Below are 115,343 nucleotides of genomic sequence, written 5' to 3' on the forward strand. Positions count from 1 at the left end.
CAGTAAATGTATTAATTTTCTATAAGTGGAATGTATTTTCTCTTGAATTTAATGATGAGCGCTATTGCCCTGTACGCAATCCAAACAATCATTGCCGCCCAAATGCCCGTGAGGCCCCAATTCATATATTTTGAAAAATAAAGCACGGGGATGAACCCAAAAATCGTTGCGCCCAGAAGTACATTTCGCAAAAAACCCATTTCGCCCAGACCCTTAAAAATAGAATCGAGCGTAAAAGCCACCGCATTGAACGGCAAACTCAACAATACCATATAAAACATTCCGTAGAATAAGGCGAGAACCGTTTCATCCTTATTGAAAATAAGCCCAAAATACCGATAGAAAATTGTGCCAATGGAAACCAATAGTAATGAAACTATCAAATTATAAATATTTACCTTTTTTGTGAGCTGCCAAAGCGATTTGTAGTTACGTTCCCCCAGCAGTTTTCCGCCCAGAATATTGCCGGCCGCTCCGTAACCGTCCAGAAAAAATGCCGTAAAAATCCAAATATTAAATGCAATGGTGTGCGCCGCTACATATTCCTTCCCCAAAGCTGCGGCCTCACGCGTGGCAAGGATTAACGCCGTATTAAGCGCCACGGAGCGCAGAAATAAATTGAAGCTCATAAACACCAATCTTCTTATTTCTGGGTGCAGTGGCAATTTCAATTTTAGAGAGATTTCCGTTTTTTTCATTAAAAATGAAAACGCCAAAATTGCCATTACAGATTGTGAAATCAAGCTGGCCCAAGCCGCACCTTTTATTCCCAAAGGTGAAATAATGTTTTCAATGCCATATACCAAAATGAAGTCCAGCCCAATGTTCAAAACTGCACCTATTGCGGCAATAATCATAGGCCAGAATGTATTCTGGAGCCCACGGAAAATCCCGAAGACGGCAAAGGTAAAAAGCGTAAGCGGGAATCCCCAAACGCGAATGTTGTAATAATTTATACTGAAGGTAAGAACTATTCCTTCGGCATTAAGCAGGATGAAGATTTCTTCAACAAAAAAATACGTTGAAAAAAGTACAATTATGCTCAAACTTATGTTGAAATAAATGGCCTGCGCGGGGAAACTGCTGATCTCCGCAATTTTTCCAGCTCCCAAGTTCTGCGAAACAATAGCTGAAATGGCACTTCGGGTCTGTCCCAAAATCCAAATCAACGCCGAGAGAAAAGAGCCTACAATCCCCACGGCTGCCAAGGATTCTATCCCATAATTATCAATATTGCCCACTACCGCCGCATCTGTGGCGGAGAGAACTGGCTCTGCAATCCCAGCAATTATGGCAGGTATGGCAAGTTGCTGGATTCTTTTAAATGAAATATTGGTGGGAGTAATCATTTTTACAAAACTACCCAAATTGCTAATGGCTTCGCATATTTGCGGCATTTAAAAAACTTTATTTTTCAAATTTGTGAAGTATATTCTGTTAACCGATATTTAACCCTAATTTTGCAATTAATTAAAAAATAGAATTTTCAGTGCTATGAAAAATATTTTGGTGCCGGTGGGCTCATCACAAAACTCAGTAAGTAATCTTCAATATGCCATTGATTTGGCCAAGGAAATAGGTGGAAATGTATTTGTGGTTTCCGTATTTCAGGAGCTGTCCAAAGTAGGCGGGCTTTCAAAAGTGAACACCATTTTAAAGGAAGAATCTGAAAACAGGTTGGATGAAGTCCTTTCCCTCGTGAATAGAAAAGGCGTGCAAGTTGTCGCGCATCCCATAAAAGGGGAAGTCTTAGCAGGGATAAACAGAGTAAATAGCCAGATACCAATTGATTTAATGGTACTTGCGCCTAGGAGCAATTCCATAAAAGAGGAAGTCTATCTGGGAAAAACCTCCGGTAAACTTTTGAAACAAACCAATATTCCCATTTTAATAGTCCCCGAAGGCGCTGAATTCTCAAAGCCGAAAACCATGCTGATGGCATTTAAAAATGGCACTTTTGAAAAAGATAGTTTACTGGAACCTGTTTCAAAATTCGTGGAATTTTTCGGAACCGAAGTTCACGTCCTTCACGTAGAAACACCTGAAACTACTGATGAAATGAAGCATGTTTCAGAAAATTTAAAATCATTGCAAAAATCGTATACCGCTACTGAGGCCGCAACGACGTTTCAGGGCGTTATTGAGCATTTTCAGAAATTTCAACCAGATATGCTTTGCGTTATTCGCAGAAAGCGTGGATTTTTCAAAAAACTTTGGGAAAAGAATGAAATTCTAAAAAAGGAATTCTATACCAGTAAACCTTTATTGGTCCTTCCCGTTCAGGAATAAAAAAACCACTGAGAAAATCAGTGGTTTTGTGGAGAATATCGGAGTCGAACCGATGACCTCTTGCATGCCATGCAAGCGCTCTAGCCAGCTGAGCTAATCCCCCAATCTGTTTAGGTTGCCAAAAATAGTAAATTTTTTAATACCCTAGTTCTTTTTCAGAAAATCTATTGTTTCTGAAATAACCCGCTCCAAATCCTGTGGTAAGTTCTCATTTTCCCACGGGTGTTGCGCGCCGAATACGTGATCTGCACCTGTAATAAGCACCAATTTGCAATTTGGATTCCATTTTTGCAATGCTTTTGCTTCCTTTTCTTGAACCGTGGAATCATCTGTACCGTGAATAATAAGATGCGGAATCGTTAAATTTTCAACCGCTCGCTTTATGGTAAAGCGTTTTTCATTTGCCTTATAGTCTTCATAGAATTGAAAATTATGTGGTAATTTTTGCTTAGTCCGACTGTTTTCAACGTAGGTAACACCCGTGGCTTTCCATGCTTCAAAAGCTTCCGTATCCTCCAAAAATCTTGGTTTGAAATCGCTTACGCTTGCCCAGGTAATTACATTTTTTATTCGCGCATCTTCTTCGGCTTTTATTAGGACAATCCCGCCGCCACGGCTGTGGCCAATTAAAGATATTTCTGATATATTATTAGGAAGATTGTTGTTTCCGCTTTCAATTAATTTCAGCATTCTGTCCAAATCTTCAAGTTCTGTAGTGAAATTATTTTCAGCGAAGGCCTCCAGATCTGGGAAATCTATCGGATTTTCCATGGTACCTCCGTTATGCGAAAAATTGAATTTCAAAAAACAAAAGCCTGCCTCAGCAAATTTTTCGGCTACCAAATGCCACGCACCCCAATCCTTAAAGCCTTTATAACCGTGGCAAAAGACGATTACGTGTTGCGGATTTTCATTTTTCTTAAAGTAAATATCATAAAGTATCGGTTTTTTGTCTTCAGTCCTTAGTATTAAATTCTTTTTTATAATCATCAATCTATTTCTTTTTCGGTGAATGGAATATTTGGGTCGCAAATTTCCAAGATTAATTTTTTAAGTTCGCGTGTAAAATACTCCAAGGTTGCTTCGTTGATCAATTGATTTTTGGGCCCTCTTCCACTTTCTTTTGTGCCAAATTTCAGAAAACCACTTTGTAAATTTTTGAATGAAATAATACCGGCTTCGGCATTTGTTATGGGTAGCTCTTTATCCATCATAAGCGCGTACGCCAGTATTTGAAAGGCTTTACTGTATTTATATTCCTGTGTGAGTTCTTCCCAATCAATCAATTCCACATCGTTTTGGTTCACCCTTCCGGTCTTGTAATCTATAATGCGTAACTGACCGTTATAGCGGTCTGCCCTATCAATTTTTCCATGAATATTGACCGGAAAATGTAACTCTGTTATAGCAATCTGCAATGTAAGGTTGGTTTCAATTTTTAATATCTCAATCACGTTTCCTTCATTTACATCAGCAATTTCTCTATCTATAAAATTAGAGACGTGGCGTTTTGCAACCTCAAAAATGATCAGGTTTTTTCCTTTTGAAAAATCCCCACCGCGAAAAGTCTTCTTGAATTGCCTCGTAACCTCATCGTGTATGTGTGATTTCAATATTATTAATTCTGAAGCTTTTAAAATTGAATTTTCAAATGGTTTGTAGAATGTTTCCAACGTATCGTGGACAATGCTCCCGAGCGTATTTGCCGCGACGGTTTCTTCCATTTCCTCAAATTCCTGTAATCTTAGTATTTTCTGAAAATAAAATTCCAATGGATTGCGGATATAACTTGTAAGAGCTGAAGGCGAAAAGCCTTTTTTAGCAATCTCTTCAAGTCTTTGCATTACGGCAGCGGTTTTATTTATCCGTTTTAAACCTTGTTTCCTTAGTTGAACTTTCGGCGTAATCACAATTTTTTCAATGGTGTGGTTGGGATGTTTCTCGATTTCGAGTTGCATTAAAAATCTGCTTTTTTCACCCGTATTGATTCCTTCGGAAAAATTATTGTAAAGTAGCGTGACGTTTGAAGCGCGATGGAGCAATCTGTAAAAATGATATGTGTAAATAGCATCTTTTTCGGTATAAAGCGGCAGTTTAAAATGCTGCTTTAAATCATACGTAATAAAGGAAGCATTTGATTTTCCTGATGGAAAAATACCTTCGTTGACAGAGGTGATAATTACATTCTCAAAATCCAACACGCGTGTTTCCAAAACCCCCATAATTTGTAGACCGTTGTACGCATCGCCTTTAAAATCAAGTGATGCCGAAGCAACCAACTCATTATATAAAGACTGAACCGTTTTTATGGATTTTAAATGAGGGTATTTGCCATTTAAAGCTTTAATTTTTTTGAAAATGGAATGCAGTTCGTGCAATACCACCCGTTCAATCCTGTTCTCCTGAAATTTGTTTTGAAGTTTTTCAATTATTTTTTGGCAGGATTCAAGGGCCGTTACACTATTTTCATCCCAATTTTGAAAAAGTAGTTTAATTATTTCTGCATCAGGGCTAAAAGTTTCCACCAAATATGAAACGGCGATATGTGTGGTATTGGATTCAATTATTTTTTCTGAAATAGAACTTGTACTCGGCAAGAGGGACGCACACAATGGATGGTTTAAAATCGCTAAAATGTCTTTGTAATAAAGCACGTCAGTTTTGCGAAGATGCAACATAAAAAGTAATTCGAAGAAAACGACGGCGGGGAAACCTTTCAACGGCGCACCCATTGTAATATTTAGGTTTTGAATGTTTTTCGGCAGGGAATGAAGCAGTGGCAATAATAGAGTTTCATCGCCTAAAACGATTGCTGTTTTGCTTAATTCTTCATCTGAAAATTGCATCAAGGTTTCACCAACAAACTTTACTTGTGCTATATTTTTTTGTGCCTCAACAATTTTGAAATGTTTATTTTTCTGAAAATTATTTGCAATAAAATTCAGTTTATGTTGATCAAAATAGGGCCATTCCTTCAAATAACCTCTTACAAAATACGAGGCACTGTGTTTATCATCATTAAAAAACCATTCGTCTATATCCCAGAAAATCTCCGAATTGCCAGTTTCTAAGAGGACTTGGATAATCTGTTGCTCAGCAGCATTTAAAGCATTAAACCCTATAAAAATGTGTTTTTTATTTCCATTGACCGAAATATAATGTTCGATTGCGCTGGCGGCCTCGCGATATACCATACCTTGGTATCCCGCATTTTCCTTTAGCAAAAGGGATTGAATGTTTTCATACAATTCAAAAAGACTGTTCCAAAAACGTAAATAATTTTGGACCAAAGGAGTCTGCTCATTGTTAACTCCCCATCTTTCCAAATTCTTGATATCTGCCAAATAATTAAAGAATTTTACGGGATTTATAAGATAGCGGTCAACTTCATTGAAATCGTTCAATAAGGTATTTGCCCACGTCGAAAATGTTTCAAAATCTTCCTTTTCTTTAATGGATTCTGTTAGTAGATAAGCGTGATAGATTTTGAAAATTAATTCGATATTATCTTTTATTTTAAGATCTGAAAGTTCTTCAACAAATTCCTCAATACTCCAAATAGTTGGGGCAAACTGAGTGGAAGTTGTGATTGATTTCAATTCATTTTTCAAGAAACCACCGGCTCTCCTGCTGGGAAGTATGAATGTGAGAGCGGATAAATCTGAGTGCTCATTTTTTATTTTCGAAAGTGTTTCCTGTAGAAATGTACGCATACCTAAAAATAAGAAACGCCTCCGAAAATCGGAGGCGTTTCAATCTATTTATTAAAACTTATCTGTTGAAATTATTTCTTTAAAGAAATTTCAACACGACGGTTTTGTTGTCTACCAGCTTTAGTTGCGTTAGTAGCGATTGGTCTAGACTCACCGTAACCAATTGATGTTAATCTGCTACCGTCCATACCTATAGTAGTTAGGTAATCTCTTACAGAAGCAGCTCTGTCATTAGATAATCTTTGGTTGAGCTCGTCGCTACCTTGGCTATCTGTGTGGCCTTCTATTTCGAATCTTGCATTTGGATATTCTTTCATAATATCAGCGATATTTTGAAGAACAGCATAAGATTCTTTTCTGATGGTAGCTTTACCAAGGTCAAATAGGATAGTTTTAGAGTACTCATTCAATTGCTTAATGATTTCTACAGAAACTTCTGGGCAACCTTTGTTAGCAACAGTACCTGGAACGTCTGGACATTGATCATCTTTATCCAATACACCATCACCATCTTTATCTTTGTAAGGGCAACCATTGTTTGCAGCAGGACCAGCTTCGTTTGGACAAGCATCATCTTTATCAGCGATACCATCACCATCAGCATCTGGGCAACCGTTTAGTGCAGCAACACCTGCAACAGTAGGACACTCATCTTGAGGATCAGCAATACCATCACCGTCTGTATCTGGACATCCATTAAATTCAGCTACACCAGGAGTGTTTGGGCAAGCATCTTGTCTGTCTTCGATTCCATCACCGTCTGTATCAGGACATCCGTTGAATTCTGGAAGACCTGGAGTTTCTGGACACTCATCATCTTTATCAAAAATTCCATCACCATCAGTGTCTTTTCCACCGAATTGGAAAACTACACCTGCAGAATGCTGGAAGTGTGTAATTCCGTAAGTATCCTCAAATGCTCTTTTATAAACAGATTGAAGGTTAAGTGCAAGATTGTCAGTAAACCAGATTTTTAAACCGGCAGTACCGTTAGCAGTACCAAAACCGATATCATCAACCCAAGTGTAACCACCACCAATACCTAAGTATGGATCAGCCCATCCACCAGGACCATTTAAAATGTTTCTGAAGCTGTATTTAATCTCACCATCAGCAGAGTAGTAGCTTAGGTCATCTGCAGGAGCGTCACCAATTTTGTCAATTCTGTTGATGGCACCAACAGCTGTAAATACAAAACCACTTCCAATATATCTGCTAATTCCTAATTTAGAAACCGATGGCAGTATATTCCAGTGGTCATTTGCGTTAAAATACTCATCAAAATAGTCGCCTCTTAAAGAAGGATCTATTCTTCCACCCTCGCTAGTTCCAACTGGGTAAACATCAACGGCGTTTACACCAATCTCAATAGCCCAAGGGTTGTTTTCGTCTTGCGCATTCGCTACGCCAACTCCTAAGAATAAGATGGCAGCAACTAATAATCTGTTAAGATGTTTCATATTCGATTGTTTAATTTTTAAGTGTTAATTAGAAGCAAAAGTAAGTTGTTAAAATTTATAAACAAAAGCAAATTTTATAAAATTTTCCTAAAGTCCTTGCTGAGTGTACATAAACCGTGGGTCACGAGATGACCTCCAATTTTTTGCCCACCTTAATAAATGCATTTATTGCTTTATCCAAATGTTCTTTTTTATGTGCGGCAGATAGCTGAACTCTAATTCTTGCTTTCTCTTTTGGAACAACTGGAAAGAAAAACCCGATAACGTAAATGCCTTCTTCTAACAGCATATCTGCCATTTTTTGCGAAAGTTTTGCATCATACAGCATAACCGGAACAATCGCAGAATCCCCGTCAATTATATCAAACCCTGCGTCCATCATTCCTTTTTTGAAATACGCAGTATTCTCAGCCAATTTGTTTCGTAACGCATTGTCATTTGTGAGCATCTCAAATACCTTGATCGATGCGCCAACAATTGCTGGCGCAAGGGAATTCGAAAACAGATAAGGTCGTGAACGTTGGCGAAGTAAATCTATTATTTCCTTTTTGCCCGTAGTGTATCCGCCCATGGCACCGCCCAAGGCTTTTCCAAGTGTGCCTGTTATGATGTCAATTCGGCCCATTACGCCTTTTTCCTCTAAGGTTCCGCGACCGGTATCGCCTATAAATCCTGCTGCGTGGCATTCATCAATCATCACAAGCGCATCGTATTTATCTGCCAAATCACAAATTTGATCCAGTGACGCAACCAAACCATCCATTGAAAAAACGCCATCGGTGACAATTATCTTAAATCGGGCGCCATTCATATTCGCTTTTATAAGCTGCTGCTCCAGATCTTCCATATTACTATTTTCATAGCGGTAGCGCGCAGCCTTGCAAAGACGAACGCCATCAATGATTGATGCATGGTTCAATGAATCTGATATGATGGCATCTTCTTCACCTAAAAGCGGTTCAAATACGCCACCGTTGGCATCAAAGGCCGCAGCATATAATATTGTGTCTTCGGTTTGGTAGAATTCAGCAATCTTTTTTTCCAATTCTTTATGAATGTCCTGTGTTCCGCAGATAAAACGCACAGAAGACATTCCAAAACCGTGTGTGTCCATGGCATCCTTTGCTGCTTGGATTACCTCCTTGTTTGATGACAATCCAAGATAATTATTTGCGCAAAAATTGATCACTTCTTCCCCAGTAGAAATCTTAATCACCGCATCTTGAGGTGATGTAATGATGCGTTCCTTTTTGTAAAGTCCATTCTCTTTAATTTCCTCTATTTCATTTTGAAGATGCTCCTTTATTTTTCCGTACATTTTTAAAATTTTTTCCAGTTTTTGATACTTCAAATTTAAACTTTATTTATCACAATGGCGTCGTTAGTATAGATTAGGATTTTTTCGATAACCTTAAATCCCATATCCTCTATAGCATTAGCATAGCTGTTGATTTGCGTTATATGTTTCTGACTTTCATTTCCCGTTTTATAGTCCACAACAACGGCGGTGTTGTCCAAAAAAATATTGAGTCGATCGGGCCGAAGAATAATTCCTTCCTTCGAAATTATATCCCGTTCCGAAAAAACATTGCCATTTCCGTCAAATAGATATTTTAATTCAGGGTGATTGATAATTGTGGAAACCGTCCGCCGCAAATTTTGTAATTCTTCGGTTGTGGTATTTCCCCTTTGTTCTATTTCATATAAAATTTCTTCTGCATCGCTTGCAGAAATAATTTTTGCCATAACATCGTGCAGTAAATTTCCTGCGGAAATTGCAACCTCACTTTCAGTATTCCAAAGCAAGGCGTCTTTTGAAATTATATTCAAATTATGCGCCTCTGGATTTGAGGATATATATATAGGTGTAACTTGAAATGCAATTTCCTTCTTCTTTGAAATTTTTTCGGTGTCTGTTCCAAAGGAATATGTGGTGGAGTTTTCGTTCCATAAATTTCTATATTTCAAAAACTCCAAAAAGAAATGATTGTAGTTCTGCGGTATAGCATCCTTTCGCTCCGAAGGTTTTTCTGAAAAAATATACAATTTTTCAACGGCCCGCGTTAAGGCAACATACAGCAAGTTCAAGTTATCCAACTCCAACTTGCTTCTATGCTCCAAATATAATTGCGCTCCCATGGTGCCGTAATCTGAAATTTCTGTTTTGTAATTTATTTGCGCTTCGGTGAATGAATATTCATCTTCACCAAGCGGGTACCACACTTTGTCTTTTCGTGCATCGTAAATGTTGATATCGGCGAAGGGAAAAATAACTACCTGAAATTCCAGCCCTTTGGATTTGTGGATAGTCATCAATTGCACCGCATTTGCTCCCGCTACGGCGGCTACGGAAGCGGTTTCCTTTTTGGTTTGCCAATAATCCAAAAATGAGATTTTATCTGCAGTTGATTGTTGCTCAAATTCCAAAACCAAATCCATAAATCCAAAAAGATAGGCATCCGCGATATCGGAAAGCTTGAGTTGCTGTACGCAATATTCAAACGTTTCGTAAAGAGAGTGTTTTTTTAATTCTGAAAAATCAAAATGAATCTCATAATTCTCTAGTTTTTTGCTGAAGTCTTCCAATGAAATATTTAAAAAATTGCCGAAGAAAGTATGCTTTTCCTCTGAAATGGAAAGCTGGTCGTGTAGCAAATCCAGCAATACTATTTTTGCCTCTTCATTTTTGGATTGCAAGCTTATTTTTAAAGTGAGAATTAAAATTTGAACGATTGCGGAAGACTGCAGCAGCAAAGTTTCCGAAGAAACCACTTGCACATCGCGCTCCATTAAATAAGCTCCTAAAGCAATGCCCTCGCTTTTTTTCCGGGTTAAAATGCAGATATCGCTTTCATCAAAACCTTTTTCTTTAACTTCAAGAATGGTTTGGTAAACAAGTTCGCAATAGGTTTCGGTTTTCTCATTTTTGTTTTCACCTTCAATAAATTCAAGTTTTACAAACCCATTTTCCCTCTCGTTACATTTTTGTTTATTTCCAATTTCATATAAGCTTGTATGCGCCGGATTTGCAAAATATTTTGAAATAAATGTAAAAAATTGATTGTTGAAATCGATAATCTCCCGGCAACTGCGATAATTAGTGTCCAAATTGAGTACCTCTTGCTTTATCGTAAACGGATTATCACCAAGATTGAGACGTATAAATTGCTCAGGAAGTCCGCCGCGCCAGCGGTAGATACTCTGTTTTGCATCTCCCACCAAAAGTAAACTGCCGGAATGCGCATCCGTTTGTTGGGAAAGGGTATTATCAATCAGCGGAATTAAATTTTCCCATTGCAATTTTGAGGTATCTTGAAATTCATCGATAAAAAAATGGCGGTATTTTTCTCCCAAACGTTCATAAATAAAAGGTGCGGGCTGGTTTTTTATTTCAGAATTTATGAGCGCATTGAATTCAGAAATCGGTAAAATATTCTTCTCATTTTTGATATTTTCAATTTCTTGGTTTACCAAATTGATGACTGATAGCGGATTTAAATTCGCTAAAATGGAATCGATTAGCCAAAGTTGGATAACTGCCTGCTTCGTTTGTTCAAATTTTTCAACAAAGACTGGAGCCAGACTATCAATAATCGCCTTTTTACTCGCCGAAACCCGTGCAGGATAAAGCGGTTTATCTGCCATGGTATCCTGCCACTTCAGGCCAAAGCCCACACCAAAATCACTACTTGCAATTTTCTGAAAATATTTCGGTAAATATCCACTGCTAAAATCGGAATGTTCCAAACCATTGTCATCAATAAGCAGTAGTGTTTCTGAAGCAATTTGAACCAAATTCGCTGAAATCGACTTTTTTGCTTGCAATAATTCATTTTTGAATTGAAGAAAATCCTGCAGCGTTTTTTGCTTTAAAATAGAAACTTGTGGGGCTTCATTTTCGCTGTAAAGCAAACCCGCCGCTGCAACAATATCTTTTGAAATGTCCCAAGATTTATCATCGTCCGTTTTTTCCAAAGCAAAATCCAGCAGGACTTTGGTAATCGCCTCGTCCTGTCCAGCCTTGCTCAGCAATAGATCCACGGCTTCCGTCAATAGCTGATTAATATCCAGCGTAATTTCAAAATTTGTAGCGAGCTTGAGGTCGCGCGCAAAAGTGCGGATTAGCCGGTGATTAAATCTATCGATAGTCTCCACACTAAATGCTGCATAATTGTGGAGCAAATGCTTTAGAATTTTTTGGGACTTATGTTGAATTTCAACTTCGGAAAGACCCGTTTCTTCAGCAAGGGCTTCCATCATCGGCGTAGGATTAACAGTACTTTCCGCCTCACTGAATTTTACGAGCGTATCTACAATACGCTGTTTCATTTCCGCCACAGCCTTATTTGTGAACGTGATGGCAAGCAACTGTTTATAGTGGCCTTCAAAATCGTGTGAAAGTATTTGTTTTAAATATTCCTTTACAAGCGTAAACGTTTTTCCGCTTCCGGCGGCCGCATCGTAAATTAGAAATGGAGACTTTTTTTCCAAATAAAAAATTTTTATAACTGCTTCTGCAACTACTAAATTGAATAAAATTAATCTATTGCGCTATAAAAATCTTATAAGTTTTATAACACATATAAAATTTGGGAATGCCTAAATTTGAGTGAATTTAATAATAACTAATATAAAAACGATATAATTATGTCTTTTGAATTACCAAAATTACCGTACTCATTTGATGCCCTTGAACCAAACATTGATGCAAAAACAATGGAAATTCACCACGATAAGCACCATCAAGGCTATACCGATAAATTGAACGACGCCATAAAAGGCACCGATATGGAAGGAAAAACAATCGAGAATATTTTAATAAATCTCGATATGGAGAATAAAGCTGTTCGTAACAATGGTGGTGGATTTTACAATCACAGTCTTTTCTGGAAAGTGATGTCGCCCAACGGAGGCGGAAAACCTTCCGGCGATCTTGCAAAAGCAATTGATAGCGCATTTGGAAGCTTTGAGGACTTTAAAGAGAAATTTTCTGAGGCTGCAAAAACGCAGTTTGGCTCAGGCTGGGCTTGGCTTTGCGTTCATAAAGGCGGAAAAGTTGAAGTTTGTTCTACACCAAACCAAGACAATCCCTTAATGCCAAAAGTAGGTTGCGGCGGAACGCCAATCTTGGGACTTGACGTATGGGAGCATGCATATTATTTAAAATATCAGAACAAACGTCCGGATTATGTTAGTGCCTTCTGGAACGTTGTAAATTGGGAAGAAGTATCTGCAAACTACGCAAAGAATAAATAATATATTTTTCCGATATTGATTTAAAACGTCGCCCATTCAAGGCGGCGTTTTTTTTTGAAAGTCAAAAAAAGCAAACAATTTTTTATTAATATGATGCAGCTCGAAGAATATTTCCGTGAAAGGAGAGAAATTGCGCAACTCGCCACTCCGAAAGATTCGGGCATATGCAGGTTCACCGAATGATGAAAAAGCAAACGATGTTATTGTAAAATGAAATGGCTCGCAGAAAATTTTTCGTTAATAATAAAAAGTGCAGCTCGCCACCCCGAAAGATTTGGGTATATGCAGGTTCATCGAATGATGAAAAAGCAAACAATGTTATAGTAAAATGAAACGGCTCGCAGAAAATTTTTCGTTAATAATAGAAAAAGTGCAGCTCGCCACCCCGAAAGATTTGGGCATAAAAAAAGGCAAACAATGTTTGCCTTTTTTTGCCCCAAATCTACCATAAACTTAACCTACTTATGCTAATGGTATGCCCAAATATATATCAATAATTTCAGCGGTATCAACCTTTTAGATAAAAGGCAATAATATTCGTTCAATGCATGTGGCTTATTTTTAATTATCTGTAAATCAGACTTTTAATTTCAACCGATTTCCTGTGCTAAATTCTTATTATTAATTTGAAAAAAGTATTCATCAAATTTTTTTCTTACAAAAATGGAGCAAAACATTCGCTTTGCTAAAATTTGCGTAATGAATATAAATCTTACAGATTGTGTCAAAAGTTTAAATTTCTCGTCAATCATTTTTAAAAAGAAATAAATCCAGCACTCGCCACCCCAAGATTTGGGGCATGAAAAAAGGCAGGCATACGGCTTAAAAAATTGTGAAACGGCTCGTTAATGCTTTCTGTAAAGAAAATAAATCCAGCACTCGCCACCCCGAGATTTGGGACATGAAAAAAGGCAGGCGTATGCCTACCTTTTTTGCCCCAAATCTTACCATAGACCTAACCTACTTACGCCTTATGGTAAGTTCAAATATACTTTAAACTTTACTCAGCAATATTAGACAAAGGAACAATTTCGACTAAAGTCTATTGTTTCCGATTAACCGCTTCTTTCAATGTTAAAATTGGGAAAATTTAATACGCTCTGTCAGGATTTCCTTCAAAAAAGTTGATATACGCCCTATTTACAACTCTATTTCCTCCCGCAGTTGGATAATTTCCTGTGAAATACCAGTCTCCAAGATTCTTCGGGCAAGCCTTATGCAGATTTTCCACCGATTGAAAAATAATTTTTACGTCTGCTTTAACGCTTGGATCAGTAATGATTTCAGCAATTTTATCTGAAATTTGCTCATCGCTAAAAGGTGCGTACAGTTTTTTGACATGATTTATTACCTTATCATCGTCAAGCTTGAGCTGTTGCTTGCATTGCTCATAAATTTCCTCAATGATGCTTTCCGTACCATTTTCATTATGAAGTGCCAATGCGGCTTGAAATGCCACCAAATGTTCCAAACGTGCCATATCAATACCATAACAATCGGGATAACGAATTTGTGGTGCGGAAGAAACTACCACAATCTGTTTGGGATGAAGCCGATCCAGCATTTTTAGTATGCTCTTTTTCAATGTAGTTCCGCGGACGATGCTGTCATCAATTACTACCAGATTGTCTTCAGGTTTTACTACGCCGTACGTAACGTCGTAGACATGCGCCACCAGATCGTCCCGGCTGCTGTCATCGGTAATAAAAGTGCGCAGTTTAACATCTTTTATCGCCAATTTTTCAGTTCGGATTTTGTGTGCCTGTATCTGTTGTAATCGCTCCGGCGTTAGTTTTTCCCTTTCTTCTAAAATTGCCGCATTTTTTTGTTTGTTCAATTCATCTTGTGCGGCTTCGAGCATACCATAAAATGAAGTTTCAGCGGTATTTGGGATAAATGAAAAAACAGAATTCTCAGTATCGTATTTTATGGCTTCCAAAACCTTCGGCATAACCAATTTTCCGAGCATTTTTCGTTCTTGGTAAATTTCGGCATCGCTTCCGCGGGAAAAATAAATTCTCTCAAAGGAACACGATCTTCTTTCTAAAGGAGCTAATATTTCAGAAATTTTCATACTTCCATCCTTTTTTATAAGAATGGCATTTCCTGGATCCAATTCCTTCACGGATTCAAAAGGAACATTGAAGACCGTCTGGATTGCAGGCCTTTCTGAAGCCACAACAATTACCTCATCATCCTGATAATAATAGGTGGGGCGAATACCGGCCGGATCCCGAAGCACAAAGGAATCGCCGTGACCCAACAATCCCGCCATAGCATAACCGCCGTCCCAGTTTGCCGCGGATTTTTTCAGAATTTTCGCAAGATTTAAATGCTCCGCTATGTAGGGCGAAGCTTCCTGCTTGTTCATTCCTTTGGCTTTTGCCTTCTTGTAAAGTTTACGAACGGCATCATCCAAAAAATGGCCAATTTTTTCCATAACGGTTACCGTATCTGCCTTTTCTTTTGGGTGCATTCCCAATTTTATAAGATTTTCAAAAAGCTGATTGGTATTGGTCATATTGAAATTTCCCGCGATGATTAAATTACGGTGCATCCAATTGTTTTGGCGAAGAAATGGATGGACATTCTCTACACTATTAATCCCAAACGTTCCATAGCGCACATGGCCCAGAAACACTTCGCCTATGTAGGGTATGTTCTTTTTTTGGGCGGCCACACTATCCTTATACTCGGGATGTTGTGAAAATTCAAGATTGATTCTTTCGTTTATTTGCGCAAAAATATCTTGTATGGGTTGCGAAGCGTTCGAGCGAACCCGGCTTATGTAACGCTCACCCGGTTGCACGTCGAGTTTAATGCTAGCGAAGCCTGCACCGTCCTGCCCACGGTTGTGCTGTTTCTCCATCATTAAGTACATTTTGTTGACCCCGTAGAAAGCAGTGCCGTACTTTTCCCTGTAATATTCAAGAGGTTTCAGCAATCTTACCATTGCGATCCCACATTCATGTTTTATAGCGTCGCTCATTTTTTACCTATACTTAAAATGTATTATTACGAAAAACGCCCCGAAAATTCAGGGCGCAGATTTATTTCAATTCAATTTCAAACTGTGTCAAGCTTTTAAACTGCTGTAAGCGCTGATGCACCTCTTTTTTTGATAGCTTCAAAAGCCGCTCCGGCCCAAATTTTTCCACGCAGAAAGAAGCAAGGGCAGAGCCATGAATAATGGCCCTTTTCATATTTTCAAAACTATAATCTTCAGTTTTTGCGAGATATCCCGTGAACCCACCCGCAAAGGTATCTCCCGCACCTGTTGGGTCAAAAACCTCTTCAAGCGGTAACGCCGGGGCAAAGAAAACTTCATCTTCCCCAAAAAGCAACGCGCCGTGTTCCCCCTTTTTTATCACCACATACTTAGGGCCCATTTCCATGATTTTTTGTGCCGCTTTTACAAGTGAATATTCGCCGGAAAGCTGTCTGGCTTCTTCATCATTAATGGTTATTACATCTACCTTGGCAATTACCTTGTTCAAATCTTCCAGGGCACTGTCCATCCAGAAGTTCATAGTGTCCAAAACAATAAGCTCTGGGGAATCCATCTGCTCGATAACGCTCATTTGGACGAGCGGATGCAGATTTCCTAACATCACTACTTTTGAATTTTTATAGGCCGAAGGAACTTTTGGGGTAAATTCCGCGAGTACGTTCAGATCTGTAATCAGCGTATCGCGGGTGTTCATGTCATTTCTATATTTTCCGCTCCAGAAGAAGGTTTTTCCATTTTCAACAATTTCAAGTCCAGAAACATCCATTCCTTTTTCTTGCAGCATTTTGATGTCTTCTTTTGGAAAATCGCCGCCCACAACGGAAACAATGGCGCCGTCCACATTAAATTGCGAAGCGGCCAAACCTATATAGGTAGCGGCACCGCCGAGGATTTTATCGGTTTTCCCAAATGGGGTTTCAATGGCATCAAAGGCTACCGTACCAACGATTACAAGTTTACTCATGAAATGGCTTTTGAAATGAGGGGCAAATTTAATGAAATTAATAATAAAATCAGGGCTTTTAACACGTTAGTAAATTTGCAGAGATATACATTACTTCCGCCCAAAATCCGCAGGAATTTCCCCCCATGCTTTGGTTTCCCATTTCACGATTTTTGTTTCGTACGTATTTGTTTTTAGCCAAGTTTCGGCTCTCGCTACCAATTCAAAAAGTGTTTTGTTCCTCGCGTTTTGCTTTAGTTTTGTGTTGCATTTTTTTCGCTTTACCCAGCCCATTGCTATTCTTGAATCTGTATAGATAATCCGGTCACTATTTTTCTTTTTTAGCAAAGCCAAGCCGTGCACGAGCGCCAAAAATTCCCCGATATTATTGGTTCCCTGTTGAAAAGGCCCTTGATGAAAAAGTTGCTTTTTAGTCTGGGTATCCACACCGCGGTATTCCATTTTTCCAGGGTTACCGCTGCTCGCCGCATCTACGGCGATGGAATACAGATTGGGTTCGCCAATTTTTTGAAGCTGCTCCTTTGAAAGTGATTTTTTTACCGTCTTCCCCTTATAGTCTGCATATTCTTTGCTGTATGCTTTTTTTGCTTCGGCGAAGGTTTCAAAACTTTTATACCGTGCGCCTTTTACGCCGTCTATTGAAAGTTTACATTCCTTCCAACTGTCAAAAATGCCGGCAGGATTGCCAAACCAAACCACATAAAATTTCTGCTTTTTAGCCATTAAAATTGTTTTTCTCTTCTGAAAAAAGAAGATTTTCAATCACTTTTGGAAAATTTTCATATTCCAGTTTATGCACCTTTTGGGCAATCGTTTGAGGGGTATCATCACTTGAAATCGAAATAGTTTTTTGAAAAATCACGGCACCTTCATCATAATTTTCATTGACGTAATGAATGGTGATTCCGGTTTCCAACTCTTCATTTTTATGGATGGCTTCGTGCACAAAACTACCGTACATTCCCTTCCCTCCGTATTTAGGCAGCAGTGCCGGATGAATGTTTATTACCTTATTGGGAAATTCATTTAAAATAGTGTCGGGAAATTTCAGAAGAAATCCAGCCAGAACAATCAAATGAGGATTGATCTCTTTCAAGATATCCAAAATTTTTTCCGAAGCATACAATTCCTCCTTAGTAAATGAAATTGCATTTACGTTGAAATTTCTGGCGCGTTGCAAAACACCGGCCTCCTTTTTGTTTGAAAGCACCATTTTAACTTCGGCTTTTCCATTTTTATTGAAATATTCTATAATATTCTGTGCATTGGTACCACTGCCGGATGCAAAAATTACGATACGCTTGGTCATCAATTTGGTTTTGAAGTATTGGTATTATTAAATAATTGACAAAAGTAAAGCAATAGCATTTCACTTAGCCGAAAATTGATTAAATTGGTTTTTTCTTTGAATTTTTCCCAGAAAATTTTCTGGATATAAAATAATTGAAACCGATGCAATTAGCATCGTAAAAATCACATTTTATACTTTAAATGTTGTTTTAAATTAAAATATTTTATTTTTGCCACTTATAATTAAATTTTAAAAACAAGAATTATGTCAGACATTGCATCACGAGTAAAAGCGATTATCGTAGACAAATTAGGTGTAGACGAAAACGAAGTTGTAAACGAAGCCAGCTTCACTAATGACTTAGGAGCAGACTCCTTGGATACGGTAGAGCTTATTATGGAATTTGAAAAAGAATTCGATATCCAGATTCCAGATGACCAAGCTGAAAACATTGCCACCGTTGGTCAAGCAATTTCCTATATAGAAGCAGCAAAATAAGAATTCTTCTATGGAATTAAAGCGAGTTGTAGTTACTGGCCTTGGAGCCCTTACCCCCATTGGCAACAATATAAAAGAATATTGGGATGGCCTTAAAAATGGGAAAAGTGGTTGCGCTCCCATAACTTATTTTGATACTGAAAAGTTCAAGACCAAATTCGCTTGTGAAATAAAAAATTTCAACGCAGAAGATCATTTTGATAGAAAAGAAGCCCGAAAACTAGACAGATTCGCCCAGTATGCATTAGTTTCTTCAGATGAGGCTATACTCGATGCAGGGATTAACCTAGATGAAATTGATAAATTTCGTGTGGGGGTAATTTGGGGAGCTGGTATCGGTGGCTTGGAAACTTTTCAAGATGAAGTTATAAACTTTGCAGAAGGGGATGGAACACCGCGTTTCAACCCCTTCTTCATTCCAAAAATGATCGCAGATATTGCCCCCGGAAATATTTCCATAAAACACGGATTTATGGGGCCCAATTATACTACAGTATCTGCTTGTGCCTCTTCGGCCAATGCAATGATTGATGCCTTAAACTATATTCGGTTGGGGCATTGCGATATCATTGTAACTGGTGGTAGTGAAGCGGCAGTAACTAAAGCAGGTATGGGAGGGTTTAATGCAATGCACGCCCTTTCCACCAGAAATGAAAGTCCGGAAACGGCCTCAAGACCTTTTGATGCCACCAGGGATGGTTTTGTGCTTGGCGAAGGCGCTGGCGCACTTATTTTGGAAGAATATGAGCACGCCAAAAAAAGAGGAGCAAAAATCTACGCTGAAGTTGTTGGCGGTGGAATGAGCAGCGATGCCTACCACATGACTGCTCCGCACCCAGATGGAATAGGAGTTGAACGTGTTATGTTAAACTGCCTTCGAGATGCCAATATGAGCCCAAATGAGGTGGACGCGATAAATACCCACGGAACCTCAACACCCCTTGGAGACGTTGCTGAACTTAAAGCAATTACAAAAGTGTTCGGCGAGCATGCAAAAGATATCAATATTAATTCTACCAAATCCATGACTGGACATTTATTGGGTGCGGCAGGAGCTATTGAAGCCATTGCCTCAATCCTAGCAATGCAAAATGGAATGGTTCCTCCAACCATCAACCATACCACTGTGGATGAAAATATAGATCCTTCCCTTAATCTTACACTCAATACCGCTCAAAAGCGCGATATAAAAGTAGCTATGAGTAATACATTCGGTTTTGGTGGCCACAATGCCTGTGTTCTTTTCAAAAAACTAGACGCCTAAATTTATTAATGGCTTCACTGAAAAAAATATTCTCTTCCCGTACAGCCAAAAACGGGGAGTTTGTCAATTCCCTAAAAAAAATCCTAGGGTTTAGCCCGAAAGACATTTCCATTTACGAAACCGCATTTACCCATCGTTCCACAAATGAAAAAAACAACGAGGGACAACCCCAAAATTATGAGCGTTTGGAATTTTTGGGGGATTCCATTCTTGGTGCCGTAATTGCGGCACATCTTTATAAAAAAGTTCCGGGCGGTAACGAGGGCTATCTCACCAAAATGCGCTCAAAGGTTGTGAGCAGGGAACATTTAAATGAACTGGGACGCGATCTTAATTTGGCAAAATTTCTTAAAACCACGATTCCCACACAGCAATTCAGTGGGAATATTCACGGTAATGTTTTTGAAGCATTAGTAGGCGCAATCTATCTTGATAGGGGTTTCAATTATTGTGAGAAATTTATTCATAAGCGCGTGATAAAACCTTATGTAGATATAAAAAAATTGGAAGGGAAGGTCATTAGCTACAAAAGCCTTTTTATTGAATGGTGCCAAAAGAATAAAAAACCATTCCACTTTGAAGTTTATGAAGATACCGGAAAGGATGAACTTAAGCATTTTGCAGTTCGATTAAAATTAGGGGACAGCACCGTTACTAAAGCCCGCGCCACTTCAAAAAAGAAAGCGGAGGAACGTGCCGCAAAAAGAGCTTTTTATAAATTGAACTTGAGAACAGATTCAGATAAAGCCTGATTCCTTACTCTTAAATTAATTTTAGATTAATTATCCTGAATGACTTCAAGTACGTTAGCGATTAGATAGAAAGTTCTTTATTTTTGTGATTGTGCGTGTATTCAAAAAAGCACGAATTTAGATGGCGCAAAAATTAATTCTGGAAGAGGATATTGATGAGGATTTCAATTTAATTGCCATTCATTGCAGTGAGGAAGCCTATAAAGTCGCTTATTTATTGAACCAAAATTTAAAAATGCGGTTCAAACGGAAATCAAAGGATCTTGATTTTTCAGATAAAGGATTATTGATAACATTTCCACTCTTTGAATTTGACGACACTTTTAAATACACCTATTTTTACTTGTTGGCGAACAAATGCAAGTCTGTAGAAGCCGCGCTCCACAGCTCCGGCGGTCTTTTCTCTGAATTGGTTTCAGAAAAATCTACCACGCATTACCTGCTATCAGAATTGCCCAAAGTAGATTATTTTCTGAAAATATATACAGATTCGCACAGCATTCCGCTACGTAAAATGATTTCAGAAATAAATGAGATAAAACAGGTTATATCTGCATACGCCGTGGATATTACTACCATAAAATCAAAAAATAATTTAATTTTCGACTAATGTCAACGCTTAAAAAAACCAAAATTGTAGCCACCCTAGGGCCCGCAACCTCATCAAAAGAAGTTCTTAAACAGATGATTTTAGAGGGTGTGGACGTATTCCGCATAAACTTTTCGCACGCAGATTATGCGGGTGTCAAAAAAACAATCGGTACCATTCGCAAACTCTCTCAGGAACTGGATATTCACGTAGCTATTCTTGGCGATTTACAGGGACCAAAACTGCGCGTGGGCGTAATGAAGGAGGAGGTTGTAGTGAAGCCTGGCGATAAACTTTCATTTTTTACGGGTGAAGATTTTGAAGGAACAAAGAAAAAGGTTTATATGAATTACAGCAATTTCCCTATTGATGTAAATGCAGGGGAACGTGTACTTCTTGACGACGGAAAATTGATTTTTGAAGTACTTGAAACCAATAAAAAGGATGAGGTAAAAGTCGTGGTGATACAGGGCGGGCCGTTACGTTCCAAAAAAGGGGTAAATCTGCCAAATACCAATATTTCACTTCCCGCACTTACGGCCAAGGATAAAAAGGATGCCATTTTTGCCATACAGCAACAAGTGGACTGGCTGGCGCTTTCGTTTGTACGGCACGCAGAAGATTTAAAGGAATTGCAGGCGCTCATTGAGGCACACAGTGAATATAAAATACCCATTATCGCTAAAATTGAAAAACCTGAAGCCGTACAAAATATAGATAAAATTGTGGCCTATTGCGATGGACTTATGGTTGCCCGTGGCGATCTGGGCGTGGAAGTGCCAGCAGAGGAAGTACCACTTATTCAAAAGGAATTGGTACTTACCGCAAAAAGAGCGAGAATCCCTGTAATCATAGCAACCCAAATGATGGAAACGATGATAACCTCACTTACCCCCACACGCGCCGAAGTAAATGACGTTGCAAACTCGGTAATGGACGGTGCAGATGCGGTGATGCTTTCGGGAGAAACTTCAGTGGGTAATTATCCTGTGCAGGTCATAAAAACGATGGCAAAAATTGTAAAAAGTGTTGAAAATTCAGAATTAATACACGTTCCGCAAGCGCCGCCACAAATTAAAACCAATAGATACATAACCAAATCCATTTGCTATCACGCTTCGCACATGTCGAATGAAATTGAAGCTAAAGCCATCTGTACCTTGACAAATAGCGGCTATACCGCTTTTCAAATTTCGGCATGGAGGCCCAGCGCGTTTATACTTGCTTTTACCAGCAACAAGCGCATTCTGGCCCGGTTGAATTTACTCTGGGGCGTAAAAGCGTTTTATTACGATAAATACGTGAGTACGGACGAAACAGTGGACGATATCAACAGCATTGCTGCGGAGCGTGGTTACGTAAAAAAAGGAGATTATCTGGTAAACCTTGCCGCCATGCCCATTGTGGATAAAGGGATGGTAAATACTTTACGGGTTTCTTTGGTGAAGTAAAAAAAGCACACCTCCATAAAAAGTTGCAACCCACGGCTACAATATCCATTAACAACTGGTAGAGGTGTGCCAAAATTAAAAAGGGCTTTCTTTTTTACAAAAGCCCCTTAAAATATTCGATCAAAGATACTTTAGCTCTTGGATTTGATTTTGTAAATCATAAATGGCGAATTATTCAAATCTTCGTAAAGCACTTCGTTTGTTGAAAAATCCAAATGGATTTTAACATTCTGCCTGTTGAGGTCGTTTAAGATTATCTTGGAATCATTGTTATTATAAATATCTGCCGAATATTGAAACTTGGCATTTCCCTGCGCATCCTGCTCTTCCCATTTACCGTCTTTGCCCACGAAATATCCAACAGTATTGCCATTGTTATCGGCAACTATTACTTTTGAAATATCTTGAGAATTCGACGAGGAACTATTCTGGTTATTACTTGAATTATTGTTCGAATTACCGTTTGAAACATTTACGCCACAAGGAGGAGCTAGGGAAATTTCAAAGCCGGCATCCGCATTTTTTTCAACAACCAACTTCCCCATTATGATTTTCGGCTTTCCTCCAGGTATCTGGTTTCCTTCGGCATCAACGGGCACATAATGTTTCGTGATGTCATATTGAATTGTTTGGGGCTTAATAAACCCTGTAATCATTCCTTTGCATCCTGTTGGTACTGGAATAGGCTGCGTAAAAGTAAAGCATTGTTCTTTTTCTATAGTACTCGAATTTCCTTGTGAAAATGTGCTTTCCAGATTTGTTGCAAACGTATATTCAATAGATGAAGATGCAACTCCTTCTACCCCTGCCGTGAAACCTGTGGTAACTGAAAAACTAATGCCCGTAGTAACCGAGGTATCGAATGTTTGGGTAGCACTCGCAGTTCTGCAGTCCGAAACTGTTGCAGAATATTCTGGAGAACCTGGCACATTAATATTTTCACTTGTAGTATTAACACCTATGGCCTCTTTTTCGCCTTCATCCAGCACTTTCCGATTGCTCAAAACAGTTTTCAAAAGTGCATATTGCAAGCTGCGAACTTTAATCGAAGAAATATTATCGTGAAAACCATAATCATTCAATATCCACGTTCCTTCTTTGAAAGGATCATTTTCCCTATTTCTTCCATTAAAATTTTTGGCATCATACGGATAAACTTCCAAATTACCATAAACAATCATTTTCTTGAAACAGTCGTTACAAAGCAACGCATCCAAATCGTATTCCCCAGCTGTAAAACTCTGGAAAATTTGACTGTTCGTTACCTCACCACTGTTTTGAAATAAATAAGCAACCGCTTCATTGGGGTCAAAATCCGTTACCTCTATAGATGTGATACGGTCATTCCAATCATTCAGCCAATCATAATTGCCCGGATGCAAGGTGACTTTTCTACCTTGAAAGCCCCGATCATCATAAAAAGTAACTTTTTTCCCCAACGGTACAGAGATGGAAGAGGCTCTATTATCAAAATCATTTAGATAGGGTGTCTTTCCTGTGAATTCGCGTTTTTCCCCACCGAAATGTATCGCATCGTACAATGTAACTTTTGCTATAGGATTCGGGTCGCCCGGGCGTATGGGTCCACGTTTAATTTGTGCTGTTGCTGTTATGCCAATAAATAGGCAAAACGCAACCATACTGATGTTCTTAAAATGTGTTTGAAATTGTGTTTTCATAATCATAAAATTTAGTTGTTAATGGATTTTGAAGAGATAAAACTTCACCGCTAAACAACTGCCATTTAAAATATTATGAAACTATCTTAGGACGAGAGATATGAATTTCTGTCCAAAGAGCCAAAATGTTTATCGAAGGAAAATAAGATGGGTAAAAAACTGAAGCAATTTTCTAGAGACATTAAAACCCGCTATTCATTTCAGTTTCAATCCACCATTTCAATTTTTTCGAATTTAAAACCTTCTGCTACGGGTGCAATATGTACCGAAAATGCATAACCCTCAGTCTGGTAGCGGTATTCAATTTTCTGGAGTTTATTATCATTTCTAGATATATGAAGTTCACTTACAAAAACTTTACGGTCTTTTTTTGAATTCTGCTGTGTTTCGCTATTTGAGCCTTTTGGGTTGGGAAATGCGAAATCTTTTGGGATTTCAAAAAGTTGCTGCGCCGTAAAAAATGCCTCGTGCCACTTATCTGTGGGTAAAATTAACGTTTCGGTTTTTGTGGGATTGCTTGCCGAGCCACCAGTTGTTTCAGAATAATTGACATTTGGGAAATCGTTTTTCAATGCTTCGGCATATCCTTTTGCGGAAGCATTTTCATCCGGAGGAAAAAATTTAGACATAAAACCGTTAAAGGCATATCCCTTTTTGTTATTGAATTCAACTTCATCCATGGCACCGTCAATTCCGCCCACATTCATCGTAGTTTTTCCCTCGGCATTTAAAATTTTCACCTTGGTTCCCAAAGGCATTACCGCAAGTTTTTCACTTTGGAGATTGGGATATTCTCGCAGCGTCAACCCACTAACGGCGGTAACATACATAAATTCTGGAGCGGTTTCCTTCGGAATTGTATCGGTTGCAACAGTTTGGGTTTCTTCGGTATTTTTTGCGTCGTTTTTACACGAAAATAGAAATATAAAACCCGCAAGGGTAAGAATGGAAATTGCTACGGTCTTCATAATCTGGAGTTTTAAATTAGTTTAAAGATACGTAGTCTTTTTCCATAGTTAAAATTGTCCTCCCTAAATCCATCCAAAGGAGGGACTTTTGTTCCCCTCCCTTTGGGAGGGGTTAGGGGTGGGCTTAAAATTCAAGTTTCAGTTGAACGTCAATCGATGCTTTGGGAAGCTCCGTTTTTCTCGGTTTTTCGTTGTTTAAGTTTGAAATGGAAATGCCCAACAACCGTACCGACTCTTTCATTTTTTCCTGAAATAACAATTCTTTAACCGCCTCCAAAATCAATTCCCTTGAAGCGATATATAGCGGAAGCGTTTTGCTGCGCGTCTGCAAGGTAAAATCGCGGTATTTTATTTTAAGTGTAACCGTTTTCCCGGCCAGTTTTTTATTTTTTAAACGTGATTCCACTTCCGCAGAAATTTCCTCGAGTCTTTCCAACATAAAGATTTCAGAAGAAATATTTTCGGAAAATGTGTGCTCGGCCGCCAGTGATTTTTGGGTGCGGGTAGGTTTAACCTTGCTGTTGTGGATTCCGCGCACGACGTTGAAATAAAAACTGCCGCTCTTCCCGAAATTTTCCTCCAAAAATTCAATTGATTTTTCTTTCAAATCCTTGCCCGTATAAATGCCGAGACGGTACATTTTTTCCTTTGTAACTTTCCCAACTCCATAAAATTTCTTCACGTCCAGATTTTCCAAAAATGGCTCAACCTCTTCCGGCGGAATTGTTTTTTGCCCATTCGGCTTATTGATATCGCTGGCAATTTTGGCCACAAATTTATTTACTGAAATTCCCGCGGAAGCGTTCAATCCGGTGCGTTCTTTTATTTTTTGCCGTATTTCCTTCGCTATCAGCGTTGCGCTGGGATTGCCTTTCTTATTTTCGGTAACGTCCAGATAGGCTTCGTCCAAAGAAAGCGGCTCCACCAAATCTGTGTATTCAAAGAAAATTTTCCGAATTTGTTTTGAAACTTCTTTATAACGTTCAAAATTGGTCTTCACAAAAATAAGCTCCGGACACAATTTTCTTGCAATAGCACCACTCATGGCACTTCGCACGCCAAATTTTCGGGCTTCATAACTCGCCGCACTTACTACGCCGCGTGCCGAGCTTCCGCCAACGGCAATGGGTTTTCCGCGCAGTTCGGGATTGTCCAGTTGCTCCACGGAAGCGTAAAATGCGTCCATATCTACGTGGATTATCTTGCGGAATTTTGGCGGCGTTCCCATGATGTAAATTTAATATCTTTAAGCCAACCAAAAAGCCATGAAAAAAACTGCAATCATTTTAGGCGCCACAGGTCTCACGGGCGGCATTCTATTGAAAAAATTAATAGCGTATCCCTCTTTTGAAAAGATAAAATTATTCTCGCGGTATTCGGTAAAAATGGATTCGCCGAAAATTGAGGAACATTTAATTGATTTACTTGAACTTGAAAAACACGCTGAAAAATTTAAGGCAGACGTGGTTTTTTGCTGTATTGGCACCACAAAATCCCAAACGCCGGATAAGGAAAAATACAAGAAAATAGATTACGGAATTCCCGTTACCGCGGCGCGACTCTCAAAACTGAACGGCATAAAAAATTTTATTGTTATTTCAGCCTTGGGTGCAGATGCGGACAGCAGCATTTTTTACAACAAAACAAAGGGGGAAATGGAGCGGGACGTTTTAAATCAAAAAATTGAAAATAGCTATATTCTGCAGCCTTCTTTAATTGTTGGGGATAGAAACGAGCAGCGCTTGGGTGAAAAAATAGTCACGTTTTTAATGACGGCATTCAATTTTTTGGTTCCGAAAAAATACAAAAAAATAAAAGCCGAAACTATTGCCGAAGCGATGCGAATGCTAGCCCATAATGGCTTCTGGAAATCACGAATTCCTTCCGAAGAAATTAAAACAATTGCTGCGCATGCAAGAAATAGAACGTAAATTTTTGGTTACCTCTGAAGCTTTTAAAAATGAAGCCCACAAACGAACGCGAATTGTTCAAGGCTTTTTGAACACCAACCCGGAGCGCACAGTACGCGTGCGTATTCAGGGAAGTGATGGTTTTATAACCGTTAAGGGAAAAGCAAATAAATCTGGGTTGTCCCGGTTTGAGTGGGAAAAACAGATTTCGCAGGCGGAAGCCGAGGAATTGCTTCACTTATGCGAACCGGGAATTATCGAAAAAACCCGATATGAAATCAGTTTTGCGGACCACACTTTTGAAGTGGATGAATTTTTATCTGAAAATGAGGGATTGACCATTGCCGAAATTGAACTTCAATCTGAAAACGAACCATTTGAGAAACCCGAATGGCTGGGAGCTGAAGTCACGGGAGACACAAAATATTATAATTCACATTTGAGCAAAAATCCTTTTAAACATTGGAAAAATGAAGCATAAACTTTTCATTTATTTGATTGCAATTAGCCTTTTCGGCTGCGAAACCAAAATCGAAAAAGAATATATTACGGAGCCTTGCCCGGAAAAAGTAGAAATTTCAGCGGCATTCCAAAAAGAAAAATTGACCGATAAAGGATATCAAATTTTTGATTACGTAGATGAAAAATCGGGCGACACCATTTTGATGCAACAATATTTTATCGCTTTTTTGAAAAGTGGCCCTACCCGTTGTCAATCTAAAGAAGAGGCGGATAGCCTTCAAAAATTGCATTTAGCACATTTGGGCCGAATGTATGAGGAAGGCTATGCGGATATATCAGGGCCGTTTGGTGACGATGGAGAGATTCGCGGCATTACCATTTACAATGTGCCAACCCAAAAAATGGCAGACAGCTTAGCAAATATGGATCCCATGGTAAAATCTGGCAGATTGACGATTGAAATCCATCCCTGGTGGGCTGCCAAAGGATTTCCGCTACGCTAACAAAGCCTTGATTACCTGAATCAAATTTTTATTGGAAGTTGCGATGATGCCTTCTTCAAAAAGGGAATCGCTATGCATGGAAACTTTCGGTTTTTCAACGAACGTTTGTTCTTTTACAGTTGCTGAAAAATGAATGCTTTGGAAATTTGCCTTTTTGAATTGTACAGCATTTGCTGCATTTATACCACCACCCGGCATAATTTCAACCGTTTCTTTTGAAATATCTTGAAGTTCTTTCAAAAGTGAAATTCCTTCGATTGCAGTTGATTTTTGACCGGATGAGAGCAGTCTTTTTACTTTTAAATCTTTCAATTTATGAAATTCTGCCGTGGGATTTTGAGTCCAATCAAATGCTCTGTGAAAGGTAAAATCCATTACTTCGGCGGCATCAATCAACTGTTTTGTACGTTCAAAATCTATTTCATTTTTAGTAGTTAAAAATCCGCTTACAATTCCAGCACAACCCAACTTTCTGCAGAACGAAATATCGCGCAGCATTACATCAAATTCATCTTTAGAGTAGGTAAAATTTCCACTTCGCGGACGAATCAAAACGTGTGTTTCAATAGTCAATTCTGAAATTACTTTTTCAATTAAACCGTGACTTGGCGTTAAACCGCCCACTGAAAGTTCTGTGCACAGCTCAATGCTATCCGCGCCCGCACGGTGTGCATTCTTCGCGCTTTCAAAACTATTGGCACATATTTCAATTTTCATTTTATGGAAATTTTAAATAAAAATACTGCTTTTGAAAGTTGCTTTTGAAAGTTGCTTTTTCAAAAAGAAATCTGCCCCGATTTAAAAAAAACCGAGGCAGAAATCAATCAACTAAAATAAATCAACTATGAAAAATCTTATTGCCATCCGCCGCCGAGCGCTTCGTATAAATCAACGATGGATTGCAGTCTGTTATATTTTGCATTTACCAAATCCAAACTGGAGTTGAGCGCGTTTTCGCGGGCCGTCAATACTTCCAAATAATTAACGAGGCCGTTATCCAAAAGCTCTTCGGAATATTCCGTTGCAAGGCTAAGCGCGTTGTATTCCTTCTCCTTCACTTCAATTTTATTTACGGCGGCCTCATAACTGTATAGCGCGTCTGAAACTTCTTTGCTAGCCGTGATGACGGAAAGTCTAAAATCCAAATAAGCCTGCTCGCGCTGCGCTTGGGAAACTTCGTACTGTGTGCGTATTTGCCTTCTGTTGAAAATAGGCTGGGTTAGGCCGGCAATGATGGAGGCAAAAACTGAATTTGCATTGAAAAGTTTGTCCAGTTCCATATTTTGCCAGCCGCCGGATGCATTGAGCGTAAGGGCTGGGTAGAAATTTGCGCGGGCAACATTGGTGAGCTCAAATGCGTTTACCAAATTATATTCAGCGGCTATAACATCTGGCCGATTGCGAAGCAACTGGCTTTGGATCCCCGTGTTTAAGTCTACCAAAATGGATTGGTTTTCCAGCAACCCACGTGGAATATCCTGCGGTGCATTTCCCAATAAAATTGCCATTGTGTTCTCCAGCAACCGCATCTGGTTTTGCAGATCTATCAATATTCCCTGGGCTGTGTAAAGTTGCGCTTCCGTTTGTTTTACGCCTACTTCGGTGACGTTCCCGGCTTCTTTCAGTGCTTCAGTAGTTTCAAGGCCATCTGCCCGAGTCTTAATGGTTTCTTCGGTTACACGAATTTGTTCATCCAGTGACATCAATTGATAATAGGTTGAGGCAATATCTGCAATCAATCTGCTTTTCACAGCTTGGTGCGCGGCAACGCTCTGCAAATAGGTGGCTTGGAATGCGCGGTCGTTACTTCGGATTTTACCCCAAATATCGGCTTCCCAAGAAAGATCACCATTAACTTGATATTGGTTTAAGGATGAAATAAGCCCACCAAATTGTCCACCGGATGAAAACTCTTGATGGGAATATTGGGCAGTAGCGCTCAATGTTGGAAAATAACTAGCCTTTCCTTGGCGCACGTAGGCTTCCGCAATGCGAATTTGCTGAAGGGCAACCCGAATATCTATATTATTCTTCAGGCCTTCTTCAATGTAGCTTTGCAATGTAGGGTCTGTAAACAGCACCTTCCACGAAAGTCTTGCAATAGTAAGGGTATCTTGCGGTATACTATCTGTTCTGTAATTTGCTTCCTCCACCACTTCTGGACGCTCATAAGTTTTTGCGGCGAAGCAGGACACCAGCAGAAACGGTAACACTGCCATTATTAAAATTGAATAAATTCTATTCTTTTTCATTTGATGGAATAATTTAATTTTCATCTGAAAGCAACTTCGGATTGTTTCCCTCTATTTTGCGCTGCTCTTCATTTTCATTTGCGTTTTTGTCTGTGGGCACTCCCGTAATTTTTTCCTGAAGCCATTGAAACAGAATAAATAAAATAGGAATTACAAATACACCCAAAACGGTCCCTATCAACAGACCCCCAACCGCACCGGTTCCAATTGAACGGTTACCGGCAGCGCCTACTCCGCTGGATAATACTAGCGGCATAAGCCCAAGTATAAATGCGAAAGACGTCATTAAAATGGGTCGAAGTCTAGCTTCCGCTCCATCAACCGCGGCATCGAGAATAGACTCCCCGTGGCGCCTGCGCTGTATGGCAAATTCCACGATCAAGATCGCATTTTTGGCGAGTAGCCCTATAAGCATTATCAAAGCAATCTGAAAATAGATATTGTTTTGCAATCCAGTTACTTGTGTTGTTATGTACGCTCCAAAAACCCCAACCGGAAGCGAAAGCAATACCGAAAAAGGTAATAAATAACTTTCATATTGGGCGGCGAGCAAAAAGTAAACGAATACAAGCGAAAGAATAAAAATGGTTGTTGTCTGGTTTCCAGCACTTTTTTCCTCTAAAGTCAATCCAGAATAGGCGATATCAAAATTGCTCGGAAGAGTTTTTGTGACTTCCTCCACTGCGGCAATTACATCTCCTGAACTATATCCGGGGGCTGAAGCTGCCGTAACTTTGGTTGAATTAAAAAGATTGAACCGTGTAACGGATTGTGGGCCGTAAACTCGCTTCAAAGTTACAAACTGTGTAATGGGCGTCATCTCCCCGCTGGACGTGCGGACGTACATATTATTCAAGTCGCTCATATCTGCCCTGTCTTCCGGCAATGCTTGTACGTAAACCCTGAATTGTTTTCCGAAGCGGGAGAAATCTGATGCGAAAATACTACCTATATACCCCTGTAACGTATAGAAAATACTCTGTACCGAAACGCCCACTTCTTTCGCTAGAGGCACGTTCAGCGTCATTTCATATTGTGGATAACGCGTGTTAAAAGATGATTGCGCATATTGTATTTCAGGGCGTTGGCTCAATTTTCCTATAAATTCTTGATTTACTCTATCTAATTCTGCAAAACTTCCTCCTGAACGATCCAATAAATTGACCTCGGCTCCCGCCGAGTTTCCAAAACCGGGAATACTGGGAGGAGAGAAAAAGATAATCTGTGCTTCGGGAATCTGTGCTGCAATGCCAAAAAGTTGCCCTGTTATTGATTCTACCGAAAGGGAATCCGCGCCACGTTCGTCCCAATCTTTTAGACGAATAAAGCCGAGTCCGTAATTGCTACCTTCACCACTTATCAAACTTCTACCATCAATAACCGAAGCGCCCTGCACCCCGGGAAGATTCTTGATTTTTGAGTATAAAAGTTGGTTTACTTCGTGGGTCCTATCTAATGAAGAGCCTGCGGGAAGTTCCACGTTCATAAATAAAATCCCTCTATCTTCATCGGGCACAAAGCCCGTTTTTACCACAGAAGCAGACCAGACTATTCCCAATACTGCAAGGATTAAAATAACGGCCGTTATCCATTTATTTCGATATAAAAAATGAACCGATTTACCATATTTTTCAATAATAGCCTTGAATCCGCGATTGAAACCGTTAAAAAATTTCTTAATAAATTTTGGCTTTTTGCTAGTGCTATTTTCATCGTGACCCTTCAAAAATAAAGCACACAAAGCCGGCGTCAACGTCAAAGCATTTACGGCAGAAATAAAAATTGCAACAATAAGTGTCACACCAAATTGCTCATAGAATACGCCCGTAGGCCCTTGTATAAAAGTTACGGGAATAAATACCGCACCCATAACAAGCGTGATGGAAACAATAGCCCCAGAAATTTCGTGCATCGCCGTTAATGAAGCTTTTTTCGCACTTTTTTCGCCTTCATCAATTTTTGCGTGGACGGCCTCCACAACCACGATGGCATCATCCACCACAATCCCAATGGCGAGAACAAGCGCAAAAAGCGTTAACAAATTTATGGAATACCCAAAAAGATTAAGGAAGAAAAAAGTACCAATAATAGATACCGGAACCGCAATGGCAGGGATAATGGTTGAACGCAAATCCTGAAGGAAAACAAATACTACAAGAAATACAAGTAAGAACGCTTCAACGAGCGTGCTAACAACTTTTTCTATGGAAGCATTCAAAAAGTTATTTGTATCGTACGGAATGTAAATTTCAATACCCGCAGGAAGTTCACTTTTAATATTTTCAAGCTCCACCTTAATTTGATCGATAATTTCCTGGGCATTGGATCCCTTTGTTTGAAAAATTCCCATATTCACCGCAGGATATCCATTGGTTGAAGATCCACCAGCGTAGGATTGTGCGCCCAATTCAATTTCGGCCACATCGCTTAGTGTTAAGTATTGGCCATTGCCCAATGCTTTTATCACAATACCGCTATACTGCTCTTCGGTTTTATAGCGCCCGGGATATTTTATGGTATATGAAAAAGCCTCTCCATCATTTTCACCCAAAGAACCCGCAGCAGCCTCAAGACTCTGCTCGTTCAGGGCGGCAGTTACATCAGACGGCATTAAATTATATGCTGCCAATTTTTGGGGATTCAACCAAATACGCATTGCGTAATCTTTTCCGCCGAAAACACTTACATTACCAACACCGTTTACCCTTTGGATTTCGGGAATTACGTTGATTTTTAAGTAATTCTGAATAAAAGTATCATCGTAATCTTCGTTAGTGCTGTAAAACGAAAGAAACATTAACGCAGACGTTTGTTGCTTTGTGGTGGTTACACCCGTTTGCAATACAGCCTGAGGCAATAACGGATTGGCTCGAGCAACTCTATTTTGAACATTAACCGCCGCAATATCCGGATCTTCATCTTGGTCGAAAAACACACTGATGGAAGCAGTTCCATTATTGGTAGCGGTAGAGGTAAGGTATGTCATTCCCTCCACACCATTAATCTGTTCCTCCAGCGGAATAATGACACTTTCAAGAATAGTTTCAGCATTGGCCCCGGGATACGTAGCATTTACTTGTATGGTAGGAGGCGCAATATCCGGATATTGGGTAATGGGAAGCGTTGTAAGACCCAAAACGCCTAAAATGACAATGATTATTGAAATAACCGTAGAGAGTACGGGTCTATCTATAAATGTTTTAAGCATGATTTAGTTTCTTCTACTTTTATTTGAAAACTTTTTCAATGGGTTTTGCGATGCTGTCAAATGGTGCAGGTTGCGGATTAATTTTTGAATCTCCTCTCAATTTCCCGGCTCCTTTGGCTACAATTTTATCGCCTTTTTCAATACCGTCCTGAATCACATAAAGATTATCCACCTCCGCCAGTGTTTTTATTCGGGTGGAAACGGCAGTGCTATCTTCGGTAATCTTATAGACATAAATGCTCCCCTGCTGCTCGTACGTAGATTCCTGCGGTACTATGATGGCATCTTTGTAAACTTTGGGAATTTGGATTTTCCCACTATTTCCATTGGTCAAAATTCGCGAAGGGTTATCAAAAATGGCCCTAAAGGAAATGGATCCGGTGTTTTGATTTACTTGGGAATTAATAGTTTCTATCCTCCCCTTTTCATCATAAAGATTTCCATTTGCCAATAAAAGCTGAACTTCGGGCAATTTTGTTATTTTCTCTTCAATATCTTTTCCCTCCGTATTTTGGATGAAATCAAGATATTCCTTTTCGTTCATGGAGAAATAGGCGTACACTTCACTTATATCAGAAACCGTGGTAAGTGGTGTTTCCGAAGTTGGGCTTACGAGCGCGCCTTTTCGAAGGTTAATAGACCCCACATAACCATCCACCGGACTTTTGATGTTTCCGTAATCAATATTTGCAGCAATACTGTTATAGCTGCTTTGCGCTTGTTGTAGTTTGGCTTTTGCTGTCTCCAATTGCACATTGCTTATAATGTTTTTTTCAACCAATGGTTTTAGTTTGTCCACTTCCACTTGGGCGGCATTAACATTAGCTTTCGCAGCGGCGGCATCTTGGTTTAGGGTTTGTGTCTCTAAACGGAAAAGCGTTTGGCCCTTTTTCACTTTTTGACCTTCATCCACCAAAACTTCCGTTATATAACCTGATATTTTTGCGCGTACCTCACTGTTTACAATCCCTTCAATGCTTGCGGGAAAAGTGGTAAAAGCCGTTACGGTTCGTGTGGGTATTTCTACAACGGGCAACGTTGGTTTCTGCTGTGCTGCCATTGCTTGCTGTTGCTGGGCATCTTTGTCATTGCCACAACTTGACAGCAAAATGAAGACACCAAATAATAGCGGAATCGAAACTATGGTGATTCTTTTTTTCATCTGTGTATGGTTATTCGTTTTTATTTTTATCAGTAAGCTTCTGTCTAAGTTTTTGCATGGCACTACTCGCCAAATCAAGAAATTCAATATAATCCGTGTGGAATTCCAAATCGAAATGGCCTTCTTCATTTTTATCTAAATTCTCATTAATTTCCTTTTTGTATTCCATAATTTCCAGGTGCAATTCGCGTTCGCTTTTCCATTTGTTCAGCATTTCTGTCATCGATTGAATCATGACGTCTGGAACGAGTGTAAAATACTTTTTGCGATCGCCACATTTAGTATGGTAGGTAATTCGGTTTGCAGCCTGTAATGTGGTTAAATGTGTAGAAATGGTACTTTTGCTGGCACTAAGTTCAGAAACCAATGATTCAAAAGTGCTCCCTTTTTTTCCACTTAAGATCAATGTTGAAAGAATGCGGGCAGCCAAGGGAGCAAGTTGATCTTTGCTCTCAATGTGTACTCCCAGTTTCTCGATTAATCTTTCTTTTTTCGTCAAAATAAAATGATATTTTAAAATCTGATGACAAAAGTACGGTTGGTTCGGAAAATTCCGAACCAATTGATATTAATCTTTTGTTAAATGTATTTTAAGGATTCTGGGATGCAGATTTTATTTGAATCGATTGCCGAAGCTCATTCCCATCAGAATCAACGGTTGTCAAAAGATAGTTGCCCGGTTTTGGCGAAATGGCCAACTCATGAAAAGTTTCGGTCTTGCCAATGTATTCTGAATCCAAATACCAAAAAACAGTAGTTTCGGGAGAACGGTGCGCAAGTTTCAAAATGACTTCATTTATGTTTTCATCAAAATTCTTCGGAAGCAAGATCGTTTCATTTTTTTTCGGATAAATAAAAGCCATCAATTTTTCGCCTTCCTGTAAACAATTGGTTGCAAAGGGTGGCAAAATTTTATATTCCGGGTGAAGCTGCGCATAATAATATTCCATCACCGGCGGCAAAACAAACCAGTTTTTTTGAACCATTTCCGAAAGCGGATAGCAGGAAGAATTCACCCGAAAATTTTCTGATGAATTAAGAAAAAACGTTTGATGGTATGGACAAGCTTTGGTGTGCGCTCCGTTTTTTGGTATCCACTCGGTTTTTATTTCGTCACAAAAAATTCCGGCAAGATGGCCACTTTTTGGACAGATTTCAGCCTCCACCAATTCATCATACGGAATTTTGAACCATCTCCCGATAGCTATCGGGATTGGCAACACATTTAAAACATCGAACAAAACGGGCGCCGCAGCTTGGATTCCGGTAAGTCCCGGTCTGCCTTCTCCATCGGCATTTCCCACCCAAACTCCAATAGCGAATTTTGGCGTAACGCCCACCGCCCACGCGTCCTTAAAACCGTAACTCGTTCCAGTCTTCCAGGCAATTGGCTGACTGCTTGAAAAAAATTCCCAATTTTCCTCGCCACTGGGGCGGTTCACTTCTTGCATTGCTTCAAATGTTTGGTAAATAGCTCCGGCATTCCAAACAGAAGGTTTTTGCTGAATTTTTCCGAAGGAAATTTCTTCGTTGCTCTTCACATAAACAGGTTCCACAAATTCATTTTTTCGGTATTCGCTGGAAGAATTGTTGAAGAAATTCAAGGTTGAAGCCATACCCGCATACCCTTTTGTAATATCCCAAAGGCTGCTTTCCGCACCGCCCAAAATCAAGGAAAGTCCGTAATAATCGGCAGGTTTATCGATTTTCCTTTGATTGGTTTTTTGAAGAATATTGTAAAATCTCTGAAATCCGAAATCCTGTAACATCCGCACCGCTGGAATATTCAGCGATCGGGAAAGCGCTACACTTGCGGGAACTGCGCCATTAAATTGTTTGTCGAAATTTTCGGGTACGTAGCCATTCACAGAAGTAGGAACATCTGCCACAAGCGTATTCGGCAGAATTTCACCGGAATCAAGCATTGACGCAAAAAGAAAAGGTTTTAAAATACTGCCCGTGCTCCGCGGTTTTTCAATGATATCCACAAAATTATTGTGCTCGCGCGTGGTTGGCGAGTTTCCAACGTACGCCAAAACTTCACGTGTATTTACGTCCAAAACCAAAACCGCGAGATTGTGGATTTGGTTCTGGGAAAGCTTGTAATGTTGCTCTTTCACAATATTATTCACCTTTTGCTGTAGCGAAAAATCGATTGTGGTTTCAATACGTTTTCCGGGATGTTCCCTTCGTATTTTTTCGGTTAAATGCGGTGAGAATTCGGGTAATGGCAATGGTTTCCCGGGAAGATTTTCATCCAAAGCCAATTGGTAGGTTGTTTCGTCAATCACTTCATTTTGAAAAAGTTTTAGCAATAATGCATCTCTTTTTTGTTTCAGAATTTCTTCATTTTTTCCGGGGAAAATTAAAGCTGGAGCATTCGGAAGCACCGCCAACGCAGCCGATTGTCCCCAACTTAATTCGCTGGCGGGAATACCAAAATAGCGCCACGAGGCTGTTTCCAAACCAACCACATTTCCGCCGAAAGGCGCATACGAAGCATATAAATTAAGAATTGATTTCTTTTTATAACCCGCCTCCAAACGCGTGGCTTGAAAAATTTCAATTACTTTTTCAAAATACGTTCTGCTTTTATTTTTTCGGGAAAGGCGAATAACTTGTTGCGTAATCGTACTCCCGCCACGGCGGGAATCGCTGGTAAGATTGTTCCAAAGCGCTTTTGAAATGGAAACCAGATTGAAACCCGGATGCCAATAAAAATGCTCGTCCTCAAAATAGATAATGCACTTTTCAAACCGCTCCGGTACAGCATCCATCTGCGGAAATCGCCATTGACCGTCATCTGCAATCCGGGCTCCCAGCATTTTTCCGCTGCTGCTTTCGGCAACCGTTGCGGTGGGAACATTGAACAATGGAGAGGGAAGACAGAAAAGCCATAGCAAAAATAAAAAGCCCATCCCCACCTTCCCGAAGGGAAGGAGTTTTTTTTTGATTTTTTTAAACTGTTCCAATTCTAATTTCTCTCTAAAGTAAAAGCTTCCTTTCTTCGGAGCGACAGGAGGGAAGCCTATTGCTCAATCGTTACCCACATCCCTTTATTCCGAGCGTAATACGTGTTATCATACATGGCTTCTACCTGCGTTCCCGGTAAATAATATGTTCCAAGATAGGAAGCATTTAATTTCACGCTGAACGTTTTCGTTTCATTCGCATTTAAATCGAAAAAGAAATTCACACGATCGTCGCGAATGTCTGTGTATCTAGCGTCTCCAGTTGCACCACCGCCGAGTTCGGTAAAGCTTGTATTTACTATTTCCCATCCACTTGGGAAGATTTTCGACAAAGCCACGTTATTTATTCTATTATTGGATGTATTTGTAACACTTACTTTCGCAATAATTTCGGTGCCCTGCCGCAATTTTGAAACGTCAATCTTTTTTCCTGCACCGTCCAAATATTCTGCCGTTAGCGATAGGTTTTTCTTTTCCGCAAGTTCTTTGCCCAACGGTAATTTTCCCTGTTGCGAAAGTGTGACGTAAACCACATTCCCTTTTTTATTTGTTACCGAAACGGAATTGCTTCCCATTACAAATGAAAGGTCGCGTTGTGCAATGGCACGATCCGTTTTCACCTCAACAGTTTTTCCTTTGTTTGTAAAAGTGAGTTGCATCGATTTTCCGCCATTTTTGGCAACCATTTTGGCCATTGCCATTAGCGCATACGAAGTTTCCTGAGTGCTGTACCAATTACTTGATGATAAATCTTTAGCCACGGAAATTGCCAAATCACGCTGTTTTGAATCTCCCAAAAGCACCAATGTTTCCAGAGCCATGGCTTTATTTCTAAAAGGCGAACCGTAGGTATAATAATCATTTTCCCGAGGTTGGAAATTTATATTCGCAGTTTGTGCAATTTGTTGGGCGACTTCCTTTTTACCCGCCAAGGCGTATGCTGCTGCCAATCGCCATTTGGCATCGTTGCTCAATTCCTTGCTTTCACGCAGGCGGTTCATTCCGGCAAGCTCCGGTTTTCCTGCCAGCGCTAATGTGTAAAGTCTATATGCTTGCGTCAAACTTGTATTGTAAACTTTGTAGCTATTTCGCCATTGGCGCGCCGTGTTTTGCTGATACAGCAACCAATTGCTCATAAAACTGATTGGCAAAGCATAGCCTTTTTGCTTGGCTTCCAGCATAAAATGCCCCGCATAATTGGTGGCCCATTCGTCGGCTTCACGCTCGCCAGGCCAATAAGCAAGTCCACCATTTGCAATCTGAAATCTTCCCAAACGCTCGATTGCCGCTTTAATATTTTCTTCAATTTTTTGTTTTTTATCAAAAGTAATATCGAAAACATCTGCTAAGTATAACTGCGGAAATGCTGCAGAAGTAGTCTGTTCCACGCATCCGTACGGATAATGGATTAAATATTCCATTCGTTTTCCGAAATCCATTGGTGGCAACGTTGAAAATTCAAGCATTGCGGTGTTGCTTCCAGGCACGCCAAATGTTTCAAAATTGATAGTTTGCGAAGCATTTTCGTTCACAGTGTAATTGGTGGATTTCTGAGAAATCGGATTCGGGTTTTCAACATCAATTTCTACTTTGTAGCTTGCTTTTTCGCCATTTCCTGATGCGATAACTTCAATGGTTTGAAATTCCTGTGTTGGCAACACTTCAAATTCAAAATTGACAATCTGTTCTCCCGGTTCGGTAAAGGAAATGGTTTTTGAAGAACCATTTTTCGGTTTCAGCGCATCTCCTGTTTTTACTGAAATGGTAGCGGTTTTCACCTTATTCTCCATTGCAAAAACGGTAACGGGAAGTGTAACGGTTTCGCCCGGTGATAATTTCCGCGGAAGCGAAGCCAGCACCATTAGCGGAGTACGGACGGGGGTAGTTTTTTCCGTACTGCCGTAAGCACTTTTCGTTTTATCGCCGGCAATGACCATCGTTCGCACCGAACCAATGTAATTCGGCATCAAAATAGTGTGCGACGCAGTTTTTCCAGCGGTGAGTTCAAACGGTCCTAAATATTTCACAACGGGTTTGAAACGGTCGGCTTTTCGGTTTTTTGCGCCCAAAGCCGCATCGCCACCACCTATTGCGTAAATATTATCGACACTGCCGGAATATGCGCCAATGACATAATCGAACATATCAAACGTCTTTACGCCCAGTGCTTCGCGACTGTAAAACGCTTCGTGGATATCGGGCGTTGCAAAGCGGGTTAAATCCAGCAAACCTTCATCAACAACAGCAATGGTATACGTCATCGGTTTGTTATTTTCTTCGGAAACTTTTACGGTAAATTTTTCCTCAGGTTTCAGCACATTTGGCATCGTGATTTTTGGGCGAAGTACTGTTGAGGCATCTTCAACCAAAATCGGCACGACACCGTAAAGCCGTATCGGCAAATCGTTTTTAGTCTGATTATGCGGTTGCAGCAGCGAAATATTCACATAAATGTTGGGCGCCATTTCCTTTGTGATTTTTATTGCGGCTTTGGTTTCGCCTTTTCTGGTCTCAATCCAATGCGTGGCCAAAACTTCGGTTCCATTTTCAACACTAATCAAAGCGTGGCCGTCACTTCCCGAAGGAAAAGTTATAAACGCTTCCTCCCCAACGTTGTATTTTTCCTTATCTGCTGAAAAGACCAGCATTTTTGCACTCTCCGAATCCGCATCGTTTGGGCGTTGCCACCAATTTCTATAGAAATAAGTTACGCGACCCGTTGCGTGCCCAGACTCTTTATCAATGACACGAATTAAATACCTTCCGCCCTGCTCTTCCGGAATATTTACGGTGAATTTTCCTTTTCCGCTACCATCGGTTTGTACTGTAAATTCTTTTACGGGACGGTGAACGGTTGCATTTTCATAGGTAGAAAGATTGTCCGAGCCGCGATTCCACCACCAGCGCCATTCAATTTGGAACACTTTTACTTCAAGCTCACGACCAGCCGATGTTTTGCCCTGTGCATCTACGGAAACTACATCAAATGTGGTATTTTCATCTGTAAAATAAGAACCATAACGTCCCGCTTCGGGTGACTTTAACCCCACAAAATGTGTGAATGGCGCCAAGTCTTTCGAAAATACATCCATCGAGAAATCGCCGCCGCCTTCGTACACTTTGGTTAAAAATGTAGCCTTCAGCATTCCCGGTGCGTTTTTCCCGATTTCCATATTTTGACTGAAAGAAATAATTCCTTCCGAAGAAAGTTGCGCATCCAAAATGGGCAATTCCACTTTATTGAATTTACGGATGGGATCAATGAAATTATATTTTGAAAATTTCGGAAAAGCAGAAGTGCTGGATTGCAGCGTGGCATTCATATCAATCTTCAAATTTCGACCCGGGGAGCCGTGAAGCCACATCGCGCTCGCTTTTCCCTTCACGGGTTTTGTGGCATCAAGAATATCATCATCAAAATCCAATTTTATTTTTAATCGGTTGGGTTTAATGGTCGCAACTTTTAAGGTGTGTGAAAATTGCGCGCCGCCGACCGTTATGGTTGCATTCCAGTTTCCGGTTGGGGCAGAAGCATCGGTCTTTATTGGAAAATAATAGAAGCCCCCTCTGCCTGTGGCATCTCCCCCGAGGGAGGTGAAATTTGTATCACTGTTTAAAACAGTTCGTTGTACCAGTTTTCCGCGGGCATCGGTTACGGAAAGGGTAACGGGATGATTTTTTGGGAGTGGATTTGCATTGTCATTTAGCGCAAAAGTTAGGTGAATGCTGTCGCCGGGACGGTACACACCTCTTTCAGTATATATATAGCCCTTTAAGCCTCTTTGCAACTGCTTTCCGGAAACATCAAAATTACTCATGGAAAGCGCATTACCATCCTCCAATTTTACATAGGCAAAATTATTTCCCTTTTGGGCCACCGCGAAAGCTGCATTTTTATTGCTGTCATAAAGTGTAGAACCGTCGCCTTCGGTAGTTATGGTTTCAATTAATTGCTGTTGATAATTGAAGAGCTGGATTTTCACGCCACTTTCAGGCTTCGCAGAAACAAGGTTTGTAGTGAAAAAATGGTAGCTTCGGTTGTTGCCCTTTTTCACAATCAATCCCAAATCTGAGCCCAAAATATTTGCTGTAACTACGCGCTCCTCATTATAATATGCGGGATGGCAGGGGTTGTCTTGCTCTTCCCAATTGTAGGTGTAATTTCGCCAGCGGTAAATTTCATTGTCCCAATAACGCTGTTCACGTATTTCTTCATCTTCCGTGGTATCTGTGGCGTAATAGGATTCATCCTCATAATACTCCTCATAATTTTCATTTTTATCGGAATTCTCTTCGGAAGGGTTTTCCACGCATTCATATATTATGTATTCTTTTTTAAAGCTAAATTCCAATTGGTAAATGGCGCCGGGGTCTGCTTTGAAGTATTCAGATAAATTCACGGCATACGCTTTCCAACTTCCGTTTAGGGCCAGATCATTATTTTTTAATTCAATGGTTTTCTTCGCAATACGCCTGCCCACACGGCGGATATCGTACGTATTATTGTCATTCAGATTATAATTTTGGAGAAACTGGAGGACGTTGTTCTCATAAATTTTAATGACGCGCACATCAACCTTTGAGAGATTAACCGCTTCAAAATAAACAGGTGTTGAAGTGGAATTGGGAAGAATTACGCCCTTTGAAACCATTCGCACGGCGGGCTTTAGCTGCTCAAAAGAGATCAATTCAGAAAATTCATTTTTAAGGCTGAAACCTTCAGTATTTTTAATTCCCGTGAAAACTGTAACCCGAACATCACCCAATACACGATTTGGCGGATACACGTTTAAAATATTTCCGTTGACCTCGTAACGCAAATCCTGTGAATTTTCAATGTTGACCAATCCCGAAAAATCCTGATTTTCCTGTAACGGGTCCGAAAAATTGATACTCAAAAGTGCCGCTGGCGACAATGTGCTACTAATGTCCACGATGGTAAAATTGTTCTGTCCGGGAATATTGAAGGTGTTTTCACCTTTGTTTTCAGCTTTTATTGGTTTTCCGTCCCATTTTATAATAATTTCAGAATCGTCAACTTTCCTGCTTATGCTGTCTATTGTAAAATTGAAGAATGTGGCATCCTCACTTTCGTAAGACCATTTTAATGAGAGTTCTTTTCCATCTTGAGTAGCTGAGACTAATTTCTTGGCTTTTTCCAGTGAGATAAGATCTGAAGTTGTCACGCTTGCCTCCACATATTGCCATTGTTTGCTGTAGCTTTGTAATTTTCCCAAATCCACTTTAAAATTTGGTTTGATTGTATGAAAACTGAAAGTATAGCTTTTAAATTCTTTCGAAATATCTTCATAAAACTTATCCAGTTTAACCGCCACCGCATATTCGGTATCGGGTTTCAAATAATTTGAAGGTTGAAATATGAGCGTCTTTCCATTTTCAATTCGCAATTTGCCGTCAACTTTGGGTGAAATCTTCAAATACGCTCCGGCGTCCAGCTCTTGCGTCATTTCAAATTGCTCAACGGTTTTGGCCAACTCAATTCGAATTTCCGTGGCAATGGATTGATTGCCGTACGTATTATAGGATATATATTCCTTGAATTTGAAAAGATTATCCGTTTCAGCAAAATCTTTCTTTTTGGAACAAGAACTTATAAAAATTAAAATAGAGAGGAGAAACAGACGTGAAGCGAATTTCATAAAAATGGATTTTGAAATTTAAATGTAAAAGAAAAAATGAAACGCCTGCAATGCGGATGCCAATATGATTACAAAAAAATAGCTAACAAAAATTCTTTTTTCTTTTGGAAAATTGAAACCTCGACGTTTTATAGAATAAAAACCAACCAATTTCAACGATGAAAAGAAAATTTTAATCGATGAAATGCGCAAAAGTGATCATAAAAATGTTAAATTTTTCGTTTTCAAAAAATTTTTCATAACCTACTAATATATCTTTGAAGTCAACAAAGTTGGGAGCTGAGCGAACATTTACAAATCAATTCATTTAAAAAAACGTTCATTTTATCGATAAAGTGTAACGATTTTTCGATAAAGTGTTTTTTTGGTTATAATTTTTTCTATATTTGAACCAACATCATGCCCCAAATTTGATGTCCCCAAAATTATGCACCTACTAAAACGCAACCTACTTGCAATGGCATTGTTTTGCCTAGTTTTTACCTCTTGCTCAAAAGAGGACGTTATTGAGAATGAAGCGGCTAAGTACGAAATTGACCTCAGCATTGTTCAAAAAAATAATACCGAGATGTCTAGCCGAGTGCTGGATTTGGTAAACATACACCGTAAATCTATCGGTCTTGCGCCGCTTCAGTCTGATAACGCCTATGCTTCCGCTTACGCCGTTGAACATACAGAATACATGATAGACGTGGACAAAGTAAATCACGATAATTTTGGTTACAGAAACCAAGCATTGCAATATCACGGTGCTGAGAGCGTAGGCGAAAATGTAGCTTTTGGCTATGATTCTCCCGAAAAAGTAGTTGCTGCTTGGCTGAACAGCCCAGGTCACCGCGATGTAATTGAAGGAAACTATACACATACTGGTTTCGGTTTTATTCCAGACGCAAAAGGCCGTATGTATTTTACACAACTTTTTTATAGAAAGTAAACCTCACTTCCACTTTTCTATTAGTCATAATTGCCGTATTTTTACGATGTAACATCCTAAAAATACGGCAATGGCTATTAAAAAACCTTTTAATCTTAATAACTGGATAGATGAAAATCGCGATTTGCTAAAGCCGCCCGTAGGCAACAAAAACTTATATGCCGATGCGGATGATTATATAGTTATGGTGGTAGCCGGGCCCAATGCCAGAAAAGATTATCATTATAATGAAACAGAAGAACTATTTTACCAATTGGAAGGAAATATTCAAGTTGCTATTCAAGAGAATGGTGAGAAAAAAGTGATGGAGCTCGGTCCTGGCGATATGTATTTGCATCCGGCGAAAGTACCGCATTCACCATCCCGTAGCGAAGGTTCCATAGGTTTGGTAATTGAAAGGAAAAGAACAGATTTAGAAGGAAAGGATGGTCTTTTGTGGTTTTGCGATAACTGCAACAACAAATTATATGAAGTTTACTTTCCTTTAAACAATATTGAAACCGATTTTCTTAAACACTTCAAACATTTCTACGGAAGTAAGGAATTGCGAACTTGTAACAAATGCGGCACGGTGATGGACACAGACCCGCGTTTTATCCAAGATTAAGGACATATTATTCAAACACATACCGTTTTGCTTTTCAGTGTTACAGGCAATATGTACCTTTGTGCTTCATTCAATTTTTAGAATAAAATTCAATAAAATATGCAAACAGCAACCACTAGCTTCGGCATTGATGAAGCATTGGAAAAATTAGGAATTCAACAGACAAACAAGGGAACTTCCACAGGAAAAAATTGGTTTTCAAATGGTACGGAATTTACCTCCAGCTCTCCAGTTGACGGGCAGGAAATTGCGAAGGTTTCATCCACTTTAAAAGAAGACTATGAAAAAGTAATGGAAAGTGCCACCTCAGCTTTCAAGACTTGGAGGCTTAAGCCTGCGCCACAACGCGGTGAAATCGTGCGCCAGTTTGGGGAAGAATTGCGAAGGCTAAAAGAGCCCCTCGGAAAATTGGTTTCCTATGAAATGGGAAAAAGCTATCAAGAGGGTCTTGGTGAGGTTCAAGAAATGATTGACATCTGCGATTTTGCAGTGGGTCTCTCCCGCCAACTCCATGGGTTGACCATGCACAGCGAACGCCCCGGCCACAGGATGTACGAGCAGTATCACCCTATGGGTGTTGTAGGCATAATCTCCGCATTCAATTTTCCTGTTGCCGTTTGGGCTTGGAATACGGCATTGGCTTGGATCTGTGGCGATGTTTGCGTTTGGAAACCTTCTGAAAAAACACCTCTTTGCGGAATTGCATGTCAAAAAATTGCTGCGAAAGTATTTGCCGATAATAATTTACCAGAAGGAATTTCCTGCCTCATTAACGGCGATTACAAAGTTGGCGAGATGATGACCAACGATAACCGCGTTCCTTTGGTTTCAGCGACTGGTTCGATAAGGATGGGAAAAATTGTTGCACAGGCCGTAGCGGGACGTTTGGGAAAATCGTTGCTTGAATTGGGCGGAAATAATGCAATAATTGTTACTCCCGATGCCGATATAAAAATGACCGTAATTGGTGCCGTTTTTGGCGCGGTTGGAACTGCCGGCCAGCGCTGCACCTCAACCCGAAGATTGATTATCCACGAAAGTATTTATGATAAAGTTAAAGACGCCGTGGTCGATGCCTACAAACAATTGAAAATTGGAAATCCGCTGGACGAAAAAAATCACGTTGGGCCATTAATCGATAAAGATGCGGTGAAAATGTACAACCAAGCTCTTGAAAAAGTAGTTGCCGAAGGTGGAAATATCATTGTTGAAGGTGGCGTCCTTCAAGGTGAAGGATACGAAAGTGGTTGCTATGTAAAACCAGCAATTGCAGAAGCAGAAAACGGTTTTGAAATTGTGCAGCACGAAACATTTGCGCCAGTTCTCTATCTTCTTAAGTACACTGGCGATGTTGAAAATGCAATTGAACTTCAAAATGGCGTGGTACAAGGGCTTTCCTCTGCAATTATGACGAACAATCTTCGCGAAGCAGAACGATTCTTGTCCCATTCGGGTAGTGATTGCGGAATTGCGAATGTAAATATAGGTACAAGCGGAGCCGAAATTGGCGGTGCTTTTGGCGGTGAAAAAGAAACCGGCGGGGGTCGTGAAAGTGGAAGCGATGCCTGGAAAGTTTACATGCGCAGACAGACAAATACCATCAATTATACAACAGAATTACCCCTTGCACAAGGGATAAAATTTGATTTGTAATTGATTTGAATAAATTTGATATCAATAAAAAAGCCGCTTCAGAAGAAGCGGCTTTTTTTATACCATTCCATTTGCTTCAACCCATTTGAAGCGATTGGTATCTTGCGGAATTTTAATTCTTTCAGCAATGCGCATCATTCGTGCTGGTAACTTCAAAAGATAATCGCGTGCTTTTTCAGCTTCATCCGTAAGATTAGTTATTTTTGAAATTTCCCAATGCGCATTCAATTTTTCCAAAATATCTATATAATCAAATGTGGTGTAAACACCCAATCGTTGTGCAGCATTACTGAAATCATCAAAAGCGGAAGCCATTTTCCCACCACTTTGCCGAAGATTTTGTGCAGGCATGATAATCTTTTTCTGCATCATATCCTGAAACGCAAGCATCATTTCACTCGCATCGTATTCAAATATGGTTTTAACAAATTCCCTATATGCAAGATGGTGGCGCATTTCATCTCCAGCAATAATAGTACACATTTTTGCTAAAATCTTATTCCCATTTTGCTTAGCAATCCTTCCCACACGCTTATGCGAAACATTGGTTGCAAGTTCTTGAAAACTGGTATAAATAAAATTTCTGTAAGGATCGCGGCCTGTTCCCACTTCAAAACCATCGTTAATAAGATGCTGCGTGGTTTTTTCAACTTCGCGCATATTTACACGCCCCGAGAGATACAGATATTTATTGAGGGCATCGCCGTGGCGGTTTTCCTCTCCGGTCCAGTGGCGAATCCATTTGCTCCAACCATTTCGGCCATGCTGATCCACGCCTTCCATATCCATCAACCAACTTTCATAGGTTGGCAAAGCTTCTTCCGTGACCATATCACCCACCAAAACTACCCAAAAATCATAACCCAATTCTGTGGCCTCGCCACGTAATTGCTGTATTTGTTCTACATAATTTTCGTTTTGAAGGTCAGGCAAAAGATCTGATGGCTGCCAAATTTCCTCGACAGGAATCAGATATTTTTCAACATAACTGTCTATTTGTTTTTCAACAGTCTGCATCACTTCCAAACGCACATTTTTTAAGGCCATAATTTTTTTCTGAATTCTACAAATATAGTATTTGCGCCGTGTACTTTCTAATAAAGAAGTCTTAATTCCTGCCCTTTTCGTTGGGATACAGCGTGTAAACAGGATCACTTTGCCAGATTTCCTTGGAATCTACATTAAGCATAGATAGTTTTCCTTGAAATGCGGCGCCCGTATCGGTATTCCAAACATTTGCGAAATTGGCCGGAACATCAAGACCTAACCGCGTTACGGGAGTATGGCCGATGTAAATTTCATTAAAATGTTTTAGCCGTTTTGGGTATTTATCACTTTCCTTTGATATGGATGTATCCATTGCGCAAACCATTTCCCAGAGCGTGCGGTCCCAGTAAATTAAATTTGGAAAATATTCATATTGTGGTCCATTTTGGTTTGTGAAACCTGCGTGAAGAAACAGTCGGTTTTCTGAATCTATATAATAGTTTTTTAGGTTTTCGAAAAATTGCAGGTGTATTTCCAATTCATTTTCTGAAAGATTTACATAACTTTTTATGCTGCTCTCACCGCCTTGGCTGGCCCAAACGGGATTGCTTTCACCAAATTTCAAATATTTAAACAGCAATTCATCGTGATTGCCCCGCAAAAAAATACAATCATTTTTTTCTGAAAAATCTATTAAATAGCTCACAACTTCCGAAGATTCACTCCAGCCGTCCACGTAATCTCCCACAAAAATATATTGGGTTTGACCAGAGAAATTTGCTCTTTCCATCAATTGTTTCAGTGCTTTAAATCCTCCGTGAATATCGCCAATTACTACTTGTTTCATTTTAATTGTAATTTACTTTTCTAAGTATGCGCAGCGATTCCTTTAAAAGTTGGTAGGCCTCGGCATCATAGTTTTTTAAAAATTCCTTTGCTTCCTGCAATTTGTTCTTAGCTTCCTCAAAATCATTCAAATAACAGATAAGATAGGTTGCGGGCAAATTTCGTAAATCCTTTTCTTCGGAAGCATTTAATGATATATTCTTTTTCAGCTTTTCCAGCAGCGAATTATTGGAATTATAAATATGGAAAAGTGTTTTTTTATTAAAATCTGGCGCTTCAAAAATAAGTTTTGAGTCCATTTGGTACGAGCCGTTTTCCTTGAAATGAATGATAACCTCTTCCAAAGGGTAATATTTAAACTGCTCATTGAGACCCAAATGTACATATTCCACGGTCTTGAAATAATCCTCGGAATATTCAATACTTATTTCATCCAAAGCCGAATAAAACAGGCGAACCTGTTCATTAATGAGTTCAATATCCACTCGTGAAAAATATGTTTTGTCCTTGACTTTTTTGGTTTTTCCGGCCCAACAAACTACAAATTGTTCCTTGAAAACTTTGTAGTTGCTCTCCAAATCTTTGTGGCGATGGTTTATAAAATCCATTACGCCATCCAGCGTGAGTTCTATGTTATTTTTTGCAGCATTTTCAATGGATTTCACTATTTCTGAATTGACATCTTTAATTTCGATGTCAAAATTTTTCGGCATTGAAATGCTTCCGTCGCGAAGGAAAATGGAACCGCCCCAGTACTTCCAGATATTTTTGCGCAGTGAGGTAATTTTTCCGTTTGGGCGGATTGTTACCAGGCCCACCACTTTATCCATTGGCAAATTAGGGAACGCAACATTTTCATAAATGATGAGCGGTGCGTTTGTGAGGTATGCGTTTACGAGATTTTGGATTTTGCTGTCGTCAAAAAAGTCCACACCTAAAATTTCATTGGTTTCATCCTCAACCCCAATAACTATAAAGGAATTGTTCTCAGGATTACTATTGCTGAGGGCGCAAATATGCTTTAGAAATTTTGCCTTTCCCTCTTTGGAACCCAGATCAATTTTTCGCTTCTTGTCATAAAAACTGCTCTCGTCATTATGCGCGAGCAGGTTTTTGATTAAAAGACGTTTGTTGATCATTTCTGATTCAATGTTAGATTGAGCTCAGTCGAGACCCATTTTGAAATATAAAATTGTAACTATTAAGAACACCCTCGACTGTGCTTTGGGAGGAATTTTAATCTAATCCTTATTTATAATTGTACTGCTCGCTTGATCCAAACACATAACCGTCAAATCGGCAATATTTACGTGAGGCGGACGGGTTACGGCAAACCAGATAACCTCAGCAATATCTTCCGCTTTCAATGGCGTGTATCCTTGATATACATTTTCGGCTTTTTGGGTATCTCCCTTAAAACGCACCTCGCTGAATTCCGTTGCCACCAAGCCCGGATTTATGGCGCCCACTTTTATACCTTTTCCGTTTAAATCCAAACGCATTCCTTGATTTATGGCATCAACGGCATGCTTGCTTGCGCAATAAACATTTCCTTTTGGGTAGACTTCCTTTCCGGCGGTGCTGCCTATGTTAATAATCTGGCCAGATTTCCGCTCTATCATTTTTGGAAGAATAGCTTTGCTGACGTATAGCAGCCCTTTTACATTAATATCCAGCATCGCATCCCAATCGTCCGTATTTCCTTCGTCAATTGTATCGAGACCGTGTGCATTTCCTGCGTTGTTTATCAAAATATCAATTTCTGAAAATTTCTTCGGAAGTGATTTTATAGCTGAAAAAACTTCGTTTTTATTTCTTACGTCAAAATTCAGTGTAAAAACTTCCGTTAAAGCAGAAAGCTCGGCTGCAAGATTTTTTAGTCTTGCCTCGCGCCTTCCGCAGAGAATCAGTTTTAACCCATTTTTTGCAAAAAGTTTAGCAGTTGCCATTCCTATCCCTGAAGTTGCGCCTGTTATAAACGCCGTTTTGTTTTTCATATTTATTTTTTATTAAAAATAGTATTTCTGAATCGTTTGAATCGTGCAAATATTCGATAATGTAAAACCTTAACAAAACCCGACTCTTCTGCGCTGGAATTCATTTCTGAGTTTTTCTATTTTAACCAATTATTAACAGGATTTTCTGCAATAAATTTTCAATTTGCACCGTCATTTTGGGAAGACTATAAATTGAATCTAATTACGGTATGGAAAATACAAATTCGACCTTTGACATTGGGGCATTAAATGAAAAAATTGAGAGGGAAAGCGCCTTTGTAGACGTTCTTTCCATGGAAATGAACAAAGTTATCGTAGGCCAAAAACATATGGTTGAAAGGCTTATGATCGGTCTTTTGGGGCAAGGGCACATTCTGCTCGAAGGTGTTCCCGGGCTTGCCAAAACACTTGCCATCAATACGCTTTCTAAAGCAGTTCACGGTACGTTTAGCCGTATTCAGTTTACGCCGGATTTGCTTCCTGCCGATGTTGTGGGAACGCTTATCTACAATATGAAAGTAAACGATTTCAGTATAAAGAAAGGTCCCATTTTTGCAAATTTTGTACTAGCTGACGAGATCAACCGGGCCCCTGCCAAAGTGCAATCCGCACTCTTGGAAGCCATGCAGGAAAAACAGGTTACCATTGGTGAAACCACTTTTACGCTGGACAAGCCATTTCTGGTTATGGCAACCCAAAACCCCATTGAACAGGAAGGAACCTATCCATTACCAGAAGCGCAGGTAGACCGTTTTATGCTGAAAACGGTAATTAAATACCCGCAAATTGCTGAAGAGCAATTAATCATCCGCCAAAACCTGAAAGGCAATTACGAACAGGTCAATCCTGTTGCAACAATTGAACAAATAAAGCGCGCACAGACTGCAGTTCGGAAAGTTTATATGGATGAAAAAATTGAGAAATACATCCTCGATATAATTTTTGCTACACGTACTCCAGAGAATTTCAAACTTTCAGAAATAAAACCTCTTGTAAATTTCGGCGCTTCGCCACGTGGAAGTATCAACCTTGCCATTGCCGCCAAATGTTACGCGTTCATTCGCCGCCGCGGCTATGTAATTCCTGAAGACGTACGTGCCGTGGTACACGACGTGCTTCGCCACAGAATTGGCATTACTTACGAAGCCGAGGCCGAGAACATTACTTCCGAAGAAATAATCAACAAGATTGTAAACGTAATTGAAGTACCGTAAAAAAGTATGCAGCCGCAGTATTCAGTAAACAGTTTCAAAACTTTTCTGAATACTGAACACTGAAAACTGAATACTGAAAAAATGGATACAAAGGAGCTTCTTAAAAAAGTACGGAAAATCGAAATCAAAACGCGGCGGTTGAGCGATCACGTTTTTGGTGGCGAATACCACAGTACGTTTAAGGGTCGCGGGATGACATTCAGCGAAGTGCGCCAATACCAGTTTGGCGACGACGTGCGCAATATCGATTGGAATGTAACCGCCCGGTACAACGAACCCTTCGTAAAAGTTTTTGAGGAGGAACGCGAACTTACGTTGATGCTGATGGCAGATATAAGCGGCTCCGAATTTTTTGGGACGGAAGACCAATTCAAAAATGAAATTATTACTGAAATTGCCGCAACCCTCGCTTTTTCGGCGATGCAGAACAATGATAAAACAGGACTGATACTTTTTTCAGATGAAATTGAACTTTACATTCCTCCGAAAAAAGGAAAGTCACACGTACTAAGAATTATTCGCGAGTTATTGGAATTTCAGCCAAAAAGCAACAAAACCGATGTTGCAAAAGCTCTGAAGTTTTTGAGCAACGTAATGAAGAAAAAAGCCATTGTTTTTGTGCTGTCAGATTTTATTGCTGATAATTACCGCGATACCCTTAAAATAGCCGCAAAAAAGCATGACCTTACCGGAATAAGGGTTTATGACAAAGCGGAAGAGGCAATTCCAAATTTAGGTATGGTGCAAATGCTCGATGAGGAAACGGGCGAGTTGATGCTGGTAAACACGGGCTCCAAAGCTATGCGAAATAGCTACTACGCATATAACCGCGAGCGGGTAGACTATTTTGTGGAATCCTTTACAAAAAGCGGTGCCGGAGCGCTTAGTTGTAGAGTGGACGAGAGTTATGTGAAAAAATTGTTGGGGTATTTCAAAAGACGTTAGATTTTAGATGTTAGATTTTAGACTGCATATTATTTTGAAAAGTAGAAAATTGGGATTTCTCTTCTCGCTATTCTTTTTTCTCTGTTCTTTTTTCGCAAACGCCCAAGTTACCTCATCCATTGATTCCACCAAAATTAAAATAGGCGAACAGATTCTTTATACCATAAAAGTACAGGCAGACACCACAGATGTTGTAGTTTTCCCCGAGGAACAAACATTTCTGCCTTTGGAAATGATTGAATCCTATAAAACCGATACCACTTTTGAAGCTTCAAAATACAGGTTCATAAAAAAATACGGTTTAACGCAGTTTGATAGTGGCCGCTACACCATTCCGCCGCAGCGTATCATCATAAACAACAAGCCGTTTTTCACGGATTCCATAAATGTGGAGGTGAATGACGTTGTGGTTGATACTACAAAGCAAAAAATGTACGACATAAAAGCGGCGATAGAAGTAAAAAATCCACCATTCGATTGGCTTTTACTGCTTTATTGGCTGCTTCCCATAATACTTATTCTTGGTTTGGTATTCTATTTCTTCCGAAGAAAAAAAAGAAAAGAAGCCGCCGAAAGACAGCTTCCTCCCTACGAAGAAGCGATTGTAGCCCTTAAAAAACTCGATAACACACAACTTTTAAAAGAAAACAAAAGCAAGGAATATTACAGCAATCTCACTGAAATCGTTAAGCGTTATCTAGACAGGGAAGTGGATGAATCTGCTTTGGAAAGTACCAGTGATGAGCTTATTACGCGTTTGATGATGCACAAAGATGCTGGGAATTTTGATTTTGATAAAGAAACCATCAGAAAGTTGGACCAGATTTTCAAACGGGCAGATTTGGTAAAATTTGCAAAAATGAACCAACTTTCCGGTCAGGCCGAAGTGGACCGCAAAACCATCGAGGAAATAATCAATGAAACTCACGAAGCTGTTCCGGAGCCCACAGAGGAAGAGCTTTTAAAGAATCAAGAGTATTTAGAACTGCAGCAAAAGAAAAGAAGGCGAAAAAGAATTATTATAGGTATTGTTGGTGGTTTTTTTGTATTGGCAATAACTACTGCAATCTTAATCGCAACGTTGGGCTACTCGTTCTTGAAAGAAAATATTATTGGCCACCCAACAAAAGAACTGGCTGAGGGAAGATGGATACGGAGCGAATATGGGTATCCGGCCGTTATTATTGAAACCCCAAAAGTTTTGGTTCGTAAAGAGATGGAAATACCGGAACAATTAAGCGGAACCATACTTTCAATGAACCAATTTCAATACGGCAGTATGGTGGGTCAATTTATCGTTACCGTAAATACAGTTATCTATGGTCAAAGTGTAACGATAGATATGAATGCAGGTTTAGAATCATTTTTAAGCGGGATGGAACAAATGGGTGCAACAAACATGGTGGTAAAGCAAGAACCTTTTTCAACAGAAAAAGGTATTGAGGGAATTCGTGCCTTTGGTGAATTTGATGCCAAGCTTCCCAATGGAAAAACCATGAATCAAAAGCTGAATTATGAACTTTTAGCATTCAAACAGGAAGCCGCGCTTCAAGGGGTTTTGGTAGTGTATTTGAAAGACGATAAATATGCCGAAGAAATAAAGGAAAGAATTATAAATTCAATCGAAATAGAAATTACAGAACAAAATGCCCAATAACTTCGAATTTGTAAATCCTGAGTATTTCTGGTTGTTTCTCCTACTTCCAGTATTGATACTTTGGTTTTTTTGGAAACGAAAGCAACAAAACGCGGCCTTAAAAATTTCGAGCATACAGGGTTTCAAGAGTGGAAGTAATTGGTTGGCGAAACTAAAGCCATTACTTTTTGTACTTCGTCTTTTAGCGCTTTCGGCATTGATCATAGCTATGGCGCGGCCCAGAACCGTGGACGAATCCACACGAACAAAAACCACGCGGGGAATTGACATCGTAATTTCAATTGATGTTTCCGCGAGTATGCTAGCGCGCGATTTAAAACCGAATAGACTCGAAGCATTAAAAACCGTAGCGGCTCGATTTATAAACGAAAGACCTAACGACCGTATAGGTTTGGTGGAATATGCTGGGGAAAGTTACACGCGCACGCCATTGACGAGCGATAAAAGCATTGTGCTTTCCTCTCTTAAAAATATTCAATACAACACGGTAATTGAAGGCGGAACGGCCATCGGCTCTGGTTTGGCAACCGCCGTAAACAGGCTAAAAGAAAGCGGCGCAAAAAGCAAGGTCATCATTTTGTTGACAGATGGGGTAAACAATACAGGGTTTATCGATCCAAAGATTGCGAGCGAACTTGCAGTGGAATTCGGCATAAAAGTGTACACCATTGGTCTGGGGAGCAATGGTTTGGCAATGTCTCCCATTGGTATTCGTCCGGACGGCAGCTTTCAATATGGCAACGTACAGGTGGAAATTGATGAAGCCCTGCTTCAGGAAATAGCAAAAACAACTGGAGGTCAATATTTTAGGGCGACCAGTAACACAAAATTGCAGCAGATTTATGATGAAATAAATAAATTGGAAAAAACCGATATTGAGGAATTTCGATATACCAATTATGATGAAATGTTTCGTCCGTGGGCAATTTTCGCTTTGGTTTTGATCGGTTTTGAAACCCTTTTAAGATTCACTTTATTCAAAGGATTTATTTAAAATGTATCAATTAGAGCAACCCATATATTTCTATGTTCTCTTCGCCATTCCGGTGGTTGTGGTGCTTTTCTTGCTGCTTTTATTTTGGCAAAAACGAACACAACATAAGTTTTTAAATAAAGAATTACTGAAGAAATTGAGCCCCAATTATTCAGTTTTTAAATCAGTTTTGAAAGTTTTAGTGCTTTGTTTAGCCATTGCTTGTTTGACTTTTGCTTTGGTCAACCCAAAAATTGGCACCAAACTGGAAACCGTAAAACGTGAGGGCGTGGATCTTGTTTTTGCTTTGGATGTTTCAAAAAGTATGCTGGCGGAAGATATTGCGCCCAACCGTCTCGAAAAATCAAAACAGTTAATTACACAAATAATAAACAGCCTTGCGGGCGATAGAATTGGAATTATAGGATACGCGGGTAGTGCATTTCCACAAGTTCCAATCACCACTGATTTTTCTTCGGCTAAATTATTTTTAAGTGGAATGAATACCGATATGGTTTCATCACAAGGCACCGCAATTACTGAAGCCATAGAAATGGCAGAAACTTTTTACGACGATGAGGGGCAGGCAAACCGTGTTCTTTTCATCATTTCAGATGGGGAAGACCACGAGGGAAGTTATTCAGAAATAGCGGATGAGGCTGCAAAAAAGGGCATTCGCATTTTTACTATTGGCGTGGGAACGCTTGAGGGTGGCCCTATTCCCATAAAAAGCAATGGAATTCTTCAATATTATAAACGCGACCAAAACAATGAGCAGGTGATTACGCGCTTGGGTGAAGAAACCCTACGGGATATTGCGAAACAGGCCAATGGTGAATATATTGATGGAAGCAATACCAAAAGAGTTGTGGACCAAGTGAAGGCCATTTTAAATGGAATGGACAAAAATGAATTTGAAGCCAAGCAATTCACTGATTTTAAGGACCAATTCCAGTGGTTTCTCGCAGGGGCATTATTTTTGTTGGTACTGGATGTATTCCTTTTGGAACGAAAAACTGCGTGGCTTAAAAAACTGAACCTGTTTAATGAAAAGCGGGAGAACGAATAGAATTTTCCAAAAGGTTCCTGCAAGGTTTTCAAAAGGCTCCTGCGAGGTTTTTAAAACCTTGTAGGTATAAAAAAGAATGATGATGAAAATAAAAATATTGAAAAATTGGATGGTGATGATTTCAAGTTTATTGATTTCATACCTGGCCTTTTCACAAGAAAATGAACAACTTCAGAAAGATATAAAGCAATCAAAAAATTATTTAAGTGAAGCCAACGCACAAATCAATGAAGGAAATTTTGTTCCCGGGGAAGCGGAATATCGTAAAGCCATAGCATTGAACCCAAAGGACGAAACCGGAAAATACAACCTTGGGAATGCCTATTACGGAAAAAAGAAAAATGCCGAAGCCATGCTGCGCTACAAACAAGCCGCTGCCGTTGCTACTGAAAAAAGCGAAAAACACAAAGCTTTCCATAATTTGGGGAACACCTTTATGAACGAAAAAAAATATGCGGAAGCCGTTGAAGCCTATAAAAATGCGCTTCGGAACAATCCCAATGATGATGAGACCCGTTACAATCTAGCTTTGGCAAAAGATATGCTGGAGAAAAATCCGCCGCAGGGTGGCGATGGTAATGATGATAAAAATCAGGACAACAAAGAAAATCAAGATAAAGAAGATCAGCAGGATAAACAGGATCAAAAGGATAAGGGCGACCAAGGGGAGGATAAGGACCAAAAGGATAAAGGGGACGAAAATAAAGATAAAAAGGAAGGGGACGATAAAAATGAAGGCCAACCGGACCAGCCAAAAGACAAAAAAGATGGCGATAAACCACAACAGCAACAGCCCGTACCGGGACAACTTTCTCCACAGCAAGTGAAAAGCTTGCTTGAGGCAATGAATAACGAAGAGAAAAAAGTACAGGATAAAGTAAACGCCGAAAAACAAAAAGGCGCCAAAGTACAGTCCAGTAAAGATTGGTAGATTATGAAGATGATTAAAATTTTATTCCTTTTTTCAATTGTGCTCTGCAGCGCCGCCAGCGTTGCGCAGGTTCAGTTTGATGCCAAAGTGAGTAAAAAATCGCTAGGCATAAACGAGCGCCTGCGGGTAGATTTTGAAATGAACAAAGACGGCGATAATTTTAATCCGCCAAGTTTTGATAATTTTCGGGTTGTGGGTGGCCCCAACCAATCCATCAGCAACTCCTGGATTAATGGTAAGCGTAGCTTTTCAAAAACATATTCCTATTTTTTGGCGCCACAATCCCGCGGAAAATTTACCATAGGTCAGGCCACTATTGAAATAGACGGCGAAACTTATAAAACACTTCCCGTTGCGGTTGAAGTTACCGCTGCCGTTGATGTTCCGAAAGATGGAAATAATTCAGAATATGTGGCGAGTGAAAATGTACATCTGGTTGCTGAAGTTTCAGACTCAAATCCCTATTTAAACGAAGCAATCACGGTAACCTACAAACTTTACGTTTCCCACGATGTAAGTATTACCAGTAATTGGCGCGAAATTGACACGCCAAAATATGCCGATTTCTGGAGCCAAAATATTGACAACCAAAATAATTTCAAAATATATGAAGGACAGTACGAAGGGAAAAATTACCGCTATGTAATTTTAAGAACCACCGTACTTTATCCCCAAAAAACCGGAGAACTTAACATTGAACCGCTTACGCTTGATGTCCCCATTGACGTGCCCGGAAACCGTCGCGATTTTTTTGGTAGGAGGGTGGTAGAGCGTGTCAACAAAACCATCTCTGCTGGAAACCGAACCATAAAAGTAAAACCACTGCCCATCGAGGGTAGGCCGGATGGCTTCAACGGTGCGGTGGGAGATTTCCAATTTGATTTTTCAGCGAATAAAACTTCACTTAACGCCAATGAATCTTTGGAATTGAATGTAAAAGTGACCGGTAAGGGAAATTTAAAGTTATTTGATCTTCCGAGTTTAAAATTGCCCAGTTCGCTGGAAGTTTACGAACCTGAGCACGAAGAAAGCATAACCACAACGAGCACAGGAATGCAGGGTTCGGTAACTGATACGTATACCATTGTTCCACAATTTAAAGGGAATTATCCCATAAATCCCATTACATTTTCATTTTTTGATCCAAAGACTGAGCGATACCGCACCATTTCTTCAAAAGAAATAATTATTGACGTGGAAAACGGGCCACTTACAGCTTCGAACCCCACGCAGAACGCTTCTGATACAAAAAACCCGATTGTTCTTTCAAAAGAAAATTTCAAATACATAAAACTGGATTCAAATTTACAGCCTATAGCACAGGAGCCGTTCTTTAAATCGGCTCTGTTTTGGTCACTGCTTGGCGGTCCATTCTTGTTGATTCCGCTATTTATTCTGGCAGGCAAAAAACGCAGATCGCGCTTGGCAGATGTGGAAGGAAATAAGCTTCGCAAAGCGAATAAACTTGCAAGAAAATATCTTTCAGAAGCGAAAAGAAATATTGGTAACACCGCTACTTTTTACGAATCTCTGGAGCGTGCGCTGCACAATTACCTAAAGGCAAAGTTGAATATTGAAACTTCAGAAATGAGCAAGGATAGAATTTCAGATTTATTGAAAGAAAGAAATGTGGATGACGCTGTGGTGAACGATTTTATAAAAATTTTGAAAAGCTGCGAATATGCACGCTACGCCAGCAGCAGCCAGGCCACAATCCAGCAAGATTACAACCAAGCGGTTGATATTATTTCAAATATTGACAAGCAAATACAGTAAAATGAGGAAGATGAAAAAGTTGCTGTACCTATTTTTTTTGGTTTCAATAATGAGTTTCGGACAAAACGCCCAACTTTTTGACCAAGGAAAAGAGCTTTATAAAAATGGGAAATACCAACAGGCTATTGAATCCTGGATGCAAATTCTGGATAAAGGCGAGCATTCCGAAGAACTGTATTTCAATTTGGGAAATGCGCATTATAAGCTTAACAACATTGGACCCAGCATCTATTATTACGAAAAGGCATTGCAACTGGCGCCTAACGATAGTGAGGTTTTAAACAATTTGGCTTTCGCCGAAAATGCCCGGATTGATGCAATTGAGCCACTTCCGCAGACTGTTTTTTCGAAATGGTATGAAAGTATTTCTGGAATTTTTACTTATAACGGTTGGGCAATATTGGCCGTGCTGTTTTCTATCCTTTTTGTTACCTTATTTCTTCTTTATTATTTCTCTTCGGGAGAAAGGAAAAAGCGGTTGCTCTTTTCAACTTCAATAGTTAGTATTTTCTTACTGGTAGGCGCTCTTGTTATGGCATTTGCAACTTTCGGCGATTCTAAAAATAATAAACCCGCCATTATTTTTTCTGAAGAAACCGAGATTAAAAGTGAACCAAAAATGGGCAGTTCCACGGCATTTATTCTTCACGAAGGAACCAAAGTCCAAATAACCGCCCAAGAAGATAGCTGGTATAGAATTGAACTTGCAGATGGTAAGGATGGCTGGATACCCGGGTCTGACCTTAAGCAGCTTTAATTTTTATATTACAGTAACAGCGATTTAGAACACTTTTAGTATTTTTGGTAATCTTAAATTCTTCAAATTGAAAGTACCCAGTATCATATTAATGCTTGTTTTTGCCAATTTTCTCTTGGCGCCGGCGGTAATTAAGCTTACTGGAATGAAGTATGATATATCTTCGTATTTTTCAATGAACGAGGAAGAAAACTCCAGCAAATCAACAAAACTTTCCTCTGAATTTAAGACAGATGACCATAAATCAAATTTGGTCACCATTCTATTTTTGAAGAAACAGAAGGAAAAATTTCAATATTATCTCATTAATTACAAATTGGTATTTCTTGAGGTTGTCTCTCCCCCTCCCAAATTCGTCTAGGCAAACCTTCTGCCGCGGATGCTACCTTAACTTTCTCAAAAAAAACAGCATGCGTCTGAGGCAATCAACTTGCCACTTTTTAGTCTCATCAAACTTCTTATAAATAATGCGAGGAACTTCGCATTCAAAACATATATTCATGTTCAAACATTTAAATAAAGATATTCCCGCCAGTATTGTAGTGTTTTTTGTAGCACTGCCCCTATGTTTAGGAATTGCACTGGCCAGTGGCGCACCGCTTTTTTCCGGCCTCATTGCAGGTATTGTTGGCGGTATTGTGGTTGGTTCCATTAGTGGTTCAAAAGTTGGCGTAAGTGGTCCCGCGGCGGGCCTTGCTGCCATCGTACTTACAGCGATAGGCACATTGGACGGTTACGAAAATTTTCTAGTAGCCGTAGTGCTTGGGGGGGTAATTCAATTAATTTTCGGAATTATTAAGGCCGGTATCATCGGTTATTATTTTCCCTCCTCTGTAATTAAGGGTATGCTTACCGGTATTGGGATAATCATCATTTTAAAACAGATTCCCATCTTTTTTGGTTATGATGAAGAATCTGCGTGGGATCTTGAATTTTATGAAATTGATGGCGGAAATACCTTTTCAGAATTATTTGCTATTATTGGCAATATAACACCGGGCGCAGCTTTAATTGGTATTGTAAGTCTTGTTTTATTGATACTTTGGGAAAAGGTGTTGAGCAAACAATCAAAAATATTCCAGATAATTCAAGGGCCCTTTGTGGTGGTAGTCTTGGGTATTTTGTTCCATTTACTTGTTCAAGGAGATGAAACTCTTGCTATTACGGGAAAACACTTGGTAGAAGTTCCTGTACCCGAAAGCTTGGATTCCTTTTTGGGGCAATTCAGTTTCCCGAATTTTGACGTCGTCCTGCAACTCGATGTTTGGATTGTAGCTTTTACTATTGCGTTGGTTGCTAGTTTAGAAACCCTTCTGTGCGTGGAGGCAGCAGATAAAATTGATCCCCACAAAAATGTAACCCCTACCAATAGGGAATTGCTTGCGCAGGGTACTGGTAATATCGTTTCTGGACTCATTGGAGGATTGCCAATAACGCAGGTAATTGTAAGAAGTTCTGCGAATGTACAATCCGGCGGGCGCACAAAACTTTCAACTATAATACACGGATTTTTGCTCTTAATTTCAGTAATACTAATTCCGCGATTTTTAAATATGATTCCGCTTGCGGTACTTGCTGCCATCCTGCTCATGGTTGGTTACAAACTCGCGAAACCTTCTTTATTCAAGAAAATGTACCAATTGGGCTGGAAACAATGGCTTCCTTTTTTGGTAACCGTTGTGGGAATCGTTTTTACGGATTTACTTGTAGGTATAGGCTTAGGACTGGGAATAGGCATTTTGGTAATTGTTATCAAAAGCTATCAAAACTCGCATTTTCTTCATAAAGAAGATAAAATCAATGGGCGCCAAAATATGAAAATGACCCTTGCAGAAGAGGTGACTTTTATTAACAAAGGTGCAATTTTAAACGAATTGGAACGATTGCCGAAGAACACTGCTTTGGAACTTGATATTACCAAAACCCGCTTTTTGGATTACGATATTATTGAAATTTTAGAAGATTTTCTTTACAAGGCGAAAGAACGGAATATTTCGATTACCTTAATATCTGAAAGCGGCACCATCAATAATCCTGATAGCTTTATTGATGTAATTGACGTTGACCAAAAAACACAATAACTTCAATAATAGAAAAATTTTTAAACGAATTATAAAATAAATAATAACTATGAAAGCACACACAAAAGAAACCCAAGCCACGATGACGCCCCAAAAGGCATTGCAATTTTTAAAGGAAGGCAACCAAAGGTTTCAGAATAATTTAAAAGCGAACCGAAACCTGCTTGAACAGGTAAACGATACCAGTGAAGGTCAATTTCCATTCGCTACAATTTTAAGCTGCATAGATTCCCGGGTTTCTGCGGAACTTGTTTTTGATCAAGGCCTCGGCGATATTTTCAGTGTCCGTATTGCAGGAAATTTTATAAATGAAGATATTCTTGGAAGTATGGAATTTGCTTGTAAACTGGCTGGAACCAAGCTTATTGTGGTTCTTGGCCACACAAGTTGTGGTGCCATAAAAGGTGCTTGCGATGATGCCAAATTGGGCAACCTTACTGGCATGTTATCAAAAATAAAACCTGCCGTTGAGGATACAAAGGAGCCAAAAGAACAAAACCTCCGCAATTCAAAAAATTCAGAATTTGTAGATGCCGTAGCCGAGAAAAACGTTGCCATGGCGATCGAAAATATTCGAAAAATGAGCCCCATTTTAAAGGAAATGGAAGACAATAACGAAATTGATGTCGTTGGCGCTATGTACGACATCAACTCCGGCGGCGTACGTTTTTTTGAATAGCTAAAGACTGAAAGCAAAATAGCGCTTCTGCATAAAATTAACTGGAGGGATTTTCTGGATTTTCAAAAAGTCCCTCTTTTTCTTCGTCAAAATTTTCTGTTTCGTATTCGTTGATTTCTTCCATTACTTTTGGCAGAATAGCCGGTGCAATTGCAACTATTGTGGGATATAACTTTGAATCTTCCCGTTCTGTATCAGAAAGAATTCTATAACTTTCAGAAGAATTAACGAGCATAAAGACAACACTCAGCAAAAAGGAATATTTCAGCACATTAAAAATTCCGCCAAAAATTTTATTGAATATCCCCAGCATCGCAAAATCCGCGACTTTTGTCAATATTCTTCCCAAAATTGAAAAAAGAATCATCACCAAAACAAGCGTTAAAATGAATGCCACCGCACTGGTAGTATCTGCACTCCAGTCAAACCAGCGTATCAAATAATCGCCCACGGGCTCCCTGAAAAAAAGGGCACAATACACGCCGACAACAATACCTACCAAAGATGCCAAAGCCCGCAACAGCCCTTTGCTGAATCCCATAAAAAACGCGATAATCAAAATAACTCCAATAATGACGTCGAGTGTATTCATACTTCTAATTTTCATATAAAGATACCAATTAATAAGCATCGAGTTGGATTTTCCCCATTTCAGAAGAAATATTTACCGAGCATACATTATGGGTTAATTTATTTGAATTTCAAAATCCATAATTAACAAGTACATTTGTAGCATAAATTTTTGAAAGAATGGCGCGCGACGAACAATTACGGGAACGCTGGGATGCAGTGGTGAAAATGCTGGGAGACCGTTTTGCCGATGGGCAAATTTTAAACCTTGATGCTATTATATATTTAATAGGAATCCAGGAATTGGGGCAGCTGCATCGTAAGTTCAAAAAAGACGAAAAGCTCAACTTAATGCACATTGCCATTTGCAGGCTTTTGGAGCCGTATGGGTATTATGAATTTGATTATTTTGACGAGCAGGGCTGGCCACATTATAAAATTTTGGAACAATTGCCTACGCTAAAAGCGGGCGAACAAAGCGTTTTAATGAAAGAAGCCATTGTCCATTATTTTTTGGAAAAGGAAGTGATAGTTTAAGGTGCAAATACCATTTACAAATGATAGAAAAAATAAAAGAACATTTAGCCGAAGTTGAAGCATTTTCCTCCACAAACAAAGAGGAGATTGAAAACTTCCGTATAAAATATTTAGGTAGAAACGGTCTGTTGACAGGCTTTTTTGCAGAATTCAAAAATGTACCGAACGATCAAAAAAAGGATTTTGGCCAGGTAATCAATGCCCTGAAAAATGCTGCGGAGAACAAAGTCAATTCACTGAAGGAAGCCATTGAAAATTCACAGGAGTCAAAAACGGTTTACGGAGATCTTTCGCGTCCCGGCCAGCCTGTTGCGCTAGGTTCACGGCACCCCATTTCGATAGTAAAAAACAGAATTATTGAAATTTTTTCGCGCATAGGCTTCAACGTTTCCGAAGGTCCAGAAATTGAAGACGATTGGCATAATTTCACCGCATTGAACCTGCCAGAATATCATCCCGCACGGGATATGCAGGATACTTTTTTCATCCAAACAAACCCGGACGTTCTGCTGCGCACGCATACTTCTTCAGTTCAGGTTCGTTACATGGAAAATAACAAACCTCCTATTAGGACCATTTCGCCTGGACGGGTTTATCGCAACGAGGCCATCTCTGCCCGGTCCCATTGCTTTTTTCACCAAGTGGAGGGGCTTTATGTTGACAAAGGTGTAAGTTTCGCAGATTTAAAGCAAACGCTTCAATATTTTACTACCGAAATGTTCGGGAAATCAAAAATCCGTTTGCGCCCTTCATACTTTCCGTTCACGGAACCAAGCGCAGAAGTGGACGTGTATTGGGGCCTTGAAACCGAAACCGATTATAAAATGACCAAAGGCACCGGTTGGCTGGAAATTATGGGCTGCGGAATGGTAGACCCAAATGTTCTGAAAAATTGTGGCATAGACCCAGAAATTTACTCCGGATTTGCTTTTGGTATGGGGATAGACAGGATTGCACTCTTGCTCCACCAAATTCCAGATATACGGATGTTCAGCGAAAATGACGTTCGCTTTTTGGAACAGTTTAAAAGTGTGCTTTAAATTGTATCTTTAAAAAAATCTTTTTATGAAAAAATATCTTGCCATCGCGCTTTTAATAATCGTTGCGCTTGCTGTTGCCTACCTTACTTTCGTAATCGCGGCAATTAAAATCGTAGTTGGTGCCATTTTGCTCGGTATAATGTGCATTGCCCTTCTCGCAGTGTGGATTATGTGGAAAACCAAAGATTAAAGGATGCGGAAGGATATTGAAATCCCCAAGGCAAAAAACGTACACATAGTTGCAGTAAAAGAATGGGACAAAGATTTTACTGGACAACAATGGAATGTATACGTCATCAACAATCGCGAAGATGCAATTGATACGGTTTTGGTGATGTCCCGCGGAGCGAGTGAGGACAGAAAAACGGCAACATTGCGCCATAATATGGGAACACTCCAGCCTAAAACGGCTTCAAAAGTTGAATTTATTACCACCGAAGTTTTAGGATTTACTAATGAATATTTATTGACGTTTTTTGCCGAAAACAAATTGTTTGAGCGAAAATTCACTTTTGCGCCCCATAGTATTTTTGAAGAAAATGCTGAAGAGATCCCAGTCTTGGAAGTTGAGGGGATACTGGCGAGGTAAAAATTTTTCTGAAGTAAATATTCATAAATAGCCGATGCTAAAAGTTGAAATCGATTCCTTTTCCTATTCTGAAAAAATCATTTTAAAGGATATAAATTTTACGCTGAAGGCTGGCGAACACCTCAGCATTTTGGGCGAAAGCGGTTGCGGTAAGTCAACACTTCTCCATCTTATCTACGGCTTGCTTCATTTGGAAAATGGGAAAATTTACTACAATAACAAACAACTTCTTGGGCCAAAAAACGCATTGATTCCCGGCGAGCCATTTATGAAATTAGTAGCGCAGGAATTCAATATTATGCCCTTTAGTACGGTAGCGGAAAATCTGGGTTCGCACTTATCCCGCTTGGATGAAGAAAAAGATGAAAAGCGCATTGATGCACTTTTGTCCACCGTTGAAATGGAAACTTTTAAACATACGCTTGTAAAAAATTTGAGTGGCGGACAAAAACAGCGCGTCGTATTGGCAAAAGCCTTGGCAAAAGAGCCGGAAATTCTATTGCTCGACGAACCTTTTAGCAATATTGACGTTTTTAGAAAAAATAAATTGCAACGAAAAATCTTCAATTATTTACGGGAAAAAAACATCAGTTGTATCACCGCAACCCATGACAGTGAAGAGGCACTATCATTTTCAGACCAAATTATGATGCTGAAAAACGGAACTATGGAAATGTACGCAACACCGGAATCTATTTACAATGACATTTCTACCGAATACCAAGCTGGATTTTTTGGAGAAGCGAATCTGCTTCCAAAAAGCGTGCTTCATTCAAAAGAAAATTCTTCAGAAGAAATCATTGTTTTTCCGCATCAATTAAGGATTTCAGAAGAAAAAACGCAGCTGCTAGTGCACGTAATAAAATCCTATTTTAAAGGAACCCATTTTTTAATTGAAGCGATTTTTAATGGAAAAATCATTTTCTTCAATAGCACATCCCAATTAAAAAAGAACGAGGATGTGTATTTGCAATATTTGGAAAATGCCTAAACCACCACAATCATTTTTCCTTTGTTTTTCCCTTCAAAAAGATCGAGAAACGCTTTGGGAATGTTTTCAAAACCTTCAACGGTAGTTTCCAAATAATTCAACTTATCTTCTTCCATCCATTGCGCCAACCGTTTTTGGGCGGGACCAAAATCCTTCACATAATCCCTCACGATGAACCCCTGCATTGTCAAGCTATTCTTTATTAAATATTGCTCCACACGCGGTCCAGTCTGCGTTTCGGTTTCATTATATAGCGAAATGGCACCGCAGTTAATAATACGCCCATATCTATTCATATTTGGCAGAGCAGCATCAAGCATTTCGCCGCCCACATTATCAAAATAAACGTCCACACCATCTGGGCAAGCCTTTTCAATCGCCTTTTTCATATCTTTTGTGGTTTTATAATTGATGCCTTCATCAAAACCGAATTTCTCCGTGATGCGTTCAATCTTTTCATCAGTTCCAGCGACACCTACCACTTTGCAACCTTTTATCTTCCCTATTTGCCCAACGATGCTGCCCACAGCTCCGGCAGCTCCGGAAACCAAAAGCGTTTCGCCTTTCTGGATTTTTCCAATTTTTTTAAGTCCCAAATATGCCGTCATTCCAGTAAGTCCCAAAACACCCAAATATGCTTTGAGCGGGGCCTTTTCATTGTCAACTTTGTTAAGACCATTCCCATTTGAGGTCTGGAATTTTTTCCATTGCAACATCCCGTTAACAAATTCTCCCTTTTTGAAATTTTTGTTATTTGATTCAACAACTTCAGCGATGATACCGGATTCTATGGGTTCACCCACTTTAAAAGGCGGAATGTACGATTCCTCATCGCGCATTCTACCACGTAAGTAGGGATCTACAGATACAAATTTTGTTCTCAAAAGTATTTCGCCGTCTTTGGGTTTCGGTTTTTCGATATCCGCAAATTCAAAATCTTTAAGCGAAGGTTTTCCGGTGGGTCTTTTCTTGAGCAGAATTTCTTGGTTCATTCTATACTATTTTTGAAATTAATTTTCAGCTGAAACGTAAAATTACCATTTAAAAATGCAGGATATTCCTGCTTTTGATTTATTTAAGAAAAATTCAGAATAAACACTTCAAGCTATTTTTCTGAAAAGATTAACGAGTTTAAGCACACTGCACAATACCTTTGCACCAATTAAAAAATTGAATTGAAGGCGCCCAAAAATATTCTGAAAACAACATTCTACGATCTTGTGGAATACTTTAAAAGTGCCGATTTTTCAAAGGCAATCTTGTTGGGTATTGCGCTTACCATTCCCATTTTATTGGGAATAAAACTGGATATGCTGCCTCTTGGCATCACGATTACCGTGGGTGCTATGCTAGCTTCTCCCAGCGATGTAAGCGGAAGCATACACCACAAGGTTGCCGGTATTTTATTGGCAACGCTTCTGGCTATGGCCGTAAGCTTGATTGGCGCATATCTTCATCTTTCCCTGTGGCTTTTGTTTCCAATTTTGGGAGTTTTGATGTTCGGCATTTCCTATATTTCCATTTACGGTTTTCGCGCTTCGCTTATAAGTTTTTCGGGGCTTTTTGCGCTTGTGCTCAGCTTTTCAAATATTTCAAACACTATGCCTCCGTATGAGCGCGTGCTGTTGATTGGCGCGGGAGGAATTTGGTATGCTTGTTTGGCTTTTGCCTGGCACTATATTTATCCTAAAGGACAAACGGAATATTTTCTATCAAAAACCCTAAAACTTACCGCAGACTATTTACGCACGCGAGGCGAATTGGTTGGAGAAAACAAGGATAGAAGTGAGCTTCTAAAGAAATTGCTAACCACACAGACCGAATTAACGGCAACCCACGAAACACTTCGTGAGATATTGATTGCCAGCCGTACGGTCTCGGGAAAATCTGATTATGAAGGAAAACGGTTGCTTATTTTCGTACAACTGGTGGATATTCTTGAGCTGGCAATGGCAAATCCAGTAAATTATGATAAAACCGATTTGCTCTACAAAAGCCAGCCGCACCAGCTCCAGAATTTTCAGGATTTGCTTTTTGCCATGAGCCGAAGGTTAACCGCCGTTGCGGCCTACATTTCTACACCCAAAAAGCTTCGGAAAAGCGATGCGATGCAAAGTTATTTGGAAAAAATAAAGAATGACATTTCGAAATACAGAGCTACCGTAGAAAGTAAAGCAGATGAAAATGTGCTTATGCTTCGGAATCTTTACAAATATCAAAAAGACCAAGTAAAGAAAATCCGTAAAATTGAATGGTTGCTGAGCAATTCAGACAACAGTAACATTTCGTTTATAAAAAAAGAGGACGCCCGCAGATTCTTGACGAAACAAAACTACGGATTGCAGGTTCTAATCGAAAATTTCAATCTCAGCTCCCCTATTTTCAAGCATTCTTTGCGGTTGGGCGTTATGACAATGATAGGATATGGTGTGGGAATGCTATTTTCATTACAAAATCCGTACTGGATTTTATTAACGCTTATCGTTATTATGAGGCCCACGTATGGGCTTACAAAATCACGTTCCAAAGAGCGAACCATTGGCACATTAATAGGTGGCGTAATTGCGGTTGGGATTGTTCTGCTAACCCAAAATGTAATGGTTTACGGCATTTTGGCCATAGCCACGCTTGTAATTGCCTTTTCAATGGTACAGCGCAATTATAAAGCCGCAGCGACTTTTATTACATTGAGTGTTGTATTTATTTACGCGCTGTTGCGGCCAGATATTTTCAATGTTATTCAATATCGAATTGTGGATACGCTCATTGGCGCAGGACTGGCGACGGCCGGAAATTTACTGCTGTGGCCAGCGTGGGAAATCCACGGAATTCACAAAACACTTTTGGACACCATTGCTTCCAGCAGGATGTATTTGGAAGAAATAATCAATTTTTACAATAAGAAAGGAACAATTTCTTCCGAATATAAACCGTCACGGAAGAAGGCATTTTTGGCAATGTCTAAATTGAGTACGGCATTCCAGCGAATGACGCAGGAACCAAAATCCCGGCAGCAAAATTTGGATAAAGTCTATGAAATAGTAGTGCTCAACCATACATTTCTATCTTCCTTGGCTTCGCTCAGTACATTTATAATGAATAGGCCCACGACTCCGGCTTCGTCAAATTTCAATAAGGTTACCGGCAGAATTGTGCAGAATCTATTGCATTCCGAAGCTATTTTAAATGAAGAAATTTCAGTGGAGGGAAATTCTGAAAAAGAAGAAGATATTTTTGAAAACACCTTTGGAAAACAAATGCGTGTTGAAACCTCCAGTAAAAGTAAAAAAGACGAAGCAAATTTGTACGTGCAATTGGAGGAAGCCCACCTCATCCGCGAACAATTGAAATGGCTCTTGGCCATGAGCGAAAAAATGCCGAAGTTGTTGCGGGAAATATAGATTTACTTCACCTTATTGATTTTATAAGTAATTCCGTTCAGCACAAATTCCTCGTCCTTCTTTTTGCCGGAAAGCAACATTCCCACTGGAGAATTGAGCGCCACGCAAAGATAGTCTGCCTTCTCAATAGAAACCGAGCCAATAGAAAGACTGATAAAATAAATAAACCTATCCGTGTAAACCAAACTGCCCAAACGTGCGTAATCTGATGTTGCTTGTAAGTCTATTTTTTTAAGAAGTTGTAGGCTTTTTTCAATTTCCACAAGCTGTTTGCCCGTATTTTCACGGTCTATCTGTAGCATTGCACGGCCAGTCTCGTGTTTATCGCCACTACTGCTTTTCGACTCTTCCAAAAGCGATTCCTCAATGTCTGCAATAGTTTGTTTAATTTTCAAATAGCGATTGTCAACCTGCTTTTGGCAATGTTGCAGCAATACAGATTTTAAATCTACTATGTTCATTTCTTCTTTTTCTTTTTATCTTCTTTTGGTTCCTTTTTCTCTAATGTAAATTTCCCGTGGTAGCGCATTTGCTGTACCACCCATTGCGTTCTGCGGGCCACGTAAGGGCCGGGCGGGTTTGCCCTATATTTTTGCGGGCTCGGTAAAATTGAAGCAAGTGCGCCCGCATTTTCGCGGCTCAATTTAGCTGCGGGCTTTTTAAACCAATAATGTGATGCTGCCTCTGCACCAAACACGCCATTGCCCATTTCAATACTGTTTAAATATACTTCCAAAATTCGCTCCTTGCTCCAAAGAGCTTCAATTAAAAGCGTAAAATACGCTTCCATTCCTTTTCTGAACCAGCTTCGTTCGGGCCAAAGAAAAACATTTTTTGCGGTCTGTTGCGAAATGGTACTTCCGCCCCTAAGCTTTTTTCCTTTTTTATTGTTCTCCAAAGCCTTCTCAATGGCTGCGCGACTGAAACCGTTATGGCTTAAAAAATTTTGGTCTTCGGCGCAGATTACTGCTAGTTGAAGGTTGGGTGAAATTTCTTCAATGGGTATCCAATCGTGCCGCGTTTCATATTTTTCATCGCCCTCAAAAGCGCGGATTGCCATAAGCGAAGTGTACGGCACGGGCACGAATTTGTACAGAAGCACCCACAAAACGGATAGCCCCACAAACCAAAGAAATAATTTTAAAAAGAATTTGAGTATTTTTTTAATCATAATAAATCTGCTAAGTTTTTACCAATGGAACTGCCTATGGCCACGCCCATTCCGCCCAGGCGCACGCCACAAAACACATTTGTTGAAACGGGTTTTATTATTGGTTTTTTCTGTTTTCCCATTCCCATAATACCGCTCCATCGTTGATCGATTTCAAATTTTTGTTTGGGCAAAATTACATTTTTAAGCAATCGCTCTAACGTATTTTGAACTAAATCCGTCAGTTCCATTTGGGTTGTTTCCTCAGTTTTAAAGTCGAGATTTCTACCTCCGCCAAAAAGGATTCTATTCTCAACATTTCTGAAATAATAGTAACCCTTTTCAAGATGAAATGTGCCTTTTATCTTTAGATTTTCAATAGGTTTTGTGATTAATACTTGTGCCCTTGCGGGCTCTACATCTTCCTTTAAAAATTGCTTCGCAAAACCATTTGTGGCAATGAAAACTTTATTTGCTTTTATTTCTGAAGAATTTAATTGGAGCAAAACCTCCGTACCCTTATCTTCCACGGTATCTATTTTTGAGCCATTCAATATTAAAATGTTTTGCTCAGCTGCTTTTTTAAGAAGCCCGTACATCATTTTACCCGTGTCTATCTGTCCTTCAAATTTGCTGTAAATAAGGTTATTCTTAATATTTTCAAACCCGAAGGTATTTTCCTTTAAAGAAAAAATTTCATCCTTAAAAATAGGCTTCAGTAATTTATTCACTTCATTTATTTTTGATCTACAGCGTTCAAAAAGTTCAGAATCTTCATTTGTGAAAAGCTCATAACCTCCATATTCTTGATAATCCAATTGCCTTTCTCCCAAAGTTTCGCGCAGCAATTTCAAACCTTCCACCCTATTCTCCACAAGTTGGACAACCTCTTCCTCGGAATGGTTTTTTAAATCCTCAAGAATTTCAGAAATACTTCCGAAACAAGCAAATCCCGCATTTTTGGTGCTTGCGCCGCTTGGCAATGTTCCACGTTCAAATATGACAATTTTGCTTTTGGGATATTTTTTCCGAAGCTCCAAAGCGCAGTTTAACCCCACAATGCCGCTGCCAACAATAGCAAAATCAATGTTGGAAAGCCAAGTTCTATATTCCCAATAAGAAAAATTCATATAAAAATTTAAATCAAAAAAGCACCAAATTCCAAAGATACCTTTTTTGGGATTTGATGCTTTTTGAAAGTTTTCAGTATTTAGTAATAGTGGGCAGTAAATAACTGTCTATTTCGATTGCTAACTTCGACTTATTACTCCTCTTCCGGCTCATTCATTTTGAATGTATTCATAAAAGCGGTAGTGTAGTTTCCAGACACATAATCCGGTTCATCCATAAGTTGGCGGTGGAAAGGAATGGTAGTTTTAATGCCTTCAATCACGAATTCGTCCAGCGCGCGCTTCATTTTATTGATGGCTTCTTCCCTTGTTTGCGCAGTGGTTATCAATTTTGCAATCATGGAATCGTAATTTGGCGGAATGGTGTAACCAGCGTATACGTGCGTGTCCAGACGCACACCGTGGCCGCCCGGCGCGTGAAGGACGGTTATTTTTCCCGGTGACGGACGAAAATCATTATAAGGATCTTCCGCGTTTATTCTACATTCTATGGAATGAAGTTGGGGCGTATAGTTTTTACCCGAAATGGGAACGCCAGCGGCAACCAAGATTTGCTCGCGAATTAAATCATAATCTATAACCTGTTCCGTGATGGGATGTTCCACCTGAATACGGGTATTCATTTCCATGAAGTAAAAATTTCGATGCTTATCCACCAAAAATTCTATAGTTCCTGCGCCTTCATATTTAATAAATTCGGCTGCTTTTACAGCTGCTAGACCCATATCATTTCGAAGTTTCTTCGTCATAAAAGGACTAGGCGTTTCCTCGGTGAGTTTTTGGTGGCGACGTTGTACGGAACAATCGCGTTCACTTAAATGGCATGCTTTTCCAGTGCTATCGCCCACAATTTGGATTTCAATATGGCGAGGCTCCTCAATGAGTTTCTCCATATACATTCCATCATTCCCAAAGGCCGCAGATGCTTCTTGGCGTGCGCTTTCCCAAGCTTTTTTCAAATCCTCCTTTTTCCAAACCGCGCGCATCCCTTTTCCGCCTCCACCAGCAGTTGCTTTTAGCATTACCGGATAGCCTACCTCTTCAGCCAGCTTTTCACATTTTTCGTAGGATTCAATAATACCATCACTACCGGGAACAGTAGGGACACCAGCAGCTTTCATAGTGGCTTTGGCAGAAGCCTTGTCGCCCATACGCTCAATCATTTCTGGAGAAGCGCCGATAAATTTTATTCCGTGCTCTTGGCAGATTCTGGAAAATTTAGAATTTTCAGATAAAAATCCATACCCAGGGTGTATTGCGTCCGCATTTGTAATTTCTGCGGCAGCAATAATATTCGACATTTTTAAGTAGCTAAGGTTGCTGGGTGGTGGGCCAATGCATACAGCTTCATCTGCAAAACGGACGTGCAGACTTTCTTCATCAGCTTTTGAGTAAACAGCAACCGTCTTTATACCCATTTCTTTACAGGTTCGAATGATACGCAACGCGATTTCGCCCCTATTTGCAATCAATATCTTTTTAAACATAACTTTTCATTAAATGACAAATACCAAAAAACAGATTCCATAGAAGTGTTGGAATTTGAGATTTAGGATTTGAAGTTTATATTTATGATGGATCTACTAAAAATAAGGGCTGGTCAAACTCTACCGGAGAAGAATCATCAACCAAAACTTTTACTATTTTACCCGAGATTTCACTCTCAATTTCGTTAAAAAGTTTCATTGCCTCAATAACGCAAAGCACGTCGCCCACGCTCACAGTATCGCCAACCTCAACAAAAACAGGTTTGTCTGGGGACGGTTTTCTGTAGAAAGTACCTATTATGGGTGATTTTATGGTTACATATTTTGAATCTGCATCAGTTTGAGCTGGTGCTGCTTCTGGAGCGGCAGCAGGTTGTTGTTGCATTTGGGGTTGCTGCTGCATTTGAGGTTGCGCCGCCATCGCAGGAATTTGCTGAATGTAAGTGGTCTCGCCCTTACCTTCTTCAGATCCTGTTTTGATTGTAATTTTTATGTCTTCGGTTTCGAGTTTAACTTCACTGGCGCCGCTTTTTGCCACGAACTTGATTAGATTTTGAATATCTTTTAAATCCATAGTTTAAATTTTTAATCTGTGTTGTTGGGTTATATTATTTTGAATCGTAGGCCCATTTAAGATAAACGGCACCCCAAGTAAAACCTCCACCAAATGAGGCAAATACTAAATTATCTCCTTTTTTAAGTTGTTTTTCGTAGTCTGCCAAACAAAGTGGCAATGTTGCTGAAGTAGTATTTCCATATTTGTGTATGTTTATCATCACTTTTTCTTCTGGCAATTTCATTCTTGAAGCTGCTGCATCTATTATACGCTTATTGGCTTGATGGGGTACTAACCAGTGCACGTCCTTGCCCGTAAGATTGTTGCGATGCATTACTTTTTCGCAAACGTCCGCCATATTTGACACGGCAAATTTAAAAACCGTTTTACCTTCCTGAAAAACGTAATGTTGCTTATTTGAAACAGTTTCGACCGTAGGAGGAAGTAAAGAGCCACCCGCATCAATTTTAAGGAATGGTCTTCCCACGCCGTCAGATCTCAGGTATTCGTCCCTTAGTCCAAGTTGCTCTTCATTGGGCTCAAAGAGAACAGCGCCGGCGCCATCTCCAAAAATTATACAAGTAGTCCTATCTGTATAATCAATTATAGAAGACATTTTGTCCGCACCAATTAAAAGAACTTTTTTATACTTTCCAGATTCTATATAACGTGCCGCAGTTGACATTCCAAAAAGAAAACTGGAACATGCAGCAACCAGATCATATGAAAAAGCATTAACGGCGCCAATTTGTGTGGCCACATAAACCCCCGTTGCCGCTACTGGCATATCTGGAGTGGCGGTAGCCATAATGACCATATCAATATCGGCTGGGTCAACGTTGCTTTTTTCTAGTAAATTTTTTGCGGCCTGAATGGCCAAATATGAAGTTCCTTTATCTTTATCCTTTAATATTCTTCTTTCTTTGATTCCGGTTCGTGAAGTAATCCATTCATCGTTGGTATCTACCATGGTTTCCAAAACTTTGTTTGATAAAACGAAGTCTGGCACGTAGCTCCCTACAGCGGTAATAGCTGCTGTGATATTATTCATAGAATTTAATTAAAATTCAAAAAAAGGCCTAAAAACCTTTAAAAGTGAGGAAAATTACTAAATTTTCTTCTGAAAAAGGTAAAATCCCTGCTGTTTTTGGCTCCGCAAAAAGTTAAAAACAAAAAAACCCTCACTTTTCAGTGAGAGTTTTAGCCTGTAATTATATTAATTAAGCTTCTACTTCTTCCGTTTTGTCAATTACAACTTGACCTCGGTAGTACATTTTACCTTCATGCCAGTGAGCCCTGTGAAAAAGGTGTGATTCACCAGTTGTTGGGTCTATTGCAATTGTAGGGGCAGTAGCTTTGTAATGCGTTCTTCTCTTATCTCTTCTGGTTTTCGAGATTTTTCTCTTAGGATGTGCCATTGCTATTTATTATTTATCCGTTAATAGTTTTTTTAATGAATCCCATCGGGGATCTGTTGTATCGTCCTCCGGCTCAAACTCTTCGGTTGATGCCTTTGGGCTTAATTCTTCAAGTTTATCGAGTATTTCGCTCTTTAATGTTCCGTCTTGAACGCCCGGGTGTATCCTGCGGGCGGGCATTGCCAAAACTATAGACTCGTAAACGTATTGCTGAATGTTCACTTCATAACTTCCGTGTGGCAGTATAAGTAAATCTTCATTTTCATCATTGTACTCCTCTCCAAATTTAACCACAAAATGATATGTGCCAGAAATTATCTGGTTATACGGCTCGTTTGTTACATCGCACGCGACATTGACAGTTCCGTTGAAAGTCAACGTAAAATCCATTAACGTGCTCATTTTTTCAAGAAGTACATCGAGTTTAATGTTTGCATCATTAAATTCTTCATACTCAAAATGCTCAAAGAACGCTTTATTCAGTTCAAAGTTAAAATGGTGTTTTCCTAACTTCAGCCCCACGAATGGGATGGTAAATTCTTTCAGATCCTTCATTTTCACACCTATTTGAGACCTTAACCTTACGGATAAGGCGGGTGCAAAGATAAAAATTTTTTTTAATCAGAAATTATTATTTCGATTTCTTTTTTGTATATAATTTTTTCTTTGCCGGTTGTAATGGATTTTTCGAAATCTCAGCGTATTGCGCGCGTGTTTCAAAAATTGAAATTGCGCTGAAGACGGCTTCTCTAAAGGATTCACAGTTGGCTTCATTTTTACCGGCCAAATCAAAAGCAGTTCCGTGATCGGGCGAAGTCCTAACTTTATTGAGGCCTGCGGTAAAATTTACGCCCTTTCCAAAAGACAATGTTTTGAAAGGCACCAATCCTTGGTCGTGATAGCTCGCAATGATTGCATCAAAATTTTTGTAATTGAGGCTGCCAAAAAAACTATCCGCGGCATATGGTCCAAAAACCATCTTCCCATTTTTACGAATATTATCCAATGCAGGCCTCAACAATTCATCATCCTCGGCACCAATAACACCATTGTCGCCATTGTGTGGATTTATGCCCAATACAGCGATTTTTGGCCTTTCAATACCAAAATCGGTGACCAACGTGTGGTAAATAGTATTGATTTTTTTATCGATGCGTTCACGGGTAATATTTTTAACTACATCTTTTACTGCCACGTGGTCCGTCAATAACCCGACCCTAAGATCTTCAGAAATCATGAGCATCAAACTTTCGCCCTGCAGTTCTTTCGCCAGAAAATCTGTATGCCCTGGAAAATTGAAATCTTCAGATTGTATATTCGATTTGTTTATGGGAGCGGTGACTAGCGCGTCTATTTTTCCGTTTTTCAATTCAGAAACCGCTGAGCGCAATGATTTTATTGCATACTCGCCGCCCGTTTTATTTTCTTCTCCAAAGGTTACGTCCACGTGTTCTTTCCAAACATTGAGCACATTTATTTTTTTGGGGACCAAATCTTCAATTTTATCGATTCCGTGGAAGTTGATATCAATTTCAAAATGCTTTTTGAAAAAAGACATGAGTTTTACCGAAGCGAAAATAACCGGGGTACAGAATTCGAGCATCCGTGCATCCTCGAAGGTTTTAAGAACAATTTCACTCCCTATGCCATTGATGTCGCCAATGGATATTCCTACTACAATTTTATCCTCTTTGCTCATTACGCTAGCGCTTTTATAATTCTTATTTTTGCGCTACAAATGTAATTAAATACACCGATGTTTACAGGAATTATTGAAACGGTTGCTAAAATTGCCAAACTGGAAAGTGACGGCGGAAATTTGCACATTACCATACAAAGTCCACTTGCGCAGGAGTTAAAAATTGATCAAAGCGTATCGCACAACGGTGTGTGCTTAACTGTTGTTAAAGTAAAAGATGATTTTTATACCGTAACGGCTATTGCCGAAACCTTGCAAAAAACAAATTTGAAAAATTTGAAAAAAGGGGAGTCCATAAATTTAGAGCGCGCAATGAAGTTGGGCGATAGGCTCGATGGTCACATTGTTCAGGGACATGTGGATGGAATGGGCATTTGCAAAAATATTGAGGAAGTTGGTGGGAGTTGGATTTTTACTTTTGAATATGATAGCTCCCATAATCAAACCGTTGAAAAAGGCTCCATTACTGTAAATGGTGTAAGCTTGACCGTTGTGAATTCCAAGAAAAACGAATTTAGCGTAGCAATTATTCCGTATACGTTTGAAAATACAAATTTTATGGATTTAAGAATAGGCGATTCCGTGAATCTGGAATTTGATGTAATAGGCAAATACGTGAAACGTCTTATGCAGGGCTATTTGTAGATTGTGAATGCTTGTAAATAAAATAGATACCGAGTAATAATCCTAACACCATTAAAATCCAAATAGAATCATCTATTGGGAACTGTGGAGCATCAACTTCATATTGTTCATCTGGTGGTGGGGGCGCCGCTTTATTGGCTTGCACCAAAAACAATAAACTGTAAATTAAAAAACTCATGGTTAAGTATTAACGATTTGGGATCGTAATTATGCGCCTAAAGTAATAATTTTTTTTATTCCCGACCAAAAAACTTCATTATCACTATTTTAATAAAAGTTTTGATTCAGAAAATTCTTTCAAACTTTATCCTTATACGATAAGGAAGCCCTTTTGGATTTAAAATAAAAAAGCCCTGCATAGCAAGGCTTTATAAATGTGGTCCCACATGGGCTCGAACCATGGACCCTCTGATTATGAGTCAGATGCTCTAACCAGCTGAGCTATGGGACCGATAATGGTCTGCAAATGTAAAACACTTTGCAAATACGGCAAAACTATTTTTGGTTATTTATTTCTTGGCAGAGTTCTACCAATACACCGTTGGCCGATTTTGGATGCAAAAAAGCCACCCATTTATTGTCTGCGCCTTTTTTAGGTTCTTCATTTAAAAGTATGAAACCTTCATCCTTTAGACGTGCCATTTCAGCTTTTATATCATTCACCGCAAATGCGATGTGATGAATCCCCTCTCCCCGCTTCTCAATAAACTTGGCTATTGCGCTATTGCTATTTGTTGCTTCCAACAATTCAATCTTGCTCTCGCCACATTCAAAAAAAGAGGTTTCTACGCCTTCACTTTCCACTTTCTCACTTTTATAAGGTGGTTTGCCCAAAAGTAATTCATAAATTTTATTGGCTTCGTTGATGTTTTTTACGGCTATGCCTATATGCTCGATTTTATTCATATTCTTAATTTTACAGATTTTCAAAAATACAAACTAATTAATTCTGAATTTGAACGCGCCTGTGAGAACCGTTATCATTAAGTGCGATTAATTGTGCTATTTTTGCATTATGGAAGAAAGTAACAGACAAAAGAAAATTGCGGGCGTTCTGCAAAATGACCTTGCCAATGTGCTGCAAGGTATGCTTCGCGAAGCGGGACAAATGGGAATTATAATATCGGTGAGCAAGGTAAGCGTGACCACGGATCTCTCCATTTCAAAAGTTTTTGTGAGCGTTTTCCCTGCCGATAAAGCAAAAGTTATTGTTGAAGAACTAAATAGGTTAAAGCCGCAGATAAAGCATCAAATAGCGCAGCTTACAAAGAACCAACTACGCAAAATGCCAGACATCCATTTTTATAATGATGATTCTTTGGAATATATTGAGCGCATAGATAAAGCTGTAAAAGGTGAGGAAAATCCGTTGAAAAATCCTGATTTGCTTCCCAAAAGAAAAAAATCATAACTTGAATTTTTCCCTTTATATCGCCAAGCGCTATCTTTTTTCAAAGAGTAGCAACAATGCCATCAACATAATTACCATTATTGCGGCAATTGGTGTGGTGGTGGGTGCAATGTCTCTGTTTATAGTACTTTCCGGATTTTCTGGTCTTAAGGATTTTAGCCTTCAGTTTACGAATGTTTTTGACAGTGATTTGAAAATCCTGCCCGAAAGTGGTAAAACATTTACATTTTCCACTGCCGAAGCGAAAAAACTAAAACAGATTGATGGTATTTCAACATCCTCCCAAATAATCGAGGAGCGCGTATTTCTACATTTCAAAGGAAAAAACCACATTGCATATATAAAAGGTGTAGATGAAAACTACGGAAATGTAACCATTCTGGACAGTATTATGATTGCTGGAGATTGGATGGTGCCAGGCGAAAATGAAGTGGTCATCGGGCTTGGCACTTCCTCGAAACTTTCGCTTGGATTTCGGGATTATTTAAATCTTTTGGAAATTTACGTCCCAAGGCCAGGCACGGGCCAAATAAATACGCTCGATCCCACACAGGCTTTTAATAATGAAAAAGTGGTTGTTTCAGGGGTATATCAGGTAAACGAAGATTTGAATTCCAAGTACGTTTTTTCAGATTTGGAATTTGCCCGAAATCTACTTTCACTGGACAGCACCAAAATTTCCTCTATTGAAATAAAATTGAAGCCCAATGCTTCCGAAGAAAATGTGCGAGCTGAAATTGCAAAAATTTTTCCCGAAGGAATTCTTATAAAAAATCGAATCCAGCAGAACGACGCGCTCTACAAAATGTTGAATACCGAAAATATTGCAGTGTATTTGATCTTTACGTTGGTACTCATCATCGCACTTTTCAACGTAATTGGTTCCATTATTATGATGGTGCTGGATAAGCGGAAAAACATAAAGACGCTTTATAATATAGGCGCTTCACTGAAGGAAATACGCAGGATTTTCTTTTTGCAGGGAACGCTGATGACCGTTTTGGGCGGAACGCTTGGTATTTTTTTGGGAATTATTGCCGTGCTCGCACAACTTCAGTTTGAATTTGTAGCAATTACAAGTACATTGCCTTATCCAGTAAAATTGGAGCTTATCAATATTTTACTCGTTTTTGTAACCATTAGCGTGTTGGGAATACTGGCTTCCGCAATTGCGGCGAGCCGTGTCCGGGAAAAGTTGTTGATATAAACTTAACCAAAAGATAATTTGATTTTAAGAAAATTTTAACTTAACATTGGTTGAAGATATCCCATAGAAAAAGTTTAACCGTTAAAATTCTTCATTATGAAAAATCAAATTTTGCGTGGCACCACCTTTTTTAAGGTAGGATTTCTATTTTTTTGTCTTTATTCAATTATTCTCTTTTTAGCCAAGAGGATGATAAATTTTCTTGCGGTACTCTTAAAATGGAAGATGTTCATTTACGTGATCCTTTTTATGGAAACAGTAAAGCCCTTTTGGATGTATTAAGGGAAAATGGATATTATATGCCTGAAGATTATCTGGAGAATCTGGATACTTATGGTAATTATATAGGAAGAGATGAGAATTAACAAAATAAGGCTGCTGCTCCTATAATTAGGGAAATTCCCATAAAAGCGTGGGTATGGCGTAACGATAATGGCACGGGGAATATTAGTTTAACGCAAGTTTATCAAGTTATAGATAAACTAAATGAAGTCTTTGGAAACACCAATTTAAGGTTTTACTTACTTTGTGATATTGGCGAAATAAATTATAGTCTATATACCAATGATGGGGATGGCCATTTTAGTGGTATATGTTTAAGTAATAAAGTTTTTGGGGCGATAAATGTTCACTTTATTATTAACAGCAATACCACAGCGTGGGCAGGTAAGGCAAATCGACCAAGTGATTCCGAAGCTAAAAGATTTTCTTGCGTGGTTCATACATTAGATTATGGTGTTTCAAAGATAGGTTCTATACTGGCTCATGAAATTGGGCATACATTAGATTTAGACCATACCCATAATGCCTCAAGAAGTATAGGTCATGATAATAATGGAGGTTGTGGTGATTGCCTGCAAGAATCTGTAAGCAGAACCAGGAGACAGGAAATAGGATGTACCGGCACGTATAACAAACTTAAATGTGAGGTTAATGGGGACTATTTTTGTGATACTGCTGCAGATCCAGAAATATTAGGTTTAGTCGATAATGATTGTAACTATACCGATACTTCATATACAGATAACTGGGGTGATGTATGGACACCAAACACAAATAATGTTATGAGCTATACTTATTACAATTGTCGTAACTATTTTTCCCCTTTGCAAATTGGTAAGATGAATTATTACTATAACCAAATAGGTATAAACCATCCTTTCTATTCCTTAAGTGGCTCCAATTATATCTGTAGTGGTCAAACGGGCTATTATTCTGTGGCCAATCTCCCTGGGGTTTCTAGTTATTTTTGGGAAACTTCAAGCAATCTTTCCATTACAGGTGGTCAGGGCACAAATAGTATAAGTGTACAGGCATCAAATAATGATGGAGGTTATGTAAAGGTTACTCCGGGATGTGGCTATAATTCAAGGACTAGAACGATTGGAGATTTTTATTCTTTCCAGATTAACGGTTATGATACTGCTTGTGCGCAGAATGGTTTTAATTACAATTACAATGTAGCGCCACTTTCGGGGGCAAGTTATTATTGGACTATAACGGATGGGATTATAAATTATGGCCAAGGTACAACAAATGTAAATATTAAACTCCTTCCCAATCCATCAAACCAGACTTGGCTTACATTGCAAGTAACAGGGCCGTGTTCTTCCATAACCTATAGGCATAAAATAATTACCCACGGAGATCCACCACCAGCGGAACAATGTTTTGCCCCAGATCCCGGCAAGCCTTTTGCAGAAGAAAATATGCAAGAATTTATTAGTGAAGAAGAAATTAAACTATACCCAAATCCAGCCGTAGCAGAAGTGAGTATATTTTGGCCTTTAAAAGAAATATATGGAATAAATGTAAGGGATGCACAAGGAAGAATATTGTTTCAACAATATAATATTTCAGAAAATAAATTTCATCTAAATCTTCAAAATTATCCAACCGGAATTTATTTTATCTATTTGACAGTAGATAATGCTACCATAATAAAAAAATTAATAATTAAATAATAAAACCATGAAAACATTCATTTTAATACTTGCAATAAGCCTTTTGGTCACAGGTTGTCAAAAAGACGGTAGCCCTTCAAATGGAGTACCCGTTACATATGATTTAAATTTTGAACTTTTAAAAATGGACGGAAGTGTTTATGAAGATGGGGAGGTCGAAATATCAAATAATCCTTTTGGAATGAGCGCAATAGGAAATAATCAATTTATATGGGAGGATATGGGAAAACTTGCCTTGGAATCGCAAACTGGCAACGGGGTTTTATTTGGTATAAAATGTGGTGGCACCGCTTCTTGCGACTCAGATTATCTGCCATTGGAGTTTGCGTCCGGTGCGGAAGGGCGGGATATTGACGAAAATGAAACTTGGGTAAAAGATAAATATTGGTTATTGCGGTACCCAAATGAGGATATAGATACGCTAAAAATCCACGATGTGCGAACCAAAAGCCCTGATAGCAGAACATTTACATTTTATATAAATGAACAGCAATTTAATGTTATAGAAGGATTAAGCCAATATTACATAACCATTCAAAAATAATTTTTGAATTTAAAAAATGCAATATCAAAACCTTTCAGCCGCAGTGTTGGGAGGTTTTATACATTAATCAAGCAAACTCAAAATCCCCAAACACTTCCAAAACCTCATCAAAAGCATCAAAAACCGAGGCGGAATCATCACTGGTTACCATTTTCATTCGGTATTCCTTAAAGTTGGGTATTCCCTTAAAATAGTTGGTATAATGGCGGCGGGTCTCAAAAACCCCCAACTGTTCCCCTTTCCAGTCAATTGCCATTTGCAAATGCCTTTTGGCAGCATAAACGCGTTCTGCCATTGTTGGCGGGGCAGCGTGCTCCCCAGTTTTAAAGTAATGTTTCACTTCCTTAAAAAACCATGGATATCCGATGCTCGCACGACCAATCATAGCTCCGTCCAGCCCATATGTATCACGCATTTCCATTGCTTTTTCGGGCGTATCCACATCACCATTGCCAAAGATTGGAATGTGCATTCGTGGGTTGTTTTTTACTTCAGCAATAGGCTTCCAATCCGCTTCACCTTTATACATTTGCGCGCGCGTACGGCCGTGGATGGAAAGGGCTTGGCAGCCTACATCCTGTAAACGCTCAGCAACTTCAACAATTTTTATGGAATCATGGTCCCAGCCCAAACGTGTTTTTACGGTAATAGGAAGTTTGGTGTGCTTTACCATTGCCTCGGTTAGGCTTACCATTAGGTCAATATCTTTCAGAATTCCCGCGCCGGCTCCTTTTGAAACCACTTTTTTCACGGGACAGCCAAAGTTGATGTCGATCATATCTGGGCCGCTGGCTTCCACTATTTCCACACTTTTGAGCATGGAATCCAGCACGGCACCAAAAATCTGGATTCCCACGGGACGTTCCTTTTCGTAGATGTCCAGTTTCATCACGCTTTTTGCGGCGTCGCGAATAAGCCCTTCAGAAGAAATAAATTCAGTAAAGACCACATCGGCACCCTGTTCCTTACACAGCGCGCGGAACGGTGGGTCACTCACATCTTCCATGGGCGCTAAAAGCAACGGAAAATCGGGCAATTGTATATCTGCTATTTTTGGCAATTCCTTTTTATTTTTGAAATGCAAAAGTAGTAAATATCAATAATATATGGATTTCTTGAAAATTAATTGCCCTGAAGTCTGTTTCCTTCATCCGTTTGGATTTGCTTGTTGTTATCGCGAAGTCGGGCATTTCCAAAATTATATCTGAATCCAATCCTGAAAAGTCTATTTTCGGCATCAACTAAAAAGCGATTGTCCTGATTGTAATATTGCGCTACTGAGGCCACATCATCCAGCGTATTAAAAATATCATCCACACCCACGGTCAAACTTGCGCGCTTGTCCCAAAATTCTTTTCTGAAAGAAATGTTTATGGAACTTTGGTTTTTAAAATATCTGTTCCCGGTTACGAAATTTGAAATATACATACCTGAAAGATCAGCAGTAAATGAGCGGTCTTTTGAAAGCGCAAAATTGCTCGCCATTTGTAAGTACTGCCCAAACGTATCATTTTTATAACTTTCTTGGGAGCTTTCCAAGGCACTAAATTCATTTGCCAAGTAATAGGTGGAAGTTGCTATTTGAAACCACCACCATTTGTAGAGAGAATCGTAAAAAAGTATGTCGAAACTATATTGATATTCTTTAATCAAATTGGCATCAACGGTGCGCAAAATACTATTTTCATTATCCTGAAAAGTTAAAAGTCCGAGCGCATTGTCTATATTTTCATAGTAAAGGCTGAAAAACCATTTGCTTTTATAGTCGTAGCTCAGCGTAATTCTGTCAGTTATTGCTGGCTGTAGATTAGGGTTTCCACCAAAAAAATTATTTTCTGTGATAAAATATCGAAACGGATTCAAACTTTGGTAACGCGGGCGCGTTATGCTACGATTGTAACTCAAGCCAAGTCCATTATTTTCATTAAAATTATGATAAATAGATGCAGATGGAAAAAGCCAAAAATATTGCTGTGTATTTACTTCACCCAAAACACGCGAAAAGGCATCAATATCTGTATACTCCCCGCGAAGTCCCGCGATTACTGTCCATTTTTCCCACTCCTTTTCATAATTTATATACTCTGCATAGACGTTTTCTTTGTAATTAAAATCGTCTGAAAGTAAATTATTGAATGAAGTCACGTTACTGTCTACATCAAAAAAATCGAGTTTGCTGTCGGTATCAATATTGCTGAATTTCAATCCTGACTCAAGCGTTCCGCCCCAAAGTGGTACTGAAATATCTGCTTGGCTAGTAAAGATATTGCTCTGTTGATGAGATTCAGTGTAAAAACTATTGTTTCGCAAAAATGTATTATCCGGTAAAAAATAATCTGTGATAACATTCTGGTTTTGATTGTGATTGTAATAAATATAATTCGCAGCAGCGGTAAATTGTGCGCCTTCATTTCCCAATTGCCTTGTATAATCTAAATTAAAAGTTAGATTTTCCTTATTGAAAATAACATCGCTCAACGTTGTAAACACCGAATCCAGCTGGCGTTGCGGATTGTAAATGGAAGCAAAACCAGTATTGTCGAAAGTAACTTCAGGGGAAATAGAAATATTTGAAGTAAAACTCAGCGAATTTTTTTCATCCAGCGTAAAATCCATAACCACATTTGCATTATGGTTTTCAGAATTTGTGGTACGGTTAAAATCTGTTTCCCAAATGGATTTTGTTGAAACCTCATCAACTTCAAAAAATCGGATATAATTGAAATCAGATTTATATTCCTTTTTTGTGTTATAATTATAGCTTCCGTAGAGATTCAGCCAATTGTTTTTATAGAAATGTGAGGTCCCAAAATTATATTTTGGATAAACTCCCTGCGTAAAAGTTGAATTTACCGAACCTTTATAGCCAATTGAAATCGCTTTAGAAGTCACAATATTGAGAACCGTTCCCGAATCCGCGTCAAATTTTGCAGATGGATTCGTAATCACTTCAATGGATTTAATATTGGCGGCATCGGTATTTTCCAAAAGGGAAACTATTTCACTTTGCGATAAATACACGCGTTTTCCATTGATGTAAACCGTTGGTGATGAAAATTTAATTTGAATGCCTTCACCCACTACCACTATGCCGGGCGTTTTCTTCAACAAATCCATGGTATTGCCCACGGAAAGTGAAGTGTTTTCAACATTAAAGACCAGTTTTCCAACCGTTTTTTTTATGGTTGGCAATTTTGCGGTAACCACGGTCTCGTCGAGCGCTTGGGTGTTTTCTTTCAAAATTAAATCACCCAAATCCAAATTTCCTGCAACCACAATCGGCGCATTCAACGTATCAAACCCCAGATAACTTATGGAATATTTGTAGTTTCCGCTAGGGACTTTTTCTATTGAGAATGTACCATCATCAGCGGTGGAAACCCCCTTTAAAGGAGTTTCGGAATCTTCCTTATACAATAAAATATTTGCAAATGAAATAGGGTTACGGTTGGAATCCGTAATTCTCCCTCCAATGGTAAAATCTTGCGCTATACCCCAAGAAGCCTGGAGCGCAAAAAGAAAAAATAAAATTCCTTTCATAGACAACACGACGTATTAATGGCTAAGCCATGAACATATTATGGGGAGAAAATTTTGTAGTAATTGGTTTACAATCCCTACCTTACAAATATGTTAATAAAATTTTTATTAAAATCTTTCTTGCTCAAGTTTTTTGAACACTTTTTTTATTTGGTTTAAAAATCGTTGTTTTAAATCTATATTTGCAGCTTATACAGAGGAGAACGATATATATGAAGAATATTCGAAATTTTTGCATCATCGCGCACATTGATCATGGTAAGAGTACGCTGGCGGACAGACTTTTGGACGCCACAGGAACCGTTACCGATCGTGAAAAGCAGGACCAATTGCTTGATAGCATGGACCTGGAACGCGAGCGCGGCATTACCATAAAAAGCCACGCCATACAGATGGATTATGTGCACAATGGCGAAAAATATATATTGAATCTTATCGACACTCCCGGCCACGTAGACTTTTCATATGAAGTGTCACGCTCCATCGCTGCCTGTGAAGGGGCATTGTTGATTGTGGATGCTGCGCAAAGCATTCAAGCGCAGACCATTTCAAATTTGTATTTGGCCCTTGAAAATGATTTGGAAATTATTCCCGTATTGAATAAAGTTGATCTTCCCTCCGCGAATCCCGAGGAAGTAACGGATGATATTGTGGATCTTTTGGGTTGCAAACCCGAAGAAGTAATTCCCGCTAGTGCCAAAACTGGCTTGGGAATAAACGAAATCTTGACGGCAATTATTGAAAGAATTCCGCCGCCAAAGGGAAATCCCGAAGAATCCTTACAGGCATTGATATTTGATTCTGTATTTAATCCCTTTAGAGGTGTTGAAACCTATTTCCGGGTTTTGAATGGGGAAATAAAAAAAGGACAACACATAAAATTCATGGCTACCGGGAAAAGTTATTATGCTGATGAAGTGGGAACCCTGAAATTGAAACAACAGCCCAAGGATGTTATAAAAACGGGAGATGTTGGATACTTAATTACCGGCATAAAAGAAGCAAAAGAAGTAAAAGTGGGAGATACCATTACAGATTCCAAAAACCCAACAGTCAATATGATTGAAGGATTTGAGGATGTAAAACCAATGGTCTTTGCAGGAATTTATCCCGTGGATACTGAAGATTACGAAGAATTGAGAAACTCAATGGAGAAGCTTCAATTGAATGATGCTTCATTAGTTTTTGCTCCCGAGAGTTCTGCGGCACTGGGGTTTGGTTTCCGCTGTGGTTTTTTGGGAATGCTCCATTTGGAAATTATTCAAGAAAGACTGGAACGTGAATTTGACATGACGGTCATCACAACCGTTCCTAACGTGTCGTATCACGCTTATACTAACAAAGAGCCGGAAGTTGCGGTTTTGGTTAACAACCCATCAGATCTTCCGGATCCATCAAAATTGAACCGCGTTGAAGAACCGTATATCAAGGCTACCATTATAACAAAGTCAGATTTTGTTGGTTCTGTGATGTCACTTTGTATTGAAAAAAGAGGTGAAATCACCAACCAAACTTATTTAACCACAGAGCGCGTGGAACTAACATTTGATATGCCTTTGGCAGAAATTGTATTCGATTTTTATGATCGATTGAAAACGGTTTCCAAGGGTTATGCTTCTTTCGATTACTCTCCAATTGGAATGCGCACCTCCCATCTTGTTAAAGTAGATGTATTATTGAACGGAAATACGGTTGATGCGCTTTCGGCATTATTGCACCGTGACAATGCCTACGATATTGGCAAAAAAATGTGTGAGAAATTGAGAGAATTGATTCCGCGGCAACAGTTCGATATTCCTATCCAAGCAGCCATAGGCGCCAAGATTATCGCCCGCGAAACGGTGAAGGCCTTAAGAAAGGATGTTACCGCAAAATGTTATGGTGGTGATATTTCGCGTAAGCGAAAACTTCTTGAGAAACAGAAAAAAGGTAAAAAACGAATGCGCCAGGTAGGTAATGTTGAAATTCCGCAGGAAGCGTTTATGGCCGTTTTAAAACTTAATGACTAAAAAGAAAAAAGCCCCGAAATATCGGGGCTTATTTATGAAATCTTAGTTGCAATCCAAATCGTCAAGCTGTGCTTGTAATGTTGCTTCCTGCCCACCAGCACAGTCATTATCGATAAATGCTTGTAAAGAAGCTCTGAAAGCGTTGCAATTTTCAACAGAAGTATCATTGGTATATGCTTCAAAAGCTGCAAGATAATCTCTTGATAAATCTTCGCAACTTCTCCCGCTATCATCATCACTGCTGCAAGAGGTTGTAAATGCCAATCCAAGGATTAGGGCGCTAAAAAATAATTTTTTCATTTTGTTGTTTTTTTACGTTGAGGCGCAAATATGAAAAAACATTATAATGTAGGCAATATTATTTTAAGAAAAATTTAAGAAAAGATTCAGTTGTCACAAGAAACTCCAGTTTCAATAAGATTGTAAATGTATATATCATATTGAACACCAGTGTTTTCACCATTAACAGATGCGGTTCCATTAGATTCCTCGCAGAGTTCGAAATTTGCGGTGACTTCTGAAGAGCAGGTGGTACAGCTTCGGCCATCATCATTGTTGCAGGATAGAATTAGACTTAAAACCGCAAAAAAGAAAAGTTTTTTCATATTGTAATCTTCTTCAGAAGAAACGTTTTCCCTTTAACTATTAGTATCACCAGTCTGGGGATTTTCAGTTTCCTGAACTCGCGTAGCATCAATAAGGTCTTCAAAATCCATAGGTTTTCCCAAATAAATTAGTGCGCTTCCCTTATCTACTTCGAGTTCGGTTGGTGAATTTAAAAGATCCAAAACTCCGTTTCCTTTCTTTAAAAATAACGGAATAGCCTCTTCATATTTGCCGATAACACGCAATAAACTTACGAGTTTGCCTTTAGTATCCACGGGAATTTCCTGTATGCTCGGAAATTTTTTCGCTACTTCTGTGAATTTTGTAAAATCATGCGTATTGGAAAAAAGTTCCTTTGCAGAAAGATTTTCCCGGTCGTTTATTTCATCTGAAGTCATAAGCCTGAAAGTTCCGTTTTCCCCGAATATGTCGCCAAACATTTCAATGGCCTGTTTGTTTATTTCATCATTGCCAGTCATGGCGAGCAAATAGCCAACATCATTCAATTCAATATTTGACGTTAGGTCATCCGCATAGATATTTGCACTGAAAGCTTCAAGGCCCAGTTCTTTTGCCCTGTCAACATTCATTCTGTTGGAATCTATCAAAACTACGTGCCTGTTATTTTTTTCAAGATACGTTCCAATTATACGTGAAACTTTTGATGCGCCCACGATAAGTATACCTTCAGATTTTTTTAGAAATACGCCTAGTAACGATGCCATATATCGTGCGGTTGTAGCATTCAATAAAACAGTAACCAATACAACGGCAAATACGAGGGGTGTAATATATTCAGCTCCTGGCTCGCCTTTTAGCACTAGTTTTGTACCAAATAACGAAGCTATACCTGCAGCAACAATTCCTCGTGGGCCCACCCAGCTTATAAAAAACTTTTCATTGGTTTGCAGCGAAGATTTATAAGTGCTTAAAAATACCCCAACAGGCCTTAAAACGAAGATAATTATCGCCATAAGTATGGCTGTTTTCCAATTGTAAACCAGCAATAAATCTTCAACGCGAATATTTGCTGCCAGTAAAATGAATAAAATTGAAATCAAAAGAACGCTCAGCGATTCCTTAAAATAGAGCAATTCCTTTAGGCTCGGCAAATCACTGTTTCCCAAAAACATTCCCATAACCACTACAGACAATAAACCAGATTCGTGCGCAAATACGTCGCTTTCCACGAAAATAAGCAGCACTACCGAAAGTGAAACTACGTTCAAAAGATAATGGGGAATCAATTTCTTTTTGATGGCAAAATAAAGGGCATAACCCCCTGAAATACCAAAAGCAAAACCTATTAGTACAATTTTTCCGAATTCAATTAGTGCTTGTTTGGTATAACCGCTGTCGTCCTCAACGCTAATAAATTCAAAAACAAGAACCGCTACAAGCGCACCAATGGGGTCAATCAAAATTCCTTCCCATTTCAATACCGCCGAAACATCTTTTTTAAGCGGAATGTTTCTCAAAATGGGTGAGATAACCGTGGGCCCGGTTACTATAATTAGCGCGGCAAACAAAAAAGATATTTTCCAGCTGAGCCCAAAAACGTAATAGGCTGCAACTCCAGCGCCTATAAAGGTTATGGCCGAGCCCAGACTTATTAATTTTACAATTACGGAACCTACTTTTTTTATTTCGCCCCTTCGCAATGTGAGGCCTCCTTCAAAAAGAATTATCCCAATGGCAAGTGATACAAAATAAAATAAATTTTCACCCGGAAATAGGCCTCTTTCATCAGTGTAGATTGGCTGGATCCATTGGCTTCCATCTTCTGAAATTAGAGTGGAGATAGGGCCTACGAACAATCCAATTAAAATAAGAGGTAAAATTGCGGGAATCTTGAACTTCCAAGCGACCCATTGGGCCAATATTCCTAAAATAATAATTCCAGCAAGCTCAAGCATTTGGTTAAGTTTTCCGCTAAATTAAACATATTCAATAGCCGTAAATTACTAAGAATTTGTTAAAAATACTATAATAAATGTTTTATCCCCGAAGTTGTCTGTAACGCTTTCGTTATTTTGCGGACTCATTCTTCAAAATTTATATGAATTTATTCCCAATTGAAGCCGGTAATTTTAAATTAGATGGTGGTGCTATGTTTGGCGTGGTGCCAAAAACCTTGTGGAACAAAACCAACCCCGCGGACGGAAATAACATGATCGATATTGCCGCACGATGCCTTTTAATTGAAAATGGAGATCGGTTGACGTTGATTGACACTGGGATGGGCAACAAACAAAGCGAAAAATTTTTCAGCTATTATTACAAGTGGGGCGATTTCAATATCGATGAATCTTTAAAAAAGCACGGATTTCACAGGGATGATATTACCGATGTTTTTATGACGCACCTCCATTTTGACCATTGTGGCGGGAGTGTTCAGTGGAATAAGGATAGAACTGGGTACGAGCCAGCCTTTAAAAATGCATATTTCTGGACAAACAAAGATCACTGGAAATGGGCGACTGAACCAAACAGAAGGGAAAAAGCATCCTTTCTCGAAGAAAATTTGTTGCCAATGAAGGAAAGTGGGCAGCTCAAATTCATCCACGAACCTTCCTCAGATTTTTCTGAAGCTGAACAAATGGATTTTGGAATTCTGTTTGTAGATGGCCACACGGACAAACAAATGATTCCGCATATAAAATATAAAGATAAAACATTGGTTTTTATGGCAGATTTGCTGCCGACAGCAGGCCATTTACCGCTTCCTTTCGTAATGGGTTATGACACGCGCCCACTGCTTACACTTCCTGAAAAGGAAAAATTTTTGGACAAAGCAGCAGAAAATAATTATTACCTCTTTTTGGAACACGATGCCCACAATCCCATAATTACTGTTAAAAATACTGAGAAAGGTGTTCGGTTAAACGAAACTTTTTCACTTACTGAATTTTTTTAATTAAACACATATTGTATAAAAATGAAAACCATTAAGCACACAATTTTTGCGGTTGCAGCTGCGGCCGCGTTGGCAAGCTGCGGCAGTAGCGCACCGGCAATTACCGCAACTCCTATTGAAAATATCGCTTCCGTAACCAGCAAAAAAGCTGAATTGACTGAGGCCCAATTGAAAAATTGGCCGGCCATGGATCTGGTTACAGATACCGTTCCCGGAATGAGTGTTGAAAAGGCCTACAACGAAATCATCAAAAACCGAAAGGGCGAAACCGTAATCGTGGGGGTTATTGACAGCGGCGTGGATATTGACCATGAGGATTTAAAAAGTGTATTATGGACGAATCCGAATGAAATTGCTGGAAATGGTATCGATGATGATAAAAATGGATATGTAGATGACGTGCACGGCTGGAATTTCCTAGGCGATATCACCGGTGAAAATATGGAATTTGTTCGGTACATTAGAACTTTGGGGCCTAAGTACGAAGGCAAAGATGAATCTTCCATTAGTGCGGCAGATAGAAAGGAATTTGCAATCTTCCAAAAAGCAAAAGCGGAATACGATACAGAATTTGCTGAAACAAATGCAGGTAAACAACGTTACGAGCAAATTTTAGAACAATTGGTTCCGGCTCATGAGAATATTTCCAAAAAATTAGGGAAAGAGGATTACACTCAGGAGGATCTTCAGAATATTTCAAATCCTTCAGCTGAAGAGCAACAACAAATTGCAATGTTGAGCCAAATGCTGAATTTCGACAAAACCGTTCCTTCTGTGGTTAAGCAATTGCAAGGTGGTGTAAAATATTTCAACGGAAGGTTAGATACCCACTTTAATACTACTACAGATTTTAGAAGCGTTTTGGGTGACGATCCAAATGATATCAAGGATGCATATTATGGCAATAACGAAGTTTATGGTCCAGACCCAACACGTGACAACGTAAAACACGGAACCCACGTGGCTGGTATCATTGCCGCACAACGAAGTAATGGTATTGGAATGGACGGTGTTGCGAACAATGTGCAAATTATGACCGTGCGCGCAGTACCAGATGGTGATGAGTACGATAAGGACATTGCACTTGCCATACGTTATGCGGTAGATAACGGCGCAAAAGTGCTTAACACGAGTTTCGGAAAATATTATTCACCCCACGCAGATTGGGTTTATGATGCCATTAAATATGCTGCCAAAAAAGATGTTTTGATTGTAAATGCAGCTGGAAATGATGCTTTGGATCTGGACACGGTTGCTATCTATCCAAATGACCAAATTGACAATTCAGCAGAGATGGCTGATTCTTTCCTAACTGTAGGAGCTTTAAACTATAGTTATGGAAGTGATTTGGTTGCAAGTTTTTCAAACTACGGAAAAATAAATGTGGACGTTTTCGCGCCAGGTGTTAAAATCTACGCTACTACTCCTTTAAGCACGTATGAATATTTACAGGGTACCTCTATGGCTTCTCCAGAAGTAGCTGGAATTGCAGCAATGATTCGTTCATATTATCCAAAACTTTCAGCAAAACAGGTTAAGAAAATTATTATGGATAGCGGTATTGCCGTAAACAAACAAGTGGCACTGGGCGGAGAAGATTCAAATACCAAATCATTTAGTGAGATTTCGGCTTCGGGAAAAATAGCGAATCTTTACAATGCCTTAATTATGGCTGATAAAATGTCTAGATAATGAAACATATTTTCAGCGCACTACTTTTCTCGATTGGGTTTCTTGGCCTGGCCCAAAATAATCATGCCTACTGGCAACAGGAGGTGGATTATAAAATGAATATTGAAATGGACGTTAAAAAATTTCAATATAAAGGGAAACAGGAATTGAAATACACTAACAATTCGCCCGATACACTTACAAAGGTGTACTATCATCTGTATTTCAATGCCTTCCAACCCAATAGCGAAATGGATGTGCGCTCAAGAACCATCGCTGACCCGGATGGCCGTGTGGGCGATAGAATTTCAAAATTGACTCCTTCGGAAATTGGGTATATAAAACCCACAGTATTTACCCAAGACGGAAGTCCAGCAAAATATGAGATTGTTGGTACGGTAATGCAGGTGATTCTTAATAAACCTATTTTGCCGGGAACGAGCACGGTTTTCAAAATGGATTGGGATGCCCAAGTTCCTCTGCAAATACGTCGCTCTGGAAGAAATAATGAAGAAGGGGTTGCATTGACCATGACGCAATGGTACCCAAAATTGGCTGAATATGATTTTGAAGGTTGGCACGCAGACCCATACATAGGCAGAGAATTTTATGGCGTTTGGGGAGATTTTGATGTTACCATCACCATTGATGAAAAATTTACAATTGGAGGAACTGGTTATCTGCAAAATCCTGCGGAAGTTGGCCACGGTTACCAAATGTCAAACCAAAAAACCATGAAGCCCGTGAAAGGAAAGTACACTTGGCATTTTTTAGCGCCAGATGTACACGATTTTGCGTGGGCTGCAGATCCTGATTTTGTACACGATACATTTGATGGTCCTAATGGCGTAAAGCTCCATTTTTTCTATAAGGATGACAGTGAACTAGCTGAAAACTGGAAAAAATTGCAGCCAAAAACAGCCGAGATAATGCAGTTTTTCAATGAAAATGTTGGTGTATATCCGTATGAGCAATATTCAGTAATTCAAGGCGGCGATGGCGGAATGGAATATGCTATGTGCACCATGATTACTGGCAAGCGTGAATTTGAAAGCCTTGTTGGCGTAACGGCTCACGAGTTGGCCCATTCTTGGTTTCAGTTTGTCCTAGCCACAAATGAAAGCAAGCACGAATGGATGGATGAAGGATTCACCTCGTTCATTTCAGATGAAGCGATGAATGCCGTAATGGAGAAGACAAATCCAAACCCACATTCGGGTTCGTATCGCGGATATATGTTTATGGCCACAAGCGGTCAAGAACAGCCGTTGACCACACACGCGGATAGATATGCCACAAACCGAAGCTACGGAATCAATGCCTATAGCAAGGGTGCGGTATTTTTAACGCAGTTGGGTTACGTTATTGGCCCCGAAAATCTTTCAAAAACGCTGAAACGTTATTATTCAGATTTTAAATTCAAGCATCCCACTCCCAATGATTTTATTCGCACCGCCGAAAAAATTTCAGGGTTCGAGCTGGATTGGTATTTAATGGATTTTACGCAGACCACAAATACTATAGATTACGGAATAAAAAGTGTTGAAAACGACGGAAAAAACACGAAAGTAACTTTGGAAAGAATTGGACTAATGCCAATGCCAATAGACCTTTACGTAAGTTATGAGGATGGTACCCAAGAATTATTCTACATCCCGTTGCGGATGATGTGGGGAGAAAAACCAAATCCATTTACAGAATTGAACCGAACTGTTTTGGAGAACTGGGCTTGGGCTTACCCTACCTATACATTTGAAATTTCAAACGGAAAAAAAGTAAAAAATATGATGATTGACGCTACCAATAGATTGGCAGATATCAATCCAGAAAATAACATTTACGAGAAAAAATAATTTCTATTCCTTTTTTAAATGAAACCCTGCAGCTATATTTCTGCGGGGTCTTTTTATATTTACCTTGTGAACCAAAATTTTCCAAAAAGAGAAAAGCTAAAAAGTTCAAAAACAATTGAAAGACTGTTTTTGCAAGGAAAACAACATTCACAATTTCCCATCAAAGTATTTTTCATTGTTGAAGAAAAAGAAGAAGTTTCCCAAGCAGCATTTGCTGTCCCAAAACGAAATTTTAAATCTGCCGTAGACCGAAATCGCGTAAAAAGACTATTGCGCGAAGCTTACCGACATAACAAGCAACCAATTGTCGAAATTAACGGCAAGAAATTTGTAATGCTCTTTCTTTTTTTAGGAAAAATTAAACCGCAGTACGCACAGCTTGAAAAAGCAATGGTGAAACTGCTAAAAAAATTAAGGGATGAAAATAATTAGCGTATTGTTTCTGGTTTTTTTGATGGGCTGTTCCAATGGCAATTCTAATAAAAGTAAGGAACTGGCTGAAGTGCAAATGTCTCCACCGCCATCTGCCGAAGTAAATTCAATTAATGATGAAACGGTGGTTCGCAACGAGCAAAAAGTGATAAAAACCGCCCATCTTAATTTTGAAGTTTCAGATGTAAGTGCTACCCAAAAAAAAATACTTCAGCTGGCCAATGAGTACAAAGGCTTTGTGCAGAGCGACAATACCGGAAAGGAATACAGCCGCGTATTTCAAACTATGGTTATTCGTGTTCCGTCTGAAAATTTTCAGCCATTTTTGGATAATGTTTCCAAAGCCGTGGAATATTTTGACCAAAAGGAAATATCAAGACAGGATGTTTCTGAAGAATTTGTTGATCTGGAAGCGAGATTGAGCGCCAAGCGGGAACTTGAAAAGCGTTATTTGGAATTGCTGAAGCAAGCTAAAAATGTAAAGGAAATGCTGGAGATTGAACGCGAACTTTCAATAATCCGGGAAGAAATAGAGGCCAAACAAGGCCGCCTGCAATTTCTACAGAATCAGGTTTCGCTCAGTACCATTAATCTACATTTTTATAAAACCACAGCAGATACGGGAGTTACACAATCGTATGGGCAGAAAATGAAAAATGCCTTTTTTGGCGGCTGGAACGGCATATCCGTTTTCTTTTTGGGCATGCTATACCTTTGGCCATTGTTTCTCTTGGCATCACTTGTTTTTTTATTTCTTCGTATATTTCTAAAAAAGAGAAAGAAGAAGCACTAATATATCATAACTGAGATCTTTTCGGTTAGAAAAAAATTCAAAAAAATGAAAAAAAGAATTCTCATTCCCATTTTAGCCGTAGGTATTTTATTGACTACGGTAAGTTTCAAAAGTGATTTTTTTGAAATAGCAAAACAGATTGAAATATTTACCACGCTTTATAAAGAGTTGAATATGAATTACGTGGACGAGGTAACGCCCGCAACTTTAATGGACAAGGCTATTACCGGAATGCTGGAAGATCTGGATCCGTACACCGTTTATTGGAACGAGCAGGAAGTGGAAGATGCCAAAATCAACAATAGCGGAATTTACACGGGAATAGGCGCCACCGCCCAAAGCAAAAAAGATAAAATCATTATCGTAGAACCGTATAAAGATTATCCCGCAGACAAGGCCGGCCTAAAAGCGGGTGATGAAATTATAAAGATTGGAGCAATCTCACTGAAGGATTTTGATGATGATGCGGGCGAACTTCTTAAGGGCGCTCCAGGCTCCACAGTAGATGTTACGTACGTTAGGCAGGGAAAAACAGCAACTACTACAATTACGCGGAATGCCGTAGAACTAAAAGCTGTCCCCTACTACAAACTTATGGATGGCAATGTGGGGTACATTGTACTTTCCCAGTTTAATAGAAAAACAACACAGGAAACCAAAGCTGCATTGGTTGATTTGAAAAACCAGGGTGCTTCTAAAATAATTTTGGATCTGCGAGGAAATCCTGGTGGACTTCTCAATGAAGCGATAAATGTGGTCAATCTTTTTGTTCCGAAGGGTGAAGTGATTACAACTACAAAATCTGTTGTTGAAAAGTACAACCAAACATACAAAACACAAAGTGAGCCCGTGGATATTGAAATTCCGCTTGTAGTACTTGTAAATGGAAGAAGTGCCTCGGCTAGTGAAATTGTTTCCGGAGGCTTGCAGGATCTGGACCGCGCGGTAATTGTGGGCGCGCGTAGTTTTGGAAAAGGGCTGGTACAACGCCCAAAAAAATTGACCTATGGAACACAGCTCAAGGTTACCATTTCACGCTATTACACGCCTAGCGGGCGTTGCATTCAAGCGCTTGATTACTGGCACAGGGATGAAAATGGTGATCCCGTTCGAAAAGATGCAAAAGAATACAATGAATTCAAAACAAAAGGCGGAAGAACCGTGTATGACGGCGGCGGAATTTTACCCGATGTACAACTGGAATCTGCCGTTTATAGCCCAATTACCACAGCTCTTTTAAAGGATAACGCCATTTTTGATTACGCCACAAAATATTATTACAGTCACCAATTGAGCGATTATAATAATTTCAAATTTACGGATGCCGATTTCAAGGATTTTATGAAGTTTTTAAAAGAAAACAATTTTGAATATGAAACCGAAACCGAAAAGAAGTTTGCAGAAGGTTTACGTCTTTCTGAAGACGATGATTTAAATAAAGAAATTTCGGCGAGCTATGGCCAACTTATGGCTGCAATAGACACCGCAAAAGACAAAGCAGTTTTGGAAAAAAAGATAGAAATAGAATCGTTATTGACTGATGAAATACTGAAAAGATATTTCTACCGAGAGGGATTATACAATTATCAAATCACCCACAACCCAGAGATTTTGGAAGCTGTAGCTGTTCTAAATGATGTTGGACGCTATAATAAGATTTTAAAGCGATAATCCTATATTTCAAAATAAATCAGTGAGTTACAAAAATTCTAAACTAGGATTAACATAAGGTTAACTGCCTGTTTATCAATATTTTCCTATATTAGCAATTATGGTACAAGTTGATAAACAAGAAAATGAAACGATTCTAAAAGAATCTGTGGCCTATTTAGAGAGCCGGGGTTTTGAACACATTCAGGCCGATGTGGAAGGTTATGAAACTCCAAAATCCTATCATAAAAAAGATAGCGATGTGGTAATTACCCCAGATATTGTCGCAGAACGTTCGGGAATTAAGCACTATTTTGAAATTAGTTTAAAATCCTCAAAACCCAGATTATTGAAATCAAAGTGGCAATTTTTAGATACACTTACCCGAATGCGAAACCAACGTTTTAAAATTATAACTCGAAGGGGGCATTACAAATTTACTGATGAAATGTTGAGAGATTTAAATCTAGAGAAAAATCTCATTAAACTCTAATCATGGCGATGTGGGGAATACCGTCCTCCATATAGCGGTCCCCTACGGTTTTGAAGCCGTGGCTTTCGTAAAAAATTACTAAATAAGTTTGAGCCGATATCTTTATTTTATCGGCTTTTACTTTGGTTTTAATTGCCTGAATCGAAGCTTTCGTAATTTCGTGTCCATAACCTAATTTTCTATAATTTTCACGAACCAAAACGCGGCCGATGGATGCATCCTCAAAATAATCGCCCGGATGAAAACAGCGTGCGTAAGCTACCAAAATATCATCTTCCCATCCCAAAATATGAATGGCTTTTACATCTTTTCCATCCACATCCTGATATACGCAATCTTGTTCCACCACAAAAACTTCGCTTCGCAATTGTAGCATTTTGTATAAATCGTTTTTTGTTAATTCTTCAAAAGTCTTAATTTCGATTTCCATTTTTTTTTTTGATATTCAATTTGAAAAATTTAATCCTGAACAATGATGTCTTTTGGATCGTCTTTTTGATGTTCGGGTTGTATGGTCACGTGGTTTATTCCGAAATCATGAAAAAGTATCTCTTCCACTTGGGTGAGTACGGCATCAAATTCTGAAAGAGTCAAATCCTTGTAAAAATCTATGTGCGCTTCTAAATGTGTTTCCTCTTCATTCAATTGCCAAATATGCATATGGTGCACATTCTTGATTTCCGGAATTTTGCAAATAGCTTCATTTACTATTTCCAAACTTAAATCGTCTGGCGTGAAAAGCATCAAAACCTTGAAGGATTTTTTCAACAAATCATACCCAACAACCAATAAATATAAAGCTATTAAAACAGTTAAAAGGCTATCTATCCAAAACCATTCAAAATATTTCATCAAAAAACCACCTATTAAAACTGCTACCGAGGCCGCCATATCTGTAAATAGGTGAAGATATGCGGAGCGCATATTCATATTTGTTTTTGATTCCTTAAAAAGAAGCAAAACACTGAAGCCGTTAAATAATATTCCAAGCAGCGCAAGCCAGATAACCAATTCACTTTCAATTTTCTGCGGATTTGTAAATCGAAGAATTGCTTCGTAAATGAGATAGACAGCTACAATTAACAACGTAGCCGAATTGACAAAAGCCGCAATTATTTCGGCGCGTTTATATCCAAAAGTTTTGGTTACCGAAGCGTCCTTTTTTGAATATTTATCTGCAATATAACTTACGATGAGCGATAGGACGTCGCTGAAGTTGTGAAGCGCATCGGAAAGTAGCGAAAGACTCCCGGAAATTAACCCACCAATTACCTGTCCCACGGTTATACCAATGTTTAACAGGATGGAAAGTAATAATTTTTTTCCTTTTAAATCTGGATGTGAATGGTCGTGGGGATGTGCGTGGTTGTGCGCCATTTGGTGTTATGAACAGGTAATTTTTTCAACTCTATTTTGGTGGCGTCCTCCTTCAAATTCGGTATTCAAAAAAGTTTTCACCATCTCTAAAGCTTGCTGTTTACTTGTGTAGCGGGCAGGGATGCTTAAAATATTGGCATCATTATGCTGGCGTGCGAGTTCGGTAATTTCCTTGGTCCAGCATAGCGCAGAACGTACTTTCTGGTGTTTGTTTGCCGTCATGTTCGCTCCGTTCCCGCTTCCGCAGATTATAATTCCCAAATCCGCCTTTTGGTTTTCAACATCTTCGGCGACAGGATGTACAAAATCTGGGTAATCCACACTTGCATCGGTATTGGTTCCATGATTTGCAACCTCGTGCCCTTCCTTTTCAAGATAGGCTACAATCTCCATTTTATATTCTGTTCCGGCGTGGTCATTTCCAATTGAAATTTTCATCTGTATAAATTTTTTACAAAGATAAAGCAAGCCATTTTATAACCTTAAAATTTATCCATTAATTCGCGCCAGCGTTTTTATGTGTTTCAAATTGAAAATCAATTGATAACGTTTTCTTAACGGGTACTTTATTTTTCAGTTAACAACGTTGTTGATATTTGTAAGTTGAAATACAAAAAATAAAATTGGTTACTTGAAATAAAATTTCAATAGCCATTTATTTTTTCAGCATCAAAATTTTTAACCCATTTTTTAATGCTGATTTGTGAGCAATATTTTTAGGTTTGCTAACACATTTTTTGAAATTATTTATTCAAAAATGGTTTTGTAAATAGGTTATCCACCATTGTTAATTACAAAAGCTAAATCCTTGTTTTCTACCAAAATTATATCTTAAAATTGTGTTAATAACCTCTTATTAAAAGACCATAAATTAATATCAAAACAAAATTTAAAAAAGTTATTCCAGCTATTAACAAGCTATCATCATAACAATTTTTATTTTTAAAAATTTCAAAAAAGAAATGATTTATATAATAGATGTTGATAACGATAATTTTGGGATGAATATGTGAAGGAATTGTGGTCCTAAACAATTTTAAGGTTGGAACTGTTCCCAAACTGTTTGATAATTTCCTCCGCCTGTTCCCAGTCATCCTTGTGGACTTGCAGTTTAATACCGCCCACGGCGTTTGAATAGAATGGAAATACGCTGACCATAGTTTCATTCAAAAAAACATAACGTATTTCTGCTTGGTCAAAAAGAAGGCGAAGCACGGCATATTCAGCCGGAAAAGTGAAAATTGCTATGGTCTTGAAATGTTCCATTTTAAAAAGAAATGCGCTTTGTACAAGGTACTAAATGTTTGTAAATCATTCTAAGTGATTGCTAGATAAATAGTACATTTACCACAATTAGCCAATAACTATGCCCAGACGTAAAAAGAAGAAAAAACAAAATATAGAAAATCTTTCCCAAACCATACTTGAAATTCTTCGGAAAGACCATTCACAAGCCTATACTTACAAGCAAATTGCCTCAAAACTTAATCTTGACAATCCCAGTAGCCGAAACCATATAATAAAAAAATTGAAGGATTTACAGGGCAAAGGAACCATCAAGGAAATAGAGCGCGGTAAATATATAATTACCCCATCCCAAAATTACTATACCGGAAAGGTGGATATCGCAGGCCGCGGTCAAGGTTACATAATAGTTGAAGATCTTGAGGATGATATTTATGTGAAAAATAAAAACCTGAACAAAGCCCTTAACGGAGATATTGTTGAAGTTTACGTTTTCAAACGAAAAAGAGGCGGTAAGAGTGAAGGTGAGGTAACACAGATACTGGAACGAAAGAGAACAGAGTTTGTTGGCACCATTCAAGTGCAGGAAAATTTTGCTTTCGTGGAGGTTTCGGATCATAAAATGTATACGGATATTTTTGTTCCGAAGAATAAAATTAACGGAGCGAAAAATGGCGAAAAGGTTTTGGTGGCAATGGAAGATTGGCCGGAAAGAGCAGATTCTCCCTACGGAAATGTGTTAAAATCGCTTGGGATGCCGGGCGAGCACAATACCGAAATTCATTCCATATTGGCGCAATATGGCTTGCCCTATGATTTTCCGAAGGAAGTGGAAGATTTTGCAAATAAACTGGATACTTCCATTAAAGATTCTGAAATAAAAAACCGAAGGGATATGCGCGAGGTATTGACCTTCACTATCGATCCTCGGGATGCAAAAGATTTTGACGATGCGCTTTCCTTTGAAAAACTTGAAAATGGAAACTACGAAATAGGAATTCACATTGCAGACGTTTCGCATTATGTGAAGCCCGGCAACGAGCTGGATGATGAAGCTTACGAGCGTGCCACATCAGTCTATTTGGTGGATAGGGTAGTACCAATGCTTCCAGAAATTCTTTCAAACAATGCGTGTTCCCTTCGGCCGAATGAAGAAAAATATACTTTTTCAGCCGTTTTTGAGATTAATAAGAAAGCCGAAGTTTTAAAAAAATGGTTTGGCAGAACCGTTATTTACAGTGATGCACGCTTTGCCTACGAAGAGGCGCAACATATCATTGAAAATCCTTCAGAGGAAACCCACATAATTCCTGCAAAAACTTCTATTACAAATAAAAAACGCGAGGTTGATAATTCTATAGCTGATGCAATTTTGGAAATGGACAGATTGGCAAAAATTCTTCGTCAAAAAAGAATGCGTGCCGGTGCCATAAGTTTCGATAAAGTAGAGGTGAAATTTGTCCTGGACGAACAAAACAATCCGGAAGGAGTTTATTTTAAGGAAAGCAAGGATGCCAATAAACTCATTGAGGAATTTATGCTTTTGGCAAACCGAAGCGTTGCGGAATTTATTGGAAAACAGGAACCAAAGAAAACCTTTGTATACCGCGTGCACGATGAGCCAGATGATGAAAAAATTGCGGCGCTGGAAAATATTATCAAGCGTTTTGGTTATAAAATGAATACCAAGGACAAACATTCCACAGCCAATTCCCTCAACAAATTATTGAAGGACGTACAAGGAAAAAAAGAACAAAATTTAATTGATACGCTAGCCATACGCAGTATGAGCAAGGCAGTTTATACCACGCATAATATTGGCCATTATGGATTGGCATTCGATTATTATACGCATTTTACGTCGCCCATTAGAAGATATCCAGATGTTATGGTCCATCGGCTTTTACAGCATTATTTGGATAACGGAAAATCTGCAAAGGAGGAGGAATATGAAGAGAAATGTAGCCACAGTAGCGATATGGAAAACCTGGCCGCAAATGCCGAACGCGACAGTGTAAAGTATATGCAAATAAAGTATATGATGGATCACGAGGAAAAAAATTTCCTTGGCGTTATTTCAGGTGTTACGGATTGGGGAATCTATGTGGAAATTATTTCAAATAAATGCGAAGGAATGGTGCGGTTACAGGATTTAAAGGATGATCATTACGAGTTTGATAGGGATGAGTTTGCGGCAATCGGGAAAAAATCCAAAAATGTTTATAGGCTTGGGGATGAAGTTTATGTAAGTGTGAAAAATGCGGATTTGGTAAAAAAACATTTAGATTTCAATATGTTGGGACACCGAAGTGAAGTCAATCCAAAAAAATTATAACTTTTATTTCATCTGCATAACTTTTCTGCCAAAAGGTTAAGGAAACTTATCTTTAAAATTCTTGTATTTTTACCAGACTATGTTAGACGGGTTACCCTATGCAGCTTTTTATGGATTTTTATTGGCCTTTGCCGTTGGCCCGGTTTTTTTTACGTTAATAGAAACAGCCATAACCAAGGGCATCAAGGCGGCTCTTTTTTTCGATTTTGGGGCATTGTTTGCAGATGTGGTTTTTATTACTATCGCTTTTTTCAGCACAAGCAAAATTCTTGAGAAAGTAAAACACGATCCTGGTCTGCTTATTTTCGGTGGTGCAATTTTAATGGCTTATGGCATCATTTCATACATACGCACCAATAAATCTATTTTCAGGATTGTGAGAGAACATTATGCTGTAAAAGTGAAAAAAAACCTGGGAGGCCTATTTTTAAAAGGTTTTCTTCTGAATTTTGTAAACTTCGGGGTACTCGCGGGATGGATTGGTACACTAATTATGGCAAACGCGCTTACCACTACAGATAATGGGGTAATACTATTTCTGGCTACCGTTCTTATAACTTTCTTCGCAACAGATATTTTAAAAATCTTACTTGCAAAAAAACTGAAAAGTAAAATGACGCCCCGTTTTATTTTTAAAACTAAAATGTGGGTAAGTATTATTATTGCTGGCTTTGGATTAATTTTATTGCTTCAGGGTGTTTTCCCGGGAGAGGTGAAAGCTGGGTTGGAAAAAATCCCGGGACAGCAACATCCATTGGAAAAACCTATTCCTCCAGTTGAGGAACCTTTATAAATAAAAAACCTCCAATACAACGTTGAAGGTTTTTGAGGTATTGAGCGCCCCGACACTTCGGGGGAACCGCCGTTGCTGGTAAACTAAAAAACCTCCAACACTATGTTGAAGGTCTTTGAGGTATCGAGCGGATTCGAACCGCTGTAGCAGCTTTTGCAGAGCTGAGCCTAGCCACTCGGCCACGATACCCTATTAGGGTTGCAAATGTAAAAAAATTAAACGTAAAATTCCTACTTAATTAGCAAATTACCGTTTCTGCTTAAGAGTGACGCTTACTTCGGCAACATCGCCACCAATAGGCGGATTCAGTTTTGCCACGGTGACTTTTACTTCATCCACCAATTCAATTTTCTGAAATACCGAATCCACAATGCGTTTGGCCACGTGTTCCAAAAGCTTTGAGCGTACCGCCATTTCATCCTTCACAATTTGCTGAAGTTGTACATAATCCACGGTATCATTAAGTTCGTCACTTACAGCCGCCCCTTTCAAATTTGCTTTTACCCAAATGTTTACAATGTAATCAGAACCTATTTGTCCTTCCTCTGTTAAGCAACCGTGATAGGCATAAATACGAATATTTTTTAAGTGAATGCTACCCATAAAATTTCTTTCTGCAAAGATAGAAGAGAATTTCTTTTTCAGTTAATTGGTTACCTTTGTACCTCTCAAAAAAAATTATAATGACAAACGAAGCCGCGCCGCTCAATTTCATAGAACACATCATTGAAGAAGATCTTTCAAAAGATTATAAAAGAGAGCAATTGTGCTTTCGGTTTCCACCGGAGCCTAATGGGTATCTCCACATTGGCCACGCCTCATCCATTTGCCTTAATTTTGGTCTTGGCGAAAGATATAATGCTCCGGTAAACCTGCGTTTTGATGATACAAATCCAGCGAAGGAAGAACAGGAATTTGTGGATGCCATTAAAAAAGATATTTCATGGTTGGGTTATGAATGGGCTACGGAATGTTATGCATCAGATTATTTTCAACAGTTGTATGATTGGGCCGTTCAAATGGTTAAGGATGGCAAGGCGTATGTAGATTCTCAGACTTCTGAGGCCATTGCCGAACAAAAAGGAACACCTAATACCCCTGGTAAACCCAGTCCCTTCAGAAATCGTTCTGTTGAAGAAAATCTGGATTTGTTGGAGAAGATGAAAAACGGTGAAACCAAGGAAGGTGAGCACGTGCTGCGAGCCAAAATAAATATGGAATCACCAAATATGTTGATGCGCGACCCGGTTATGTACCGAACCATAAACAAACATCACCACAGAACGGGAACCGATTGGAAAATTTTCCCGATGTATGATTGGACGCACGGCGAGAGTGATTACATCGAGCAAGTATCACATTCCTTCTGCACACTTGAATTTCTGCCACACAGGGAGCTTTACGATTGGTTCTTGGACCAAGTGTACGATTCCAATAAATTGCGCCCGAAACAACGAGAATTCGCCCGTAGAAATTTAAGCCACACCGTTGTTAGCAAGCGTAAATTAGCACAATTGGTCAGCAACGGTGTAGTTACCGGTTGGGATGATCCACGCATGCCCACTATTTCTGGGTTGCGTAGAAGAGGATATACGCCAGATTCCATTAAAAATTTTGCAGATAGTATTGGCGTTGGCAAGCGCGAAAACTTAATTGATGTCTCTCATTTGGAATTTAATGTTCGTGAAGATCTCAATAAAAAAGCGCCGAGAATAATGGTTGTTTTGGATCCCGTGAAATTGGTAATTGACAATTATCCCGAGGGAAAAACCGAAATGTTCGAGGCGGAAAATAATCAGGAAGATGAAAGTGCAGGAAGTAGGGAAGTGCCATTTTCGAAGGAACTTTTTATTGAAAGAGAAGATTTTCTTGAATCTGCCAATAGTAAATTTTTCCGATTGACCTTAGGGAAGGAAGTACGTTTAAAAAACGCATACATCATAAAAGGTGAAAGTGTAGTAAAAGATGCAGATGGAAACATTACTGAAATCCATTGTACATACGACCCAGACAGCAGGAGTGGTAGCGGTAGCGAAGCTTCATTAAGAAAGGTAAAAGGAACATTGCATTGGGTTTCTGCGGAACACGCGCTGCCGGTTGAAGTTCGACTTTACGATCGTTTGTTTACTGAAGCCTCTCCAGATACCAACAAGGAAAGGGATTTTATGGAATTCATCAATCCGGATTCTTTGAAAGTAATAACCGGTTATGCAGAACCAAGTGTAAAAAATGCGAAACCTGAGGATAATTTTCAGTTTCAGAGGTTGGGCTATTTTGTGGTGGATAGGGATACAACCACAGAGCGAATTGTGTTCAACAGAACCGTTCCCTTGCGCGATTCTTGGGCTAAGATTGCCGAGTAGTCATATATTTCCGTTAATGAATTTATAGCTCTGCAAAACGGCCTTTACCGTGGAATCTTTAAAAACTTTTCGAGGTTTGGAGAATCCGTGTTTGGTTATTGAATTAAAATTCTATTTATTGATGAGCATCGATGGTCTTCAACAAACCTCTCGATTTAACATTTACCACAATATAAAACCACTTTTTTTAAGAAAATTTGGCAATAATTTTTTTCTTTTATGACAAATTTATATAATCGAAATCATCTATTAACCGGTTATTAACAGCACGCTCATATCCCATTAGTTAATTTTGTCATTATTAACTTTAAACAACAAACTAAAATGGCATCAAATACAGGTCAAACGCTACTTGCAATATTAACTGGAGCTGCTATAGGCGCAGGAATAGGGATTCTTTATGCTCCAGATAAAGGTTCAAACACTAGAACTAAATTAAGCAAAGAAGCTAAGAAAGCACAAAAGCAATTGAACAAACAAATTCAAGAAACTACTTCAAATTTGAGTTCAAAAGCGCAAAGCGCAAAATTTAGCTTCGAACAAAAATTGAACGAAACTCTCTCTTCAGCGAGCTACAAAGCAGATGAAATCCTTTTGGCTATGGAAGATAAGTTGGAAGCATTGCGTAGGCAGAATGCAAAATTACAGATTGATTCAACCGTTGACCAAGCTAAAGCGACTGCGAAAAAAGTAATATCGTAATTATGGCATTTAAAGGCCTTACAGAAAATTTACATAAAGTTGCCGACAGGTTAGAAGATTACAGTGCAAGCATGGCGGAGTATTACAAACTCCGCCTTTTTAAATCTGCTATGAAAGGTTCTATTGCACTTGTAAACCTTTTGGTCTATGGTAGTATATTTCTCTTTGTATTGCTTTTTCTATCGATAGGAGGTGCCTTTTGGCTAGGTTCTTTTTTTGAACATAGCTACTACGGTTTCTTGCTCATTGGTGCATTCTACGGAATTATTTTGATTTTTATGTTTGTATACGGAAGAAAAATTCTGGAACGCAGACTGCTCCACAAATTTTCAGGTCTTCTGTACGATGAAAATGATCTCTCCCCAAAAAAAATGGCCGAGAAAGAAGTAAATGAATTTCAACATTCGGTGAATAAAGTCACGGACGAAGAACTCACTGAACTTGAAATTGATAACAAATAGTTGCATATGAAGCGATATACTACTTTTGAAGAAATAGACAGGGATTTGAAATATTTGAGGTTGAAAGCACAGATTGACCTCGAGGAAGTAAAGCTCAGCTTCAACCACGGAAAGGAAAGTTTAAAGGAATCTTTGAATCCTATTAATATGATTGCAAGCACGGCTGGGGCAATTTTGAAAAAAGCCTTTGTTTTAAAAATGGTGGACAAAATTGTGGGGATTAAACCTGTTAAAAAACAAGATTACGAAGAGAACGATTCGCTATAGCGAATCAAAAGCATTCAATAAAAAACCCTCATTATTTGAGGGTTTTTTTTATTTAAAATTTTAAATCCAAGTCATCAGTATCACTTTCGTCGTTATCCATATTTTTTGGTGGCGAAGGGCGTGTAGTTCGCTTTTTCGGGGCAATTCCCCGGGCTTGATTCTGTTTCTTCATTTCTTCTCCTATTTGGTTACTCGCTACAAAGGATGCAATCATATTGTTCAGCATATCGCTACCTGCCTGTGGTGAATTGGGAAGAAGAATAAGATTTGTATTGGTTTCTTCGCCTATTGATTGCAACGTATCATAATGCTGTGTAACAACAATAAGCGCAGAAGCCTCTTGCGAATTGATACCCACATTGTTCAAAACGTCCACACTTTCTTCCAGTCCGCGGGCAATTTCCCTACGCTGGTCAGCAATACCCTGCCCCTGCAAACGTTTGCTCTCAGCCTCTGCACGGGCTTTAGCAACAATTTTTATTCTTTCCGCTTCGGCTTCAAATTCTGCCGCAACTTTTTCACGTTCCGCGGCATTAATTCGGTTCATGGCCGCTTTTACTTGAATATCTGGGTCAATGTCCGTAACCAGTGTTTTGATGATATCATAACCATACGTGCTCATCGCTTCATTTAATTCTGCCTTTACTGCAATTGCCACATCATCTTTTCTTTCAAAAACATCATCCAATTTCATTTTGGGAACTTCCGCGCGAACCACATCAAAAACATAGCTAGTTATTTGATCATGGGGATTTTGAAGTTTATAAAAAGCATCATATACCTTTTGTTGCAGCACTTGAAATTGCACGGAAATCTTGAGACGCACAAATACATCATCCTTCGTTTTGGTTTCAACAATCACGTCGAGTTGCTGAATTTTCAGATTTATTCTACCCGCAATCCTATCAATAAGTGGAATTTTCATTTGAAGTCCGGAATGACGGATACTTTGAAATTTTCCAAAACGTTCCACAATGGCCGCCGTTTGTTGCTTTACCGTAAAGAACGAAGAGAACAGAATTATAAGCGCAATGACCAAAAGCGGTATCAAAATAAATGAGTTCATTTCTTAAAAAAGTTAAGTGATTAGTTGTTGAAGATACAAAATTAAACCTATTTTCACGGCCCCAAATAATCTTGACATGAAACTGAAAAACTTCATTTTTGCGGTTGCAATTCTTCTCATTTCCCAATCAATTTCCGCACAGCGCAACTATGGTGGCTACAATTTTCTAGGAATAACCGGCGGATTGACTTTTTTTGACATCAATACAGATGATTTTGTAACGAGCCAGAGCACGGGTTTTATGGCTGGTTTTTCTGCACGCGGCGCATTCCGGAATGATTTTGATCTTATTTATGGCCTCACCGTTCAGAATTCTCAAGTATCCATCCAAGCGAGTAATGCTGCCAGCACCCAATTTGTGGATTACAGTCTATTGGGCGCGCAAATTCATTTTATGGGAAGTTATAACATCGTTGTAAAACATCTCAGTATTGAATTTGGGCCAGTTTTAAATGTAAACGGTAAATTAAATCTGGAACAGGAACAGTTTGAAGATTATGTAATAACCGGTTATAATGAACTGCGCGCACAGGATATTCTTGATATTTCGAAAATCGATTTTCGTGTGGCAGCCGGCATTACCGCTGGTTTTGAACATTTCAGAATTTCAGGTCAATATCAATATGGAGTTACCAATATGCTGAACAATTTAAACGAACAGAACCTTGAAATCAACGATTTTAAGGGAAATAGTTCAACTTTAATTGTTTCGGGTGTTATCTATTTTTAATCGATAAATGCGATTGCTCTTTCTATTCTGAAAATGCTTTCTTTTTTGCCAAGAATGGAGAGAATATCAAAAACATCTGGGCCTTTCATTTCGCCTACCAAGGCCAAACGCAGAGGCATCATCACTTTTCCGAAGCCAATATTTTCTGAAGTAATCCACCCTTTTATTTTTTCTGAGATAGTTGCTGCCGAAAAATCATCAATTTCATTTAAAATTGAAACAACCTCATTTAAAAGTATCGAAGTTTCATCCTTAAATGCTTTTTCTGCGGCTTTTGGATCATAGCTATTTGGCGTTTCAAAGAAAAAGCTGCCCTGTTCCCACAAATCCTCCATAAATGTTGCGCGTTCCTTTAAAAGCGAAACAATGCTTTCAAGATTTTGCGAAGCTTCAATGTTTTTATTTTTCAGCAAATCAGCGAATTGTGAAGCCAATGCGCTGTTATCCATCTTTTGAAGATATTGATGCTGAAACCATTTCGTCTTTTCAGGATCAAATTTGGCTCCCGCTTTATGGACACGCTCCAGCTCAAAGGTATTTACCAAATCCTTCAAACTGAAAATTTCCTGTTCCGTTCCTGGATTCCAGCCCAAAAATGCGAGCATATTTATAACGGCTTCGGGCAAATAACCATCTTCCCTGTATCCAGAAAACATTTCTCCTTCAGCAGGTTGCCATTGCAGCGGGAAAACCGGGAAACCCATTTTATCTCCATCTCGTTTGCTCAACTTTCCATTGCCGGTTGGTTTTAAAATCAAAGGCAAATGCGCAAATTGTGGTGCGGTCCAACCAAAGGCTCTGTACAAAAGAATATGTAGCGCAAGGGAAGGAAGCCACTCTTCCCCGCGGATGACGTGGGTTATCTCCATTAAATGATCGTCCACAATATTTGCGAGGTGATACGTGGGCATACCATCGCTCTTAAAAAGAACTTTATCGTCGAGAATACTGGTATCCACGTGCATTTCGCCGCGAATAATATCATTTAAATGAAGATTTTCCTTTTCAGGAGATTTAAAACGGATAACAAATTCCTCACCAGCATCAATCTTTTTTTGTGTTTCTTCTTTGGAAAGGGTAAGTGAATTTTTCAATTTCTGTCGATTGTGCCAATTGTATATGAAAGTTTTCCCTTTCTCTTCGTGATCTTTTCGGTGCGCGTCCAGTTCTTCCGCAGTGTCAAAAGCATAATACGCATTGCCGGATTCAATTAAATCATCTGCATATTTTCTGTAAATATGCTTTCGCTCGCTCTGCCTGTAAGGTCCGCAATTGCCTTCTTTACCCGGTCCTTCATTATAAGGAATCTTTAGCCAATTTAAAGCTTCAATTATGTAAGCTTCAGCACCTTCCACATATCGGTTTTGGTCTGTGTCCTCAATTCGCAATAAAAAATCACCACCGTGTTTTTTCGCAAATAAATAATTGAACAACGCCGTGCGCACACCGCCAATATGTAATGGACCCGTGGGACTGGGAGCAAACCGAACCCGAACTTTTTCAGACATACATTTAATTTTTATTGAAACGTAGGCGCAAAGGTACAATTATACGTTCGCATTTTAAAGCCCATGATAATGCGTCTCTCCTTTTTTGGAGCAATATTTGCAGAAGTTTTTGGAACAAAATATTATTGTATTTTAGGAGTTTGAAGAGCAGGAGACGTTTCTATGGGCACATTTAGCATCATTCAGCAAAAGCTGGAGCAGTTTATTAAAAAATATTACACAAATGAGTTGATCAAGGGAACGATTCTCTTTTTCGCCATTGGGCTGTTGTATTTACTTTTCACGCTGCTCGTTGAATATTTTCTTTGGTTAAATCCAGCTGCGCGGCGCGTTCTTTTTTGGAGTTTTATTATTGTTGAGTTTGCGCTATTCGTCCGCTTTATAGCTTTTCCATTGGCGAAACTTTTTAAGTTTCAGAAAGGAATTTCATATGAAGATGCCTCAAAAATTATTGGAAACCATTTCCCCGAAGTAAGCGATAAGTTGTTGAATGTGCTTCAATTGAATCAAAATAGAAAAGAAAGCGAATTACTGGCAGCCAGTATTGATCAAAAAGCTACCGATTTACAACCGATTCCTTTCAAAAGCGCGATTAATTTTAAAAAAAATGCGAAATATTTAAAGTACGCGGCAATCCCCATTCTAATTTTTGCACTATTCAGCGCTTTGGGAGGATTGGAAATCTTTTCAAGTAGCTACACCCGCGTGTTGCATTACGATACCGCTTACGAACCGCCAGCGCCCTTTTCATTCATTGTTATGAATGAAAATTTAAATGCAATTGAAAATAAAAGTTTCACGCTGAAAGTTAGAACTGAAGGTACGGCCATTCCAGAAAACGCGAGCATTGATTATGATGGCGAAACGTACTATATGCAACAGCTTGCTCCAGGATTGTTCGAGTATACATTTGCACAACCTACGGATGCCATTCCATTCAATTTAAAGGCAAATAAGGTAACCTCTCGCCAATACGTTTTGGATATTGTAAATACCCCATCGCTTATAAATTTTGAGATGTTTTTGGATTATCCAAGTTACACTGGAAAGCAGGATGAGACAATGAAAAGCACAGGGAATGCTACTATTCCTGAGGGTACGCACGTTCGCTGGAATGTTTCAACAAAAAACACAACAGCAGTTACGCTGAAAACGGCCGATACAGTATTTTCATTTTCTGAAAAAAATCAAGTTTTTGATTTTAAAAAAGGAATTTACAATAGAATGGATTATGCCATAACCACCTCAAATAAGCAATTGAAGGATTATGAAAATCTTGCTTTTACTTTGAATGTGGTAAAGGATCAATTTCCGGAGATTGATGTTGAGTCTAAGCAGGACAGCACGGATAGCCAGCGAGTTTTCTTTTTGGGCCAAATTTCTGATGATTATGGCCTTACAAAATTGCGATTGGTGTACTATCCGGAAGGTGAAGAGGAAAAAAGTAAGATGGAAAATCTTCAGCTCTCAAAGGGAAATTTTGACCAATTTACGTTTTCATTTCCAGGAAATCTTCAATTAAATGAAGGAGTTTCGTATGAATATTATTTTGAAGTTTTTGATAATGATGCCATTCACAACTTCAAATCCACCAAATCCGGCATATATTCTTTTAGAAAATTTACAAAAGATGAATTGGAGGAAGAACAACTTCAAAATCAAAAAGAAGCAATACAAGGCTTGGATAAATCGCTTGAAGATTTAAAAGACAGAAAGCAAACGCTCGAGGAGCTTTCCCGAACGCAAAAGGAGAAGAAGGAACTCAATTACAACGATAAAAAGAAACTGGAAAACTTCATTCAGCGCCAAAAACAGCAAGAGCAAATGATGAAGAATTTTTCAAAGGAACTCAAAGAGGAGCTTCAAAATTTTCAACCAGAGAAGGAAAAGGATGACTTTAAACAGCAATTGGAAAAACGTTTAGAAGAAAATGAAGAACGCTTAAAGGAAAACGAAAAACTGCTTGATGAGCTGGAGAAAATTCAAGATAAAATTGAAAAGGAACAATTGACCGAAAAGCTTGATAATCTATCCAAGCAAAATAAAAATCAAGAGCGTAACTTGGAGCAATTACTGGAGCTCACAAAGAGGTATTATGTAGAAAAAAAGGCTGAAAAGCTTGCTGAGGAGCTTTATAAATTAGGCGATGAGCAAGAAAAATTAGCTGATGGGCCAGAAAATGAGAACACAAAGGAAAAACAGGAAGAATTAAATGAGCAATTCGAGAAGTACCAAGAAGAAATGGAAGAACTCCAAAAGGAGAATGATGAATTAAAGAACCCTATGGAAATCCCCAAGGACGAACCCGGAGAAAAACAAGTTGAAAATGATCAACAAAAAGCTACGGAAAATCTTGATAAAAACCAGAAGCAGGATGCCTCAAAAAGTCAAAAAAATGCTGGCAAGAAAATGAAGGAAATGGGCAAAAAGATGCAAATGGATATGCAATCCGGCCAAATGGAAACGATTGAGGAGGATGCCAAAATGTTGAGACAAATTGTTGATAATTTGGTTACTTTCTCTGTTGAACAAGAAGATTTAATGGAAAATTTTAAAAAAATTGAGTATGGAAACCCTACTTTCGGTAAGAAATTAAATGTACAGAACGATTTAAAGATAAATTTTGAGCACATTGATGACAGTCTTTTTGCTCTGTCCCTTCGGCAACCACTTTTAGGAAATGAAATCAATAGTAAGCTTATTAATATTGAATATAATATTGAAAAGTCATTGGAACGCTTAGCACAAAACGAATCTAGACAAGGTATTGGAAACCAGCAATATACGGTAACAAATTCTAATGATTTAGCAGTTCTTTTAAGTGATCTGTTAAATAACATGCAGATGCAAATGCAGATGCAAGCTTCGGGCTCAGGATCAGGAAAAGGAGCGCCAAGTCCAGGGAAAGGGCAGGGTAGCGGACGTGGTTTTCAACTTCCTGACATAATTGAAAAGCAGGAAAGTTTAGAAGAGAAGATGAAGGAAGGATTGGAAAAAGGACAAAATAAAGGCAAGGGCAAAGGCGAAAAGGAAGGACAGGGTCAGGGCAACGGAAAAGGTGATGGTCAAGGGTCAGGTGAAGGTGATAATGGAAGAGATGGCAAAACCGGTAAGTCCGGCAACGAAAGTAATGGAGACGGGCAGAACGGTGAGGGCAATGCTGAAGATTTAAATGGCGAACTGTTTGAGATTTTCAAACAACAGCAGCAGCTAAGACAGCAATTACAGGACCGTTTGAATAAAGATGGATTTAATGGAAATGGCGGCAATCTATTGAAAAAAATGGAAGGAATTGAACAACAATTACTCGACAAAGGATTCAATCAAAATACACTGCAACAAATGATGAACCTTAAATATGAACTTCTAAAATTGGATAAAGCTGAATTTGAACAGGGCCAAGAAACAAAACGAGAGTCTAAGACAAACAGGCAATCTTTTAAAAACACAAATAGGGTTTCACCTGAAGAAATAAAAAAATATTTTAACACTACGGAAATTTTGAATAGAGAGTCATTACCCTTGAAGCGGGAATATAAAAATAAAGTACAGGATTATTTTAAGAATTCGAATGATTGAATTTTATTACGAAACGGAATTTAAAATTGAAAACGAAGCCAAGGTTTCTGAATGGATTTCAAATACAATTATAGAAGAAGGTTTCGAGCTTGGTGAAATTGTGTATGTTTTTTGCGATGACACATATTTGCACAGGTTGAATGTTGAATTTTTAAATCACGACACTCTTACAGATATCATAAGTTTTGATTATTC

At 39.1% G+C, this 115,343-nt stretch carries 102 protein-coding genes and 3 tRNA genes (1 of these 105 running past the window's edge); 53 read left to right on the forward strand and 52 right to left on the reverse strand.

Going from position 1 to position 115,343, the window contains the following annotated elements:
* Window positions 1–11 precede the first annotated feature (11 nt).
* A complete protein-coding gene (locus KIV10_RS02490; RefSeq protein WP_407650142.1) occupies window positions 12–1,397 on the reverse strand; it encodes an MATE family efflux transporter in 1,386 nt (461 codons plus the stop codon).
* Between the two features lie 97 nt (window positions 1,398–1,494).
* Between KIV10_RS02490 and KIV10_RS02495 the strand changes: the two genes are divergently transcribed.
* Complete coding sequence (locus KIV10_RS02495) at window positions 1,495–2,289, forward strand: universal stress protein (protein WP_214111903.1); 795 nt, start codon at window positions 1,495–1,497, stop codon at window positions 2,287–2,289.
* A 29-nt stretch (window positions 2,290–2,318) separates the two neighbouring features.
* Here the strand turns inward: KIV10_RS02495 and KIV10_RS02500 are convergent.
* The 6 genes from KIV10_RS02500 to KIV10_RS02525 form a co-directional block, all read right to left on the reverse strand.
* Window positions 2,319–2,392, reverse strand: a tRNA-Ala gene (locus KIV10_RS02500).
* A gap of 41 nt (window positions 2,393–2,433) precedes the next feature.
* Window positions 2,434–3,279: an alpha/beta hydrolase family protein gene (locus KIV10_RS02505; RefSeq protein WP_214111904.1), complete on the reverse strand. Its 846-nt coding sequence runs from the start codon at window positions 3,277–3,279 to the stop codon at window positions 2,434–2,436.
* Window positions 3,279–6,002, reverse strand: a complete 2,724-nt coding sequence (locus tag KIV10_RS02510; protein WP_214111905.1) for a PD-(D/E)XK nuclease family protein — start codon at window positions 6,000–6,002, stop codon at window positions 3,279–3,281. The genes KIV10_RS02505 and KIV10_RS02510 overlap by 1 nt, the downstream gene beginning before the upstream one ends.
* Before the next feature lie 71 nt (window positions 6,003–6,073).
* Window positions 6,074–7,462 carry an OmpA family protein gene (locus tag KIV10_RS02515; RefSeq protein WP_214111906.1) on the reverse strand — a complete coding sequence of 463 codons (1,389 nt, stop codon included), beginning with the start codon at window positions 7,460–7,462 and terminating at the stop codon, window positions 6,074–6,076.
* A gap of 121 nt (window positions 7,463–7,583) precedes the next feature.
* The gene (gene kbl, locus KIV10_RS02520; protein ID WP_214111907.1) at window positions 7,584–8,780 is read right to left on the reverse strand and encodes a glycine C-acetyltransferase; all 1,197 of its coding nucleotides are present in this window, start codon (window positions 8,778–8,780) and stop codon (window positions 7,584–7,586) included.
* 35 nt (window positions 8,781–8,815) lie between these two features.
* Window positions 8,816–11,953 carry a UvrD-helicase domain-containing protein gene (locus KIV10_RS02525; RefSeq protein WP_214111908.1) on the reverse strand — a complete coding sequence of 1,046 codons (3,138 nt, stop codon included), beginning with the start codon at window positions 11,951–11,953 and terminating at the stop codon, window positions 8,816–8,818.
* A 156-nt stretch (window positions 11,954–12,109) separates the two neighbouring features.
* On the opposite strand from KIV10_RS02525, the gene KIV10_RS02530 reads away from it, so the two are divergent.
* The gene (locus tag KIV10_RS02530; RefSeq protein ID WP_214111909.1) at window positions 12,110–12,718 is read left to right on the forward strand and encodes a superoxide dismutase; all 609 of its coding nucleotides are present in this window, start codon (window positions 12,110–12,112) and stop codon (window positions 12,716–12,718) included.
* Between the two features lie 1,090 nt (window positions 12,719–13,808).
* On the opposite strand, the gene KIV10_RS02535 is transcribed toward KIV10_RS02530, so the two are convergent.
* The 4 genes from KIV10_RS02535 to purN form a co-directional block, all read right to left on the reverse strand.
* Window positions 13,809–15,707, reverse strand: coding sequence for an amidophosphoribosyltransferase (locus KIV10_RS02535; RefSeq protein ID WP_214111910.1), 1,899 nt, complete (start codon window positions 15,705–15,707; stop codon window positions 13,809–13,811).
* A gap of 61 nt (window positions 15,708–15,768) precedes the next feature.
* Complete coding sequence (locus KIV10_RS02540; RefSeq protein ID WP_214111911.1) at window positions 15,769–16,692, reverse strand: PfkB family carbohydrate kinase; 924 nt, start codon at window positions 16,690–16,692, stop codon at window positions 15,769–15,771.
* Between the two features lie 90 nt (window positions 16,693–16,782).
* Window positions 16,783–17,415, reverse strand: a complete 633-nt coding sequence (locus tag KIV10_RS02545; RefSeq protein ID WP_214111912.1) for a ribonuclease H1 domain-containing protein — start codon at window positions 17,413–17,415, stop codon at window positions 16,783–16,785.
* Window positions 17,408–18,001 carry a phosphoribosylglycinamide formyltransferase gene (gene purN, locus KIV10_RS02550; protein ID WP_214111913.1) on the reverse strand — a complete coding sequence of 198 codons (594 nt, stop codon included), beginning with the start codon at window positions 17,999–18,001 and terminating at the stop codon, window positions 17,408–17,410. Before purN ends, KIV10_RS02545 begins: the two co-directional genes overlap by 8 nt.
* A gap of 246 nt (window positions 18,002–18,247) precedes the next feature.
* Here purN and KIV10_RS02555 point away from each other — a divergent pair, with 246 nt between their 5' ends.
* The 5 genes from KIV10_RS02555 to pyk all read left to right on the forward strand — a co-directional run bounded on the left by KIV10_RS02555 (window position 18,248) and on the right by pyk (window position 22,537).
* Complete coding sequence (locus KIV10_RS02555; protein WP_014781833.1) at window positions 18,248–18,481, forward strand: acyl carrier protein; 234 nt, start codon at window positions 18,248–18,250, stop codon at window positions 18,479–18,481.
* Window positions 18,482–18,491: 10 nt separating this feature from the next.
* A complete protein-coding gene (fabF, locus tag KIV10_RS02560) occupies window positions 18,492–19,745 on the forward strand; it encodes a beta-ketoacyl-ACP synthase II (protein ID WP_214111914.1) in 1,254 nt (417 codons plus the stop codon).
* A gap of 8 nt (window positions 19,746–19,753) precedes the next feature.
* Entirely contained in the window at window positions 19,754–20,497 is a 744-nt protein-coding gene (gene rnc, locus KIV10_RS02565) for a ribonuclease III (protein WP_214111915.1), read from the forward strand.
* Between the two features lie 121 nt (window positions 20,498–20,618).
* Window positions 20,619–21,107 carry an IPExxxVDY family protein gene (locus KIV10_RS02570; protein ID WP_214111916.1) on the forward strand — a complete coding sequence of 163 codons (489 nt, stop codon included), beginning with the start codon at window positions 20,619–20,621 and terminating at the stop codon, window positions 21,105–21,107.
* Window positions 21,107–22,537 carry a pyruvate kinase gene (gene pyk / locus KIV10_RS02575; protein WP_214111917.1) on the forward strand — a complete coding sequence of 477 codons (1,431 nt, stop codon included), beginning with the start codon at window positions 21,107–21,109 and terminating at the stop codon, window positions 22,535–22,537. Before KIV10_RS02570 ends, pyk begins: the two co-directional genes overlap by 1 nt.
* Window positions 22,538–22,668: 131 nt before the next feature.
* Here pyk and KIV10_RS02580 read toward each other — a convergent pair whose 3' ends face one another.
* The 3 genes from KIV10_RS02580 to dinB form a co-directional block, all read right to left on the reverse strand.
* Window positions 22,669–24,216, reverse strand: a complete 1,548-nt coding sequence (locus tag KIV10_RS02580; RefSeq protein WP_214111918.1) for a beta/gamma crystallin-related protein — start codon at window positions 24,214–24,216, stop codon at window positions 22,669–22,671.
* Between the two features lie 206 nt (window positions 24,217–24,422).
* Window positions 24,423–25,184, reverse strand: coding sequence for an SH3 domain-containing protein (locus tag KIV10_RS02585; RefSeq protein WP_214111919.1), 762 nt, complete (start codon window positions 25,182–25,184; stop codon window positions 24,423–24,425).
* Window positions 25,185–25,308: 124 nt separating this feature from the next.
* Entirely contained in the window at window positions 25,309–26,412 is a 1,104-nt protein-coding gene (gene dinB / locus KIV10_RS02590) for a DNA polymerase IV (protein WP_214111920.1), read from the reverse strand.
* A 37-nt stretch (window positions 26,413–26,449) separates the two neighbouring features.
* Here dinB and KIV10_RS02595 point away from each other — a divergent pair, with 37 nt between their 5' ends.
* The 3 genes from KIV10_RS02595 to KIV10_RS02605 are packed head-to-tail and all read left to right on the forward strand — an operon-like array spanning window position 26,450 to window position 28,059.
* A complete protein-coding gene (locus KIV10_RS02595; RefSeq protein ID WP_214111921.1) occupies window positions 26,450–27,115 on the forward strand; it encodes an NAD(P)H-binding protein in 666 nt (221 codons plus the stop codon).
* Window positions 27,096–27,575: a CYTH domain-containing protein gene (locus tag KIV10_RS02600; protein WP_214111922.1), complete on the forward strand. Its 480-nt coding sequence runs from the start codon at window positions 27,096–27,098 to the stop codon at window positions 27,573–27,575. Before KIV10_RS02595 ends, KIV10_RS02600 begins: the two co-directional genes overlap by 20 nt.
* A complete protein-coding gene (locus KIV10_RS02605) occupies window positions 27,565–28,059 on the forward strand; it encodes a YciI family protein (RefSeq protein ID WP_214111923.1) in 495 nt (164 codons plus the stop codon). Before KIV10_RS02600 ends, KIV10_RS02605 begins: the two co-directional genes overlap by 11 nt.
* On the opposite strand, the gene KIV10_RS02610 is transcribed toward KIV10_RS02605, so the two are convergent.
* From KIV10_RS02610 to KIV10_RS02640, 7 genes are all read right to left on the reverse strand, one after another.
* Window positions 28,051–28,776 (reverse strand): copper homeostasis protein CutC, encoded by a 726-nt coding sequence (locus KIV10_RS02610; RefSeq protein ID WP_214111924.1) that lies wholly within the window; start codon window positions 28,774–28,776, stop codon window positions 28,051–28,053. The genes KIV10_RS02605 and KIV10_RS02610 overlap by 9 nt on opposite strands.
* 137 nt (window positions 28,777–28,913) lie before the next feature.
* Window positions 28,914–30,311 (reverse strand): efflux transporter outer membrane subunit, encoded by a 1,398-nt coding sequence (locus KIV10_RS02615; RefSeq protein WP_214111925.1) that lies wholly within the window; start codon window positions 30,309–30,311, stop codon window positions 28,914–28,916.
* Between the two features lie 13 nt (window positions 30,312–30,324).
* Window positions 30,325–33,519, reverse strand: a complete 3,195-nt coding sequence (locus tag KIV10_RS02620; protein WP_214111926.1) for an efflux RND transporter permease subunit — start codon at window positions 33,517–33,519, stop codon at window positions 30,325–30,327.
* 19 nt (window positions 33,520–33,538) lie between these two features.
* A complete protein-coding gene (locus KIV10_RS02625; protein ID WP_214111927.1) occupies window positions 33,539–34,681 on the reverse strand; it encodes an efflux RND transporter periplasmic adaptor subunit in 1,143 nt (380 codons plus the stop codon).
* 10 nt (window positions 34,682–34,691) lie between these two features.
* The gene (locus tag KIV10_RS02630) at window positions 34,692–35,180 is read right to left on the reverse strand and encodes a GbsR/MarR family transcriptional regulator (RefSeq protein WP_214111928.1); all 489 of its coding nucleotides are present in this window, start codon (window positions 35,178–35,180) and stop codon (window positions 34,692–34,694) included.
* Window positions 35,181–35,271: 91 nt separating this feature from the next.
* Window positions 35,272–37,599 carry a penicillin-binding protein 1C gene (gene pbpC, locus KIV10_RS02635; protein WP_214112146.1) on the reverse strand — a complete coding sequence of 776 codons (2,328 nt, stop codon included), beginning with the start codon at window positions 37,597–37,599 and terminating at the stop codon, window positions 35,272–35,274.
* A 110-nt stretch (window positions 37,600–37,709) separates the two neighbouring features.
* Complete coding sequence (locus tag KIV10_RS02640) at window positions 37,710–43,313, reverse strand: alpha-2-macroglobulin family protein (RefSeq protein ID WP_214111929.1); 5,604 nt, start codon at window positions 43,311–43,313, stop codon at window positions 37,710–37,712.
* A gap of 427 nt (window positions 43,314–43,740) precedes the next feature.
* Between KIV10_RS02640 and KIV10_RS02645 the strand changes: the two genes are divergently transcribed.
* The 3 genes from KIV10_RS02645 (at window position 43,741) to amaB (ending at window position 46,507) form a co-directional block, all read left to right on the forward strand.
* A complete protein-coding gene (locus KIV10_RS02645; RefSeq protein WP_214111930.1) occupies window positions 43,741–44,247 on the forward strand; it encodes a CAP domain-containing protein in 507 nt (168 codons plus the stop codon).
* 70 nt (window positions 44,248–44,317) lie between these two features.
* The gene (locus KIV10_RS02650; RefSeq protein WP_214111931.1) at window positions 44,318–44,854 is read left to right on the forward strand and encodes a 3-hydroxyanthranilate 3,4-dioxygenase; all 537 of its coding nucleotides are present in this window, start codon (window positions 44,318–44,320) and stop codon (window positions 44,852–44,854) included.
* Window positions 44,855–44,953: 99 nt separating this feature from the next.
* Window positions 44,954–46,507 (forward strand): L-piperidine-6-carboxylate dehydrogenase, encoded by a 1,554-nt coding sequence (gene amaB, locus KIV10_RS02655; RefSeq protein WP_214111932.1) that lies wholly within the window; start codon window positions 44,954–44,956, stop codon window positions 46,505–46,507.
* A 57-nt stretch (window positions 46,508–46,564) separates the two neighbouring features.
* On the opposite strand, the gene KIV10_RS02660 is transcribed toward amaB, so the two are convergent.
* The 4 genes from KIV10_RS02660 to KIV10_RS02675 form a co-directional block, all read right to left on the reverse strand.
* A complete protein-coding gene (locus tag KIV10_RS02660) occupies window positions 46,565–47,554 on the reverse strand; it encodes an acyl-ACP desaturase (protein WP_214111933.1) in 990 nt (329 codons plus the stop codon).
* Between the two features lie 61 nt (window positions 47,555–47,615).
* On the reverse strand, window positions 47,616–48,341 hold the full coding sequence (locus KIV10_RS02665; RefSeq protein ID WP_214111934.1) for a metallophosphoesterase family protein: 726 nt from the start codon (window positions 48,339–48,341) through the stop codon (window positions 47,616–47,618).
* A 1-nt stretch (window position 48,342) separates the two neighbouring features.
* Window positions 48,343–49,479, reverse strand: a complete 1,137-nt coding sequence (locus KIV10_RS02670) for an ATP-binding protein (RefSeq protein WP_214111935.1) — start codon at window positions 49,477–49,479, stop codon at window positions 48,343–48,345.
* A gap of 102 nt (window positions 49,480–49,581) precedes the next feature.
* Window positions 49,582–50,337 carry an SDR family NAD(P)-dependent oxidoreductase gene (locus tag KIV10_RS02675; RefSeq protein WP_214111936.1) on the reverse strand — a complete coding sequence of 252 codons (756 nt, stop codon included), beginning with the start codon at window positions 50,335–50,337 and terminating at the stop codon, window positions 49,582–49,584.
* Window positions 50,338–50,546: 209 nt separating this feature from the next.
* Between KIV10_RS02675 and KIV10_RS02680 the strand changes: the two genes are divergently transcribed.
* From KIV10_RS02680 to KIV10_RS02730, 11 genes are all read left to right on the forward strand, one after another.
* Window positions 50,547–51,551 (forward strand): AAA family ATPase, encoded by a 1,005-nt coding sequence (locus KIV10_RS02680; protein WP_214111937.1) that lies wholly within the window; start codon window positions 50,547–50,549, stop codon window positions 51,549–51,551.
* Between the two features lie 81 nt (window positions 51,552–51,632).
* Entirely contained in the window at window positions 51,633–52,496 is an 864-nt protein-coding gene (locus KIV10_RS02685) for a DUF58 domain-containing protein (protein WP_214111938.1), read from the forward strand.
* 49 nt (window positions 52,497–52,545) lie between these two features.
* Window positions 52,546–54,153 carry a DUF4381 family protein gene (locus KIV10_RS02690; RefSeq protein WP_214111939.1) on the forward strand — a complete coding sequence of 536 codons (1,608 nt, stop codon included), beginning with the start codon at window positions 52,546–52,548 and terminating at the stop codon, window positions 54,151–54,153.
* Window positions 54,143–55,147 carry a vWA domain-containing protein gene (locus KIV10_RS02695; RefSeq protein ID WP_214111940.1) on the forward strand — a complete coding sequence of 335 codons (1,005 nt, stop codon included), beginning with the start codon at window positions 54,143–54,145 and terminating at the stop codon, window positions 55,145–55,147. Before KIV10_RS02690 ends, KIV10_RS02695 begins: the two co-directional genes overlap by 11 nt.
* 1 nt (window position 55,148) lies before the next feature.
* On the forward strand, window positions 55,149–56,195 hold the full coding sequence (locus tag KIV10_RS02700; RefSeq protein ID WP_214111941.1) for a VWA domain-containing protein: 1,047 nt from the start codon (window positions 55,149–55,151) through the stop codon (window positions 56,193–56,195).
* A gap of 82 nt (window positions 56,196–56,277) precedes the next feature.
* Window positions 56,278–57,126, forward strand: coding sequence for a tetratricopeptide repeat protein (locus KIV10_RS02705; protein WP_317194696.1), 849 nt, complete (start codon window positions 56,278–56,280; stop codon window positions 57,124–57,126).
* Between the two features lie 3 nt (window positions 57,127–57,129).
* Window positions 57,130–58,902, forward strand: a complete 1,773-nt coding sequence (locus KIV10_RS02710; RefSeq protein WP_214111943.1) for a BatD family protein — start codon at window positions 57,130–57,132, stop codon at window positions 58,900–58,902.
* A 49-nt stretch (window positions 58,903–58,951) separates the two neighbouring features.
* Window positions 58,952–59,659, forward strand: a complete 708-nt coding sequence (locus KIV10_RS02715) for a tetratricopeptide repeat protein (RefSeq protein WP_246516161.1) — start codon at window positions 58,952–58,954, stop codon at window positions 59,657–59,659.
* A 67-nt stretch (window positions 59,660–59,726) separates the two neighbouring features.
* Window positions 59,727–60,020: a hypothetical protein gene (locus KIV10_RS02720; RefSeq protein WP_214111944.1), complete on the forward strand. Its 294-nt coding sequence runs from the start codon at window positions 59,727–59,729 to the stop codon at window positions 60,018–60,020.
* Window positions 60,021–60,159: 139 nt separating this feature from the next.
* On the forward strand, window positions 60,160–61,740 hold the full coding sequence (locus KIV10_RS02725; RefSeq protein WP_214111945.1) for a SulP family inorganic anion transporter: 1,581 nt from the start codon (window positions 60,160–60,162) through the stop codon (window positions 61,738–61,740).
* A 49-nt stretch (window positions 61,741–61,789) separates the two neighbouring features.
* Window positions 61,790–62,419 carry a carbonic anhydrase family protein gene (locus KIV10_RS02730; protein ID WP_214111946.1) on the forward strand — a complete coding sequence of 210 codons (630 nt, stop codon included), beginning with the start codon at window positions 61,790–61,792 and terminating at the stop codon, window positions 62,417–62,419.
* Between the two features lie 37 nt (window positions 62,420–62,456).
* On the opposite strand, the gene KIV10_RS02735 is transcribed toward KIV10_RS02730, so the two are convergent.
* On the reverse strand, window positions 62,457–63,011 hold the full coding sequence (locus KIV10_RS02735) for a CvpA family protein (RefSeq protein ID WP_214111947.1): 555 nt from the start codon (window positions 63,009–63,011) through the stop codon (window positions 62,457–62,459).
* A gap of 158 nt (window positions 63,012–63,169) precedes the next feature.
* On the opposite strand from KIV10_RS02735, the gene KIV10_RS02740 reads away from it, so the two are divergent.
* From KIV10_RS02740 to KIV10_RS02760, 5 genes are read left to right on the forward strand one after another with little or no spacing between them, the layout of a single operon-like run.
* Window positions 63,170–63,526 (forward strand): hypothetical protein, encoded by a 357-nt coding sequence (locus tag KIV10_RS02740; RefSeq protein WP_214111948.1) that lies wholly within the window; start codon window positions 63,170–63,172, stop codon window positions 63,524–63,526.
* A 20-nt stretch (window positions 63,527–63,546) separates the two neighbouring features.
* On the forward strand, window positions 63,547–64,566 hold the full coding sequence (gene pheS / locus KIV10_RS02745) for a phenylalanine--tRNA ligase subunit alpha (RefSeq protein WP_214111949.1): 1,020 nt from the start codon (window positions 63,547–63,549) through the stop codon (window positions 64,564–64,566).
* Window positions 64,567–64,591: 25 nt separating this feature from the next.
* The gene (locus KIV10_RS02750) at window positions 64,592–64,756 is read left to right on the forward strand and encodes a hypothetical protein (protein ID WP_214111950.1); all 165 of its coding nucleotides are present in this window, start codon (window positions 64,592–64,594) and stop codon (window positions 64,754–64,756) included.
* Between the two features lie 3 nt (window positions 64,757–64,759).
* Window positions 64,760–65,155, forward strand: coding sequence for a hypothetical protein (locus tag KIV10_RS02755; RefSeq protein WP_214111951.1), 396 nt, complete (start codon window positions 64,760–64,762; stop codon window positions 65,153–65,155).
* A 34-nt stretch (window positions 65,156–65,189) separates the two neighbouring features.
* Entirely contained in the window at window positions 65,190–66,146 is a 957-nt protein-coding gene (locus KIV10_RS02760; protein WP_214111952.1) for an ABC transporter ATP-binding protein, read from the forward strand.
* Here the strand turns inward: KIV10_RS02760 and KIV10_RS02765 are convergent.
* Window positions 66,143–67,138, reverse strand: coding sequence for an NADP-dependent oxidoreductase (locus KIV10_RS02765; protein ID WP_214111953.1), 996 nt, complete (start codon window positions 67,136–67,138; stop codon window positions 66,143–66,145). The two genes, KIV10_RS02760 and KIV10_RS02765, sit on opposite strands and share 4 nt — an antisense overlap.
* A gap of 183 nt (window positions 67,139–67,321) precedes the next feature.
* Between KIV10_RS02765 and KIV10_RS02770 the strand changes: the two genes are divergently transcribed.
* On the forward strand, window positions 67,322–69,547 hold the full coding sequence (locus KIV10_RS02770) for an FUSC family protein (protein ID WP_214111954.1): 2,226 nt from the start codon (window positions 67,322–67,324) through the stop codon (window positions 69,545–69,547).
* Between the two features lie 2 nt (window positions 69,548–69,549).
* On the opposite strand, the gene KIV10_RS02775 is transcribed toward KIV10_RS02770, so the two are convergent.
* From KIV10_RS02775 to pdxA, 9 genes are all read right to left on the reverse strand, one after another.
* Window positions 69,550–70,008 (reverse strand): 3-oxoacyl-ACP synthase, encoded by a 459-nt coding sequence (locus KIV10_RS02775; protein WP_214111955.1) that lies wholly within the window; start codon window positions 70,006–70,008, stop codon window positions 69,550–69,552.
* Entirely contained in the window at window positions 70,005–70,718 is a 714-nt protein-coding gene (gene mtgA, locus KIV10_RS02780) for a monofunctional biosynthetic peptidoglycan transglycosylase (RefSeq protein WP_214111956.1), read from the reverse strand. Before mtgA ends, KIV10_RS02775 begins: the two co-directional genes overlap by 4 nt.
* Window positions 70,715–71,827 (reverse strand): NAD(P)/FAD-dependent oxidoreductase, encoded by a 1,113-nt coding sequence (locus KIV10_RS02785; protein ID WP_214111957.1) that lies wholly within the window; start codon window positions 71,825–71,827, stop codon window positions 70,715–70,717. Before KIV10_RS02785 ends, mtgA begins: the two co-directional genes overlap by 4 nt.
* 134 nt (window positions 71,828–71,961) lie before the next feature.
* Entirely contained in the window at window positions 71,962–73,314 is a 1,353-nt protein-coding gene (accC, locus tag KIV10_RS02790) for an acetyl-CoA carboxylase biotin carboxylase subunit (protein ID WP_214111958.1), read from the reverse strand.
* Window positions 73,315–73,396: 82 nt separating this feature from the next.
* Window positions 73,397–73,888, reverse strand: coding sequence for an acetyl-CoA carboxylase biotin carboxyl carrier protein (accB, locus tag KIV10_RS02795; protein WP_214111959.1), 492 nt, complete (start codon window positions 73,886–73,888; stop codon window positions 73,397–73,399).
* Between the two features lie 34 nt (window positions 73,889–73,922).
* Window positions 73,923–74,921 carry a beta-ketoacyl-ACP synthase III gene (locus tag KIV10_RS02800; protein WP_214111960.1) on the reverse strand — a complete coding sequence of 333 codons (999 nt, stop codon included), beginning with the start codon at window positions 74,919–74,921 and terminating at the stop codon, window positions 73,923–73,925.
* 169 nt (window positions 74,922–75,090) lie between these two features.
* Window positions 75,091–75,288, reverse strand: coding sequence for a 50S ribosomal protein L32 (rpmF, locus tag KIV10_RS02805; protein WP_214111961.1), 198 nt, complete (start codon window positions 75,286–75,288; stop codon window positions 75,091–75,093).
* A gap of 9 nt (window positions 75,289–75,297) precedes the next feature.
* Entirely contained in the window at window positions 75,298–75,843 is a 546-nt protein-coding gene (locus tag KIV10_RS02810) for a YceD family protein (protein WP_214111962.1), read from the reverse strand.
* A 76-nt stretch (window positions 75,844–75,919) separates the two neighbouring features.
* Window positions 75,920–76,987, reverse strand: coding sequence for a 4-hydroxythreonine-4-phosphate dehydrogenase PdxA (gene pdxA, locus KIV10_RS02815; protein ID WP_214111963.1), 1,068 nt, complete (start codon window positions 76,985–76,987; stop codon window positions 75,920–75,922).
* A gap of 57 nt (window positions 76,988–77,044) precedes the next feature.
* Between pdxA and KIV10_RS02820 the strand changes: the two genes are divergently transcribed.
* The gene (locus KIV10_RS02820) at window positions 77,045–77,632 is read left to right on the forward strand and encodes a riboflavin synthase (RefSeq protein ID WP_214111964.1); all 588 of its coding nucleotides are present in this window, start codon (window positions 77,045–77,047) and stop codon (window positions 77,630–77,632) included.
* Here the strand turns inward: KIV10_RS02820 and KIV10_RS02825 are convergent.
* From KIV10_RS02825 to mce, 3 genes are all read right to left on the reverse strand, one after another.
* The gene (locus tag KIV10_RS02825; RefSeq protein WP_214111965.1) at window positions 77,613–77,810 is read right to left on the reverse strand and encodes a hypothetical protein; all 198 of its coding nucleotides are present in this window, start codon (window positions 77,808–77,810) and stop codon (window positions 77,613–77,615) included. The genes KIV10_RS02820 and KIV10_RS02825 overlap by 20 nt on opposite strands.
* A 199-nt stretch (window positions 77,811–78,009) precedes the next feature.
* A tRNA-Ile gene (locus KIV10_RS02830) sits at window positions 78,010–78,083 on the reverse strand.
* Window positions 78,084–78,127: 44 nt separating this feature from the next.
* Window positions 78,128–78,538 carry a methylmalonyl-CoA epimerase gene (gene mce, locus KIV10_RS02835; RefSeq protein WP_214111966.1) on the reverse strand — a complete coding sequence of 137 codons (411 nt, stop codon included), beginning with the start codon at window positions 78,536–78,538 and terminating at the stop codon, window positions 78,128–78,130.
* Between the two features lie 109 nt (window positions 78,539–78,647).
* On the opposite strand from mce, the gene rbfA reads away from it, so the two are divergent.
* The 5 genes from rbfA to KIV10_RS02860 all read left to right on the forward strand — a co-directional run bounded on the left by rbfA (window position 78,648) and on the right by KIV10_RS02860 (window position 82,758).
* Window positions 78,648–79,043 (forward strand): 30S ribosome-binding factor RbfA, encoded by a 396-nt coding sequence (gene rbfA / locus KIV10_RS02840; RefSeq protein WP_214111967.1) that lies wholly within the window; start codon window positions 78,648–78,650, stop codon window positions 79,041–79,043.
* A 1-nt stretch (window position 79,044) separates the two neighbouring features.
* A complete protein-coding gene (locus tag KIV10_RS02845; protein WP_214111968.1) occupies window positions 79,045–80,250 on the forward strand; it encodes an ABC transporter permease in 1,206 nt (401 codons plus the stop codon).
* Between the two features lie 152 nt (window positions 80,251–80,402).
* Window positions 80,403–80,615 carry a hypothetical protein gene (locus KIV10_RS02850; RefSeq protein WP_214111969.1) on the forward strand — a complete coding sequence of 71 codons (213 nt, stop codon included), beginning with the start codon at window positions 80,403–80,405 and terminating at the stop codon, window positions 80,613–80,615.
* A 348-nt stretch (window positions 80,616–80,963) separates the two neighbouring features.
* On the forward strand, window positions 80,964–82,214 hold the full coding sequence (locus tag KIV10_RS02855; RefSeq protein WP_214111970.1) for a T9SS type A sorting domain-containing protein: 1,251 nt from the start codon (window positions 80,964–80,966) through the stop codon (window positions 82,212–82,214).
* Window positions 82,215–82,221: 7 nt separating this feature from the next.
* A complete protein-coding gene (locus KIV10_RS02860; protein ID WP_214111971.1) occupies window positions 82,222–82,758 on the forward strand; it encodes a hypothetical protein in 537 nt (178 codons plus the stop codon).
* Window positions 82,759–82,825: 67 nt separating this feature from the next.
* On the opposite strand, the gene dusB is transcribed toward KIV10_RS02860, so the two are convergent.
* Together dusB and KIV10_RS02870 are read right to left on the reverse strand one after the other, a co-directional pair.
* Window positions 82,826–83,818, reverse strand: coding sequence for a tRNA dihydrouridine synthase DusB (dusB, locus tag KIV10_RS02865; RefSeq protein ID WP_214111972.1), 993 nt, complete (start codon window positions 83,816–83,818; stop codon window positions 82,826–82,828).
* 62 nt (window positions 83,819–83,880) lie between these two features.
* Complete coding sequence (locus KIV10_RS02870; protein ID WP_214111973.1) at window positions 83,881–86,298, reverse strand: TonB-dependent receptor domain-containing protein; 2,418 nt, start codon at window positions 86,296–86,298, stop codon at window positions 83,881–83,883.
* Between the two features lie 212 nt (window positions 86,299–86,510).
* On the opposite strand from KIV10_RS02870, the gene lepA reads away from it, so the two are divergent.
* Complete coding sequence (lepA, locus tag KIV10_RS02875; protein ID WP_214111974.1) at window positions 86,511–88,307, forward strand: translation elongation factor 4; 1,797 nt, start codon at window positions 86,511–86,513, stop codon at window positions 88,305–88,307.
* Window positions 88,308–88,349: 42 nt separating this feature from the next.
* Here the strand turns inward: lepA and KIV10_RS02880 are convergent, their stop codons facing one another.
* The 3 genes from KIV10_RS02880 to KIV10_RS02890 all read right to left on the reverse strand — a co-directional run bounded on the left by KIV10_RS02880 (window position 88,350) and on the right by KIV10_RS02890 (window position 90,829).
* Window positions 88,350–88,607: a hypothetical protein gene (locus tag KIV10_RS02880; RefSeq protein WP_214111975.1), complete on the reverse strand. Its 258-nt coding sequence runs from the start codon at window positions 88,605–88,607 to the stop codon at window positions 88,350–88,352.
* Between the two features lie 86 nt (window positions 88,608–88,693).
* Complete coding sequence (locus KIV10_RS02885) at window positions 88,694–88,912, reverse strand: hypothetical protein (protein ID WP_214111976.1); 219 nt, start codon at window positions 88,910–88,912, stop codon at window positions 88,694–88,696.
* Between the two features lie 33 nt (window positions 88,913–88,945).
* Window positions 88,946–90,829, reverse strand: a complete 1,884-nt coding sequence (locus KIV10_RS02890) for a cation:proton antiporter (RefSeq protein WP_214111977.1) — start codon at window positions 90,827–90,829, stop codon at window positions 88,946–88,948.
* A gap of 143 nt (window positions 90,830–90,972) precedes the next feature.
* Between KIV10_RS02890 and KIV10_RS02895 the strand changes: the two genes are divergently transcribed.
* The 7 genes from KIV10_RS02895 to KIV10_RS02925 all read left to right on the forward strand — a co-directional run bounded on the left by KIV10_RS02895 (window position 90,973) and on the right by KIV10_RS02925 (window position 98,722).
* Window positions 90,973–91,830, forward strand: coding sequence for an MBL fold metallo-hydrolase (locus KIV10_RS02895; RefSeq protein ID WP_214111978.1), 858 nt, complete (start codon window positions 90,973–90,975; stop codon window positions 91,828–91,830).
* A gap of 21 nt (window positions 91,831–91,851) precedes the next feature.
* Window positions 91,852–93,522 (forward strand): S8 family peptidase, encoded by a 1,671-nt coding sequence (locus KIV10_RS02900; protein ID WP_214111979.1) that lies wholly within the window; start codon window positions 91,852–91,854, stop codon window positions 93,520–93,522.
* Window positions 93,522–95,354, forward strand: coding sequence for a M1 family metallopeptidase (locus tag KIV10_RS02905; protein ID WP_214111980.1), 1,833 nt, complete (start codon window positions 93,522–93,524; stop codon window positions 95,352–95,354). The genes KIV10_RS02900 and KIV10_RS02905 overlap by 1 nt, the downstream gene beginning before the upstream one ends.
* Before the next feature lie 129 nt (window positions 95,355–95,483).
* On the forward strand, window positions 95,484–95,786 hold the full coding sequence (rnpA, locus tag KIV10_RS02910) for a ribonuclease P protein component (RefSeq protein WP_246516162.1): 303 nt from the start codon (window positions 95,484–95,486) through the stop codon (window positions 95,784–95,786).
* Entirely contained in the window at window positions 95,773–96,579 is an 807-nt protein-coding gene (locus tag KIV10_RS02915) for a DUF4349 domain-containing protein (protein WP_214111982.1), read from the forward strand. Before rnpA ends, KIV10_RS02915 begins: the two co-directional genes overlap by 14 nt.
* A 45-nt stretch (window positions 96,580–96,624) precedes the next feature.
* Complete coding sequence (locus KIV10_RS02920; protein ID WP_214111983.1) at window positions 96,625–98,250, forward strand: S41 family peptidase; 1,626 nt, start codon at window positions 96,625–96,627, stop codon at window positions 98,248–98,250.
* A gap of 100 nt (window positions 98,251–98,350) precedes the next feature.
* A complete protein-coding gene (locus tag KIV10_RS02925; RefSeq protein WP_214111984.1) occupies window positions 98,351–98,722 on the forward strand; it encodes a hypothetical protein in 372 nt (123 codons plus the stop codon).
* Here KIV10_RS02925 and KIV10_RS02930 read toward each other — a convergent pair.
* From KIV10_RS02930 to KIV10_RS02945, 4 genes are all read right to left on the reverse strand, one after another.
* Window positions 98,712–99,152, reverse strand: coding sequence for a GNAT family N-acetyltransferase (locus KIV10_RS02930; RefSeq protein WP_214111985.1), 441 nt, complete (start codon window positions 99,150–99,152; stop codon window positions 98,712–98,714). The genes KIV10_RS02925 and KIV10_RS02930 overlap by 11 nt on opposite strands.
* A 29-nt stretch (window positions 99,153–99,181) precedes the next feature.
* Entirely contained in the window at window positions 99,182–100,099 is a 918-nt protein-coding gene (locus tag KIV10_RS02935; RefSeq protein WP_214111986.1) for a cation diffusion facilitator family transporter, read from the reverse strand.
* Between the two features lie 6 nt (window positions 100,100–100,105).
* Window positions 100,106–100,537, reverse strand: coding sequence for a ribose 5-phosphate isomerase B (gene rpiB / locus KIV10_RS02940; protein ID WP_214111987.1), 432 nt, complete (start codon window positions 100,535–100,537; stop codon window positions 100,106–100,108).
* Between the two features lie 588 nt (window positions 100,538–101,125).
* Entirely contained in the window at window positions 101,126–101,365 is a 240-nt protein-coding gene (locus KIV10_RS02945; RefSeq protein WP_214111988.1) for a putative signal transducing protein, read from the reverse strand.
* 100 nt (window positions 101,366–101,465) lie between these two features.
* Between KIV10_RS02945 and rnr the strand changes: the two genes are divergently transcribed.
* A complete protein-coding gene (gene rnr, locus KIV10_RS02950) occupies window positions 101,466–103,679 on the forward strand; it encodes a ribonuclease R (RefSeq protein ID WP_214111989.1) in 2,214 nt (737 codons plus the stop codon).
* Between the two features lie 79 nt (window positions 103,680–103,758).
* On the forward strand, window positions 103,759–104,472 hold the full coding sequence (locus tag KIV10_RS02955; RefSeq protein ID WP_214111990.1) for a LysE family translocator: 714 nt from the start codon (window positions 103,759–103,761) through the stop codon (window positions 104,470–104,472).
* 118 nt (window positions 104,473–104,590) lie between these two features.
* Here the strand turns inward: KIV10_RS02955 and KIV10_RS02960 are convergent.
* Together KIV10_RS02960 and folB are read right to left on the reverse strand one after the other, a co-directional pair.
* Window positions 104,591–104,661, reverse strand: a tRNA-Cys gene (locus tag KIV10_RS02960).
* Between the two features lie 57 nt (window positions 104,662–104,718).
* The gene (gene folB / locus KIV10_RS02965; RefSeq protein ID WP_214111991.1) at window positions 104,719–105,075 is read right to left on the reverse strand and encodes a dihydroneopterin aldolase; all 357 of its coding nucleotides are present in this window, start codon (window positions 105,073–105,075) and stop codon (window positions 104,719–104,721) included.
* Window positions 105,076–105,155: 80 nt separating this feature from the next.
* On the opposite strand from folB, the gene KIV10_RS02970 reads away from it, so the two are divergent.
* From KIV10_RS02970 to KIV10_RS02985, 4 genes are all read left to right on the forward strand, one after another.
* Window positions 105,156–106,835, forward strand: coding sequence for a glutamine--tRNA ligase/YqeY domain fusion protein (locus tag KIV10_RS02970; RefSeq protein ID WP_214111992.1), 1,680 nt, complete (start codon window positions 105,156–105,158; stop codon window positions 106,833–106,835).
* 324 nt (window positions 106,836–107,159) lie between these two features.
* Window positions 107,160–107,537: a YtxH domain-containing protein gene (locus KIV10_RS02975; RefSeq protein WP_214111993.1), complete on the forward strand. Its 378-nt coding sequence runs from the start codon at window positions 107,160–107,162 to the stop codon at window positions 107,535–107,537.
* A gap of 2 nt (window positions 107,538–107,539) precedes the next feature.
* On the forward strand, window positions 107,540–107,998 hold the full coding sequence (locus KIV10_RS02980) for a phage holin family protein (protein WP_214111994.1): 459 nt from the start codon (window positions 107,540–107,542) through the stop codon (window positions 107,996–107,998).
* A 6-nt stretch (window positions 107,999–108,004) separates the two neighbouring features.
* The gene (locus tag KIV10_RS02985) at window positions 108,005–108,265 is read left to right on the forward strand and encodes a DUF6327 family protein (protein ID WP_214111995.1); all 261 of its coding nucleotides are present in this window, start codon (window positions 108,005–108,007) and stop codon (window positions 108,263–108,265) included.
* Between the two features lie 52 nt (window positions 108,266–108,317).
* Here the strand turns inward: KIV10_RS02985 and KIV10_RS02990 are convergent, their stop codons facing one another.
* Window positions 108,318–109,331, reverse strand: a complete 1,014-nt coding sequence (locus KIV10_RS02990; RefSeq protein WP_214111996.1) for an SPFH domain-containing protein — start codon at window positions 109,329–109,331, stop codon at window positions 108,318–108,320.
* A gap of 76 nt (window positions 109,332–109,407) precedes the next feature.
* On the opposite strand from KIV10_RS02990, the gene KIV10_RS02995 reads away from it, so the two are divergent.
* Window positions 109,408–110,061, forward strand: coding sequence for a PorT family protein (locus tag KIV10_RS02995; RefSeq protein ID WP_214111997.1), 654 nt, complete (start codon window positions 109,408–109,410; stop codon window positions 110,059–110,061).
* Here the strand turns inward: KIV10_RS02995 and gltX are convergent.
* A complete protein-coding gene (gene gltX, locus KIV10_RS03000; protein ID WP_214111998.1) occupies window positions 110,058–111,569 on the reverse strand; it encodes a glutamate--tRNA ligase in 1,512 nt (503 codons plus the stop codon). The genes KIV10_RS02995 and gltX overlap by 4 nt on opposite strands.
* A 162-nt stretch (window positions 111,570–111,731) precedes the next feature.
* Between gltX and KIV10_RS03005 the strand changes: the two genes are divergently transcribed.
* Together KIV10_RS03005 and ybeY are read left to right on the forward strand one after the other, a co-directional pair.
* The gene (locus KIV10_RS03005) at window positions 111,732–115,148 is read left to right on the forward strand and encodes a DUF4175 family protein (protein ID WP_214111999.1); all 3,417 of its coding nucleotides are present in this window, start codon (window positions 111,732–111,734) and stop codon (window positions 115,146–115,148) included.
* Window positions 115,141–115,343, forward strand: partial view of an rRNA maturation RNase YbeY gene (ybeY, locus tag KIV10_RS03010; RefSeq protein WP_214112000.1) — the 5' end (the start) only. The gene runs 211 nt beyond the window's last position; the window shows 203 of its 414 coding nt (coding positions 1–203); it begins with the start codon at window positions 115,141–115,143; its stop codon lies off the right edge, out of view. The genes KIV10_RS03005 and ybeY overlap by 8 nt, the downstream gene beginning before the upstream one ends.

This window comes from Aequorivita echinoideorum (genome assembly GCF_018476645.1).
Classification (GTDB): domain Bacteria; phylum Bacteroidota; class Bacteroidia; order Flavobacteriales; family Flavobacteriaceae; genus Aequorivita; species Aequorivita echinoideorum.

Bases quoted from the DNA above. Each gene is read 5' to 3' on its own strand.
- KIV10_RS02490 (WP_407650142.1), bottom strand. From the start codon at position 1,397: ATGCCGCAAATATGCGAAGCCATTAGCAATTTGGGTAGTTTTGTAAAA.
- KIV10_RS02495 (WP_214111903.1), top strand. From the start codon at position 1,495: ATGAAAAATATTTTGGTGCCGGTGGGCTCATCACAAAACTCAGTAAGT.
- KIV10_RS02505 (WP_214111904.1), bottom strand. From the start codon at position 3,279: ATGATTATAAAAAAGAATTTAATACTAAGGACTGAAGACAAAAAACCG.
- KIV10_RS02510 (WP_214111905.1), bottom strand. From the start codon at position 6,002: ATGCGTACATTTCTACAGGAAACACTTTCGAAAATAAAAAATGAGCAC.
- KIV10_RS02515 (WP_214111906.1), bottom strand. From the start codon at position 7,462: ATGAAACATCTTAACAGATTATTAGTTGCTGCCATCTTATTCTTAGGA.
- kbl (WP_214111907.1), bottom strand. From the start codon at position 8,780: ATGTACGGAAAAATAAAGGAGCATCTTCAAAATGAAATAGAGGAAATT.
- KIV10_RS02530 (WP_214111909.1), top strand. From the start codon at position 12,110: ATGTCTTTTGAATTACCAAAATTACCGTACTCATTTGATGCCCTTGAA.
- KIV10_RS02535 (WP_214111910.1), bottom strand. From the start codon at position 15,707: ATGAGCGACGCTATAAAACATGAATGTGGGATCGCAATGGTAAGATTG.
- KIV10_RS02540 (WP_214111911.1), bottom strand. From the start codon at position 16,692: ATGAGTAAACTTGTAATCGTTGGTACGGTAGCCTTTGATGCCATTGAA.
- KIV10_RS02545 (WP_214111912.1), bottom strand. From the start codon at position 17,415: ATGGCTAAAAAGCAGAAATTTTATGTGGTTTGGTTTGGCAATCCTGCC.
- purN (WP_214111913.1), bottom strand. From the start codon at position 18,001: ATGACCAAGCGTATCGTAATTTTTGCATCCGGCAGTGGTACCAATGCA.
- KIV10_RS02555 (WP_014781833.1), top strand. From the start codon at position 18,248: ATGTCAGACATTGCATCACGAGTAAAAGCGATTATCGTAGACAAATTA.
- fabF (WP_214111914.1), top strand. From the start codon at position 18,492: ATGGAATTAAAGCGAGTTGTAGTTACTGGCCTTGGAGCCCTTACCCCC.
- rnc (WP_214111915.1), top strand. From the start codon at position 19,754: ATGGCTTCACTGAAAAAAATATTCTCTTCCCGTACAGCCAAAAACGGG.
- KIV10_RS02570 (WP_214111916.1), top strand. From the start codon at position 20,619: ATGGCGCAAAAATTAATTCTGGAAGAGGATATTGATGAGGATTTCAAT.
- pyk (WP_214111917.1), top strand. From the start codon at position 21,107: ATGTCAACGCTTAAAAAAACCAAAATTGTAGCCACCCTAGGGCCCGCA.
- KIV10_RS02580 (WP_214111918.1), bottom strand. From the start codon at position 24,216: ATGAAAACACAATTTCAAACACATTTTAAGAACATCAGTATGGTTGCG.
- KIV10_RS02585 (WP_214111919.1), bottom strand. From the start codon at position 25,184: ATGAAGACCGTAGCAATTTCCATTCTTACCCTTGCGGGTTTTATATTT.
- dinB (WP_214111920.1), bottom strand. From the start codon at position 26,412: ATGGGAACGCCGCCAAAATTCCGCAAGATAATCCACGTAGATATGGAC.
- KIV10_RS02595 (WP_214111921.1), top strand. From the start codon at position 26,450: ATGAAAAAAACTGCAATCATTTTAGGCGCCACAGGTCTCACGGGCGGC.
- KIV10_RS02600 (WP_214111922.1), top strand. From the start codon at position 27,096: ATGCAAGAAATAGAACGTAAATTTTTGGTTACCTCTGAAGCTTTTAAA.
- KIV10_RS02605 (WP_214111923.1), top strand. From the start codon at position 27,565: ATGAAGCATAAACTTTTCATTTATTTGATTGCAATTAGCCTTTTCGGC.
- KIV10_RS02610 (WP_214111924.1), bottom strand. From the start codon at position 28,776: ATGAAAATTGAAATATGTGCCAATAGTTTTGAAAGCGCGAAGAATGCA.
- KIV10_RS02615 (WP_214111925.1), bottom strand. From the start codon at position 30,311: ATGAAAAAGAATAGAATTTATTCAATTTTAATAATGGCAGTGTTACCG.
- KIV10_RS02620 (WP_214111926.1), bottom strand. From the start codon at position 33,519: ATGCTTAAAACATTTATAGATAGACCCGTACTCTCTACGGTTATTTCA.
- KIV10_RS02625 (WP_214111927.1), bottom strand. From the start codon at position 34,681: ATGAAAAAAAGAATCACCATAGTTTCGATTCCGCTATTATTTGGTGTC.
- pbpC (WP_214112146.1), bottom strand. From the start codon at position 37,599: ATGGGCTTTTTATTTTTGCTATGGCTTTTCTGTCTTCCCTCTCCATTG.
- KIV10_RS02640 (WP_214111929.1), bottom strand. From the start codon at position 43,313: ATGAAATTCGCTTCACGTCTGTTTCTCCTCTCTATTTTAATTTTTATA.
- KIV10_RS02645 (WP_214111930.1), top strand. From the start codon at position 43,741: ATGCACCTACTAAAACGCAACCTACTTGCAATGGCATTGTTTTGCCTA.
- KIV10_RS02650 (WP_214111931.1), top strand. From the start codon at position 44,318: ATGGCTATTAAAAAACCTTTTAATCTTAATAACTGGATAGATGAAAAT.
- amaB (WP_214111932.1), top strand. From the start codon at position 44,954: ATGCAAACAGCAACCACTAGCTTCGGCATTGATGAAGCATTGGAAAAA.
- KIV10_RS02660 (WP_214111933.1), bottom strand. From the start codon at position 47,554: ATGGCCTTAAAAAATGTGCGTTTGGAAGTGATGCAGACTGTTGAAAAA.
- KIV10_RS02665 (WP_214111934.1), bottom strand. From the start codon at position 48,341: ATGAAACAAGTAGTAATTGGCGATATTCACGGAGGATTTAAAGCACTG.
- KIV10_RS02670 (WP_214111935.1), bottom strand. From the start codon at position 49,479: ATGATCAACAAACGTCTTTTAATCAAAAACCTGCTCGCGCATAATGAC.
- KIV10_RS02675 (WP_214111936.1), bottom strand. From the start codon at position 50,337: ATGAAAAACAAAACGGCGTTTATAACAGGCGCAACTTCAGGGATAGGA.
- KIV10_RS02680 (WP_214111937.1), top strand. From the start codon at position 50,547: ATGGAAAATACAAATTCGACCTTTGACATTGGGGCATTAAATGAAAAA.
- KIV10_RS02685 (WP_214111938.1), top strand. From the start codon at position 51,633: ATGGATACAAAGGAGCTTCTTAAAAAAGTACGGAAAATCGAAATCAAA.
- KIV10_RS02695 (WP_214111940.1), top strand. From the start codon at position 54,143: ATGCCCAATAACTTCGAATTTGTAAATCCTGAGTATTTCTGGTTGTTT.
- KIV10_RS02700 (WP_214111941.1), top strand. From the start codon at position 55,149: ATGTATCAATTAGAGCAACCCATATATTTCTATGTTCTCTTCGCCATT.
- KIV10_RS02705 (WP_317194696.1), top strand. From the start codon at position 56,278: ATGAAAATAAAAATATTGAAAAATTGGATGGTGATGATTTCAAGTTTA.
- KIV10_RS02710 (WP_214111943.1), top strand. From the start codon at position 57,130: ATGAAGATGATTAAAATTTTATTCCTTTTTTCAATTGTGCTCTGCAGC.
- KIV10_RS02715 (WP_246516161.1), top strand. From the start codon at position 58,952: ATGAGTTTCGGACAAAACGCCCAACTTTTTGACCAAGGAAAAGAGCTT.
- KIV10_RS02725 (WP_214111945.1), top strand. From the start codon at position 60,160: ATGTTCAAACATTTAAATAAAGATATTCCCGCCAGTATTGTAGTGTTT.
- KIV10_RS02730 (WP_214111946.1), top strand. From the start codon at position 61,790: ATGAAAGCACACACAAAAGAAACCCAAGCCACGATGACGCCCCAAAAG.
- KIV10_RS02735 (WP_214111947.1), bottom strand. From the start codon at position 63,011: ATGAATACACTCGACGTCATTATTGGAGTTATTTTGATTATCGCGTTT.
- KIV10_RS02740 (WP_214111948.1), top strand. From the start codon at position 63,170: ATGGCGCGCGACGAACAATTACGGGAACGCTGGGATGCAGTGGTGAAA.
- pheS (WP_214111949.1), top strand. From the start codon at position 63,547: ATGATAGAAAAAATAAAAGAACATTTAGCCGAAGTTGAAGCATTTTCC.
- KIV10_RS02750 (WP_214111950.1), top strand. From the start codon at position 64,592: ATGAAAAAATATCTTGCCATCGCGCTTTTAATAATCGTTGCGCTTGCT.
- KIV10_RS02755 (WP_214111951.1), top strand. From the start codon at position 64,760: ATGCGGAAGGATATTGAAATCCCCAAGGCAAAAAACGTACACATAGTT.
- KIV10_RS02760 (WP_214111952.1), top strand. From the start codon at position 65,190: ATGCTAAAAGTTGAAATCGATTCCTTTTCCTATTCTGAAAAAATCATT.
- KIV10_RS02765 (WP_214111953.1), bottom strand. From the start codon at position 67,138: ATGAACCAAGAAATTCTGCTCAAGAAAAGACCCACCGGAAAACCTTCG.
- KIV10_RS02775 (WP_214111955.1), bottom strand. From the start codon at position 70,008: ATGAACATAGTAGATTTAAAATCTGTATTGCTGCAACATTGCCAAAAG.
- mtgA (WP_214111956.1), bottom strand. From the start codon at position 70,718: ATGATTAAAAAAATACTCAAATTCTTTTTAAAATTATTTCTTTGGTTT.
- KIV10_RS02785 (WP_214111957.1), bottom strand. From the start codon at position 71,827: ATGAATTTTTCTTATTGGGAATATAGAACTTGGCTTTCCAACATTGAT.
- accC (WP_214111958.1), bottom strand. From the start codon at position 73,314: ATGTTTAAAAAGATATTGATTGCAAATAGGGGCGAAATCGCGTTGCGT.
- accB (WP_214111959.1), bottom strand. From the start codon at position 73,888: ATGGATTTAAAAGATATTCAAAATCTAATCAAGTTCGTGGCAAAAAGC.
- KIV10_RS02800 (WP_214111960.1), bottom strand. From the start codon at position 74,921: ATGAATAATATCACAGCAGCTATTACCGCTGTAGGGAGCTACGTGCCA.
- rpmF (WP_214111961.1), bottom strand. From the start codon at position 75,288: ATGGCACATCCTAAGAGAAAAATCTCGAAAACCAGAAGAGATAAGAGA.
- KIV10_RS02810 (WP_214111962.1), bottom strand. From the start codon at position 75,843: ATGAAGGATCTGAAAGAATTTACCATCCCATTCGTGGGGCTGAAGTTA.
- pdxA (WP_214111963.1), bottom strand. From the start codon at position 76,987: ATGAGCAAAGAGGATAAAATTGTAGTAGGAATATCCATTGGCGACATC.
- KIV10_RS02820 (WP_214111964.1), top strand. From the start codon at position 77,045: ATGTTTACAGGAATTATTGAAACGGTTGCTAAAATTGCCAAACTGGAA.
- KIV10_RS02825 (WP_214111965.1), bottom strand. From the start codon at position 77,810: ATGAGTTTTTTAATTTACAGTTTATTGTTTTTGGTGCAAGCCAATAAA.
- mce (WP_214111966.1), bottom strand. From the start codon at position 78,538: ATGAATAAAATCGAGCATATAGGCATAGCCGTAAAAAACATCAACGAA.
- rbfA (WP_214111967.1), top strand. From the start codon at position 78,648: ATGGAAGAAAGTAACAGACAAAAGAAAATTGCGGGCGTTCTGCAAAAT.
- KIV10_RS02860 (WP_214111971.1), top strand. From the start codon at position 82,222: ATGAAAACATTCATTTTAATACTTGCAATAAGCCTTTTGGTCACAGGT.
- KIV10_RS02870 (WP_214111973.1), bottom strand. From the start codon at position 86,298: ATGAAAGGAATTTTATTTTTTCTTTTTGCGCTCCAGGCTTCTTGGGGT.
- lepA (WP_214111974.1), top strand. From the start codon at position 86,511: ATGAAGAATATTCGAAATTTTTGCATCATCGCGCACATTGATCATGGT.
- KIV10_RS02880 (WP_214111975.1), bottom strand. From the start codon at position 88,607: ATGAAAAAATTATTTTTTAGCGCCCTAATCCTTGGATTGGCATTTACA.
- KIV10_RS02885 (WP_214111976.1), bottom strand. From the start codon at position 88,912: ATGAAAAAACTTTTCTTTTTTGCGGTTTTAAGTCTAATTCTATCCTGC.
- KIV10_RS02890 (WP_214111977.1), bottom strand. From the start codon at position 90,829: ATGCTTGAGCTTGCTGGAATTATTATTTTAGGAATATTGGCCCAATGG.
- KIV10_RS02895 (WP_214111978.1), top strand. From the start codon at position 90,973: ATGAATTTATTCCCAATTGAAGCCGGTAATTTTAAATTAGATGGTGGT.
- KIV10_RS02900 (WP_214111979.1), top strand. From the start codon at position 91,852: ATGAAAACCATTAAGCACACAATTTTTGCGGTTGCAGCTGCGGCCGCG.
- KIV10_RS02905 (WP_214111980.1), top strand. From the start codon at position 93,522: ATGAAACATATTTTCAGCGCACTACTTTTCTCGATTGGGTTTCTTGGC.
- KIV10_RS02915 (WP_214111982.1), top strand. From the start codon at position 95,773: ATGAAAATAATTAGCGTATTGTTTCTGGTTTTTTTGATGGGCTGTTCC.
- KIV10_RS02920 (WP_214111983.1), top strand. From the start codon at position 96,625: ATGAAAAAAAGAATTCTCATTCCCATTTTAGCCGTAGGTATTTTATTG.
- KIV10_RS02925 (WP_214111984.1), top strand. From the start codon at position 98,351: ATGGTACAAGTTGATAAACAAGAAAATGAAACGATTCTAAAAGAATCT.
- KIV10_RS02930 (WP_214111985.1), bottom strand. From the start codon at position 99,152: ATGGAAATCGAAATTAAGACTTTTGAAGAATTAACAAAAAACGATTTA.
- KIV10_RS02935 (WP_214111986.1), bottom strand. From the start codon at position 100,099: ATGGCGCACAACCACGCACATCCCCACGACCATTCACATCCAGATTTA.
- rpiB (WP_214111987.1), bottom strand. From the start codon at position 100,537: ATGAAAATTTCAATTGGAAATGACCACGCCGGAACAGAATATAAAATG.
- KIV10_RS02945 (WP_214111988.1), bottom strand. From the start codon at position 101,365: ATGGAACATTTCAAGACCATAGCAATTTTCACTTTTCCGGCTGAATAT.
- rnr (WP_214111989.1), top strand. From the start codon at position 101,466: ATGCCCAGACGTAAAAAGAAGAAAAAACAAAATATAGAAAATCTTTCC.
- KIV10_RS02955 (WP_214111990.1), top strand. From the start codon at position 103,759: ATGTTAGACGGGTTACCCTATGCAGCTTTTTATGGATTTTTATTGGCC.
- folB (WP_214111991.1), bottom strand. From the start codon at position 105,075: ATGGGTAGCATTCACTTAAAAAATATTCGTATTTATGCCTATCACGGT.
- KIV10_RS02970 (WP_214111992.1), top strand. From the start codon at position 105,156: ATGACAAACGAAGCCGCGCCGCTCAATTTCATAGAACACATCATTGAA.
- KIV10_RS02975 (WP_214111993.1), top strand. From the start codon at position 107,160: ATGGCATCAAATACAGGTCAAACGCTACTTGCAATATTAACTGGAGCT.
- KIV10_RS02980 (WP_214111994.1), top strand. From the start codon at position 107,540: ATGGCATTTAAAGGCCTTACAGAAAATTTACATAAAGTTGCCGACAGG.
- KIV10_RS02985 (WP_214111995.1), top strand. From the start codon at position 108,005: ATGAAGCGATATACTACTTTTGAAGAAATAGACAGGGATTTGAAATAT.
- KIV10_RS02990 (WP_214111996.1), bottom strand. From the start codon at position 109,331: ATGAACTCATTTATTTTGATACCGCTTTTGGTCATTGCGCTTATAATT.
- KIV10_RS02995 (WP_214111997.1), top strand. From the start codon at position 109,408: ATGAAACTGAAAAACTTCATTTTTGCGGTTGCAATTCTTCTCATTTCC.
- gltX (WP_214111998.1), bottom strand. From the start codon at position 111,569: ATGTCTGAAAAAGTTCGGGTTCGGTTTGCTCCCAGTCCCACGGGTCCA.
- KIV10_RS03005 (WP_214111999.1), top strand. From the start codon at position 111,732: ATGGGCACATTTAGCATCATTCAGCAAAAGCTGGAGCAGTTTATTAAA.